This is a genomic window from Paracoccus shanxieyensis, assembly GCF_009711265.1.
In the GTDB taxonomy this organism is placed as follows: domain Bacteria; phylum Pseudomonadota; class Alphaproteobacteria; order Rhodobacterales; family Rhodobacteraceae; genus Paracoccus; species Paracoccus shanxieyensis.
On record NZ_WMII01000001.1, the window covers coordinates 1 to 113,292 of the forward strand.

Here is a 113,292-nt window from a genome sequence, read left to right on the forward strand (position 1 = left end):
TCAAGGTCTCGCAACCCGAAACTTGTCCGAAGATCGACGGTGACCGCCAGCGTCACCAACGGCCGCGCGCTGCGCTACGCCGAAGGCTCCGCGCGCGGCCTCCTACACCATGTGTTGGGACACTGCCCGAAAGCCTAATTGCGCAGGTGATGCCGTGCAAGCGCAGCATCCAAACCTAGCAGGAAAGGCATAGTGACAAAGCCCGCACCATCCTTTATGCGGGCGGCACGGAGCTGGCATACAGGCGCCCGGCTCCCGGAGGACCGATGAAAGCCCAGACCTTTCTGCCCGAAGATTACCGTCCCGCCGAAGACGAACCCTTTATGAATGACATGCAGCTGGAATATTTCCGGCGCAAATTGATTGCCTGGAAACAGGAATTGCTCGACCAGTCCGCCGAGACGCTGGAGGGTCTGCAGGAAAGCGCGCGCAACGTGCCCGATCTGGCCGACCGCGCCTCCGAGGAAACCGACCGCTCACTGGAGCTGCGCACGCGTGACCGGCAGCGCAAGCTGGTCAGCAAGATCGATTCGGCGCTGCGCCGCATCGAAACCGGCGATTACGGTTATTGCGAAATGACGGGCGAGCCGATCAGCCTCAAGCGGCTGGATGCCCGCCCGATCGCGACCATGACGCTGGAAGCGCAGGAAAAGCACGAGCGGCGCGAACGCGTCCACCGCGACGATTGATCGCGGGAATGGCGGCATGGCGGGGCCTGTTCCGGCCCCGTCCTTCGCATTGGGTCCGCATGGACAAGACGCGATGACCGGTCTTGGCGCATCTTCGATCAGCATTATTGGCGCAGGCATCGCCGGGCTGACCGCCGCCTGCGCGCTTGCGCGTCATGGCGCGCAGGTGACGGTCTTGGAACGCGCCCCCGCGCTTGAGGAGACCGGCGCGGGCTTGCAGCTTTCCCCGAATGCCCTGCGCGTGATCGACGCGCTGGGATTATGGCCGCAGCTTGAAGCGATCTCGGCCCCGTCCCAGCGGGTCGAGCTTTTCGACACGGCCGGGCGTCTGGTGTCGCGGCTGGATCTGGCGAAGTATCGCCCGCAGGACCGCTTCCGGCTGGTGCATCGTGCAAGGCTGATCGAGTTGCTGGCCGATGCAGCGTGCGCGGCGGGGGCGCAGATCACGCTGGGCCATGAGGTGACGGATCTGCCAAAGGCCGATCTGGTCATCGGCGCGGATGGCATCAAAAGCCGCATCCGTCCGCGCCTGAACGGCCCCGAAACGCCGTTTTTCACCAAGCAGACCGCATGGCGTGCGCTGATCCCATCAGAACCCGGCGCGGCCCCGGCAAGTCAGGTCTTCATGGGACCGGGGCGGCATCTGGTCAGCTATCCGCTGGCCAAGGGCCTGCGCAATATCGTCGCGGTGGTGGAACGTCCGGACTGGCATGACGAAGGCTGGTCCCACCCCGGAGATCCGACCGAGCTGCGTGCCGCATTTGCCCACTTCGGCGGGCCGGTGCCGGGCTGGCTGGCGCAGGTGCAACAGGTCAGCCTGTGGGGCCTCTTTCGCCACCCGGTCGCCGCACATTGGCAGCGCCCGGCCAGCGACGGCCCGGCATTGGTCCTGATCGGTGATGCGGCACATCCCACCCTGCCCTTCATGGCGCAAGGCGCGGTGATGGCGATCGAGGATGCATGGATCCTTGCAGACTGCCTTGCCCGCGCGCCAATGGCTGAGGCGCTGGCCCGCTTCCAGTCGCTGCGCCAACCCAGATGCCAGCGCATCGTCGCAGCCGCGAATGGCAATGCCCGAAACTATCACATGCGCGGCCCGACCCGCGCCGTCGCACATGCGGGCCTGCGCGCCATCTCGACCCTGACGCCGGGTTTGCTGATCGAACGCTTTGCCTGGCTTTACGATTACGATCCGACGAGCATCGCGGCTCAGGGCTGAGCGTTTCTCTGTTCCTCAAATACTCATGCGACGGCGCCAGCGGCGATGTCCTTTGAGTATTTGTAGAACAGAGAAACCGGGCCCTGCGATCCGAACCCGGCATGGGCGGCCAGCGGCTCAGGCGGCTTTCTCCACGGCGGCGACGATGCCGTCCACGACTTCGCGCAGCATGTGCTCGTCCTCGGCCTCGGCCATGACGCGGATCAGGGGTTCGGTGCCGGATTTCCGGATCAGCACCCGGCCCGATCCGTGCAGCCGCGCCTCGGCCCGGGCGATCTCGGCCTTCACCGCATCGGCGGACAGCGGATCTGCCCCTGCGGCATAGCGCACGTTCTTCAGCATCTGCGGCACCGGCTGGAATTGCGTCACCAGTTCCGAGGCGCGTTTGCCGCCATCGGCCAGCGCCGCAAGGAATTGCAGGCCAGCGATCAGCCCGTCGCCGGTGGTGGCATAATCGGTCATGACGATATGGCCGGATTGTTCGCCGCCAAGGTTGAAGCCCGCCCCGCGCATCCGTTCGACCACATAGCGATCGCCCACCGCGGTGCGTTCCAGCCGCAGGCCGCGGCCTTGCAGATAGCGCTCAAGGCCCAGATTGGACATCACCGTGGCAACCAGCGCGCCGCCGCGCAACCGGCCCTGTTCGGCCCAGCGGCCCGCCAGCAGAGCCATCAGCTGGTCGCCATCCGCCACCTGTCCCGTTTCGTCGATGATCATCACCCGGTCGGCATCGCCGTCCAGGCTGATGCCCAGATCCGCCCCGTGCTCGAGCACCGCCTTGGCGCAGGCCTGAGGGTGGGTCGAGCCGACGCCGTCATTGATGTTGTAGCCATCGGGATGCACGCCCAGCGGGATGACCTCGGCGCCCAGTTCCCACAACACATCCGGGGCAGCGCGATAGGCAGCACCATTGGCGCAGTCGATCACCACCTTCAGCCCGTTCAGCCGTTGCCCCGCCGGGAATGTGGTCTTGGCATATTCGACATAGCGCCCGCGCCCATCGTCGATGCGGCGCGCGCGGCCGATATTCTGCGGCTGCGCGGGCTCGATCTCGCTGGCGACGATGGCCTCGATTTCGGCCTCGGCCTCATCGGACAGCTTGAAGCCGTCCGGGCCGAAGAACTTGATGCCGTTATCCGCCGCCGGGTTGTGGCTGGCCGAGATCATGATCCCCACATCCGCCCGCATCGAGCGGGTCAAAAACCCCACCGCAGGCGTCGGCACAGGCCCCAGCAGCAGCACGTTCATGCCGGTGCTGGTCAGCCCGGCCGTCAGGGCGTTTTCCAGCATATAGCCCGACAGCCGCGTATCCTTGCCAATCACGACACGGTGGCGGTCCTCGCCCTTCCTGCGGAAATAGCGCCCGGCGGCGGCGCCAAGGCGCAGCGCCATCTCGGCGGTCATGGGATAGGTGTTGGCGCGTCCGCGCACGCCGTCTGTCCCGAAAAGCTTCCTGCTCATTCGCCCTCTCCTGCCACTGCGCGCCACAACGCGAGGCCTTGTCTTGTGTCTGCCACGTCATGGACGCGGTGGATCTGTATGCCCTGCGCGACCCCGGCCAGTGTGACGGCCAGCGTGCCCGCCGCACGGTCCGCCGCGCGTTCAGCCCCGCCGATCGCGCCGATGAAGCGCTTGCGTGACACGCCCAGCAGCACGGCACAGCCCAGTCCATGATAGACCGAGATCCGCCGCAGGATCGCCAGATTATGCGCCTGCGATTTGCCGAAACCAATGCCCGGGTCGATCACGATGCGGTTGCGCGGGATGCCCGCCGCCATGGCGCAGTCGATCCGCAGCTTGATCGCGTCATAGACATCCAGCAGCACATCGCCATAGCTGGGATTGTCCTGCATGGTTTCCGGCACGCCCTGCGCATGCATGATGCACAGCGCCACGCCCATCTGCGCCACGGCAGCGGCCATGCCCGGATCATGGTCCAGCCCCGAGACATCGTTGACCAGCCCCGCCCCCGCCGCGACGGCGGCGCGTGCCACATCGGCCTTGCGCGTATCGACCGAGATGGCGGCCTGCCCCCTTGCCCCCTTGATCACCGGGATGATGCGGGCGATTTCATCGGGCGATGCCACCTCCAGCGCGCCGGGCCGGGTGGATTCGCCGCCGATATCGACGATGGCGGCACCTTTGGCGATCAGCCTGCGCGCATGGTCCAGCCCGTCATAGGCGCCGCCATCGGAAAAGCTGTCAGGTGTGGCGTTGACGATGCCCATGATCTGCGGGCGTTCCATCGCCAGCCCCATGACCGGCGCGCGCGGCGCGGTCAGGGCGGCCATGACCGCATCGGGGGCGCTGTCCACGATCCGGGGCGGCGCACCCCGCTGCAACTGCTCGAATTGCGAAAAGCGGACCCAGCCTCCGGCAAGTTGCCAGCGGCCATGTTCGGTCGGGATCGGGCGGTAATAGCTGTGTTCCATGGTGGTCCTGACCGGCTTGGCGCATCATCCGCGCGGCACGCTGCGATGCAAGAGGGCTTAAATCCGGCCCGTCGGGATCCGGTAGCCGTTCGGAACCGCAGGCAGGTCCGCCGCCTTGGGCAGGGCCCAGTCCAATTGGCTGGCCTGCAGCCGGTCGGCCAGCCACAGCGCCAGCACATGCGGGTCCGAGGGCAGACCCGCCACGTCGCGCACCATGCGGGCGGGTGCCCAGACCACGGCGCGGCCTTCGGTCGCGGCCCATTCCAGTTCTGTCTGCGTGGCGGCGACGGTCAGGCCAAGATGGCCTGCCAGCGCCCATGCCGCCTGATCCAGCGCCAGAAGCTCGACCTCGCGCGGGTTGCCGCCCTGCGGCAGCGGCAGGCCCGGCGCATCGGGAACCAGCGCCACGCCACCGGCGGGCAGCGGGAATTCGGTGCCGTGAAAGATCACCCGCAACTGCGCCGCCGTCGCGTCCGCTGCCACCCGCGCCTGACGGCGGCTCAGCGTGACGCCAAGCGCGCCGGGGATGCGGTCCAGCTTTTCGACCGTGACGCTGACCTGCGCCGCACGCGGATGCGCCAGCACCTGCGCGGCGATCTTTTCGGCCAGCGTTTCCAGCAGATCATAGCGGCGATCGGCCAGCCCCGCCGCCACGGCTCCGGTCAGGATGTCATAGGACAGGATGCGGTCCACCTCATCGTCGACGCCGACGACATGAGTGGCCAGTTCGACCTGAATGTTGAAACGCAGGCGCTGTTCCTGACCCCGTTCGGTCTGGAACGCCCCTATTTCGGCCGAAACGATGTAATCGCGCAGGTGGATACGGTCAGGCTGGTCCATGGGCCCATCTCACAGGAAAACGGCCCCGCCGCAAGGGACAGGGCCGCAGGAGCATCGGCATATTTGCGTCAGTTCGACGCCAGCCGCTGTTCCGAGCGATAGAAGATGTGGCTGCCGATGCGGGCCGTGCGCTCGAACTTGCGCGACCATTTCGGCTTGACGGCGGGCGTGTGGAAATAGGTCGCGCCATCGGTCAGATTGCGCGGCGCACCCTGAAGTGCGGCCTTGGCGATCTGCTGGGCGCGGGCATAGGCGCCACGCTCGCGGATGCGGCCCTTCTTATAGGTGAATTGCCCGCTTTGGTTCACGACGCCGCAGACGGTTTTCGGAAAGCGCGGATGATCGACGCGGTTCAGAATGACCTCGGCCACCGCGCGCTGGCCCTGCGAGCCTTCGCCGCGGGCCTCGAAGTACAGAGCTTCGGAAAGGCATTGCAGATCGGTATTGCTGACATTCGGCGTCGCGGCGGGTGCGGCGGCGCTGGTCTTGTAGGTCACGCGCTGCTGGGTATCTGCCAGTGCCGGTGCGGCTGCGACGGCAGGAAGCGCAAGAGCAACACACACAGAAACGCGCGCCAACCATGACGTTGGTTTCGACATTTTGGTCCTGTTCAACTGGGTACGAAGGTTCACTGTCCCGGGTCGTTTGTTACAGCCATCCAAGGCCTGTTCTGGCGTGCAATGGGCCGCAAGCGGTTCCGGCGATCTACCCCACTTAGGCGTGATCGCGAAAAATGGCAGGAAAACGAATGATTTAAGCGGAAAGCCGCCGACAGTGATTTCGTTAACGGGCGGGTTTCGGCCAAATGGCCATTGGCCTACGACTGCGCCGCGGCGTCATATTCCAGCGACTCGCGCCGGATCAGCACTGATTCCTGCGCCGCTGCCAGCCGTGCGACAGGCACACGGAAGGGCGAGCATGAGACATAGTTCACCCCCGCGCGCAGACAAAATGCGATGGATTCGGGATTGCCGCCATGTTCGCCGCAAACCGAGATCGTGATGTCGGGGGCCTGCTTGCGGGCGCGTTCGGTGCCGATGGCCACAAGCTCGCCCACCCCGTCGCGGTCAAGGATGTGGAACGGGTCTTCGGCATAGACGCCCTGCCCGACATAGGTGCCCATGAACCGCCCGGCATCGTCGCGCGACAGCCCATAGGTCATCTGCGTCAGATCGTTCGTGCCGAAGGACAGAAAGGCCGCGTGCTGGACGATATCGCCCGCGCGCAGCGCCGCGCGCGGCGTTTCGACCATGACGCCCAGACGATAGGCGAAATCGGTGCGGGTTTCGTTTCTGACGGCGGCGGCCACGGCATCGATGCGGGTCTTGACCAGCTCGACCTCGCGCCGGGCGCTGACCAGCGGGATCATGATCTCGGGGACGACGGGATCGCCGTTGCGGCTGGCCTCGATGGTGGCCTCGAAGATGGCGCGGGCCTGCATGTCATAGATTTCGGGGATGGTGATGCCCAGACGCACGCCGCGCAGCCCCAGCATGGGATTGAATTCGGTCAGCGACTCGACCCGGCGCGTCACGTCGGACAAGGGCAGATCCAGCGATTCCGCCAGGGCCCGCATGCCTTCGCGGTCATGCGGCAGGAATTCGTGCAGCGGCGGGTCGAACAGGCGGATCGTTAACGGCAGCCCGGCCATGATCTTGAACAGCTCGACAAAATCGCCGCGCTGCATCGGCAGCAGGCGGTCCAGCGACAGGCGGCGATCTTCGGATTTGTCGGCAAAGATCATCTCGCGCATGGCGGGCAGGCGTTCGTCATCGAAGAACATATGCTCGGTGCGGCACAGCCCGATGCCCTGCGCGTTGAAGCGCCGCGCGGTGCGGGCGTCTTCGGGCGTGTCGGCATTGGCGCGGATGCGGATGCTGGATTGTTCGTCGGCCCAGTCCAGAAGCTGGTTGAAGCTGTCGTCCAGCGCCGGTTCCAGCATTTCGGCCGCGCCCGCCAGCACCTCGCCCGAGGTGCCGTCGATGGTGATCTCGTCGCCCTCGTGAAATTCGCGCCCGCCCGAGCGCAGGGTGCGCGCGCGGCTGTCGATCGAGATGCCGCTGGCGCCCACGATGCAGGGCAGGCCGATGCCGCGCGCAATCACCGCCGCATGGCTGGTCATGCCGCCGCGTTCGGTCAGCACCGCGACGGCGGCGTGCATGCCGCGAATGTCCTCCGGCACGGTTTCGCGCCGCACCAGCACGGCGCGGTCGCCCCGCGCCTCGGCGGCCTGCGCGGCCGTGGCGGAAAAGACGATGCGGCCGGTGGCGGCGCCGGGGCTGGCATTGATGCCGCGCGTGATGATGTCGCGCGGCGCGCTGGGATCGACCTGATAATGCAGCAGGTCCGACAGCACGCGCGGTTCGACCCGCATGACGGCTTCTTCGGGCGGGATGATGCCGTCGCGCGCCAGCGCCACCGCGATGCGCACGCTGGCGCGGGATGAGCGCTGCACGCGCACCGCGTCGATGATGGACAGCTGGCTGTCCGAGACGACGAATTCCACCTGCATCTCTTCGCGCAGGCGTTCGCGGGCGGCGACGCCGTACCGCACCAGATCGGCAAAGACCTCGGGGGCGGCTTCTTCCAGCGAGGGGCCGCGCGGGTCGCGGGTCAGATACAGCGTCTCGGCATCCTTGCCACGGGCGCGGCCCTGCGTCTGGCCGCGAAAGCGCCCGGTGATGCGCGGCGTGCCGGTGGTGCTGTCGATCAGCTGGATCGAGCCCGAGCCCGTCACCCCCGGCCCCAGCGCCAGCGCCATGTCCTGCACGATCAGCCCCAAGGGGGCCTGCGCCGGTGCGCCCTTGGCCTGACGCAGCAGCCGCGCGGTCGGCCCGTCCCAGGCGCGGGCCATGCTGCGCAGCACCTCGGACAATTGCCGGGCGGGATCCTGGGGGAATTCCTCGTCGGTTTCGCTTTTATAGGCGTCCAGCGCGGCTTTCAGCCCGCCATCGCTGTCGGAAAACATGTCCGGATCCAGCCGGGCGACATGGATGGCATAGGATTGCACGAAGCCCAGATAGATCGCATCCGCCGCCGCCTTGCCGCGTTTTTCGGCCAGTCTGGCGTGGCATTCGTGGTTGATGCCGACATTCAGCACCGTGTTTGGCCCGCCCCATGCCGGATTGACCGCCGAGGGGCGCACGCTGACCAGCCCGTCGGCGCCGCCGATAATGCTGGACAGGCGGGCCCGGTCCGGGGTCTGGCCATTGCCGATGGCCCGCACCGCATCGGCCGAGAAGGCGAAGCTGGTCGGCACGGGCAGTTCCATGCGCACCAGCCGTTGCAGGCATTTCGCGCGCCAGCCATGCCTGACGACCTGCACCCCCGCCGAGGGGGTGATGTGGACGATCGCATCGGGTTCGGTCAGGGCGGACATGCTGGCGTCAGATTAGGCACGGGTGGGTTGATCGTGCAAGTGCGGCAAAGGATGGGGGCTCTGCCCCCACACCCCCGGAGTATTTTCGGAACGAAGAAGCCGGCCTAGCCCTCGATGCGGTTGAAATCGGCGATGAGGCGGCCGGTTTCGCGGATGCGCGACAGAAGGTTCAGGCGGTTGCGCCGCGTGATCTGGTTGTCGGCATTAATCTGGACCGCATCGATGAAGGCGTCGATGGGGCCGCGCAATGTGGCGATACCTTGGGTCGCGGCCTCAAAATTGTTATGCTTGACGGCTTCGCGGATCGCCGGCTCGGCACGGTCCAGTGCAGCAAACAGTGCGCGTTCCTGATCGGTTTCGGCGAATTTCGGATCGGCGCCATAGGAGTATTCCACGCCGTCCTTTTCTTCGGCCTGCGCGAGGATGTTGCTGGCGCGTTTCAGGCCTTGCAGCAGGTTAGCGCCGTTTTCGGTTTTCAGCGTTTCGTTCAGTGCGGTGGCGCGGTTGACCAGCAGAACGAGATCGTCATTGCCGGGCATGGCGATGGCCGCGTCGATGATGTCGTGGCGGATGCCCTGATCTTTCAGGAACACCTTGAGGCGGTCGTGGAAGAAGGTGAGGAGGTCGGTTGCCTCGGCAATCTTGGAATAATCGCTCTGATCGCGATCATCACGGACGATTCCATGGCCTTGACTGCCGGTGCTGATCGTATCGAGCAACCCAACCCGCACCCCATTCCCCAGCACCAGCCGGATCACCCCCAGCGCGGCGCGGCGGAGCGCGAAGGGGTCCTTGGACCCGGTGGGCTTTTCGTCGATGGCCCAGAAGCCGGTCAGCGTGTCCAGCTTGTCGGCCAGCGCCACCGCGACCGAGACCGGGGCCGAGGGCACGGCGTCAGACGGGCCCAGCGGCGAATAATGGTCGCGGGCGGCGTCGGCCACGGCATCGGCATGGCCCGCCTGCAAGGCGTAGTAGCGGCCCATCGTGCCCTGCAATTCCGGGAATTCACCGACCATCGCCGAGCGCAGGTCCAGTTTCGCGATGCGCGCGGCCTGATCGGCCTGATCGGGATCTGCGCCCACCAGCGGCGCGATCTCGCGCGCCAGTGCGGCGATGCGCTGGATCCGGTCTGCTTGCGATCCCAGCTTGCTTTGGAAGGTCACGGATTTCAGGCCCTCGGCCCAGTCCTGCATGCCCGCGCGCGCCTCGCGCAGGTCGTTGTCCCAGAAAAAGGCCGCGTCGGACAGCCGGGCCGCTAGCACGCGCTGGTTGCCTTTCAGGATCGTTTCGCCGTGATCGGGCGTGTCGATATTGGCGACGGTCACGAAGCCCTCGATCCGGCCCGTCTTGGGGTTGCGGGCCGAGAAGAACTTCTGGTGTTCCTTCATCGAGGTCTGCAGCACCTCGGGCGGCAGGGACAGAAAGCGGTCCTCGATGGCGCCCATCAGCGGCACGGGCCATTCGACCAGCCCCGCCACCTCGGTCAGCAGACCGTCATCGGCGACGATCTCCCAGCCACGGGCGAAGGCGAGATTTGCGGCTTCCTGACGAATGGCGGCCTCGCGCTCGGCGCTGTCCAGCATGACGCGGGCGCGGCGCAGTTTGGCGGCATAGTCGTCAAAGCCGGACACCGTGACGGCATCGGGGGCCATGAAGCGGTGGCCGCGCGTGCTGTTGCCCGAGGCGATGCCTTCGATGTCCAGCGGCACCACGGTCGCGCCGGTTTCGTCGCTGAGCAGGCAGATGATGGAATGCAGCGGACGCACCCAGCGCAGCGCGCCGCTGCCCCAGCGCATCGACTTGGGCCACGGGAAATCGCGGATCGTGGCGGCCAGCACCTCGGCCACGATCTCGGCGGCCGGGCGGCCGGGCTTGTGGATATGGGCGAACCAGACCTGCCCCTTCTTGTCGTCGCGGGCGGTCAACTGATCGCGGGTCAGCCCGGTCGAGCGCAGGAAGCCCTGCAATGCCGCCTCGGGGGCGTCGGTGCGGGGGCCTTTGCGTTCCTCATGCGTGGTGGGGCTGTTGGGCGTCAGCCCTTCGATCGTCAGGGCAAGGCGGCGCGGCGTGCTGAACGCGCCTGCGCTGGCATAGGTCAGCCCCGCGCCGACCAGTCCGTCGGTCACCAGTTTCTTCAGATCCTCGCGCGCGCGGGCCTGCATCCGCGCCGGGATTTCTTCCGAGAAAAGCTCGATCAGAAGGTCGGGCATCAGTCCATTACTCCGCGTTCGGGGGTCTTGTCGTTGAATTGGTGCCAGCCGAAGGCGCGCCCGTCGGGATAGACCGCGATCACGCGGTCCACATCGGGGCGGATTTCAGGCTGCGAGAGGTAGGCTTGCGCCGCGCCAGAGGCCAGATCGGCCTGAATCCGGCCCGCATCGAAGCAGGAAAACCAGTTCGGCGGCACCAGCGGCGTGGCGTCGGGGAAAGGCTCGGCCCCGTCGGGCAGCGGTTCCAGAAGCTGGAAACACGCCCGCCAGCGGATGGGTGAGCTGCCCGCGTCGATGGCCTGCACCGCGTCGATGCTGAGCGCCACGGGCGCGCCGTTGCGCATCACGGTCAGATGCACCGTCGAGGGGTCGATCCTGTCGTAAAAGCCGTATTCCTGCGCATACCACATCCCGCCCCCGGCAGCGATGGCCGTGGCAAGAATGGCAATGGCGGGAATGCGCCCGTCCATCAGGCACCGGCCGGAAAGGCGGGCAGCGGCGCGCCGGTGGCGGCGGGGGTCGTGGCGAACAGATCCGCGCAGCGTTTCGCCAGCGCCCGCACGCGCCCGATATAAGCCTGCCGTTCGGTGACAGAAATCACGCCGCGCGCGTCCAGCAGGTTGAACAGATGGCTGGCCTTGATCGCCTGATCATAGGCAGGATGTGCCATGGGGATCACCCGGCCCGCCGCGTCGGTTTCGGCGGCGGACAGGATGCGGTCGCATTCAGCCTCGGCATCCTTGAAATGCTGCAGCAGCATGTCGGTATCGGCGACGTCGAAGTTCCAGCGGGAATATTCGCGTTCCGTCTGGTTGAAGATGTCGCCATAGGTCAGCGGAATCGGGCTGTCGGGATGGTTGAAGGGCATGTCCATGACATGTTCGACGCCCAGCACATACATCGCCAGCCGCTCGAGCCCATAGGTCAGCTCACCCGAGACGGGGCGGCAGTCATGACCGCCGACCTGCTGGAAATAGGTGAACTGGCTGACCTCCATGCCGTCGCACCAGACCTCCCAGCCAAGGCCCCATGCGCCCAGCGTCGGGCTTTCCCAGTCGTCCTCGACGAAGCGCACATCATGGATCATCGGATCAAGGCCTATGGCGCGCAGGCTGCCCAGATACAGCTCCTGCATCTGCGGCGGGCTGGGTTTGATGATGACCTGATACTGATAGTAATGCTGCAGCCGGTTCGGGTTTTCGCCGTAACGCCCATCCGTCGGACGGCGCGAAGGCTGGACATAGGCCGCAGCCCAGGGCTTCTGGCCCAGCGACCGCAGGGTGGTGGCCGGGTGGAAGGTGCCCGCGCCCACCTCCATGTCATAGGGTTGCAGCACCGCGCAGCCCTGAGCGGCCCAGTAGGATTGCAGGCGCAGGATCACGTCCTGAAAACAGACGGGCCGGGCTATCCGATCATCCTTGGGGCTGGTCATCCGGTTTTCCTTGGGCATAACTGGAAAGAAATGTCAGCCGCCTTCTAGGCATCGGCTGGCGCATGGTCAATGAGAGGGACGGTTGATGCGGGGCTTTGCACTGGTCTTGGGGGCGGGACTGGCACTTCCGTTGCCCGCCATGGCCGAAGATGTGGTCATCCGGATCGAAGCCAAGCGCGGCGCAGATGCCGCGGCCACCGCCGCGCAAGACTGGGCAGGGCAGTTTCCCGATGTCGTGACCTTCCCGCTGTCGGATGGCTGGACCGGCATCGCCCTTGGTCCGATGCCACGCGAACAGGCGTCGGTGCGGCTGGACGAATTGCGAGCGCAGAACCGTGTGCCCGGCGACAGCTTCCTGGCCCCTGCCGAAGGGCGCGTACTGAACGCCGTGCCGGGGGGCAACCCGGATGCCGCCACCGCGGCCACGCCGGAACAATCAGCCGCCACGCCTGCCAGCGCCTCGACCTTCCCGGCAGCGGCCGAGCCTGCCCCGGACGCGGCCGAGCCCGCGACCGCCGATCTGGCCGGCGAGGACGCGCCGGACACCGCCCCTGCCCCCGAGATGCCCGAAAGCGCCGCGCCGGACATGCCCGCCGCGCCCGAGGCGCCCGAGGCCCCGGCACAGTTCTTCATCCGCATCGAATCCAGCGCCGACCGCGCCGCCGCCGAAGACATGCTGGCCAAGCGGCGCGAGATCCTGCCCGATGTCGGTCTGTGGACGCTGCCGAATGGCCGCTTCGTCGTGGCGCTGGGACCGACGGATCAGGTCACGGGCGAGGCATGGCTGCGCGCCTTCAAGGATGCCCAAGCCGTGCCGCGCGATGCCTTTGTCACGCCCGCCGCCGATCTGGGCCAGAACGAAATCATCGGCAAGGTGCCTGAACTTGGCGCAGCACCCGGCGAAACCGCCATGCCGCTGGTCATGCCGCCGCTGGAGGACGTGCAGCGCGCCCTGCGTTGGGCCGGTCATTATGACGGCGCGATCGACGGCAAGGACGGCCCGATGACGCAGGCGGCCATCGCGGATGAAATCGTGCGGCTGCGCGCCTCGCCCGATCCGGCCTCGGCCATGGGCGAACTGATCCGCCGCCGCGACGCATGGCGCACCCAGATCGGCCTGACCGAGCTGCGCGACCCCCATACCGGCCTTGCCCTGCCCGCGCCGATGCAGAAGCTGCAATTCGACCGCACCGAACGCGCGCTGTCGATCTATGGCCCGAAGGATGGATCGGGCGCGGCGCTGATCCTGTTCAGCCAGCCGGGCGGCCAGCAAGAGATGCTGGACATGGCGGGGCTTGTCACCGCGCTTGGCTGGGTGCCCGCGCCCGTGCGGCAGGTGCGTCAGGGCAGCGTCATCCTTGACGGGCGCAACCAGACCCATGTGGGCCATGCCGAGGGCCGCGTGGTCGATGGCCGCGCGCAGGGCTTCGTGCTGATCTGGCCCTTGCAGGACATGCAGGAAAGCCGCCGCATCGCCTCGGAAATCTCGGACAACCTGTCGCGCTTTGCGCCGGGGGCCATGGATCCGGCGCCCGCAGAGACGGCTCCCGACACCCCCGCCACGCCCTTGGCGAACTAGCCGCGCCAGAAGCGCGGCATGAACAGCACCAGCACCGTCAGCAGTTCAAGCCTGCCGACATACATGCCCACGCTCATCATCCATTTCGCGGCGGTGGGCAGGTTGTTCACCGCGCCATTGGGAGACAGCTCGGGGCCCCACATGACGCCGACATTGGCGATGGCGGTCCACGCGCCGGTCAGCGCCGTGCGCGGATGCAGCCCGGTCATCGCCAGCCCGACGATCAGCAGACCGAATGTCAGCATGAACAGCGTGAAGAACGCCATGACGGAATCGACGACCTCATGGTTCAGCGGACGGCCGTCATACAGCAGCGGATAGACCCGGCGCGGCGACTGCATCCGCCGCAACTGCGCCTTGACCGCCTGAATCAGCACCAGATAGCGGAACACCTTGACCGAACACGAGGTCGAGCCGGTGCAGCCTCCGATCAGCCCCACCACGACCAGAATGGCAAAGGGGAAATGCCCCCATGCCGTCACATCGCTGCTGACCAGCCCCGTGCCGGAAAAGGTCGAGACCACGTTGAACGTCGTCTCGCGCAGGGTTTCGCCAATGTCGGTGGCACCGCCCAGCAACAGCCGATAGGCCACGACCGCCGCGATGGCATACAGCGTCCAGCGCAGATAGGCGCGGATCTGCACGTCGCGCCACATCGGCTGCGCGCTGCCCCGCACCAGTTGCACCATGCGGATGAACGGGATCGAGGCCATGAACATGAAAAACGCCGCCGCATATTCCAGCGGCCCCAGATAGGGTCCGAAACTGCTGTCATAATTGGAAAATCCGCCGGTCGAACAGGTGGACATCGCCAGCACGATCGCGTCGAAACCGCTCATGCCCATGACGATATAGACGATGGCGCAGGTGGCGGTCAGCGCGATATAGACCCATGTCATCTCGCGCGCGATGTCGAAGGCGCGGGGCAGGATCTTGCCCAGCGTGTCGAACCCCTCGGATTTGAAGAACTGCATGCCGCCGACCTTCATGACCGGCAGAAAGATCATGGCGACGACGATGATCCCCAGCCCGCCGAACCAGTTCAGAAACGCCCGCCAGAAATTGACGCCCATGGGCAGGTTGTCCAGATCAGGAAAGGCCGTGGTTCCGGTGGTGGTGACGCCCGACATCGCCTCGAAATAGGCATCGGTGAAGCTGGCGCCGGGCGCGCCGATCATGAAGGGGACCGCCCCCGCCGCCGGCAGCACCGCCCAGATCGAGGCGGTCAGCAAAAACGCCTGCTCCATCGTCATCTGCCGCTGCACATCGCGCGTGGCCAGCGTGATCAGCCCGCCCGCCAGCATAGTCAGGATCGAGGCTTCCAGAAAGCTTTTCCAATGCGGATCGCCAGCCCAGAAATCGACAGCCATCGGCAGCACCATCGCCGCCCCCAGCGTGATGACCAGCTTGCCGACGATATTGGCCACGGGACGGATGTCGATCATGCCAACTGCTTGCCGCGCCGCCCCGCTTGCGTCAAGCCTTGCCAAGATGCTTGCAAGCCCGCGCCGGATTGCCTATGGAAAACGGCGATGCGGGTGTAGCTCAATGGTAGAGCAGCAGCCTTCCAAGCTGAATACGTGGGTTCGATTCCCATCACCCGCTCCAACTTCCCACAAAACGATGCGTGAGCCGGCAAAATGCGTCGCAGTTCTGCGTCAGGCCGCTGTCTGCGTCGCTTTCCTTACGAAGAACTTTGCGCCGCTGTGGCAGGCCCGGCGCCTAGCACATGCTTTCGCAAGGAACGCCGTCGCTGTCGCGGTCCAGCTTGCCGCCCCAGCCGCAATTGTTCAGATACCAAATCGCTTCCTCGCAGCTGCCAATCGCGCCGCAGGTTTTGCGTGGACTGCAGGAGTAGCCGCCCTTTGCCATCTGCATCAGCCGCTGAAGATGCGGCGACTGCGGATCGGCTTCACTTTGCCGAAGCCCGCGCCGCCAATCCCAGGGCATGTCGAAGGTCGATGCCCAGATGCCCACCGCAGCGTTCCGCGCACGGGTTTCATCCGGCACATAATCGGTCGAATACTGGCGATATGCGACAGCCCACCCCTCGCGCACCATCCAGCGGTTGAGGCTGTCCTTTCCGACCGAACATTCCGCGACGCTGCGCCATAGCGGTCGATATCGGTTTCGATGCAGGCCACCTGACGCCATCGCGCCGCACTGCGTGACCACGCCGCAGGGTCGGCTGACCGCCCGCATCGTGCTGCGCGCGACCGAGGCCTTTACCTGCCAGCAGCCCGGCCAGCGGCGCAGCGTGGTGCCGCTTTATTCGCTGGTCATGGCGACCGAGCCGCTGCCGGACGCGGTGCGGCAGAGCCTTGGGTTGGACCACCGCCGCGCCTTCAACGACCTGCGCCACCTGCGGGTCTATGCCCAGATGACGGCGGATGGACGGCTGGTTTTTGGCGGGCGCGGCGCGCCCTACCGGCTGGGCTCGGCGATGCGCAGCGATCTGGTGGACGGCATCCATGCCCGGATCCATGACACGCTGGTCGAATTCTTTCCGGCGCTGCGCGACACCACCATCACGCTTCGCTGGGGCGGCGCGCTGGGGGTGGCGCGGGATTTCTGCCCCTCGGTCGGGCTGGACGCGGCGACCGGCATGGCGTGGGCGGGCGGCTATGTCGGCGACGGCGTGGCGACCAGCAATCTGGCGGGCCGCATCCTGCGCAACCTGATCCTTGGGCAGGACGCGCCGATCAACCGCCTGCCCATCGTCAACCACCGCTCGCCCCTGTGGGAGCATGAGCCGCTGCGCTGGCTGGGGGTGAATTTCGGCCTGACCGCCGCCGGTATCGGCGATGCCGAGGAACGCCTGACCCGGCGCCCGTCGCAGGTCGCAAGGCTGCTTGAGGCGCTGACCGGCGGGCATTAATCCCCGGTTGAACAACAAGGAGAAGACCATGCCCTCGATGGTGATCGTCAAAGCAGCCGAGATCAGCGGCTCCGCCCTGCCCGCCGCGGGCCAACGCGCGGGCGCCGACCGCGGCGATCCGCAACTGGGCCTGCAGAAGCTGGCACCCGAAGCGGCAGGCAGCACCGGCATCTGGGAATGCCAGCCCGGCGGCTGGCCGGTGGTGAACCGCCCCGACACCGAATTCACCTATATTGTCTCGGGCCGCGCCCGGCTGACCGATGATGCCACCGGCACCGTAACCGAGATCGGCGCGGGCGATCTGGTCATTCTGCCGCCGGGCTGGTCGGGCCGCTGGGACGTGATCGAGACCGTGCGCAAGGTCTATGCCATCTACTGACATCTGCGGGGCCGAACCCGGCCCTGCAGCAAGCTATGGGCGGGCGCGCCATATAGGGCGCCGCCCATGAAGGCGGGCAGATGTCCTGATATGGCGGCTGCGGCATCGCCATATCTGATCCGTCTTGAAGGGCGCTGCCGCCGCATCCGCTGCACACCGGACAGCGCCCAGATCCCAAGCCATGCGCGCTGCGTCATTTGTACAAATTGATTGCTGCATAAATCGCGCTCGATTATATTTTGCACGATATAACCCCGCGCAGCCGAGCCGCCTGATGCCCAATAAACTGTTCGAGAAATGGTTGCAGAATCAGCCCGCCATCGAAGCCGAGGCCATGCGACAGGCGCAGGCGCAAGGCATGGGTGAGCGTCGCTCGGCCGAGGCGGTTCACCTGATGATGCCCCGTTTGATGCGCGAATTCATCGAACGCTGCACGCGGCAGGATTGAACCGCCGCGCGTCCCGGTCGGCTGGCCTTTCTTTCGGACGCAACCAAGCCTATATCCTGCGGGCAATTCCTCTGGCCGAAAGGAAGCCGATGTCACGCAAAGCGACGCAGCGCCTGTCCTTCTTTCTTTTGATGGGACTGACGCTTTATGCCTCTTTCGTGGGGGCTGGCTAAGCCCATGGCCAAACGTTTCGGAGGCCGCTTTTCGCCGCAGGGCCAATCGCTGGACGACCCGCCGCCGCGTCCCGCGCCCACCCCGTTGCCGCATCCGCTGCAATCGCGCACGCGCTGGATCACCATCATGGGGATCCCGTTTCTGCTGAGCGCCTTCTGGCAGGATCCGGTCGGGCTGGTCGCGCATCTGGCGGCCTTTGGCAGCCTTGCCACCGGCATGATGCTGACGCGCGAAGGCCTGCAGGCCGAAGCTGCCTATGACGCCCGCCGCGTCGCCCGGCGTCCGGCGGTGCCGCGCAAGCTGTTCGGCGGCATCCTGACCGGGCTTGGGCTGGCCGCCGGATCCTATGTGCCGGGCGCCGAGGCAGGTGCCGCCGTCATCGGCGTGGCCGCAGGCGTGCTGCACTGGCTGTCCTTCGGCTCGGACCCGATGCGCGACAAGGGGATGGAGGGGATCGACACCTTCCAGCAGGACCGCGCGCATCGCATCATCGGCGAGGGTGAGGCCCATCTGGTCGCCATGCAGGACGCGATCCTGCGCACCGGCGACCGCAGGCTGGACGCCCGCGTCGGCATGTTCGCCGCCACCGCGCGCGAACTTTTCGCCAAGATCGAACAGGATCCCGGCGACATCTCGGCCACCCGGCGCTATCTGGGCATCTATCTGCAGGGCGCGCGCGATGCGACGGTGAAATTCGCCGATCTTTACGCGCAGACCCGCGACCCCCGCGCCCGGCAGGATTACGAAACCCTGCTGAGCGATCTTGAGATGCAGTTCGCCGCCCGCACCCGCAAGCTGGCCGAGGGGGACAAGGCCAATCTGGATATCGAAATCAGCGTTCTGCGCGACCGTCTGCTGCGCGAAGGTGTGCGCCCTGCCGATACGCCCCAGCCCTCGGACCCGGCCGAGCTGGAACGCTCGATGACCCTCGACGATCTGCTGATCCCGCGCGAGACCGACAAGCAACGCCGCTGATGCCCCGCTATGCCCTTCTGATCGAATATGACGGCTCTCCCTTTGCCGGCTGGCAGGCGCAGGCCGACCAGCCCAGCGTGCAGGGCGCAATCGAATCCGCGCTGGCCCGGCTGGACCCCGGCTTTCGCGACGGCGCGCGGATCGCGGCGGCGGGACGGACGGATGCGGGGGTGCATGCCTCGGGTCAGGTCGCCCATGCCGATCTGCAGCGCGACTGGGATCCCTTCCGCCTGTCCGAGGCGCTGAACTGGCATCTGAAACCCGCCCCCGTCGCCATTCTGGCCGCCGCGCGGGTCGATGAGGCGTTTCACGCCCGATTCTCGGCCACGGAACGGCGCTATACCTTCCGGCTGGTGGCGCGCCGCGCGCCGGTGACGCATGATCGCGGGCGCGTCTGGCAGGTGCTGGGGCCGCTGGACGCCGATGCGATGCGGGCGGGCGCGGCGCATCTGCTGGGGCAGCACGACTTCACCACCTTCCGCTCGACCATGTGTCAGGCGAAAAGCCCGGTCAAGACGCTGGACCAGATCCAGATCGAGGAGTTGCCCCTGCCACAGGGTCGCGAATACCGCTTTCACCTGCGTGCGCGGTCGTTTCTGCACAATCAGGTCCGTTCGATCGTCGGAACGCTGGAGCGGGTCGGCGCGGGGAGCTGGCATCCCGACCGCGTGGCAGAGGCCATCGCGGCGCGCGACCGTGCCGCCTGCGGGCCGGTCTGCCCGCCGCAGGGGCTGTATCTGACGGGGGTGGGCTATCCGCAGGCGCCGTTCGGCAGCGGCTGAGCGGCCAAGCGGTTATTCGGCGGGGATCTTGACCGCGACGGGCGCGGAGACGTGCGCTGAGGCAGGCGCTGTGGCCTTGGCCGCAGTCAGCCCGTGACCCGAAGGGATGCGGCGGCGGCCCCGGCCCTGCCAGGACGGGATCAGCACCGTCATCAGCGTGTGCCAGATGATCCACAGATCCACCCGCAGCGTGCGGCGCCGCTGATAGATCATGTCCAGCCGCAGCTTGGTCGGCAAGCAGCGGCGGTAATAGGCGGCCTCGGTCGCTTCGGCGGTCTTGCAGCGCGCCATGATCCGATCCTCATGCGCGTGATAGATCATCGTGGCAAGGCCGGTCACGCCGGGACGGTTCTGCAGCACCTGATTGTACAGCGCCGGGAACCGTTCGACATATTCCTTCAAAGGCGGGCGGGGGCCGACAAAGCTCATGTCGCCACGCAGGATGTTGAAAAGCTGCGGAAGCTCGTCAATGCGGGTGCGGCGCAGCAGGCGCCCGACCTTGGTGATGCGCCAATGCTTATGCGCGCCGGTGGCGCCGCAATCGTCATCCTCGCGCAGCATGGTGCGGAATTTCAGCAGATCGAACTGCTCGCCCGGCGCGCGCATCCGGGGCGCGACATAGAACAGCGGACGGCCCTGCGTCACCAGCAGCAGCAGCGCGACCACGGCCATCACCAGCCCAAGAGGCACCAGCAGGATCAGCGAAAACAGGATATCAAAGGCGCGCTTGCGTCGGGTCATGCCGATCCGCGCAGCCTGTTCATCGGCAATCCATCCAAGCCCCAGCCCCGGAACCGAGGTCAGGTCACGGCGATCAGCTCTGTCCCAATCATGATGAATTGTCACAGTTTGGTCGTCCCGTGTTTTTCTTGGACTGCTCATTAGATCTGCCGTAACACAGGGTCTGCCAATTGCAAGCCAAGGCAAGAGGAAAAGCGCGACGCACTTGCGCAACCGTGTCCTTTCGGCCAGTCTTTGCCAATTCGGCGTCAACCGGAGCAAGAATATGCGGAAATCGCTGGTGGTTCTGGATGATTCACGCGAATGCCTGAATGCCATCCGCTTTGCCGCCATGCGCGCGGCCAAGACAGGTGGCGGCGTGCAGGTGCTGGCCGTGATCCCCACGAACGAAATTCCTCATGGCATGGGCGTCGCCGATGTCATGCGCGCCGAGGCCTATGAGCGCATTCAGGCGCATTTCGAGGTATTCGCCAAATGGATGCGCGACCGCCCCGGCGTCGAGCCGGAACTGGTCGTGCGCGAGGGCGAGCCGGGCAATGAACTGCTGGCCCAGATCAACGACGACCCGGAAATCGGCATCGTGGTGCTGGCGGCTTCGACCGACAGCGCCGGACCCGGGCCGCTGGTCTCGCGCCTGATGCGGGAAATGCCCAGCCTGTCCTGCCCGATCACCATCGTGCCGGGCGACATGTCGCGCGAACGGCTGGAACAGATCACCTGATGCACCCCCGCCTTGCCGTGGCCGCGCTATGCGCGATCCCGGTCATGGCTGTGCTGTTTCACCTGCTGACCCGCAGCGGGCCTTCGCCCTTGGCAGGCTATCTGTCGGCGCTTGAGATCTATTGGCTGCTGCTGGCGCTGGCCTTGCTGGCGTCGCGCGGGCCATGGTCGCTGCGTCCGCGCTGGCCCGGCTGCTGGGCGCTTGCCGGATTTCTGGCGATCCTTGCGGCGCTGATCTGGCAGGGCGGCGTGCGCGATCTGATGTCGCTGTCGCCGGTCGTGCTGCTGACGGTCGCGGCGGCGGCCCTGCTGAACGGCACGCTGGAGGAAGCGTTCTGGCGCGGCGCGCTGATCCCCGGCCTGACGCGCCGCGATCTGCGGGCCGCAGCCCCGTCGCTGGCGCTGTTCGTCGCATGGCACGCCGCACCCGGTTTCGGGGCGGTGGCGCTGTCCGGTCAGGGCGGCATGGCGGGGCTGTTGCTGGCGGCGCTGATCCTTGGCCTGCCCGCCATGGCGGCGCGGCTGCATTCGGGCAGCGCAGGCGCGGGGGCCATCGGGCATGTGCTGGTCAATCTTCTGGCCTTTGCGATGCTTGCCGCACGGAATCCGGCATCGGGTTTGCCTTGACTCGCGCCCCCCTCAATCCCCATATCCCCCTGCAAAGGAGCGCCGCATGTTCATCCAGACCGAAACCACCCCGAACCCCGCCACGCTTAAATTCCTGCCCGGCGAGATCGTGCTGGAACAGGGCACGGCCGATTTCACGCAACCCGAGGCGGCATCCGCCAGCCCGCTGGCCAGCCGTATCTTTGCGGTGCCGGGCGTGACGGGCGTGTTTCTGGGGTCGGATTTCGTCACCGTGACCAAGGCCGACAGCGCCGTCTGGGACCATCTGAAGCCCTCGGTTCTGGGGGCGATCATGGAGCATTACCAGTCCGGCGCGCCGGTCATGGAAACCGCAGCACAAAGCGGCCACAGCGATCATGACGGCGGCGAAGATGCCGAGATCGTCACCCAGATCAAGGAATTGCTGGACACCCGCGTCCGCCCTGCCGTGGCGCAGGATGGCGGCGACATCACGTTCCATGGCTTTGACCGCGGCGTCGTCTATCTGCATATGCAGGGGGCCTGCGCGGGCTGCCCGTCCTCGACCCTGACGCTGAAGATGGGGATCGAGAACCTGCTGCGTCACTATATCCCCGAGGTGACCGAGGTTCGTCCCGTTGCCTGAGAGACCCTTGCCCGACAGATTGTCGCTTGGGTTCGACACATCGGCCGCGCATTGCGCGGCCGCTTTGCTGGACGGCAACCGCGTGCTGGCGCAGTGCCATGAAGACATGGCGCGCGGTCAGGCCGAACGGCTGTTCCCGCTGTTGCAGGACCTGCTGGACGAAGCGGGCTGCGACTGGCGCGATCTGACGGTGATCGGCGTCGGCACCGGGCCGGGCAACTTTACCGGCATCCGCATCGGCGTCGCCGCCGCGCGCGGGCTGGCGCTGTCGCTGGGCATCCCCGCCATCGGCGTGTCGGCGACCGAGGCGGGCGCGCTGGACCTGCCCCGCCCCTGCCGTGTGGCGATCCCGTCGCGCGCGGGCGAGGTGATCTGGCAGGATTTCGGCAACGACGCCTTGGCCTTGCAGCAATCGGCCTTGCAACAATCGGGCCCGCAGCAATCGGCACTGCACGGCTTGCCGCCCGGCCCGCCGCTGCGGATGCTGACCCGCGTGCCCGCCGCAGCCATTGCCCGCATTGCGCTGTCGCGCCGCGACGATCCGGACCAGCCCCGGCCCGCGCCGATCTATCTGCGTCCCGCCGATGCCGCCCCGGCCCGCGACCGCGGCCCGGTCATCCTGGCATGAGTGCGCCAACATGAGTCCGGACCGGCTGGCCGATCTGCATCTGCGCTGCTTCGGGATGCACCCCCGGCCGTGGTCGGCGGCCGAGATCGAGGATCTGCTGGCCAGCCGCCTGAACTTTCTGATTCAGATGCCGCAGGGCTTTCTGATCGGACGCAGCGTCGCCGATGAGGCCGAGCTGCTGACCCTTGCCGTCGCCCCCGAGGCCCGCCGCCAAGGCATCGCCCGCGGGCTGATCGGCGATTTTCGCCAGTCGGCCAAGGCGCGCGGCGCGGTCGAGGCGTTTCTGGAGGTCGCCTCGGACAATGCGGCGGCACGGGCGCTTTACGCGGCAGATGGCTGGGCACAGGTCGGTCAGCGCCGCAACTATTACGCCCCCGGCATCGACGCGATCCTGATGCGGCGCGATCTTTCAGCATAAGCCGGTTGACGGCTCTGGACCCATGCGCCCTAATCCGGGCATGAGCGAGCTGAATCGCCCCCAACAGGTTGAGGTCAAGACATGTCCCTGATGAAATCGCTGCTGGCCGGTGCCAGCCTTTCGCTGCTGCCGCTGACGGCTCTTGCGGACCCGGCGCTGATCTTCGATCTGGGCGGCAAGTTCGACAAATCCTTCAACGAGGCGGCCTTCGGCGGGGCCGAGCGCTGGAAGGCCGAAACCGGCGGCACCTACAAGGAACTGGAAATGCAGTCCGAGGCGCAGCGCGAACAGGCGCTTCGCCGTCTGGCCGAAACCGGCGCCAATCCCATCGTCATGACCGGCTTTGCCTTTGGCGAGGTGCTGAACAAGGTGGCCCCCGACTATCCCGACACCAAATTCGCCATCATCGACATGGTGGTCGAACAGCCGAACGTGCAATCCATCGTCTTTACCGAGGAACAGGGCTCGTATCTGGCGGGCGTGATGGCGGCGAAGGCCTCGAAATCCGGCACGGTGGGCTTTATCGGCGGCATGGACATTCCGCTGATCCACAAGTTCGAATGCGGCTTTGCGCAGGGCTTCAAGGCCACCAATCCCGATGGCAAGGTGCTGATCAACTATACCGGGACGACGCCCGCGGCATGGAACGACCCGGTGAAGGGCGGCGAATTGCTGAAGGCCCAGATCGGTCAGGGCGCGGATGTGGTCTATGCGGCAGCGGGTGGCACGGGCATCGGCGTGCTGCAGGCTGCGGCGGATGCGAACATCCTGTCGATCGGCGTGGACAGCAACCAGAACCACCTGCATCCGGGCAAGGTGCTGACCTCGATGGTCAAGGGCGTCGACAATTCGGTCTATGAGGCGTTCAAGGCCGGGGCCGATCTGCAGCCGGGCATCAAGGTGATGGACCTTGCCTCGGGCGGGGTGTCGGTGGCGATGGATGACAGCAACAAGCCGCTGATGACCCCGGACATCACCGCAGCCGTCGATGCCGCCACCCAAGGCATCACCGGGGGCGAGATCAAGGTCCACGATTACATGACCGACAATACCTGCCCGGTGCAGTAATGCAGGATCTGCCTACAGGCGGCACGCCCCCCGCAATCGAATTGCGGGGGATCTCGAAGGCGTTCGGTCCGGTGCAGGCCAACAAGGGCATCGACCTTGTGGTGCCGCGCGGCTCGATCCACGGCATCATCGGCGAGAACGGGGCCGGGAAATCGACGCTGATGTCGATCCTTTACGGCTTTTATCGCCCCGACGCCGGAGAGATCCTGATCGGCGGCAAGCCTGTGGCCATCACCGATAGCCAGACCGCCATCCGGTCCGGCATCGGCATGGTGTTTCAGCATTTCAAGCTGGTGCAGAATTTCACCGTGCTGGAAAACATCATCCTTGGGGCCGAGGATGGCGGCCTGCTGCGGCCGTCGCTGTCGCGCGCGCGGGGCGAATTGCAGCGGCTGGCGCGGGAATATGAATTGCAGGTCGATCCCGATGCGCTGGTCGAGGATCTGTCCGTGGGCCACCAGCAGCGTGTGGAAATCCTTAAGGCGCTGTATCGTCAGGCCGATATCCTGATCCTGGACGAGCCAACCGGCGTTCTGACCCCTGCCGAGGCCGACCACCTGTTCCGCATCCTGCGCGGGCTGCGGGATGAGGGGAAAACCATCATCCTGATCACCCACAAGCTGCGCGAGATCATGGAGATCACCGATAATGTCAGCGTCATGCGGCGCGGCGAGATGGTGGCCTCGGTCCAGACGGCGCAGACCAGCCCGGCGCATCTGGCCGAGCTGATGGTGGGCCGCAAGGTCCTGCTGCGCGTCGACAAGGCCCCCGCCCAGCCCGGCGCGCCGGTGCTGGAGATCCGTGGCCTGCGCATGGTCGATGCCGCAGGCGTCGAGCGGCTGCGCGGCATCGATCTGGATATCCGCGCCGGTGAGATCGTGGGCATCGCCGGGGTCTCGGGCAATGGTCAGACGCAATTGCTGGAGATCCTTGGCGGCTATCCGGAAAAGGGCGCGAAGCTCGATGGCGCGGTCAGGCTTAAGGGCCGCGACCTGCCCTTGACGGGCAGCGATGCGCGGGCGCGCCGGCAAGCGGGCATCGGCCATGTCCCCGAGGACCGGCAGGTCGAGGGGCTGATCATGGATTTCTCGGCCTGGGAAAACGTGGCCTTTGGCTATCACGATGCGCCCGAGTTTCAGAATGGCCTGCTGATGGACAATGCCGCGATCCGCGCCGATGCAATGGGCAAGATCGAACGCTTCGACGTGCGCCCGCCCAACCCGGATCTGGCGGCCAAGAATTTTTCGGGCGGGAACCAGCAGAAGATCGTGGTCGCGCGCGAGGTCGAGCGCAATCCCGACCTGCTGCTGATCGGCCAGCCGACGCGCGGCGTCGATATCGGTGCGATCGAATTCATTCACAAGCGCATCGTTGCGCTGCGCGATGCGGGCAAGGCGGTGCTGCTGGTCTCGGTCGAGCTGGATGAGATCATGGCGCTGTCGGACCGCATTGCGGTGATGTTCGATGGCCGCATCATGGGCCAGCGCCTGCCCAATGAGGCCACGACCGGCGATCTGGGCTGTCTGATGGCCGGGGTCGATCCCGCCACCACCGCGCCGCAAGATGCGATCACCCCCGCCGCCGCGCCCGGATCGGAGGGAAGCGCGTGATGCGGGCTTGCTTGCCTCCGGCGGGAGTATTTCTGGAACGAAGAAGACGGACGGAGGCGCGCTGATGGAGCGGATGCCGAAATGGGCGGATGTGATTCTGACGCCGCTGATCTCATTGCTGCTGGCCTTTGCGATTTCCGCGGTGGTGATTCTGGCCATCGGGGAAAGCCCGGTCGAGGCGTTGAAGGTCATGGTCGAGGGGGCGTTGTTTTCCAGCTATGGCTGGGGTTTCACGCTGTATTACACCACGAATTTCATCTTTACCGGGCTGGCTGTCATGGTCGCCTATCACGCCGGGCTGTTCAATATCGGCGGTGAGGGGCAGGCGGCCATCGGCGGTCTGGGGGTGGCGCTGGCCTTGCTGTATGTGCCGTGGCCGCATTGGGCGCTGGCCTTGCCGGGCGCGATGATCGGGGCGGCGGCCTTTGGCGCGCTTTGGGCGCTGATCCCGGCCTGGCTGCAGGCGCGGCGCGGCAGCCATGTCGTCATCACCACCATCATGTTCAACTTCATCGCGGCGGCGCTGCTGAACTATGTGCTGGTGAACCTGCTGCGGCCGGTGGGCAGCATGGATCCGGCCTCGGCCAACTTTCCGCCCGCGACGCATCTGCCGACGCTGTCCGACCTGGCTTTGGGGTTCGGGATCGAATGGGGCAAGAACACCCCGGTCAATGTCACGCTGTTCGTCGCGCTGCTGGCCTGTCTGCTGGTCTGGCTGCTGATCTGGCGCACCCGGCTGGGCTATGAGATCCGGGCCTTTGGCAAGTCCGAGCCGGGGGCGGTCTATGCCGGGATCTCTCCGACGCGGATCACGGTCATCGCCATGCTGATCTCGGGCGGGTTGGCCGGGCTGATGGCGATCAACAACGTCATGGGCGAGGCCGAGCGGCTGGTCCTGAACGCGGTCGAGGGCGCGGGCTTCATCGGCATCGCCGTGGCGCTGATGGGGCGCAATCACCCCCTGGGCGTGCTGCTGGCGGCGTTCCTGTTCGGCTTTCTGTATCAGGGCGGCGGTGAGCTGGCGCTGTGGACCAGCATCCCGCGCGAGCTGATCGTCGTCATTCAGGCGCTGGTCATCCTGTTCACCGGCGCGCTGGACAATATGGTGCGCATCCCGCTGGAGCGGCTGTTCGGTGCGCTGCGCCGGAAGGGGGCATGATGACCGCGACCTGCATGGCAGAGGGGCGTCGCTGATGGATTTTCCGACGATCATCCAGATCCTTGACAGCTCGGTCCGTCTGATGGTGCCCTTGCTGCTGGCCTGCCTGGCCGGGCTTTATTCGGAACGCGCCGGGGTGTTCGACATCGGGCTGGAGGGCAAGATGCTGATGGCGGCCTTTACCGCCGCCTCGGTCGCCTATGCCACCGGCAGCGCCTGGGCCGGGCTGCTGGCCGGGATCGCCGGCGCGCTGGCGCTGTCGGTGGTGCATGGGCTGTCCTCGATCACCTTCCGGGGCAATCAGCTGATTTCGGGGGTGGCGATCAATTTTCTGGCCTCGGGGCTGACAGTGCTTCTGGGGCAGAAGATCTTTGGCCTTGGCGGGCGCACGCCCTCGCTGGAAGGTGCTGCGCGGTTCAATGAAATCACCCTGCCCTTTGCCGATGCGCTGCGCGGCGTGCCGGGGATCGGGCCGATCTATGCCGATCTGATCTCGGGGCATTCGGTGCTGGTCTATGTGGCGTTTGCCTGCGTGCCGCTGACATGGTGGGTGCTGTATCGCACCCGCTTCGGGCTGCGGCTGCGCGCGGTCGGGGAAAACCCGGCCTCGGTCGATACGGCGGGCGTGTCGGTCACGCGGATGCGCTTTTCCGCCGTGCTGATCTGCGGGGTGCTGTGCGGCATGGCGGGGGCGTATCTCGCGACCGGCATCTCGGCCGGGTTCGTCAAGGAGATGTCGGCGGGGCGCGGCTATATCGCGCTGGCGGCGCTGATCTTTGCCAAATGGCGGCCATGGAGCGCGCTTGGCGCCACCTTCCTGTTCGGCCTGCTGGAGGCTCTGGCGAACCGATTCCCGAACCTTGATCTGGGCATCGTTACCGTGCCGTCGATGTTCATGAACGCGCTGCCCTATATCCTGACCGTCATCATCCTTGCGGGCTTTGTCGGCCGCGCCATCCCGCCACGCGCGGGCGGAGAACCCTATGTCAAAGAGCGCTGAGCTTGCCCGTCTGATCCAGGACCGCGCCGGGACCGAACCGCCGGAATACGGTCTGATCCTTGGCTCTGGCCTTGGGCATCTGTCGGAGGCGGTTCAGGGCGTGGCGATTCCCTATTCCGATCTGCCGGGTTTTCCCCATGCGGGCGTGTCGGGCCATGTGCCGCAACTGGTCGTGGGCCAGCTTGAGGGGCGGCGCGTGGCCGTATTCGGCGGACGGTCGCATTACTATGAATCGGGTCGCGCCGATATCATGCGCCTGCCGCTTGAGGTGCTGCGCGATCTGGGCTGCGGGCAACTGATCCTGACCAATGCGGCAGGCAGCCTGCGCGCGGAAAATCCGCCCGGCTCGCTGATGCTGCTGTCCGACCATATCGCCTTTGCCGGGACCAACCCGCTGATCGGCGAGACGACGGAGGCCCGGTTCGTGCCGATGACCGACGCGCATGACCGCCAGATCCGCGCCGGGCTGCAAGGCGCCGCGCAGGCCGAGGGTGTCGATCTGCCCGAAGGCGTTTATTGCTGGTTTTCCGGTCCCAGCTTTGAAACTCCGGCCGAGATCCGCGCCGCCCGCGTGCTGGGGGCGGATGCCGTGGGCATGTCCACGGTGCCGGAAGTGATCCTGTCGCGTTTTCTGGGACTGCGCTGCGCCGCCGTGTCGGTCATCACCAATATGGGCGCGGGGCTGTCGGACGAATCCATCAGCCATGACCACACCAAGGCGATGGCACCCTTGGGCGCCGCACTGCTTGAGAAGGTCTTGCGGCGGTTTCTGCGCGGCTGATCCAGCCGCGCAGTCGCCTGTCTTAATAGACGTAGACGGGCGTGCCCACCGGAACCTGCTCATACAGGTCCATGACGGCTTCGTTGCGCATCCGGATGCAGCCATTCGAGACGGCGCGGCCGATCGAGTTCGGCTCGGTCGTGCCATGGATGCGGATCGAGGTGTCGTTGCCCTTGGCGTCATACATATACAGCGCCCGTGCCCCCAGCGGGTTCGTCGGACCACCGGGCATCCCGTCGGCCCATTTGCCGTATTGTTCGGGCTTGCGCTTGATCATCGAGGGCGTCGGCGTCCAGCTGGGCCATTCGGTCTTGCGGCCCACGGTGGCGCGGCCTTTCCAGACCAGCTCGGCCGTGCCCACGGCCACGCCATAGCGGATGGCCCGGCCCGGCGCGATGACGTGGTAAAGGAAGAAATCCTTGGATACGACGACGATGCTGCCCACCTCGAAATCGGGGCGGATCGCCACTTCGGTCGGCGCATAGGGGTCGCGGGGCTGCGCGGCGACGGCACCCGCAGCGGGCGCGGTGCGGGCCTGCGCCAGAACCAGCGAGGGCGCGGCCAGCAGCGGCAGCGAAAGCATCAGAATTTGACGGCGGTTCATATTCCTGTCCTGAAATTCAAGCCTCTGTTACCAAGGCGGTAGCGTCTTGACGGTCTGTTATCAACTCAAAGCGCCGTGACGCGGTTGCATCATGGCCTGATCGTGCCTAGCTTGCATCGGGTCAGGAGCGTTTTTCCATGTGCTGCGCCGCCAAATCCCTTGCCGTTTCGCCTGTGCCGCCCGCGCCGCGCCGTGCGTCCGCGCAGCGCCGTGCGCCCGTGCGGGCCGCGCATCTGTGCCGGGGTCGGGGTGGGCGTGGCTGTCGCTGCCATATGGCGGCGCGCCCGGCAGTCGCGCAATCGCACCCCGTGCCGCCGCGCATCCTGCATCTGCCCGCGCCGCAACCGGCGCACAGTCCGCAGCCGCCTCAGGGACCGCCCTGCTCTTTCTGAACTGCGTCTTGTCTTCGCATTTTCGGAAAGGATATCCCATGAAACCGCATCAACAGGCCGATCTGGCCATCACCGGCATGAGCTGCGCCTCATGCGCGGGCCGTGTCGAACGCACCTTGGCCGCCGTGCCCGGCGTCAGCCAGCCCACCGTCAATCTGGCGACCGCGCGGGCGCATTTCGGGCTGGACCGCCCCGAGGCACTGGCCGATGCCGTCGCCGCGCTGGAAAAGGCCGGGTATCCGGCCCAGCCGCAGGAAACCCGGCTGGAGGTTGGCGGCATGAGCTGCGCCTCATGTTCAGGTCGGGTCGAAAAGGCGCTGGCAGCCGTGCCGGGCGTGCAGCAGGCGGCGGTGAACCTTGCCACGGGCACGGCAACCGTCAGCCATTCGGCGGCGGTCGATCCGCAGGCGCTGGCCCGCATCGTCACCGAAAAGGGCTATCCGGCACAGGTCCGGCACGACGCCGTGCCGCATCTGCACGACCATGGCGGCGATGCGGCGACGCTGCGGCGGTCGTTTCTGATCGCGCTTGTCCTGACCCTGCCGGTGTTTCTGGCCGAGATGGGCGGTCATGCCGTCCCTGCCCTGCATCACTGGCTTTATGCCAGCATCGGCCAGCGCCCGCTGTGGCTTCTGGAATTCGCGCTGACCTCGGCGGTGCTGATCTGGCCGGGGCGGGTATTCTTCCGCGTGGGCATCCCGGCGCTGATCCGCCGCGCGCCCGAGATGAACAGCCTTGTCGCGCTTGGCGCCGGCGCGGCGTGGCTTTATTCGACCGTCGCGACCTTCGCGCCGGGCCTGCTGCCCGATGCCGCGCGCCATGTCTATTACGAGGCGGCGGCGGTCATCGTCACCCTGATCCTGCTGGGCCGCTGGCTTGAGGCCCGCGCCAAGGGTCAGGCCAGTCAGGCCATCCGCCGCCTGATCGAACTGGCGCCCAGCACCGCCCGCGTCAGCCGCGACGGCAAGGTGATCGAACTGCCCGTGGCGCAACTGCGCGATGGCGACATCGTGCAGCTTGCTCCGGGTGAGCGGGTGGGGGTCGATGGCATCCTGACCGAAGGGCATGGCAGCATCGACGAATCCATGCTGACAGGTGAGCCGCTGCCCGCCGCGAAAGCGCCGGGCGATGCGGTCACGGGCGGCACGGTCAACGGCAGCGCGGCCTTGACCTATCGCGTCACCGCGACCGGCAGCGCGACGGTGCTGTCGCGCATCATCGCCATGGTCGAACAGGCGCAGGCGGCGAAACTGCCCGTGCAGGCGCTGGTCGACCGGATCACCGCGGTCTTCGTGCCGGTGGTGATCGGGCTGGCCGTGCTGACCTTCGCGATCTGGCTGCCGCTGGCCGGGCTGGCCGAGGCGCTGGTGGCGGCGATCTCGGTCCTGATCATCGCCTGCCCCTGCGCGATGGGGCTGGCGGTGCCGGTCTCGATCATGGTGGGAACCGGGCGCGGCGCGGAACTGGGCGTGCTGTTCCGGCGGGGCGACGCCTTGCAACGGCTGGCTGAAACGCAGGTGGTGGGCTTTGACAAGACCGGCACGCTGACGCAAGGCCGCCCCGCGCTGGTCCATATCGCGACCCGGGGCATCGCGCGCGACGACGCGCTGCGACTGGCCGCCAGCGCCGAGGCGCGGTCCGAACATCCTCTGGCCGCCGCCATCGTCGCGGCCGCCGGTGATGCCGTGCTGGCTCCGGCGGAACACGTCACGGCCACTGCCGGGCGCGGGCTGTCGGCCACCGTGCAAGGCCGCGCGCTGCAGATCGGCAATGCCGCCGCCCTGACCGAGGCCGGGATCGCCCCCGATCCCGCGCTGCTGGCACAGGCCGAAGGCTGGTCCGGCGAAGGCGCGACACCCGTGCATCTTGCCGTCGACGGCCAGCATGTCGCCGCTTTGGCCTTGGCCGATCCCATCCGCCCCGAGGCCAAGGCCGCCATCGACGAGCTGCACCGGCTGGGGGTAAAAACCGTGATGATCTCGGGCGATGTGCAGGCGACGGCGGATGCCGTGGGGCGCAGTCTGGGCATCGACCGCGTGATTGCGGGCGTCCTGCCCAAGGGCAAGCTGGACGCCATCCGTCAGATGGGGGCCGGCACGGTCTTTGTGGGCGATGGCATCAACGATGCCCCGGCGCTGGCCGCCGCCGAAACCGGCATCGCCATGGGCACCGGCACCGATGTCGCCATCGAGGCCGCCGAGGTGGTGCTGGTTGCGGGCGATCCGTCCGGCGTTGCGCGCGCGCTGCGTCTGTCGCGGGCGGTGATGCGCAATATCCGGCAGAACCTGTTCTGGGCCTTCGCCTATAATGCCGCGCTGATCCCGGTCGCCATGGGCTTTTTGGCAGCTTTCGGCGGACCGCGGCTTTCGCCTATGCTGGGCGCTGCCGCCATGGCGCTTTCGTCGGTCTTTGTCGTTACCAATGCCCTGAGGTTAAAAAGTTTCAGATGACTCTTCGCACGCTTTCCCTTGCGGCCGCGCTTTGCGCCGCGCCTGTCTGCGCCCTGGCAGATCAGGTCCGCATCCTTGCCTTTGGCGACAGCCTGACCGCAGGCTATGGGCTAAAACCCAATGAGGGGCTGGTGCCGCAATTGCAGGACTGGCTGCGGGCGCGCGGCCATGATGTCGTGGTGCTGAATGGCGGGCTGTCGGGCGATACCACGGCAGGCGGGCGGGTGCGGATCGGCTATTCGCTGGCCCGTCACAAGCCCGATGCCGTCATCGTCGAGCTTGGCGGCAACGATCTGATCTTCGGGCTGTCGCCCAAAGGGGCCGAGGACAATCTGGATTCGATCCTGTCGCAGGCCGGGGCGGACGATCACCCGCTGCTGCTGGTCGGCATCGCCCAGCCCGGAGGCGATGAGGCGGTGCGCCAGCAATGGGCCGATATCTGGCCGCGACTGGCGAAAAAGCACGATGCGCTGCTTTATGCCAATCTGTATGCGCCGCTGTTCGACCTGCCGCCCTCGGAGGTGCCTGCCATGCTGCAGGCCGACCGCACCCATGCCTCGGCCCAGGGCATCAAGCTGATCGTCGATGGGCTGGGCCCGCAGGTCGAGGCGCTGATCGGCCAGGTCGATCAGCCGCGCTTCAAGACCCCGGCCCCGGTCAGCACGCCCACGGGCGGCTGACAGATCGCCATAACGCAAAAAGCCCCGCCAAGGCGGGGCTTACCGACATTCCCAGAGGGCCGCGAATCGGTCGGCCTTGGGATAGTCAGGGCGAAATCAGGCTTTCGACAGCTCGCGCTTGATTTTCAGCGCGCGGTCCGACAGCTCGGCGTCATTGGCTTTCACAAGGAAGGCGTCCAGACCGCCACGGTGATCGACCGAGCGCAGCGCGGCAGCCGAGATGCGCAGCTGGTAGCTGCGGCCCAGTTTGTCCGAGATCAGCGAGACCTCATTCAGGTTCGGCAGAAAGCGGCGACGGGTCTTGTTGTTGGCGTGGGACACGTTGTTGCCGCTCATCGGGCCCTTGCCGGTCAGTTCGCAAACGCGCGACATGATCTGTTCCTTCGATTCGTTTGAGCGGTTGCCCGCAATATGAAAGGGCGCCGCGAGGCAGCGCCCGGAAATCTGTCCGGGGGACATACGCAAAGCGGGCTGTGGCGTCAAGCCAAAACAGCCCGTTTTGCGCCAGCCTGTCCCGGAAAGCTGACGGTTTCATGACGAAGCAGCGCCTGTTTGCGGGCAATCCCGCCCGCATAGCCGGTCAGCCCGCCCGTCGCCCCCACGACACGGTGACAGGGAATCACCAGCGCGATGCGGTTCGCACCATTGGCGCGGCCCACCGCGCGAATGGCGCATGGCCTGCCGATTTCCGCGGCCATCGCGCCATAGCTGCGGGTCTGGCCTGCCGGGATCGCCCGCAGCGCCGCCCACAGGCTTTCCTGAAACGCCGTGCCTTCGGGGGCCAACGGCAGATCAAAATCGGCGCTGGCTCCGGCGAAATAGGCCCGAAGCTGCGCCTTCAGCGCCTCCAGAACCGCATTGCGCCCCGGCTTCAGCGCGCCAAGGCGCGCGAGTTCGGCGGGCAGTTCGGGGCGGTCGTGAAACTCCAGCAGCCGCAGGGCGTGATCGGCCACGGCGATCATGTCGCCCAAGGGCGTGGCGAGGCGCAAGAGATCAGCCACGCAGCCAGTCCAGCATCTGCGCCGCCGCCGCATCGGGATCGGCATCGCCGCGCGCCACGGCATCGCCCGTCGCGCGCAGGCGGGCGCGGACCTCGGGACTGTCCAGCCGTGACAGCAACCCCGCGCGCAATTCGGCCGTGAACCAGTGCCGTGCCTGTTCGGCGCGCCGCTGCGCGAAATGGCCCTGGTCGCGCCGCCAATCGGCCAGCGCCGTCATGTCGGCCCATGCCTGTTCCAGCCCATCGCCCGTCACGGCCGAGACCGGCATCGCCTTTGGAAAGCCCGGCGGATCGGCGGGGCGCTTGCGCAACAGCCGCAGCGCGCCCGCGTAATCGGCGACGGTGCGGGTCGCGGTCGCGCGCAGATCGCCATCGGCCTTGTTGACCAGAATGATGTCGGCCATCTCCATGATGCCGCGTTTGACGCCTTGCAATTCATCGCCGCCCGCCGGGGCCAGCAGCAGGATGAACAGGTCCGACATCTCGGCGACCAGCGTTTCCGACTGGCCCACGCCCACGGTTTCGATCAGCACCACGTCGAAGCCCGCGCCTTCGCACAGCCGCACGGTTTCGCGGGTGCGGCGCGCGACGCCCCCCAGTTCCGCGCGTGAGGGCGAGGGGCGGATGAAGGCGCGGGGATCGCGGCTGAGTGTTTCCATCCGGGTCTTGTCGCCAAGGATCGAGCCCCCCGAGCGCGCCGAGCTGGGATCCACCGCCAGCACCGCGACGCGCAGTCCGTGGCCGGTCAGCATCTTGCCGAACGCCTCGATGAAGGTGGATTTTCCGACGCCGGGCGTGCCCGAGAGCCCGATGCGCAGCGCCTGCCGGTCGGGCAGTTCCGCAAGCAGTTGCACGGCGCGCGCCCGGTGATCGGGCCGCGTGCTTTCCACCAGCGTGATCGCGCGGGACAGCGCCCGGCGGTTGCCGTGGATCAGGTCTGTCGTCAGCTCATCCATCGCGCCCCCATGCGTGAGCAAAAGGGATAGGGGCTGGCGTGCAGCATGTAAACGCCGCGCATGTTGCGGGCGGTGCCATGAGTATTTGGGGAACAGAGAAACGCCCGCCGCTTGCCCATGGGACGGCGCAGGGATAGCGTGCGGCCATGATATCGCGTCGCGTTCTTCTGGGGTTGGGCTTGGCTGCGCCCTTTGCCGCCCATGCCGGGGCGCCCGGGCTGCGGCTGATGATGGTGCGCCGCAAGGGCTGCGTCTATTGTGCCCAGTGGGATCGCGAGATCGCCCCGATTTACAGCCACCATCCCGAGGGCCGTGCCGCGCCGCTGTTTTCGGTCGATGTCGACGGGCCCTTCCCGGACGGGCTGGCCCTGGCGCGGATGCCCTGGCTGACGCCCAGTTTCATCCTGCTGCAGGGCGGATCCGAGGTGACGCGCTTCGAGGGCTATCCGGGGGCCGACAAGTTCTTTCCGGTTCTGGCCGAGATGCTGGCGCAGGTCTGACGCTTGCGCTATCTGGGGCGCGTAACCTGAAGGGAATGGGTCTGCCATGCATGACATCCGCGCCATCCGCGACAACGCCGCCGCTTTCGATGCAGCCCTTGCGCTGCGGGGTCTTGCGCCCGTATCGCCCGAAATCCTGTCGCTGGATGCCGACCGCCGTTCCCGCATCGCGGCCGCCGAAGCCGCGCAGGCCGAACAGAACAAGGCCAGCAAGGAAGCCGGGGCGGCCAAGGGTCGCGGCGACGAGGCCGAGTTCGAGCGGTTGCGCGCCTTGGTCAGTGCCAAGAAGGACGAAAACGCCAGCCTGCAGGCCGAAGCCGCCGCGCTGGACGGGCAGTTGCGCAAGCTGCTGCTGGACATTCCGAACCTGCCTTTGGACAGCGTGCCGCCCGGCGCCGATGAGAATGACAATGTCGAGATCCGCCGCTGGGGCGAACCGCGCGCGTTGGATTTCACTCCCGTCGAGCATTACCAGATCGCGGGCGTCCGTCCCGGCATGGATTTCGAGACCGCGGCAAAGCTTTCGGGCGCGCGGTTCGTCGTGCTGCAGAAGGGTGCGGCGCGGGTGCATCGTGCCCTGGCGCAGTTCATGCTGGACCTGCATATCGAGCAGCACGGCCTGACCGAGACCTGGACCCCGGTTCTGGTGCTGTCCGAGATGATGGAAGGCACCGGCCAGTTGCCGAAATTCGGCGAGGACAGCTATCAGACCCGCGAGGGGTTCTGGCTGATCCCCACCTCGGAAGTGACGCTGACGAATACCGTCAACGGCGATATCGTCGATCACGCCAGCCTGCCCCGCCGCATGGTGGCCCACAGTCAGTGCTTCCGGTCCGAAGCGGGCAGCGCGGGGCGTGATACGGCGGGCATGTTGCGCCAGCATCAGTTCGAGAAGGTCGAGATGGTCTCGATCACCGATGCCGAAAACGGCGTGGCCGAACATGCGCGCATGACCCGCTGCGCCGAGGCCGTGCTTGAGGCGCTTGGCCTGCCCTATCGCACCGTGGTTCTGTGCGGCGGCGACATGGGCTTTGGCGCGCGCATCACCCATGATCTTGAGGTCTGGCTGCCCGGTCAGGGCAAGTATCGCGAGATTTCCAGTGTCAGCTATTGTGGCGATTTTCAGGCGCGGCGGATGAATGCGCGCTATCGCCCCGAGGGCGGCGGCAAGCCGGAATTCGTGCATACGCTGAACGGATCCGGGCTTGCGGTCGGGCGGGCGCTGATCGCCGTTCTGGAAAACGGTCAGCAGGCCGATGGGTCCGTCATCTTGCCCGAGGCGCTGCATCCCTATCTGCGCGGCAAGACGCGTCTGGGCGCGGATGGCGATCTGGTCTGAGGCGGCGCGCGTCAACGGCCTGTGACAAAAATTTCGCCGGAAACCGCGCTGCCTCAGGCGGCGTTCGGCTGGTATGACACGTCTTGGCGCATACCTTCTGATCGCGGCGACGCTGGCCTTTCTGGCCAGCATGACGATCTATGCGCTGATGCCGGTTTCGGGCAACGCCACGGGTGGGCTGGCGCGGCCGCCGATGTCGATCATCAACGGCGCGGCCCCCATCGTTCTGACCGATCTGTTCCTGCGCCCGCGCAGCGCGGCGCTGCTGTTGATGATGGTCCTGACCGGCGCGGCGCTGGCATGGCATGCCTATTGCCGGTTTCAGGACATGCGGCGCCTGCGCCTTGCCGAAACGACGGGGCGCGCCCGCAGATCCGCCTGGCGCAGCCCGGTCAGCGCCGGGCCACCGACGGCCGATGAGGTGCTGGAATGGCATCGTGGCGATGTCAGCGTCGCCGAGAACGGGCTGGTGATCGGCGGGCTGATGGCGGGTGCGCTGTGCCCATGGCTGGTGGCCGACCGCCCGGTCGCCGCGCTGGTCATGGCGCTGCTGATGCTGACGGGTTTTCTGGGGGCCGCCGTGCGCGGGGTCCGGCGCGGGTTTCATGTCAGCCGCAGCAGCGCGCTTGGCTTTGCCGCGGGCTGGGCCACGCTAATCGCCTTTGCCGTTTTCATCACGCTGGTGCAAAAGACGCTGGGCGTATCGCTGACCCTGTCGGCCATTCTGGGGCTGACGATTGCGGGCTTTGTCTCGGTCGCGGTGCAGCTGCGTCTGGGCCGCAACATCGCCTATAGCGCCGCGATCATCCTGGGCATGATCGGCATCGCTGCGGGCACGGTCGCGGCAAGCCCTGCATTGGCCACGATGTCGGTGCTGGCCATCGCGGCCATCGTTGTGGCCCTTGTGCAGGTGACGACCTAGACGCCCTTGGGCTTCTGGCGGTTCTTGTGCTTCGAGAGCGCGCCGGACTGATTGATCTTGTCCGCCTTGGCCTTGTAGGGGTTCTTCGTCCCCTGATCGCGGAAGGTCAGCCGGATCGGCGTGCCGGGCATGTCGAAATCCAGCCGCAACCCGTTGATCAGATAGCGCTGATAGCTGTCGGGGATCTTGTCGGTATGCGTCGCCATCACCACGAAAGCCGGAGGCCGGGTCTTGACCTGCGTCATATAGCGCAGCCGGATGCGGCGGCCACCGGGCGCGGGCGGCGGATGCGCCTCGGTCATCGCGCCCAGCCATTGGTTCAGGCGCGCGGTCGGCACGCGGCGGTTCCAGACCTCATGCGCCTTCAGAATGGCATTGTGCAGCCGGTCCAGCCCCTTGCCCGTGCGGGCCGAGACGGTGACCAGGGGCGCGCCCTTCAACTGCGGCAGCAGACGCTCGAACGCCTCGCGCAACTCGTTCAGCTTCTGGGGCTTGTCCTCTTCCAGATCCCATTTGTTCGCGGCGATGACCACGGCGCGGCCCTCGGTCTCGGCAAAATCGGCGATGCGCAGATCCTGCTGTTCAAACGGGATGCCGACATCCAACAGCACCACCACGACCTCGGCAAAGCGCACCGCGCGCAACCCGTCCGAGACCGACAGCTTTTCCAGCTTGTCCGTCACGCGGGCCTTCTTGCGCATTCCGGCGGTGTCGAAGATGCGGATCGGCGTGCCCATGAAATCGGCGCTGACGCTGATCGAATCGCGGGTGATCCCGGCCTCGGGGCCGGTCAGCAGGCGGTCCTCGCCCAGGATCTTGTTGATCAGCGTCGATTTGCCGGCGTTCGGACGACCGATGACCGCGACCTGCAAGGGCTTCGCCGCGCTGGGACGCCAGCTTTCGTCATCGTCTTCGTCATCCGAGACGGTGATGTCGGTTTCCGGCACCTGCTGGACGTTCGCCGCCTCGAACTGTTCGGCCAGCGGCACCAGCACGCGATACAGATCGTCCATGCCTTCGCCATGTTCGGCGGAAATGCGCAACGGCTCGCCCAGACCAAGGGCATAGGCCTCCATCGCGCCCGATTCCCCGGCGCGGCCTTCGGCTTTGTTCGCGGCCAGAATGACATGCTTGGCGCGTTTGCGCAGGATATCGGCGAAATATTCGTCGGCCGAGGTCACGCCGGCCCGCGCATCGACCACGAACAGGCACACATCGGCCTCATCGACGGCGCGCTCGGTCAGGCGGCGCATCCGGCCTTGCAGACTGTCATCCTCGGCCATTTCCAGACCGGCGCTGTCGATGACGACAAAGCGCAGATCGCCCAGTCGCGCCGCACCTTCGCGCAGGTCGCGCGTCACACCGGGCTGGTCATCGACCAGCGCCAGCCGCTTGCCGACAAGCCGGTTGAAAAGCGTGGACTTGCCGACATTCGGGCGTCCGACAATGGCGAGGGTGAAGCTCATCTATACGCGATCAATTGGCCGTCATTGGTGACGACATACAGGGTTTGGCCAGCAACGGCGGGGGCAGCCGCCGCGCCGCCCGGGATCTCGGCATTGCCGATCAGGGCGCCCGTGGCGGGGTCGAAGACGCGCAGATAGCCGTCCGAACCGGCAAGGTAAAGCCGATTCCCCGCCAGCACCGGGCCGAAATGGTTCCACACCTTGTCCTGCTTGCGCACGATCTGCTTGGTGAAATAGGGCAGTTTTTGCGCCCAGACCCGCGCGCCATTGCTGGCATCCAGCCGCACGAGCTGCGCCTGATCGTTCACCAGAAACACCGAATTGCCCGCAGCGACGACCGGGCTGGAGGCACCGTCCGCAGCATCCCATTTCATCATGCCCGTGTCCATGTCAAAGGCGGCTGTCCGCCCCGAGATGGTCCCGGCATAGGCCGTATTGCCCGCAATGACCGGATCGCCGGTCATGTCGCGAAACAGCGTGATCGCCCGCCCGGTGCGCGAGCCGCCGACATTGCCGACCCAGCGCGGATTGCCGTTGGCGGTATCGACGGCGATCAGCTCGCCCGTGGCATAGGGGAAAATGACGGTCGCGCCGGACACGGCGGGACTTGACGCCCCCATGACGCCCGCCATGCCTTCGCTGCCGAAATTGCGCCACAGCACCTTGCCGTCATTGGCGCGGATCGCCCAGCCGGTCGAGTTGCGGCCCATCACATAGACCACGCCATTCGCGACCGTCGGCGCGCCGGAAATCGGTGCATCGACGCGCTGACGCCATGCGACGCCACCGGTGCGGGCATCCAGCGCCACGACCTCGCCATAGCCCGATGTGGCAAAGACGCGATTGCCCTCGAAGGCCACGCCGCCGCCGGACACGCTGCGCTCGGTTTCCTGCGCCGGACGGATATCGACGCTCCAGACCCGCCCGCCGCCGGTCGTGGTGGCGGTGACGGTGGACTGACTGTCCAGCGTGAACACCATGCCCGCCGCGACGATGGGATCGGCGGTGATGCGGTGACGCCGATCCGAGGCCGTGCCGATATTCGCCGACCAGATGCGGCCGGTGCCCGCGCCAAGCGCGACATTGCCCGCAGCATGGCTGGCATTGCCCGCGCGTTGCGTCCACTCGGAATTGCCCCGCACCGGCGGCAGCGACAGCGCGCTGGTGGTCGGGCCGGGCTGGCCTTCCGGCATCGGGCCATCGGGGGACAGCACGGCGCGCGGGTCCAGCCGTTCGCCCGGCAGGATGGGATCCTGCCGGTTGCAGGCCGTCAGGGCCAAAAGGCCTGCCAAGGCGATCAGGGGCAACCGGGTCATCGCTGTCTCCTCATGTCAGACGTGCGGACCACGCCTTTCTTGTCTTCCAGCCGGGCGCGGCATCCGCGCCAAGCCCCGTTCATTCCGCGGGCGCGACCTGCATCGTCTGCGGCCCCGGCCCTTCGGCCTGCGTGGCGGGCGCGCCCAGCGTGATCATCATCTCGGCAAGGCGGCGGCGCAAGGGTTCGGACAGACCGGATTTCTGCTGGATCTGCCGGATCAGCATGATCGCGTCCTCGGTCCGGCCCGCGCCGATCAGCGCAACGGCCTTCTGTTCCAGCGCCAGCAGCTCGAACGGGGCGCCGGGCTTCGACAGGTCGGACAGCAGCCGGTCGCGTTCCGCCGCATCCATCGACGGCCCCGCCACCATCACCGCCTTCAGCACCGCCATGTCATGCAGGATCGGATCATCGCTGACCGTCGCCGCCGCATCCAGCAGCCGCTTCGAGGCCTCGGCCCCCTGCCCTGCATCGGCCTGCGCACCGGCGGCCAGCATCTGGCCCAGCATGGCGCGCCCGGCCGAGCCCTGCGCGTCGATCCCGGAAAATGCCGCAACACGGTCGGGCGCATCCTGCGCGGCCAGAACCGCATCGCCCCATGCGCGGGCCTCGGCCTCGGCGCGGCTGGCCGCGTTCTCGCGCCAGATCGCGCCGCCGACGACGGCAAGGATCAGCACGATCGGAATCCAGCCAAAACGCCGCATTGCCTTGAACAGCCGGTCCCGGCGCAGATCGTCGGTGACCTCGTCGATGAAGCTGTCGTTCTGGTTGGCCATGTCGTCCCCGTCTGCTTTCGCGCTGTTCTATACGGGCTTTCCCCGGTTTGCCAATGCCGTGGCGGGCGTTTCCCATCACAGGACGCGGCGCGCATGAAAAAGGCCCGCCAAAACATGGCGGGCCCAGTTATGCGTCATCGCTGCGGCTTACATCCGCGAGGCGACGTTTTCCCAGTTGACGAGGTTCGTCAGGAAGTTTTCCAGATATTTCGGACGCGCGTTGCGGAAATCGATGTAATAGCTGTGTTCCCACACATCGCAGCCCAGAAGCGCGGTCTGGCCGAAGCACAGCGGGTTCACGCCGTTTTCGGTCTTGGTGACTTTCAGGCCACCATCGGTGTCCTTGACCAGCCAGGCCCAGCCCGAGCCGAACTGACCCGCACCGGCTTCCGAGAATTTCTTTTTGAATTCATCGACCGAACCGAAGGAATCGGTCAGCGCCTGCTCCAGCTCGGAGGGCATACCGGCGCCTTTCGGCCCCATCATCTCCCAGAACTGGGCGTGGTTCCAATGCTGGCTTGCATTGTTGAAGATGCCGTTCTGTGCGACCGCGCCCGACTGGTAGGTGCCCTTGACGATGTCTTCCAGGCTTTTGCCTTCCCACTCGGTGCCGGCCACCAGCTCATTGAGCTTGTCGACATACGCCTTGTGGTGCTTGTCGTGGTGGAATTCGAGCGTCTCTTTCGACATGCCGCCATCAGCCAGCGCGTCGTGAGCATAGGGAAGATCGGGAAGCGTGAAGGCCATTTTCGATTTCCTTTCCAATGGTTTCGGAAACGGTTTCTGACATGGATGCGGCGCGGTGGAAAGCCCAAACGGGCCGCAATGCCGTCGCCCCTTCAACGCCCCGGTCCGCGCCCGGTTCCCGGTTTATTCACTCGGAAGGCGACATGCAGCGGCCCTGCCCGCGCATCTGATTGTCATAGCCCTGCGCCGTCACGACCATCTGCGCCGTGCCGTCGGATTTGCGCACCGTCAGACGGTAATCCAGCCGCTGCGCAAACTGGCCCGACTGGTTCCTGACCCCGGCCAGCGCCCAGCCATAGCTGCGGCTGTCGCGGGTGTCGGCGGTGATGACGGCCTGAACCGGGCGGCGTACCAGCTGTTGCAGGATCGGGTCATAGACCTCGATCCGGCCGGTATGCAGCCCTGCGATCTGCCGCGTCACCATCAGGAAATCCGGCACCCAGCCCGTGCCGCTCTGGTCGGTCAGCTCGCACATCATGACGCGCGGCTGCTGCCCTGCAGGCGCGGGCGCATAGGTCTGCGCGGCGGCAGGGCTGGCAAGCAGAAGGCAGGCGAACAGGATATGGCGGGGCATGGGCGGGTTCCGGGCTTTATCCATGCCACAGATACCCGGCCCACGCGCCGCCACAAGACACGAAGCGGTCAGTCAGCGCGGATCAAGCTGCGTGCCCGCACGCGCCGCCGTCTGCAAAAGCCCGCGCAGATAGTCCCCGACCGAGCGGAAGCCGATCAGCACATAGCCGCCTTCACGCCGCCAGACGCCGCAGGCGACCTGCGCCGCGCGGGTCCGGCGCATCCCGTCGGCGGGCATGGCCGCCAAATCCGCCGGGCACAGCTTTTGCAGAACCTGCAAGGCCTGCGCGCCGTCAATGCTGAAGGCCGCGCGCATGTCGCTGACATCCACCACCAGCGCATGGCTGTCGCCAAGCGCCTGGGTCAGCGCAGCGGCGGTCTCGGCGGCCTCGGGCTTGGGCAGGATCAGCAGCAATTCGTCATGGGACATCCAGCACAGGCTGCGATTTCCGTTGACCGACACGCTGGTCTGGTCGGGCATCCCGACGCCCACGGCCTTGGCGATCACATCGCCAAGCGCCGCCAGATTGGCGCGGATCTGAATCATGCCCAGATCCTGAAGTTGGGTGATTCGTGCCAGCGTCTCAGCCATTCGCCCGGCTCCCTTCCTTGTCGTAAAAGACCGGATCGACGATCCGCGCCTTATAGCTTTCCACGCCCTGCACCGGGAATTCCAGCACCTCGCCCATGCGGTCGGGACCGTGCTTGACCAGACCCATCGCGATGGGCCTCGACAACGTCGGCGACACATAGGTCGAGGTGACCCGCCCCTGCACATTGCGCTGGCCATTGGCATTCTTGCCCTCGGCCACGGCATAGACGCCATCGGGCAACATGCGGCCATCGACGCTTTCCAGACCCACCAGCTTCCAGCGGTCGGGGCTGGCCATGAAGCCGCGTTCCTGCGCGCGCTTGCCGATATAGTCGGGCTTTTTCTTGCTGATGGCCCAGGACATGCCCAGATCCTGCGGGATCACCGTGCCGTCGGTTTCGTCGCCGATCATGATGAAGCCCTTTTCGGCGCGCATGACATGCATGGCTTCGGTGCCATAGGGCGTCACGTCCAGATCCTTGCCCGCCGCGTGCAGCTTTTCCCAAAGCTCCAGCCCGCGCCCCGCAGGCACCGCCACCTCGAAGGACAGCTCGCCCGAGAAGCTGATGCGGAAGACGCGGGCGGGGATGCCTGCGATCTGACCCTCGGCCCATTGCATGAAGGGCAGCGCCTCGGCTGACAGGTCCATGCCGCCCAGCCGTTCCAGCAGCACGCGCGCCTTGGGGCCGACAACGGCGACCTGCGCCCATTGCTCGGTCACATTGGCGGTATAGACCTTCCAGTCCCACCATTCGCATTGCAGCCAGTCTTCCATATGCGCGTGCATGCGGTCGGCGCCGCCGGTCGTGGTATGGACCAGCCACGTGTCCTCGGACAGCCGCGCGGCCACGCCGTCATCCACAAGGAAGCCGTTTTCGTTGCAGATCAGGCCATAGCGGCATTTGCCGACGGGCAGCGTCGACATCATGCCGGTATACATCATATCCAGGAACTTGCCGGCATCCGGCCCCTTGACGATGATCTTGCCCAGCGTCGAGGCGTCCAGCGTCCCGACCGAGGCCCGCACCGCCCGGATTTCGCGCGCCACCGCGTCATGCGGCGTTTCCGCGCCGCGCAGATAGCAATAGGCGCGACGCCAGTGGCCGACGGGTTCCCAATGCGCGCCATGCGCCTCGGACCAGTCGTGCATCGGCGTCTTGCGCAGCGGCTGGAACAGATCGCCCTGCGCTTCGGCGGCAATGGTGCCAAGGGTCAGGGGCGTGTAGGGCGGACGGAAGGTCGTCGTGCCGGTCTGCGGGATCGGCTGGTTCAGCGCCTTGGACAGCACGGCCAGACCATTGATATTGCTGATTTTTCCCTGATCCGTCGCCATGCCCAGCGTGGTATAGCGCTTGGTGTGTTCGACCGACTGATAGCCTTCCTGCGCGGCCAGTTCGACATCCGACACTTTCACGTCGTTCTGGAAATCCAGCCACATCTTGAATTTCATCTTGCGGGTCGCGTTGACCGGCATGACCCAGACCGGCAGCAGCGGCTGCTCCTCGGGCGCGCCGACCAGCAGATCGCCCGAAGCCGCGCCCACGGTCGAGGCCATGGCCAGACCGTCCTTGCCGGTCGGCGGGCGGTTCGGATCGGGGGCGAACATGGCGCGATCCTCGTGCCAGTTCAGCTTGCCGCCGCAATGGCTCCACAGATGCACCACGGGCGACCAGCCGCCCGACATGGCGACGCAATCGGCGGGGATGATGTCCTGCACATCGCCCGACCCGGCATGAGAGCAGATCTTCACATCCTCGACCGCATGGCCGCCACGGATCCCGGCAATGGCCGTGCCGGTCAGGACGCGGACGCCGCGCGCACGCACCGCCTCGGGCAGCGGGCCGGTGGCTTCGGGTCGCGCGTCGATGACGGCGGGCACCGACAGACCGGCATCCAGCGCGGCCAGAGCCGTGCGATAGGCGTCGTCATTATTGGTGACGACGACGACCCTGCGACCGGGGGCCACGCCGTAATCGACGATGAAATCGCGCACGGCGGATGCCAGAATGACGCCCGGCACATCATTGCCTGCAAAGCTCAGCGGCCGTTCCAGCGCGCCGGTGGCGACGACGACATGGCCCGCGCGGATGCGCCACAGGCGCTGGCGCGGCAGGCCCGCATTCGGATCGTGATCGGCAATTGCCTCGCGTGCCAGCAGATAGCCGTGGTCGTAAAGCCCCGTCGCCATGGTCTGGCGGCGCAGCGTCACATTGGGCAGCGCGCGCAGGTCGGCCAGCAGGGCATCGACGCGGGCCTGACCCTCGGCATGGTCGGTGGGCGTGCGACCGCCGAATTGCGGGGTCTGTTCCAGCACGATCACCGATTTTCCGTCGCGCGCCGCCGTCAGCGCGGCGTCCAGACCTGCGACGCCGCCGCCCACCACGACCAGATCGGCATGGGCGTAAGCCTGTTCATAGGTATCGGGATCGGCATCGACCGGCGCCTTGCCCAAGCCGGCCGAGCGGCGGATGATCGGCTCGAACAGATGCTTCCATGCCGGGCGCGGATGAATGAAGGTCTTGTAGTAAAAGCCCGCGGGCAGAAAGCGATACAGCCAGTTGTTCACCGCGCCGATATCGACATTCAGACTGGGCCAGCAATTCTGGCTGGTTGTCACCATGCCGCCCACCAAGGGCGTGGTGGTGGCGCGCTGGTTCGGCTCGAACCGGCCGGCCTGACCCAGACCCAGCAGGGCGTTGGGTTCCTCGGCGCCCGAGGCGACGGGGCCGCGCGGGCGGTGATATTTGAACGACCGCCCCATCATCAGCTGGCCGCTGCCCAGCAGGGCCGAGGCGATGGTGTCGCCCTGAAGGCCGCGCAGCTGGCGGCCATCGAAACGGAACGGCAGTTGATATGCGCGGTCGATCAGGCGGCCGCCCTGAGGCAGACGGAAGGGTCCGGTATCGCTCATTCGGTCAGGCTTTCGGCAGGGGTGGTCGTGGGTGCTGCGGCGGGGGCTTCGGTCCAGTCGGGCTGCCAGTCCGGGCGCTTGGCGCGGATGGCCTCGACGATCTGGGCGGTGGGATGCGGCGTCTGGGCGCGGTAGGTGCCGAACACCTCCAGCGTGACGGTATCGCGGGCGGCAAGGAACCACTTGCCGCAGCCATAGGCATGGCGCCAGCGTTCGAAATGCACGCCCTTGGGGTTCTTGCGGGCGAACAGGTAGCTTTCGAAATCCTCATCCGACGAGCCGGGGCCGAAGCGTTTCAGATGCGCTTCACCGCCGGGGGCCAGCTCGGTCTCTTCGGCGCTGATGCCGCAATAGGGACAGGTCAGGGTCAGCATGGGTCACTCCTTCGGCGGCAGGCCGCGCACGGCATTCGGCGCCCAAGCCAAAGGCCGGACGCGTGTCTTGTCAGTCAGGGAAATGGGAAATGATGCCGGAATGCGGCAGGGCTGTGCGCCGGACAGGCCGGACAGCGGGCTTTTGCGGATCGCCGGAACCACGCCCCGACCGATCATTGGAAATACAGGAACCGAGGGGCGCGTGTCCCCCCGGACCTCTGTAGAGAAGGCACCCGAAAGTGCCGGGCCGATGCCCTTAGTTTGCCGGTGCGGTGGTGCCGCCAGCAGGTGCTGCGGGATCAGCCGGAGCGGGCGTGGCCGGTGCAGCGGGCTCGACGCTGACAGCCGGATCGTCAGCCGGTGCTGCGGGCGTTTCCATGGTTGTGGCGGCGCCGGTCTCTGCGGGTGCGGTCGCTTCGGGCGTGGTGCCCGAGGACATGAACCAGTAGATGACGGCCAGCACAACGACGATCGCGCCGATGATGAGCCACGTGTTGCTCTTGTTCTGTTCGGCCATGAAGAAAACTCCTTGGTCATGGTGTCGTGCGGGAACAATGCACCATCACCCAAAGAGTTCCATTGAAATCGCAGCACTTTTCCGGCGCGCGCGGCTATGGGGCGGGCTTGGGCGGAAACCCGCCCCCCGCCGTCCATGCCCAGCAGGATATCGCGCGCCCGGATCATCAGTGCGCAACCCCGGCCGCGACGCTTTCGTCGATGAAGCGGCCTTCCTTGAAGCGGTTCAGCCCGAATTCCGCCGCCAGCGCGCCGGGACGGCCATTCGCCACCAGCTCGGCCATGGCCCAGCCGGAACCGGGGATCGCCTTGAACCCGCCGGTGCCCCAGCCGCAATTGACGAAGATGCCGCCGACCGGCGTGGTCGACAGGATGGGCGAGCGGTCGCCGGTCATGTCCACGATCCCGCCCCATTGCCGCAGCATTTTCAGCCGCGACAGCATCGGGAAGGTTTCGACCAGCGCGCGCACGGTTTCCTCGACATGGTGCCAGGATCCGCGCTGCGAATAGTTGTTGAAACCGTCGGTGCCGCCGCCGATCACCATCTCGCCCTTGTCGGATTGCGACAAATAGCCGTGGACGGTGTTGGCCATGATGACCAGATCGCAGCAGGGCTTGATCGGTTCGGAGACCAGCGCCTGCAGGGCCAGCGATTCAATCGGCAGACGGAAGCCCGCCATCTCGGCCAGAACCGAGGAATGGCCCGCGACGATCATCGCCAGCTTGTCGCATTCGATCCGGCCCTTGCCGGTGTTCACGGCGCGGACCTGACCATTTTCGGTCTCGACCCCGGTGACTTCGCAGTTCTGGATGATGTCCATGCCCATCGCGGAACAGGCGCGGGCATAGCCCCATGCCACGGCATCGTGGCGTGCCGTGCCGCCGCGCGCCTGATACAGACCGCCCAGAACCGGATAGCGCGGGCCGTCGATATTGATGATCGGCAGCATCTCCTTGATCTGATGCGGCGTGACCCATTCAGTCGCCACATCCTGCAACTGGTTGGCATAGACGGTGCGCTTGTAGCCCCGGATCTCATGCTCGGTCTGGGCCAGCATCAACAGGCCGCGCGGGCTGAACATGACGTTGTAGTTCAGATCCTGCGACAGGCCCTCATACAGTTTCAGCGCCTTGTCATAGATCGCCGCCGACGGATCTTGCAGATAGTTCGAGCGGATGATCGTGGTGTTGCGACCGGTATTGCCGCCGCCCAGCCAGCCCTTTTCGATGATCGCGATATCGGTGATGCCGAAATTCTTGCCCAGATAATACGCCGTGGCCAGCCCGTGCCCGCCCGCGCCGACGATGACGACCTTGTATTTCTTCTTCGGCTCGGGACTGGTCCATGCGCGTTTCCAGCCGCTATGCAGGCGCAGCGCCTCACGCGCGATGGCGAAGACCGAATATTTGCCGGTGCTGTTCGTGGGGGATGCGGACATGGGCAGACCTTTCGCGACTCGTCGTGCTGCACAGTGCCTTTTTCGGCCCCGCCGGGGCAAGCCAAGTTGCGACGGCAAAATTGTCGGAATGCGTCAGCCGAAAGCGCAGATCTTCTGCGCGGGCATAAGACCTTTTGCCACGGCGGTTTGACTTTTTCCGACCGCGTAAACCCGTTATGAACAAAGACTGGGGAAGGGAGTTGCCGATGTTCTGGATCATCTGCGCCGGTCTGGTGGCCATCACCGCCACGGCCATCGCCGCGCCTTTGCTGCGACGGCGCGATCTGGGCAGCCAGCCCGCCGCCGCCTATGATCTGCGGATCTATCGCGACCAGCTGCGCGAGGTCGAGCGGGATCTGGAACGCCGCCTGATCGAACCCGCCGAGGCCGAGCGTCTGCGCGCCGAAATCGGCCGCAAGGTGCTGACCGCCGACCGGGCCTTGCAGCGCGAAACCGCAGACCGCCGCACCCCCGGCGGGCGCGTGGCCGTCGCCGTGCTGGCGCTGATCCTGCTGGGCGGCGCCGCGCTTTATGCCCGCATCGGCGCGCCGAACCTGCCCGATCAGCCCATCGCGAAGCGCATCGCGCTGGCCCAGCAGACCTATGACAACCGCCCCAGCCAGTCCGAGGCGGAAGCCGCCGCACCCAAGCGCCCGCCGCCCGAAACCGACGCCGAATATCGCCGGCTGATCGAACAGCTGCGCATGGCGGTCGCCAACAATCCCGACGATCCGCAGGGCCAGACCCTGCTGGCCATGCATGAACAGCGTCTGGGCAATCTGCTCGCGGCAAAACAGGCGCAGGCCCGGCTGGTCGCGCTGAAGGGCGATCAGGCCAGCGCCGCCGACCATGCCCAGCTGGCGCAGCTGACCATCGAGGCCGCGGGCGGTCTGATCACCCGCGACGCCGAGGCGGAACTGGCCCGCGCCTTGACGCTGGATCCCAGGGACGGCCATGCGCGCTATCTTGAAGGGCTGCTGCAGATCCAGAATGGCCGCCTCGACCGCGCCTTTCCGATCTGGGCCGGGCTCTTGGCCGAAAGCCCGGACAACGCGCCATGGACCGCGACCCTGCGCGAAGCGACCCCGGATCTGGCATGGTTCGCCGGTCAGCCCGACTATACCCCGCCCGAGCCGCGCCGCAGCCTGCCCGGCCCGGATGCCGACGCGATGGCCGCCGCACAGGACATGACCCCGCAGCAGCGCGAAGACATGGTGCAGGGCATGGTCAAGGGCCTCGAGGAACGGCTGGCCACCCAAGGTGGTGCGCCCGAGGAATGGGCGCGGCTGATTTCCGCGCTTGTCGTCATCGGCCAAAAGGATCATGCACAGACCATTCTGGCCGAGGCACGCACGCGCTTTGCCGCCACGCCTGAAGCATTGGCCCCGATCGAGGCCGCAGCACAGCAATCGGGACTGCAATGATCTTTCAGACTGCCGAAGAATTCGTCGCAACTCTGCCCCGCGCCGGGGCGCTGGCCGGGCTGGATCTTGGCACCAAGACCATCGGCGTGGCGGTCAGCGACGGGCTGCGTTCCGTCGCGACGCCGCTGTCGACCATCCGGCGCGAGAAATTCACGCTGGACGCGCAGGCGCTTTTGAAGATCGCGGATGAGCGCGCCTTGGTCGGGCTGGTGCTGGGCCTGCCGCGCAACATGGACGGCACCGAAGGGCCGCGCGCGCAGTCGACCCGCGCCTTCGCCCGCAATCTGGAACGGCTGACGCCGCTGCCCATCACCTTCTGGGACGAACGCCTGTCCACCGTCGCCGCCGAACGCGCCCTGCTTGAGGCCGACACATCCCGCAAGCGCCGCGCCGAGGTCATCGACCATGTGGCGGCGGGCTATATCCTGCAAGGGCTGCTGGACCGGCTGCGTCATCTGGGATGATCGCCAGCCCCTGCGTCAACATCTGCCAGATCGACCCCGACAGCGGGCTGTGCATCGGCTGTCTGCGCACATTGGATGAAATCGCACGCTGGGGCGGGATGACGGACGGTGAAAGGCAGGCGATCATGGACCGCCTGCCGGAACGCAAAAGGGCCGGATCAGACCGGCCCTGAGCGGTCAGGGCTTGAACGACCAGAAGAAGGTTTCGCCCGAGCTGTCATCCACACCGTCATTGTCGGTCACGACATAGAACGTGCCATCGGGCGTGATCGCCATGCCCTCGACCTTGTCCTGCACATAGCCGTTCCACTGTTTCAGGTCGGGGATCAGATCGCGCACCAGCGTCTTGGTCACCAGCGGCAGATCGCCCCCCAGCGGCGCAGGCTTCAGATCGGCCAGCGCGACCGAGGTCACGGTCTTCAGCTTCGCCGCCTGCCCGATCAGGTTGTCCCGCTCGATCAGATACATCTGGTCGCCATGAATGGCGATTTCCGACAGACCGACCCAGCCCTCGCCCGTTTCCAGCGGGTAACGCACGCCGGACCATGCGCCGGAGGCCGGGTTGAAGTTCAGCAGCTTGGTCTGGCCCTTGGGATCGTCCTTCCATTCGCGCTGCACGGCCATCCACAGGCTGCCATCGGCGGCCAGCGCAATGCCCTCAAGCCCGAAGCGGGTCGAGCCTGCCACCAGATCGGCGGGCAGTTCGATCTGCTGCTGGATCGCGCCTTCGCCGTTCACATGCAGGATCTGATGCGGGATGTCCTTTTCCGGATTGCCCTCGCTTGCCAGCCAGAAGCCGCCCTGACCGTCGGCGGTGATGCCTTCAAGATCAAGGTTCTCGGCGGGCTGGCCGTCCTTGGTCACGACTGTCTTGTCAGAGATCCTGGCGGGCGTGGTGCCGGTCTGGATGCGATAGATCGCGGGCTGCTTGCCGTAAACGCTGTCGCTGACGGCATAAAGCACGCTGGGGTCGGTCGGATCGACGGTCAGACCCGACAAAGCCGACCAGCCCATCACCTGATCCGAGGCAAGGGTCGGATAAACCGGCGTGCCTTCGGCGCGCTGGAAGATCATGACATGGGCGCGCGCGGCACCGTCTTCGCCCAGATCGGTTTCATTGGCGCTGGCAAACAGGTTGCGCTGCGGGATCGCGACCAGACCTTCCGGCCCGATGCCCGAGGGCAGGATCTGCCGCAGCACCGGCTGCGCCGGGTTCGCCACGTCATAGACGCCGATGGCGCTGCCGCGCTCCGAGCCGACGAACAGCAGTTTCTGGCCATCGAATTCGGCGTATTTCAGCGCCTCGGGCTCGACGCCTTTCTTGTCGGACCGCTTTTCGGGGTAATGGCCGATCTTGATCAGCTCATGTTCAAAGGCCGGGCCGGATTCATAGACGACCGAGCCGTCGCGGTTCCAGATCGTGAACCCGCGCGAGCCGCCCTTGTAATCGCCTTCGTTCGCGGTGGCGAAATGGTCGTTGTCCAGCCACGCCACCGTATCGGGTTCGCGCGGCACCGCCTTCAGCGCGCCGGTGAAATCCAGCTTGCCATCGCGTTCGGTGTCGATGCCGTCCAGATCCACCGTGCCCGCGCTGAAATGCGAGGCGATCTGACCATCCGCGCCGATCACGACGATGTGGTTGTTTTCCTGAAGCGTGACGACCAGATCGCCATTCGCATTGAAGTCCACATATTCCGGTTCGGGATCGTCACCGCCTTCGGCGGCAAGGCCGGTCAGCTCGATCCGCTGCAGATTGCCGCAATCCGCCTGCCCGTCGCGGATGGGCAGACGGACGACAAAGCCCGCCGGCATCTGCGGCAGGGCGCCGTCATTCACCTCTTCGTCGCGCTCATTCTCGATGGCGACGGCCAGCATGTCACCGCGGGGCGACAGGGCGACCGAATCCGGCTGACCGCCCAGATCGCAATTCGCCACCACCTGCTTCGTCGTCAGATCGACGCTGCGCAACACGCCCGAGGGCGCGACATAGCTTTCCGAGGTATTGACGCCGACAAAGGCCATCTCGCCCAGAACCACGGTGGTCGTCGGCTCGCCGTCCATGGCGATATTGCCCAGCGGCTTCGGCGCTGCGGGATCGGCGATGTCGATCAGGCCGATCGCGCCCAGCGGCGCGTCGGAATAGATCAGTTCCATGCCATCCGCCGTCGCCGTCATGATCTCGGACGAGGTTTCGCGGCTGCGATCCTGATCCTGCGCCATGTTGTCGACGGTCGCGAAGCTGGAGATGCGGTTGAACACCGGCTCAGCCATGGCGGGCATCGCCGCAGCCAGCGCCAAAACCGAACAGAAAGTCAGACGAAACGTCATATGTCCCTCAAGGATGGTGGGAAAATCCTTGCGGGGTTTGCGGGGCGCGAGTGACAGGAACTTGTCGGAATCACGACCGTTGCGTGACTTTTTCAGTTCCTGACGACGATGCGCACCTCGCGGATCGCGCTGCGCAGGCGTTCGCGCGTCTCGACCGGCTCGCGTGCGACGGCATCCAGCATCGCGTGCATGTCGCCGCGCAGGCCGTGCAACTGATCAACCAGCGACAGGACCATGGCCAGCGCCTCATCGTCCAGATGATAGCCCTCGGCTAGATCCACGACCAGTTGCAGCCGCGCGATGTCCAGCTGGCGAAACAGCGGCCCGGTTTCGGATTGCACCGGAACCACGACGCCCGAGCGGATATAGCTCTCAAGCTGCTCCGGTCCCAGATCGGGCAATTCGGCCAGCACCTGCGTCAGGGTGAAATGCCTGCGCGTCATCATCCCCTCCTTGGATCATAGGCGTTCTGCTGGCGCCAGTTCTGCATGAACTCGGCCAGATCGTCGTCGATGCGGGCGGGCATGACGATCTTCAGCACGACATGCTGATCGCCGCGCTGGCCGCCCTCGGCCTTAAGCCCGCGTCCTTTCAGACGCAGCTTCTGCCCCGAGCTTGCGCCGCGCGGAATGGTCAGCATCACCGGCCCGTCGATGGTCTGCGCCTCGACCTTGCCGCCCAGCACCGCCTCGTCGATGGTGATGGGCAAGGTGGTTTCGATATCGTTGCCGTCGCGCCGCCAGTCGGGATCGTCGGCCACCACCAGCGTCAGCAGCGCGTCGCCCGGCTCACCGTCGCCATAGCCCGGCGCGCCCTTGCCGCGCAGGCGGATGATCTGGCCTTCATGCGCGCCGACGGGGATCTTGACCTCCAGCACCGCGCCATCGGGCATGGTGATCCGCTGCGAGCCGCCATGAACGGCGGTCATGAAGCTGATCTCCAGCGTGAAGCTTTGATCCTGCCCGCGCATGTCGAAGCCCCGCGCCTGACTGGCGCGCCGCCGCCCGCCCTGCTGGCCGAACAGATCCGCGAACACATCCGACATCTCGTCGAAATCCTGCGGCCCGCTGCGGCGATAGGGGTTGTCGCCCGCCTGCGCATATTCGCGGTAATAATGCCGCTGCGGCCGTTCCTGACCCGAGGCATCGATTTCGCCCTTGTCGAAGCGCGCGCGCTGGTCGGCATCCTTCAGCAGATCATAGGCCGAGGACGCCGCCTTGAAGCGTTCATGCGCCGCCGGGTCAGGGTTCAGGTCGGGATGGTCGGTCTTGGCAATCCGGCGATAGGCCTTCTTGATGTCGTCCTGCGTGGCGGATTTCTCCAGCCCCAGCGCCTTATAGGGATCGTCGGCCATTCCCGCTGCGTCCTTCCAGCTTGTCCACGGCGAACGCGGCACCGCCGCTGCCGTTCCCGCCTATGGGACATCAGCTTGACGGGTTTGTCCAGTTCAGGACGCAAGCGGGCGCGCCCGCGCACCGAAGGCCCCTCGATGGGGCCGCCGGGGCGTCATGCGCCGGGACGGAAGGCCTTGATCCGCGCCGGGTCGGTCTCGATCCGGGCCGCGCCGATCAGATCAAGGCAATAGGGCACGGCGGCAAAGACCGCATCCAGACAGGTCGCAATGGCTGCGGGCTTGCCGGGAATGGTGATCATCAGCGTCTGGCCGCGGATGCCCGCGGTCTGGCGCGACAGAATGGCGGTCGGCACCTCGCGCAGGCTGGCGCGGCGCATTTCCTCGCCGAAACCAGGCAGTTCCTTTTCCATGACATCGGCCAGCGCCTCGGGCGTCTCATCGCGCGGCGCGGGGCCGGTGCCGCCGGTGATCAGGATCAGATCGCTGCTGTCGCACAGCCTGCGCAGCGTCGCCGCCACGCCATCGCGCCCGTCGGGCACGATCACGCGCGTGATCTCGATCTGCGAGGTGATGGTGGCGCGCAGCCATGCCTCGGCCCCCGGTCCGCCCTTGTCCTCATATTCGCCCCGGCTGGCGCGGTCGGAGACGGTGACGATGGCGATGCGTGCGGTCATGACGGCCCCGATGAAAAAGGCCGCGAGGATCGCTCGCGGCCGTCTGGTTTACTTGGCGACGCGGGCGTTGCGCGTGGCGATCAGCTTCAGGCGCAGCGCGTTCAGTTTGATGAAGCCCGCCGCGTCCTTCTGATCGTATGCGCCGGCGTCTTCCTCGAAGGTGACATGCGCCTCGCTGTACAGCGTGTGATCCGACCAGCGGCCGACGCAGCTTGCCAGACCCTTGTAAAGCTTCAGCCGGACGGTGCCGGTGACATGCTCTTGCGACTTGTCGATCAGGGCCTGCAGCATCTCGCGCTCGGGGCTGAACCAGAAGCCGTTATAGATCAGTTCGGCATAGCGCGGCATGATCGAGTCTTTCAGATGGCCCGCGCCTGCATCCAGCGTGATCTGTTCGATGCCGCGATGCGCCTCCAGCAGCACGGTGCCGCCGGGGGTTTCATAGATGCCGCGCGACTTCATGCCGACGAAGCGGTTTTCCACGAAATCCAGACGCCCGATGCCATGCTTGCCGCCCAGTTCGTTCAGCTTGGTCAGGATCGTGGCCGGGCTCATCGCCTGACCGTTGATCGCGGTGGCATCGCCTTTTTCAAAGGTGATCTCGATGAATTCCGGCTGATCCGGCGCCTCTTCGGGCGACACGGTGCGCTGATAGACATATTCCGGCGCGGCATCGGCGGGGTTTTCCAGCGCCTTGCCCTCGCTCGAGGTGTGCAGCAGGTTCGCATCGACGCTGAACGGCGCCTCGCCGCGCTTGTCCTTGGCGATCGGGATCTGGTTTGCCTCGGCGAATTCCAAGAGCTTGGTGCGCGAGGTCAGATCCCATTCCCGCCAGGGCGCGATCACCTTGATCGAGGGATCCAGCGCATAGGCGCTGAGTTCGAACCGGACCTGATCGTTGCCCTTGCCGGTCGCGCCATGCGCCACGGCATCGGCGCCATGCTTGTGCGCGATCTCGACCAGATGCTTCGAGATCAGCGGGCGCGCGATCGAGGTGCCCAGCAGATACAGCCCCTCATACAGCGCATTGGCGCGGAACATCGGGAAGACGAAATCGCGCACGAATTCCTCGCGCACGTCGACGATATGGATGTTTTCCGGCTTGATGCCCAGCAGTTCCGCCTTGGCGCGCGCAGGCTCCAGTTCCTCACCCTGCCCCAGATCGGCGGTGAAGGTAATGACCTCGCAGCCATATTCGGTCTGCAGCCATTTCAGGATGATCGAGGTATCCAGCCCCCCCGAATAGGCAAGGACGACTTTCTTCGGCGCGTCGGTCATGCGGTGAACCCCCAAGGCAAATTTCGGCAGGGAATAGGACCATTCGCCGGTTGTCACAAGGGGATGGGGTCACGAATCCGTCTTGCCGCGCGGTTTCGCCCGGCATCCGCCATCGCCGCCGTCATCATGACCGACGCGGGCCGGCGCCATCCTCCCCCTTGCCAAATGCCTGAAATCGCGCGATGGGCGACGGTATGGAAAACTTTGCTGCCTCTGTCCGCCAGGCAGAGGTCGCGCTGCGCGACCTCTTCGAGCCGACCCCGCTTCAGAAGAACGACCACCTTTCGGCGCGTTACGGTGCCGAGATCTGGCTGAAACGCGAAGATCTGACGCCGGTGCGCAGCTACAAGCTGCGTGGCGCCTTCAACGCCATGCGCAAGATCGCGGGCGGTGCGGGCGGGCATTTCGTCTGCGCCAGCGCCGGGAACCATGCGCAGGGCGTGGCCTATGCCTGCCGCCATTTCGGCGCGCGCGGCACGATCTTCATGCCGGTGACGACGCCGCAACAGAAAATCGCCAAGACCCGCATCTTTGGCGGCGATGCGGTCGAGATCGTGCTGACCGGCGATTATTTCGACCAGACGCTGGCCGCCTCGCAGGAATTTGCGCGGGCGCAGGGCGCGACCTTCCTGTCGCCCTTCGACGATCCCGACGTGATCGAGGGGCAGGCGACGGTGGGGCTTGAGATCCTGTCCCAGCTGGGCGGCGCGCCCGATCTGGTCGTGCTGCCGGTGGGCGGCGGCGGCTTGGCTTCGGGCATCACCGCGCTTTTTGCCGAGCTTGCGCCCGCCACGCAGGCGGCTTTCGCCGAACCCGAGGGCGGCTCCAGCCTGCGCGAGGCGCTGGTGACCGGCAGCCCCGTCACGCTGCCCGCCGTCGATACCTTCGTCGACGGGGCCGCGGTTGCCCGGATCGGCGCCCTGCCCTTTTCGATCCTGTCGCGGTTCCGGCCCGGACAGGTCCATGCCGCGCCCGAGGATCGCATCTGCGCCACCATGCTGGACATGCTGAACATCGAAGGCATCGTGCTGGAGCCTGCGGGCGCGCTGGCCGTCGACGCGCTGCGCGACATTCCCGATCTGGCGGGAAAGCGCGTGGTCTGCGTCTGTTCGGGCGGGAATTTCGATTTCGAGCGTCTGCCCGAAGTCAAGGAACGCGCCCAGCGATTTTCCGGGCTGAAGCGGTATTTCATCCTGCGGATGCCACAGCGCCCCGGCGCCCTGCGCGATTTTCTGGAATTGCTGGGGCCGGATGACGATGTGGCGCGCTTTGAATATCTGAAGAAATCCGCGCGCAACTTCGGCTCGATCCTGATCGGGATCGAGACCAGCCATCCCGACAATCTGGACCGGCTGCGCGCCCGGCTTGAAGAGGCGGGCATCGGCTATCGCGACATCACCCGCGATCCGGTGCTGTCGGAATTCCTGATCTGACAGGGCAGGCTGCGGCGTCAGGCGCGTCGCAGCGCCCCTTCCGTTTCCAAAGCGCCGATCATCATCTGCTTGGATGACGAATAGCATTGCATCACTTCGTCAAGGTTCAGCCGCGCCACCTTGCCGGTCAGCGCAATCCTTTCGCCTTCGTCGCACAACACGCCAAAGCCCCGAAATCCCAAATTCCACGCGCAGCCTTTCAAAAAGTGCAGGTCGGTTGCCAATTGCGCAGGATGGCCCTTGGACAGGCGCATGATGACGCCTTCGACCTCGTCGAGAAACAGCTCGAGGATCAGCGCGAATTCGTCGTCACCGACCTCAGTTCGCAGTTCACGGATGCGGTCCCAATCCAGCATTAAGCAACCCCAGGGAGAATCATGTATTCAACCTAGCATAGAGTTCCTCTCTTGCGGGTTAATGGGAACAATTGTCTGAATTAACGGAGTCTTCAGCGTCGATGGATTACAGATCGCGTCATGATGATTCCGAACGCCCATCCTGCAAGCCCCTCGCCCGCTGTCTGGCGGCTGGTTCTGCTGGTCGATGACAGCCGGGCGCAGCGCCGCACGCTTGCCGTGCAACTGATGCGCGCGGGCTATGACGTGCTGGAGGCCGCGAATGCGGATGAGGCGATGCAGATCTGCATCGAACGGCGCCCGGATATCGTGATTTCTGACTGGATGATGCCGGGCCGCTCGGGGCTGGAATTCTGCCGCAGGTTTCGCGACATGCAGGCGGACCGCTATGGCTATTTCATCCTGCTGACCTCGCGCAATGAAAAGAAAGACGTGGCCGAGGGGCTGCGCGCGGGGGCGGATGACTTTCTGACCAAGCCCGTCTCGGGGGCGGAATTGCTGGCGCGGCTGTCGGCGGGCGAACGCATCCTGCGCATGGAAGACAGCCTGCGCTTGGCCAATTCCCAGTTGAAACAGACGCTGACGCAGTTGCGCGAAACCCAGGCCGCCATCGACCGCGACCTGCGCGAGGCGCAGCGTCTGCAACAGGGGCTGGTGCGTGAACGCAACGGCCGGTTCGGCGATTGCGATCTGTCGCTGCTGATGCGGCCCGCCGGCCATATCGGCGGCGATCTGGTGGGGTTTTTTCCGATCAATGAACACCGGGTCGGACTGTTCGGGCTGGATGTGTCGGGGCATGGCGTGGCGGCAGCCCTGCTCAGCGCCCGGCTGGCCGCGCTGCTTTCGGGGGACAAGGAACACAATATCGCGCTGCGGCTGAACGATCAGGGGCAATCCGACGCGAGATCGCCCGCGCAGGTCATGCGGCATCTGAACAAGCTGATGATCGACGAATTGCGGACCGATGCCTATTTCACCATGGTCTATGCCGATCTGGATTTCGCCACGGGCACCGGGCGGCTGGTTCAGGCCGGGCACCCGCATCCGGTGCTGCAACGCCCTGATGGCAGCCTGCACCTGCTGGGAAAGGGCGGCATGCCGGTGGGCCTGTTCGCCAATGCCGAGTTCGACGAGGTCGAGTTCACGCTGGCGCCCGGTGACCGCCTGTTCATCAGTTCGGACGGGCTGACGGACAGCGAAAACCCGCGCGGCGAAACGCTGGGCGACGAAGGGTTGCAGGCGATCATGCGCACCAACGCCATGCTGCGGGGCAGCGCATTGCTGGAATCGATCTGTTGGTCGGTGGCGAATTTCACCGCCGGAAAGCGCAAGGACGATATCTCAGCCGTTCTGGTTGAACGGAATGACATCAGACAGGACTGATCCCGCGATCAGCGCCCGCGCAGATAAGCCGCCGCAAACGCCCGGCAGCCCGGATCGGCAAGCTCATGCGCGACTTCGGCCAAGGGGAACCAATGGGCGCTGTGATTGGGTTCGGTGGGCGGGCCGATGCGCCGGATGGGACGTGCCAGCCAGATCGAACACAGCTTTTCCGCCCAGAACCCGTAATCCGGCATATAGCAGAACCGGCGATAGATCCCCAGCCGCCGAGGCGTCCCGATGGTCCAGCCGGTTTCCTCATAGACCTCGCGGTGCAGCGCGGCCTGCGGCGATTCGCCCGGATCTATGCCGCCGCCGGGAAGCTGGAATTCGGGCTCGGCCCCGCCCTGAAAGGTCAGCAGCGCCGCGCCGTCGCGGATCAGAAGCGCATAGGCTCCGGCGCGCAGGCGATAGCGATGCGGGCCGGGCGGCGGGCCGAAACGGGGAATCATGCGGCGTTCTCCTGCGGGGTGGCGTGATGGGGCGAAGACCGTCTTGCCGCAAGCGGAAAGTCAAGCGGGGCCGTGGCGCGCGCAGGCCGCGCAAGGTCGTAGAACCGCGCGGGCCTGAAATGCAAAACCCTCGCAAATCCAAGGATTTGCGAGGGTTTTGTTCTTGGTGCCCAGGAGAGGACTCGAACCTCCACGCCTTGCGGCACACGGACCTGAACCGTGCGCGTCTACCAATTCCGCCACCTGGGCAGGTGGTGTGAGCGGGGTGATTAAAGGCAGTTGCGGGGGGCGTCAATGGCCCGAATGAAGAAATTTCGCGCTCACGTCATTTTTTCTTTGCACGGCCGCCCGAACCTCGTTGAAAGGGGAAGGCAGGCACGCGCGCTGTCCTTTCGGCCAGCTTGCCGCAGCCTTGCGCCAGCCATAAGAACGGCTGGCAATTACCGATAATTTTTTGATGATGAACGGGTTCTGCTGATGGAAGACCTTACTGCCCGGATCTGGGATGTCATCGTGATCGGCACCGGCATCGGCGGCGGCAGCGTCGGCCGCCTGCTGGCCGAACGGGGGCTGTCCGTCCTGTTCGTCGAAAAAGGCACCGATCTGGGCGACAGCCGGATCGAAGGGCTGGCCATCGACACCGCCGACCCTGCGGCACGCGCAGCGAATGGCGCTTGGCCGCGTCTGATCAATGCCGAACTTGACGGCACGACCTACCAGCTGGACGGCATGATCGGCGCCGGGGTCGGTGGCACCTCGGCCTATTACGCGGCCACGCTGGAACGCCCCGAGCCGCATGATCTGGACCACAGCAACGCCCATCCGCATCCGACCGGCGGCTGGCCCGTGGGCTATGAGCAGATGCGCCCGTGGTTCGAGAAGGCCGAGACCTACTTCGAAATCAGCGGCGAGCCCGACCCGCTGGACCCGATCCCCGCCAATCTGCCCGCGCCGCCGCGCGCCCTGCCCGCCTCGGATGCGGCGCTGATGCAGGATCTGCGCCGCGCGGGCATGCACCCCTATCAGACGCATATGGCCGCGCGCTTCGTGCCGGGCTGCCTGAGCTGCTTTGGCCAGCGCTGCCCGAAACGCTGCAAGATGGACGGGCGCACGGCGGGTGTGCTGCCCGCGCTGGCCACGGGGCGCGCCGCGTTGCTGGACCGTTGCAGCGTGTCCCAGATTCAGGCGGATGCGACGGGCGTGCAGTCCCTGACCTGCCGCCGCGACGGGCAAGAGCTGCAGTTGCGGGCGCATCGCTATGTGCTGGCCGGGGGCGGGCTGGGCTCGCCGTCGCTGCTGCTGCGGTCGAAGAACGAATATTGGCCCGACGGTCTGGGCAACCGCAATGATCTGGTCGGCCGCAACCTGATGTTCCACCTCAGCGAGATCATCGCCATCTGGGCCGGGCGCACCAAGGGCGAAAGCGGGGCCTCGCGCTCGATCAGCATGCGCGATCTGTATTACATGCAGGGCGAACGCTTCGGCACGGTGCAATCCATGGGGCTGGTCGCGGGCTATGGTGAGATCCTGCACGCCATGAACAGCCGCTTCGACCGCTCGCCGCTGCGCAAGCTGCGGCCGTTGCGGCTGGGTCTGCGCCTGCCTGCGCGGGTCGCAGCACAGGCGCTGGGTCAGGCCAAGCTGTTCGTCGGCGTTCTGGAAGACCTGCCTTATGCCAGCAACCGGGTTCTGATCGACGACAAGGACGAAGACCTGCTGGGCTTTCAGTATACGGTGTCGGATGAACTGCAGCGCCGCCGCGCGGCGTTCCGGCAAGCGATGCGCGCGGCGTTCCGTCCCAACCGCGCCATGTTCATGGGTCAGGCGCCGCAGCTGAATTTCGCCCATCCCTGCGGCACGCTGCGCTTTGGCGACGACCCCGCGACCAGCGTTCTGGACCGCGACTGCCGCGTCCATGGGCTGGAAAATCTTTACGTCACCGATTCCAGCTTCATGCCCACCTCGAACGGGGTCAATCCCAGCCTGACCATTGCCGCCAATGCCTTGCGGGTCGCCGACCGCATTGCAGCCTCGATGCAGCCACGGCTTGCCGCGTCGGGTCAGCTTGGGTAATGAGCGGTAAAGCACGCCAAGAAGGAGCGATAGCCATGTCCGCAGCCAAGCTTGTCACGATCTATGGCGGGTCCGGTTTTCTTGGGCGGCAGATCGCCCGGGTTCTGGCAGCGCAGGGCTGGCGTGTCCGTGTCGCGGTGCGGCGCCCGAACGAGGCTGGCGTGGTGCGCACCTATGGCGCCCCCGGCCAGATCGAGCCGGTCTTCTGCAATGTGCGCGACGACGCCTCGGTCGCAGCCTGCATGACCGACGCACAGGCCGTCATCAACTGCGTGGGCATTCTGGTCGGCGAAGGCAAGAACACCTTTGACGCCATTCACGATGAGGCCGCCGGTCGCATCGCGCGGATTTCGGCCCAGCAGGGCACGCCGCGCTTTGTGCATGTCTCGGCGCTGGGGGCGGATGCGGCATCGGACAGCCTCTATGCCGCCTCGAAAGGCCGGGGCGAGGCTGCGGTGCTGGCCGCGCGGCCCGATGCCGTGATCCTGCGCCCGTCGATCATCTTCGGCTCGGACGACAATTTCTTCAACCGCATCGCCAGCATGACGCGCTTCGGGCCGGTGCTGATGGTGCCGGGGGCCGATACGCCGGTGCAGCCGGTCTATGTGATGGACGTGGCCAATGCCGCCGCGATGGCCGCCGAGGGCAAGGCCGAGGCCGGGATCTACGAACTGGGCGGCCCGGATGTGATGACCATGCGCGAGGTGGCCAGGCTGGTCCTGCAGGCCACGGGTCGCCGCCGCGCGGTGATGGCGCTGCCCGGTCCGCTGGGCGGCGGGCTGGCCGCGGTGCTGGATACGGTGCAGACCGTCAGCGGCGGGCTGCTGACCAACCGCGTTCTGACGCGCGACCAATTGCGATCGCTGAAGGCTCCGAACCGAGTCGGCGACAGCGCCAAGACCCTGGAGACCCTGGGTATCGAGCCGACCGCCGCCCCGGCGGTCATTAACGAGTATCTGTGGCGCTTCCGTCCCTCGGGTCAGTATGAGGCGATGACGGCGTCCGCCAAGAACCTGCGCCGGAGCTGATGGAACATAATACGATTGTCGCCGCGATCCTTGGTCTGCTGGAAGGCTTGACCGAGTTCATTCCCGTATCCTCGACCGGCCACCTGCTGCTGGCCGGGCATTTTCTGGGCTTCGATTCGCCCGGCCGCGCCTTCGAGGTGCTGATTCAGGCCGGGGCCATTCTGGCCATCCTTGGCGTCTATGCCACGCGCCTGTGGCAGATCTTTTCGACCGCAGGCAGCGATCCGCGTTCGCGCCGGTTCATCCTTGCGGTTCTGGTGGCCTTCCTGCCCGCCGTCATCATCGGCGTCATGGCGCATGGCATCATCAAGAACATCCTGTTTGAAACGCCCATGCTGGTTGCGGTGATGCTGATCATCGGCGGCTTCATCCTGCTATGGGTGGACCGCATGGACATCACCCCGCGCTATCACGCCGCCGAGGACATCCCGGTCGGCACCGCTTTCAAGATCGGGCTGATCCAGTGTCTGGCGATGATTCCCGGCGTGTCGCGGTCGGGATCGACCATCACGGGTGCGCTGCTTCTGGGCGCGGACAAGCGCGCTGCCGCCGAATTCAGCTTTTTTCTGTCCATGCCGACCATGCTGGGCGCGTTCTGCTATGATCTTTACAAGAACAAGGACATTCTGGACGCAGCAGCGCTGGGAAACATCGTCGTCGGCTTTATCGGCGCGTTCATCTCGGCTGTCATCGTGGTGCGTTGGTTGCTGAACTATGTCTCGGCGCATGGCTATGCCTTCTTCGCCTGGTGGCGAATCATCGTCGGAAGCGTGGCTTTGCTGGCTCTGCTGGCTGGTTGGTAAACGATGCTGACCTAAATTCGCGAACTGAAGGTGCCATTTTACGCTATCGCAGGTTAAAATCCGCATTTAGGTCAGCACGGTTGACTTTTAATCATCTTCGCCCTGTCTTATCAGGCTTTCAGTAAGCCTCGCTAGGAAGGACGCGCAGCCATGGCCACGCAGAAGATGCTCAAGTTCGTCACCCTGGGTCGGGAAATGCCCGAAAAGCGTGACGCGGCAGACCGCTCGGGCGATTTCCACGAGATCTATCGCGAATACGCCGCCGCCAAGGCGACCGAGCAGGCCAGCCGGTGCAGCCAATGCGGCGTGCCCTATTGCCAGTCGCATTGCCCGCTGCACAACAACATCCCCGACTGGCTGCGCCTGACCGCCGAAGGCCGGACGCAGGAAGCCTATCTGCGCAGTCAGGAAACCAACACCTTCCCGGAAATCTGTGGCCGCATCTGCCCGCAGGACCGCCTGTGCGAAGGCAATTGCGTCATCGAACAATCCGGCCATGGCACCGTCACCATCGGCGCGATCGAGAAATATATCACCGACACCGCGTGGGAAAATGGCTGGGTCAAACCGGCAGCGCCCGCGCAGGAACGCGCGGAATCCGTGGGCATCATCGGTGCGGGTCCGGGCGGGCTGGCAGCGGCGGACCGGCTGCGGCGCATGGGCTTTCAGGTCACGGTCTATGACCGCCACGACCGCGCGGGCGGGCTGCTGATCTATGGCATCCCCGGCTTCAAGCTGGAAAAGGACGTGGTGGAACGCCGCACCCAGCAACTGATCGACGGCGGCGTCGAATTCGTGCTGAACACCGATGTCGGCGTCGACCTCAGCTTTGATGCCATTCGCGGCAAGCATGATGCCGTGCTGATCGCCACGGGCGTCTACAAAACCCGCGATCTGGATCTGGACAATGCCGCGGCCAAGGGCGTGGTGCGGGCGCTGGATTACCTGACCGCCTCGAACCGGGTCGATCTGGGCGATGAGATCCCGGATTACGAAGACGGCGAGCTGAACGCCAAGGGCAAGCGCGTCGTCGTGATCGGCGGCGGCGACACCGCCATGGACTGCGTGCGCACCGCCATCCGTCAGGGCGCGCAATCGGTGAAATGCCTGTATCGCCGCGACCGTGCCAACATGCCGGGCAGCCAGCGCGAAGTGCAGAACGCCGAGGAAGAAGGCGTCGAATTCGTCTGGCTGTCCGCCCCCGGCGCATTTGCGGGCCATGTCACCGGCGAGGCGAAGGCCGCGCAGGAAATCGACGTGGCCGAAACAGCCATCGCCTCGGTCCGCATCCAGAAGATGCGGCTGGGCGCACCGGACGTGTCCGGCCGCCGCTCGCCCGAACTGATCGAGGGTGCGGATTACGACGAACCGGCCGAACTGGTCATCAAGGCGCTTGGCTTCGAGCCCGAGGAACTGCCCCGCCTGTGGGGCGTCGAGGGGCTGGAGACGACGCGCTTGGGCACGATCCGCGCCGATTACCAGACGCATCAGACCAGCCTGCCCGGCGTCTTTGCCGTGGGTGACATCGTGCGCGGTGCCTCGCTGGTGGTCTGGGCCATCCGCGACGGTCGCGAAGCGGCCGACAGCATCATGGGCTATCTGTCCGGCGCAGCCCGCGTCGCGGCGGAATAAAGGGGATGACCGCGATGCACGATCCGTGCACCCGGCCTGGCCCGCGCGCGGCGGGACTGCGGGCATGGCTGCGGGCATGGCCCCTTGCCGTGGCGGCGGGCCTGCTGACCTGTCAGGCCCTGCCGGCGCTCGCCGCCGATTTCATCCCGCCCGAAGGCTGCCGTCTGGAACTGACGATCCAGAACCGCAGCTGCACCGTGGCCCAGCATTACCGCTGCTCGGGCGATGCGCCGGGCGATCAGTGGGTGACCTATTTCACGCCCGAGGGGCAGACCTACCAGTCGCGGATCGATAAGGAAACGCGCTGGATGGAAAGCACCAATCTGCGCGATGGCATCGTCGACACGCTGGAAGACGACGCCAAGGACCACGCCTCGTTCAGCACGCTGCTGCAGACCGGCACGGACAGTTTCGATTTCTGGACCCGCAGCAATACCGGCGAACGGCTGCACCATGTCGGGCAGGACGACCTGACCGGCGAAAAGGTCCAGATCGACGGCGTTCCGCTTGAGGTGACGCGCTTCAAGCTGACCACCTACAGCGAGGCCGGCGACGTTCTGATCGAACGCGAAGGCCAGCAATTCGTCAGCCGCGCTCAGGGCCGCTTCTATGGCGGGATCGAGCAGTCCAGCGACTGGACCGGCAGACGGGAAAGCACGAATGACAGCCCGGTGACGTTTTCGTTCCCCGGACAGCCCGGCTTCGGATCGACCAAGCCGGAATATGATTGCGACCTGCAGATGGTGCACGGCCCCGCCGGCACCCCTAGGCAGCTTTTGAAGGAGGCACGCAGCTGATGGACTGGCAACAACAGGAAGAAGCCCGCCGCGACTGGATGGACAAGCATTCGCTGTACCGTGCCGAGGACGAACATTCGTCCTGCGGCGTCGGTCTGGTCGTGAATCTGGACGGCCAATCCAGCCGCAAGGTGGTCGAGGCCGGGATCAACGCGCTGAAGGCGATCTGGCACCGCGGCGCGGTCGATGCCGATGGCAAGACCGGCGACGGCGCGGGCATCCATGTGCAGATCCCGGTGCGCTTCTTCTACGATCAGGTGCGCCGCACCGGCCATGAACCCGACCAGTCGAAGCTGATCGCCGTGGGTCAGGCCTTCCTGCCCCGCACGAACTTTGCCCAGCAGGAAGCCTGCCGGACCATCGTGGAATCCGAAGTTCTGCGCATGGGCCATTACATCTATGGCTGGCGGCATGTGCCGGTGAACACCAGCGTGCTGGGCGAAAAGGCCAATGCCACCCGCCCCGAGATCGAACAGATCCTGATCCGCTGCGAAAAGGACATCGATCAGGAACAGTTCGAGCGTGAGCTGTACATCATCCGCCGCCGCATCGAAAAAGCGGCCATCGCCGCACAGATCGGCGGGCTCTACTTCGCCTCGCTGTCGTGCCGGTCGATCATCTACAAGGGCATGATGCTGGCCGAACAGGTTGCGGAATTCTATCCCGACCTGAAGGATGAGCGGTTCGAAAGCGCCTTTGCCATCTATCACCAGCGCTATTCCACCAACACCTTCCCGCAATGGTGGCTGGCCCAGCCCTTCCGCATGTTGGCCCATAACGGCGAAATCAACACGCTGAAAGGCAACACCAACTGGATGAAAAGCCACGAGATCCGCATGGCCAGCCGCGCCTTTGGCGAAATGGCCGAGGATATCAAGCCGATCATCCCCGGCGGCTCGTCGGATTCGGCGGCGCTGGATGCCGTGTTCGAGGTGATGGTGCGCTCGGGGCGCAATGCCCCCATGACCAAGACCATGCTGGTCCCCGAGGCGTGGTCCAAGGCCACGACCGACATGCCCAAGGCTTGGGCCGACATGTATGCCTATTGCAACGCTGTGATGGAGCCGTGGGACGGCCCCGCCGCGCTGGCGATGACCGATGGCCGCTGGGTCTGCGGCGGTCTGGACCGCAACGGGCTGCGTCCGCTGCGCTATGTCATCACGGGCGACAACCTGCTGATCGCCGGTTCGGAAGCGGGCATGGTGCCGGTGAACGAAACCAGCGTGCGCGAAAAGGGCGCGCTGGGGCCGGGTCAGATGATCGCCGTGGACATGCAGTCCGGCAAACTGTTCCACGACCGCGAGATCAAGGACTACCTCGCCTCCAGCCAGCCTTTCGGCGAATGGATCGAAAAAGTCGTGCAACTGTCCGAGGTGATGCGCGACCTGCCCGAAGAAACCGTCTTTGACGGCGAGGACCTGCGCCAGCGCCAGATCGCGGCGGGCTATACGATCGAAGAGATCGAGAACATGCTGGCCCCCATGGCCGAGGACGGCAAGGAAGCGCTGGCCTCGATGGGCGATGACACGCCGCCTGCGGTGCTGTCGGGCCAGTATCGGCCCATGTCGCATTACTTCCGGCAGAACTTCTCGCAGGTCACCAACCCGCCGATCGACAGCCTGCGCGAAACCCGCGTCATGTCGCTGAAGACGCGCTTTGGCAACCTGAAGAACGTGCTGGACGAATCCAGCGCCCAGACCGAGATTCTGGTGCTGGAAAGCCCGTTCATGGCCAATGCCGAATTCGGCAAGATGATGCAGATGTTCGGCGATGCGGTCACGCAGATCGACTGCACCTTTGCCGACGGTGCCGGGACAGAAGCCATGGGGGAGGCTCTGGCCCGCATCCGTGCCGAGGCCGAGGACGCCGTGCGCTCGGGCGCAGGCCATCTGGTGCTGTCGGACGAAAACATCGGTCCCGACCGCATCGGCCTGCCGATGATCCTTGCGACCAGCGCAGTGCATAGCTGGCTGACGCGCAAGGGGCTGCGGACCTTCTGTTCGGTCAACGTGCGCTCGGCGGAATGTATCGACCCGCATTATTTCGCGGTGCTGATCGGCTGCGGCGCGACGACGGTGAACCCCTATCTGGCGCAGGACACCATTGCCGACCGCATCGAGCGCGGGCTGCTGGGCGGCGCGCTGATCGAAAACATGCGCAACTATCGCGATGCCATCGACGCCGGTCTGCTGAAGATCATGGCCAAGATGGGGATCTCGGTCGTGTCGTCCTATCGCGGTGGTCTGAACTTCGAGGCCGTGGGTCTGTCGCGGGCCATGGTCGCGGAATATTTCCCCGGCATGCAGTCGCGCATTTCCGGCATGGGTCTGCATGGCCTGCAGGCCAAGCTTGAAGACATCCACGCCCGCGGCTTCCACGCCGCCGTGACCGAACTGATGCCGGTGGGCGGGTTCTACAAGGCGCGGCGTTCGGGCGAAAAGCACGCTTGGGAAGCCAATACGATGAAGATGTTGCAGATGGCCTGCGACCGGGCATCCTATGACATCTGGAAGCAGTTCACCGCGACCATGCGGGCGAACCCGCCGATCCATCTGCGCGACCTTCTGGACATCAAGCCGCTGGGCAAGCCGGTGCCGATCGAAGAGGTCGAAAGCATCACCTCGATCCGCAAGCGTTTCGTGACGCCGGGCATGTCGCTGGGGGCCTTGTCGCCCGAAGCGCATATGACGCTGAACATCGCCATGAACCGCATCGGCGCAAAATCCGACAGCGGCGAGGGCGGTGAGGATCCGGCGCACAGCCACCCGCTGCCCAATGGCGACAACCCCTGCGCCAAGATCAAGCAGGTCGCCTCGGGTCGCTTTGGCGTCACGGCGGAATATCTGAACGCCTGCGAAGAGCTGGAAATCAAGGTCGCGCAAGGTGCGAAACCCGGCGAGGGTGGCCAGCTTCCGGGCATGAAGGTCACCGATCTGATCGCGCGGCTGCGGCATTCGACCAAGGGCGTGACGCTGATTTCGCCCCCGCCGCACCATGACATCTACTCGATCGAGGATCTGGCGCAGCTGATCTATGACCTGAAACAGATCAACCCGCGCGCCAAGATCACGGTGAAGCTGGTGGCCTCGTCAGGTGTGGGCACCATCGCGGCGGGCGTGGCCAAGGCCAAGGCCGATGTGATCCTGATTTCGGGCCATAACGGCGGCACGGGCGCCAGCCCGGCGACCTCGATCAAATTCGCCGGTCTGCCTTGGGAGATGGGCCTGACCGAGGCGCATCAGGTTCTGGCGATGAACCGGCTGCGCGACCGGGTGACGTTGCGCACCGATGGGGGCTTGCGCACCGGCCGCGACGTGGTGATGGCCGCGATGATGGGGGCCGAGGAGTTCGGCATCGGCACCGCCGCGCTGATCGCCATGGGCTGCATCATGGTGCGTCAGTGCCAGTCGAACACCTGCCCCGTGGGCGTCTGCACGCAGGATGAAAAGCTGCGCGCGATGTTCACCGGCTCGGCTGACAAGGTGGTGAACCTGATCACCTTCTATGCGACCGAGGTGCGCGAGATCCTTGCGGGCATCGGCGCGCGCAGCCTGGATGAGGTGATCGGCCGCGCGGATCTGCTGACGCAGGTCAGCCGGGGCGACAAGTCGCTGGACGATCTGGACCTGAACCCGCTGCTGATCACGGTCGATGGGTCGGACAAGATCGTCTATGACCGCTCGAAGCCGCGCAATGCCGTGCCCGATACGCTGGATGCGGAAATCATCCGCGATGCCAGCCGCTTCTTCAGCGATGGCGAAAAGATGCAGCTGTCCTATGCGGTCAGAAACACCCTGCGGACGGTCGGCACGCGCACCAGCTCGATGATCGTGCAGACCTTCGGGATGCGCAATAAGCTGCAATCCGACCATCTGACGGTGCGTCTGACCGGCAGCGCGGGCCAGTCGCTGGGCGCATTCGCGGCGCCGGGTCTGAAGATCGAGGTCTCGGGCGACGCCAACGACTATGTCGGCAAGGGCCTGTCGGGCGGCACGATCACCGTGCGCCCGCCCATGGCTTCGCCCCTGACGGCGGCGGACAACACGATCATCGGCAATACCGTGCTTTACGGCGCAACCGATGGTTACCTGTTTGCGGCGGGCCGCGCGGGCGAACGCTTCGCGGTCAGGAACTCGGGTGCGACCGTGGTGATCGAGGGCTGCGGCAGCAACGGCTGCGAATACATGACCGGCGGTGTGGCGGTGATCCTTGGCCGGATCGGCGCGAACTTCGGCGCGGGGATGACCGGGGGCATGGCCTATCTGTATGACCCGGAAGGCTTGGCGCGCGACTATATCAACGCGGAAACGCTGGTGATGTGCCCGGTGACGCAGGCGCATTGGGAAGATCAGCTGCATTCGCTGATCGTCCGGCACCAGCAGGAAACCGGCTCGCAGCGCGCGGCCGAGATCCTGCAGCACTGGAACGATGAGCGGGCCAACTTCCTGCAGATCTGCCCCAAGGAAATGCTGCCGCATCTGAAACATCCCATCGCGGATGTCGACGATCTGGCCGCCGTGCCTGCCGAATAAACCAAAAGGGGCCGCAAGGCCCCTTTTCAATTGGGATGGTCGGTTTCGATCCGGTCGAGGCGCCTTTGCTGGAAGATCTTGGCATCGAAGATCTCGACCCGCTCGGCCAGAACGCCCATGCGCGTGCCCTTGCCAAAGACCACGATCTGCGCCCCCGGATACAGCGTGTCCCGCAGGCTGTCGGGAAAGCTGCACAGCCAACCTGCCGGATGCAACCGTATTGGTCGGGGACATCTTGTGGCACGCTGAGGCAGGTCTTTGACCGTGAACACGATGCCTATGGGCCGGCCCGCCAACCAAGCGGCCGCATAGGGCAGTTGATAGGCCGCCAGACCGCCTGCCAAGAACAGGACCGGGCTCAGCAGCAAGGGATGGATGCGGCGGCTGCCTGCCGGCACGGCATCACGCGGCAGCAAGGCGACAAGGACCAGCCACGCAACGGCCCCAGCAATCGCCGCATAAATCACCGGCTTCATGCTTCTCACGATCCATTCAGGCGAGGCGACGAACCGCCCGAACTTTGGCATGAAAGCGAAGATGATCAGCAGCGCCAAGCCGCCCAGAAAGGCGCGCACGGCCCGTGAGTGTGTCACCGATTTTCCCGATATGATCTGTCCCAAGATCAGACGCTTGCGGCACAGATGCAACCCGCTATGCCGGGCGATATTCCGTCTCTAGCCGATAGGCCTTTTTCGGTCCGGCCACGTCATGGGTGATCCGCAGGCGATCCGGCGCGATCAGATAGGTTGTGTCGTAATCGTCCGCGATGCACAGATGATGCCCCGCCCCTTGCCAGACATCGCCCCGCCGCGACAGCGTGACGGCGTGAAACAGCCGCATGTCGCTGAAAAACGCGGTCAGCCTGTCATTCTGCACGCGATACACATAGTCGCGGAAAAACATCGAGCTGGCGCCGTTCTGAAAGGTGATGCGCCCTTCCTCGTGATAGTGCAGCGTGCCGTCCGGGGCGGGCGCAAAGCGGGCCGTGCCGGTAAAGCGCTCGCCGGTCGAGGCGCTGCGGCTGAAGCGCCAGTCCCGGGCCAATAGCTCGTGCAGTTCCATCGCGTCCCCCGCCAATGGCCAAGGTGTCGCCCATGGCGCGCGCGGGCGCAAGGCATTGGCCCGGCATTCGCACCGGGCTAGAAAGCCTGCAAGGATTCGCAAAGGAGGCCCCATGCGCCTGTCCCGCACCGAACGGATCGCCATTGGCAGCATCGTCATCGGGCTGGTCGTTCTGGGCCTGAAGACGCTGGCATGGCGGCTGACCGGATCGGTCGCGCTGATGTCGGACGCTCTGGAAAGCATCGTCAATGTCGCGACCGCGCTGGCGGCGCTGATCGCCATCCGCATCGCCGCCCGCCCCGCAGACCGCGAACATCCCTGGGGCCATCACAAGGCGGAATTCTTCAGCGCCGTGCTGGAGGGGGTGATGATCATCGTCGCCGCCCTGCTGATCCTGCGCGAGGCATGGCATGGCTTTCAGAACCCGCGGATGCTGGATGCGCCTTTGGGCGGTCTGGCGATCAACATGGCGGCCAGCGCGCTGAACGGCATCTGGTGCTGGGTGCTGATCACGCGTGGGCGGCTGCTGAAATCGCCCGCGCTGCTGGCGGACGGGCATCATCTGCTGTCGGATGTGGTGACCTCGGTCGGCGTGGTGATCGGCGTGGCGCTGGCCATCGTCACCGGCTGGGCCGTGCTGGACCCGGCTTTGGCCGCGCTGGTCGCCCTGAACATCCTGTGGTCGGGCTGGAAGGTGATGACCGCCTCGCTGTCGGGGCTGATGGATGAGGCGGTGGATGCGCCCACGCTGCAGGAAATCCGCAGCATCATCAGCGATCACGCGACCGGCGCGATCGAGGCGCATGACATCCGCACCCGCCATGCCGGGCCAAAGACCTTCATCGACTTTCATCTGGTCGTCGACGGCACGATCAGCGTCAACGCCGCGCATGAAATCTGCGACCGGATCGAGGCGGCGCTGAAACGCAGGCTGCCCGAGGCGATGATCTCGATCCATGTCGAACCGGAACACAAGGCCAAGCATTCGGGCGTGGTGGTGATCTGAACCGGCTGAATCTGCACATTTTCTTCATACATTCCTGATCTTTCTGTCAAACTGGGCTGCTACCGCCGGGCATGAATTCATGCCTCAGGAGAGCCGAAGATGCGCCTTACCCTTGCCCTGCTTGCCACATGTGCCGCCCTGCCCGCCCATGCAGAAGAGACGTTTCCCGCTACGCTGGCCGGCCATGCCTGGCTGCCCGCGCTGACCCTGGTGACCCCGCCCGCCGACGCGCCGCGCGATGCGTGGCTGTCGGGCAAGTTCACCGGCAAGACCCGCAACGACAGCGCGATGAGCGCGCCAGCCGATACCGGCAAGAATTATGGCAACCACCCCACCGACCTGTCCCTGCCCTTCATCGGGCAGCCGGTGCAGGGCATGTCGGGCTTTGCCATGAACCGCGCCGAGGATGGCAGCATCTATACGCTGACCGACAACGGCTTCGGCTCCAAGATCAACAGCCCCGACGCCCTGCTGTTCTTTCACCGCATGAACCCCGATTTCACCACCGGCAAGGTCCAGCGGCTGGAAACCGTGTTTCTGCGCGACCCTGACCACAAGGTGCCCTTCCGCATCGCCTATGAAGGCACCGAAGGCCGCTATCTGACCGGCGCGGATTTCGACCCGGAAAGCATTCAGGTCCTGAATGACGAAATCTGGATCGGCGATGAATTCGGCCCCTATATCATCCGCGCTACCGCCGATGGCCGGGTGATCTCGGTGCATCAGACCATGCTGGACGGCGTGGCGCTGAACGGTCCCGACACGCCCGGCACGGTGGTTCCGGCGGCGCCGGGCAAGGATTTCCGCGTCCAGCGCTCGGGCGGGTATGAGGGCATGGCGCTGCAGCCGGACACCAACCTGCTGTGGGCGATGCTGGAAAAGCCGCTACTGGGCGATGACGGCACGCCCGAGGGCGATTTCCTGCGCGTGATGACCTTCGATCCCGCCTCGGCCGACTGGACCGGCGATAGCTTCCGCTTCAAGCTGGCCGAGGGCGCGGTGGCGATCGGCGATTTCAACTTCATCGACGCCACCCGTGCGCTGGTGATCGAACGCGATGCGGGCGAAGGCGATGCCGCGCTGGCCTGTGCCGAAGGTGCGACCGATACCTCGGCCTGCTATCCGATGCCCGCGAAGGTCAAGAACATCGTTCTGGTCGACACCGCCGACCGCGACGCCGAGGGCTATATCCGCCGCATCGGCCATATCGACCTGATGAACATCGCCGATCCCGACGGCAAAGCACCCGAAGGGATGAAGCCCGCAGAAGGCCCCTTCACCTTCCCGTTCCAGACCATCGAAGATGTCATGCGCGTCGATGACACCCACATCATCGTCGCCAATGACAACAACCTGCCCTTCTCGGGCGGGCGCGAGATCGGCAAGGCCGCGAATAACGAATTCATCCTGCTGTCCGTGCCCGAACTTCTTGCAGCGCATTGATCTGACAGGTTTGTCTGTGGCGGGGCGATTTGCGTCCCGCCTTTCACGGCGACGTTACACAAGCCGACTAGATCGGCCCCGATAGAAAACCAGCCCCCCATAATTCGGAAGGACAGTCCATGGCCCATATCCTCCGCTCGCTGACCCTTGGCGCATCCGTGCTGAGCATCGCCTCGGCCGCGATGGCTCAGGAAACCGTCATGCAGTCGCAAGACAGCTATTACACCGCCGCGCAGGCCGAACTGGCCCGCAAGATCGCCGATGAGCCGAATACCGGCCGCGCCAAGAACGTCGTTCTGTTCGTCGTCGACGGCCTGTCGATCCCGACCATCACCGCCTCGCGCATCTATGAAGGCCAGCTTCGTGGCGTGGACGGGGAATCGAACAGCCTGTCGTTTGAACGCCTGCTGCCCTATGTCGCGCTGTCCAAGACCTATACCCATGACGCGCAGGTCGCGGATTCGGCGCCGACCGCCACCGCCATGGTCTCGGGCGTGAAATCCGTCAACGGCACCATCGGCGTGACGCAGGCGATCCAGCCCGATGTCTGCGCCAGCCAAAAAGGTGCGGAAGTCACCACGATCTTTGAACAGGCCGAAGCTGCCGGTCTGGCGACGGGCATCGTCTCGACCGCCCGCATCACCCATGCGACGCCTGCCGCCACCTATGCCAAGGTCGCGGGCCGCGACTGGGAAAGCAATGCCGACCTGACCGAGGAAGCCGTGCAGAACGGCTGCAAGGACATCGCCGCACAGCTGATCGACTGGCCTGCCGGTGACGGGTTCGAGGTCGTCATGGGCGGCGGTCGCGGCAACTTCATGACCACCGAGCAGAAAGACCCCGAGGATGAGACCAAGACCGGCTCGCGCACCGATGGCCGTGATCTGATCGCCGAATGGCAGGCCAAGCACAATGACGGTGCCTATGTCTGGAACAAGGAAGGCTTCGACGCGCTGAACCTTGAAAACACCAACAAGGTGTTTGCGCTGTTCAACCGCAGCCACATGCAATACGACGCCGACCGCGAAAAGGATGCCGGAGGCGAGCCCTCGCTGGCGGAAATGGCCGTCACCTCGCTGGACGTTCTGTCCAAGAACGACAAGGGCTATGTGCTGATGATCGAAGGTGGCCGCGTGGACCACGCCCATCACGCAGGCAATGCCGCCCGCGCGCTGACCGACACCATCGCCGTCGCCAAAGCCGTCGATGCAGTGTTTGAAAAGATCAATCCCGAAGAAACGCTGGTCATCCTGACCGCCGATCACAGCCACGTCTTTTCCATCGCGGGCTATCCCAAGCGCAACAACCCGATCCTTGGCATCGCGGGCACCGGCGATGACAACAAGCCCTATACCACGCTGGGCTATATGAACGGTCCGGGCGCGAAACTGGACGAACCCCGCGCGGATCTGTCCGGCGTCGACACCACCGATATCGACTTCCTGCAGCAGGCGCTGGTGCCGCTGGGCGAAAGCGAAACCCATGCCGGCGACGATGTGGCGATCTTCGCGCAGGGGCCGTGGGCGCATCTGTTCCACGGCGTCGTCGAACAGAACCTGATCTATCACGTCATCGCCCATGCCACCGACATGGCGAACCGCGCGGCGGCTGATCAGAACTGACACGCCGCATCCGATGCGACAAAGGCCGCCGGAGCATCTCCGGCGGCTTCCCCTTTCAAGACAGGAACGCAGGATGAAACGCCGTCATTTCCTTGCTTCAGGCCTTGCGCTGCCCCTGCTGGGCGTCCCGGCGCTGGCTGCACCCACACCCCTGAAATTCCGTGATCTGTATGTGCGTGGTCGTCAGTTGACGCCGCAGGCTCAGGCGCTGAACGGCAAGCAGGTCCAGATGATCGGCTATATGGCCCCGCCCCTGAAGCCCGAGATCGACTTCTTCGTGCTGACGAAACTGCCGATGTCCGTCTGCCCGTTTTGCGAAAACGAAGCGCAATGGCCCGACGACATCGTGCTGGCCCTGACCGATGCCCCGGTCGATCCAGTGCGCTATACCGACCTGATCCGCGCCTCGGGGACGTTTGAAACCGGCTTTGACACCGACCCAAAGACCGGCTTCGTCAGCTTCATCCGCCTGCGCGGCACCGAATATCAGAAACTGTGATGGCGGCGCATTTGCGGCTTGCCGATCTGCGGCACGATCTTGGCTGCGAGACACTGTTTTCCATCGCCGCGCTGGACGTGCCGCCGGGGCAGTTCACCGTGCTGACCGGCCCGTCGGGGTCGGGCAAGACAACGCTGCTGCATCTGCTGGCCGGGCTGTTGCAGCCCAAGGCGGGCAGCATCCGCTGGGATGATGCCGATCTGGCCCGCCTGCCCGAAGCCGCCCGCGACCGCTGGCGCAGGCGGCGCGCCGGGCTGGTCTTTCAGGATTTCCATCTGATCCCCGAACTTTCGCCCGTGGACAACGTGCTGGTCCCTGCGTGGCTGGGCGCGTTCCGCGCAGGCCGCCACCGCGCCCGCGCGCAGGAATTGCTGGCGCGTTTCGGCGTTCCGGAACGGGCGCGCGTGGCCGTTCTGTCGCGGGGTGAACAGCAGCGCGTGGCGCTGGCGCGGGCGCTGCTGATGCAACCTGCGGTGATCTTTGCCGATGAACCCACGGCCAGTCTGGACAGCGCATCCGGCGCGACGGTCGGACATGTCCTGCTGGCGCTGGCGCGCGACGAAGGCCGCAGCGTCATCGCCGCCAGCCACGATCCGGCGCTGATCGCGCTGGCCGACCGCCGCCTGCACCTGATGCGCGGCCAACCCGTCGAGGTCGCATGAACCCGCTTCCCATCGTCCGCGCCAGCCTGTCCCGCAACCCGCTGACCGTGATCCTGTTTTCGCTGCTGATCGCGCTGGCCGTAGCGCTTGGCATTGCCATCAGCGTGCAGGAACGCGCGCTGCGTCAGGGCTCGGCCCGCGCGGCGGATCGCTTTGATCTGATCGTCGCCGCACCGGGCAGCCAGACCGACATCCTGCTGTCCACCGTCTATCTGCGCCCGACGGCGGTCGAGCTGCTGCCCGGCGCGGTCGTGGATCAGCTGCTGCACGACGACAATGCCCGCTTCGTGGCGCCGGTGGCCTTTGGCGACAGCTATCGCGATTCGCCGGTGATCGGCACCACGGCCCAGTTCGTCACCTATCTCAGCGACGGGCTGGCCGAGGGTCAGGTCTTTGCCGCCATGGATCAGGCCGTGGTGGGCGCGCTGGTGGATGTCAGGATCGGCCAGACGCTGCAGATCAGCCATGGCCATGCCGATGACATGACCGATGGCAGCGGCGATGCCGACAGCTATCAAGGCGCCGATAACGATCACGATCACGACCATGCCCAGCCGCATGAGCATGACCATGCGCACGGCCATGAGCCGGTGACCGTCACGGGCCGGATGCAGCCCACGGGCACGCCATGGGACAAGGCGGTGGTGGTGCCGGTCGAATATATCTGGAACGCGCATGTCATGGGGACGGGCCACGCGCCGGGCGATCCGCGCATCGGCCCGCCATGGGATCCCAAGCTGCTGCCCGGCCTGCCCGCGCTGGTGGTCAAGCCCAAGACGCTGGCCGGGGCTTACGGGATGCGGTCGGAATATCGCACGGCGCAGTCCACCGCCTTCTTTCCCGCCGAAACGCTGGTGCAGCTTTACGACATCATGGGCGGCGCGACCCGCGTCATGTCATGGCTGACGCTGGCCGCGCAGGTGCTGGTCGTCGGCGCGATCCTTGGCGGGATGCTGGCGGTGCTGGATCTGCAACGCCAGCGCTTTGCCGTGCTGCGCGCGCTGGGGGCCTCGGCCGGGTATGTCTTTGCCAGCGTCTGGCTGTATGTCGGCGCGATGATGCTGGCCGGGGCTGTGCTGGGCCTGCCGCTGGGCTGGGCCGCCTCGGCCATCGCGACAATGCTGATCTCGCAGGCGACGGGCGTGGCGATGACCGCCAGCCTCAGCTGGACCGAGCTGCGGATGGCTGCGACGCTTCTGGGGCTGGGCTGCCTGCTGGCGCTGATCCCGGCGCTGCGGATCTATCGCGCGCCGGTGGTCGACAACCTGCGCTGAGGCGCCGCAAGAAAAAGGGCCGCCCGGTTCGGGGCGGCCCTTCCGATCTGCCTAGACCTTGTTCCGCTGCGGGTTCGGGTCTTCGCCGCGAATGGTGCGGCGGTCCTCGTCCATCTCAAGCCACATGGCGTTCAGGACGGCGAAACCGGCGGCCAGAGGCAGGCCAAGGATCCATGCGAAATACCACATGATACGCTCCTTAATACGAATGGCTGTGCGGGTCTTCGACGGCATCCGCCGTCACCTTGCCCCACAGCACGCGATAGACCCATGCGGTATAGGCCAGAATGATCGGCAGAAAGATCACCCCCGCCACCAGCATCACGAACAGCGTCATATGCGACGAGGACGCATCCCACACCGTCAGTGAACTGTTCGGATCCAGATATGAGGGCAGGATGAACGGAAACATCACCAGCCCCACCGAGGAGATCATGCCGAAGATCCCCAGTTTCGACCACAAAAGCGGCGAGACCTCGCCCCCGACCAGTGCGCGCCGCGCCATAAAGGTGCCGACAAAGCCCAGCACCGGGGCGATCGCGATCCATGGCCGCTCGCCATAGGCGGCAAACCAGCTGGCGCTGCGGGTCACCTCGGACAGCAGCGGGTTCGACGGGCCGTCATGCGGCGGCTCGGTCACGAAGGCATAGCCGCTGATGCCAAAGGCCAGCCACAGCCCGGCCAGCGCATAGCCGACCAGCACCACCAGCGCCGCCTTCTGGCCGAAGTCGCGCGCCCGTGCCTGCACCGCGCCATCGGTCTTCAGCACCAGCCAGCCCGCGCCATGCATGACCAGCATCGCCAGCGACACGACCCCGCACAGCAGCGCGAATGGCCGCAGCAATCCGAACAGCTTGCCGAACAGCCCGCCGTCATAAATCGGCATCAGATCCGGCGTCAGGTGGAACGGCACGCCCAAAAGCACGTTGCCCACGGCCACGCCGAACAGCAGCGCCGGCAGCGCGCCGCCGATGAACAGCGCCCAGTCCCAGTTGCGCCGCCAGCGTTCGCCCTCGCGCTTGCTGCGATACTTGAAGGCCACCGGGCGCAGGATCAGCGCCACGAGGATCAGGAACATCGCCAGATAGAAGCCCGAGAAGCTGACCGCATAAAGCGGCGGCCATGCGGCAAAGATCGCGCCGCCGCCAAGGATGAACCAGACCTGATTGCCTTCCCAGACCGGGCCCACCGTGTTGATGATGACCCGGCGTTCGGTATCGGTCTTTCCGGCAAAGGGCAGCAATGCGCCCACGCCCATGTCAAAGCCGTCGGTCAGCGCAAAGCCGATCAGCAAAACGCCCAGAAGCAGCCACCAGATGACGCGCAGCGCCTCGAAGGGGACAAGTTCGAACAGGATCATTTCTGCACCTCGGTCAGGCCGGAACTCAGCAGATTGCGATGGCGGGTCATCCAGTCGCGGGTGACCTCGATATCCTCATGCGGGCCCTTGCGGATGTATTTCACCATCAGGCCCATCTCGACGACGAACAGCGCGGTATAGATCACGCAGAAGCCCGCCAGCGTCAGCGCTACCTCGGCGACGGACAGGTGGCTGACCGACATGGCGGTGGGCAGCACGCCCGCCACGGTCCATGGCTGACGGCCATATTCCGCGACGATCCAGCCCATTTCCGCGGCGATCCACGGCAGCGGCAGCATCACCAGCGCGGCCTGCAGGGACCAGCGCGGAAAGCTCATGCGTTTGAACGAGGCACGCCAGAAGAAATAGGCCATGCCCGCGATCAGCACCATGCCGACGCCGACCATGATGCGGAACGCCCAGAAGATCGGCCAGACGGTCGGGATCGTGTCGGCGGCGGCGGCCTTGATCTGCTCCTCGGTCGCCTGCCGGGGATCATCGACATAGGCTTTCAGCAACATCGCGTGGCCCAGATCGGCATCGACGGCGCGGAACCGTTCAAGCAGCGCCGGATCGACGCCGGTGGCCCGCTGGTCCTGGATCTGCATCAGCAGATCATAGGCGCTGATGCCATTGCGCACCCGCGCCTCGGCCTGCTGTTCCAGCTCATAGATGCCGGTGATTTCCTCGGTCAGCGACCGCGTGCCGATCAGGCCCATGACATAGGGGATATGCAGCGCCCATTTGGTCTCGCGGGTTTCCTGATTGGGCCAGCCGATGACGGTAAAGGGCGCAGGCGCGGGTTCGGTGTGCCACATGGCCTCGATCGCGGCCATCTTCATCTTCTGGTTCGCGCCCGCGTCATAGCCGGATTCGTCACCCAGCACGACGACCGACAGCGCCGAGGCCAGCCCGAAGGCCGAGGCCACCGCGATCGAGCGTCGCGCCAGATCGATATGGCGGCCCTTCAGCAGATACCACGCCGAGACGCCCAGCACGAAAGCCGAGGCGGTGACATAGCCCGCGCTGACGGTATGCACGAATTTCGCCTGTGCGACCGGGTTGAACACCACGTCGAAAAAGCTGACCAGCTCCATGCGCATGGTGATCGGGTTGAACTGGGCCCCCACCGGGAACTGCATCCAGCCATTCGCGATCAGGATCCACAGCGCCGAGAAATTCGAGCCGATGGCGACCAGCCAGCCGACGACAAGGTGCTGGCGGCGGGTCAGCCGGTCCCAGCCAAAGAACCACAAGCCGACGAAGGTGGCCTCAAGGAAAAACGCCATCAGCCCTTCGATGGCCAGCGGCGCGCCGAAGATGTCGCCGACATAATGCGAATAATAGGCCCAGTTCATGCCGAACTGGAATTCCATCGTCACCCCGGTCGCGACGCCAAGCGCAAAGTTGATGCCGAACAGCATCCCCCAGAACTTGGTCATCTGCCGCCAGATCGGACGGTCGGTCATGACATAGACCGTTTCCATGATCGCGACGATGACGGATAGCCCCAGCGTCAGGGGCACGAATAAAAAGTGAAACAGCGCGGTTGCCGCAAATTGCAGGCGCGATAGCTCGACAACACCAATGTCCATGGCTTTCTCCTGTATGCGCGGAAAATCTACTCCAATCGAATGACAGCGGAAGCTGCGCGCAGGTCGCAGGGGCGATGTGACGCAGCCACGACGGAAATGTCGCATGAAATCAAAAGGATTTCACGCATTATCACATCTGCGAGTGCGGCATCCAATCCTTCGGTGGGTTCATCCAGCAACAGAATCAGCGGTTTGCGCAGCAAGGCACGGGCAATGGCCAGCCGCCGCGCCTCGCCGCCCGAAAGGCCCTGCCCGCCATCCCCCAGCCGGTGATCCAGCGGATAGGGCAGCCGCATCGCGTCCAGCAGGCGCTGCATCCGGGCATCAGTCGCCGCCGGATCGGCCAGTGCCAGATTGTCGCGCAAGCTGCCCGCAATCAGCGCCGGGCGCTGCGGCACCAGCGTCAGAACGGCGCGCAGTTCGGCCTCGGACCAGTCCTGCACGGGACGCCCCGCCAGCGTGATCGGCGCGGTGGGCGGGATCAGCCCGGCGATCTGCGAAAGCAGCGTCGATTTGCCCGCACCGCTGCGGCCCTGCAGCCCCAGCATCTGCCCCGGTCCGATGCGGATGCCGTCCACGATCAGCGGCAAGGCAGGCTGCGGCGGCGCAATCCGGGCCGCCGGCCGTCCCAGCATCGGTGCCACGCGGGATGCGGCATCGCGGATGCGGCCCCAATCGGCCACGGCGCGCCGCATGGGTGCGGTCGCCTCGGCCAGCGCAAGCCCGGCGAAAAAGCACATGGCGATGATCGCCGGGGAAAGCTGCGCCTGCGCACCCAGCACCAGCGCACCCGCCATCGCGGCCAGCCGCGCCAGCTCTTGCGCCATGGCCACGCGCCGTTCGGTGCCCTCCAGCACGGCATTTGCCCGGCACGCCCGCGCCTCGGCCTGCATGGCCCGGTCGATCTGGGCGTCAAGCTGGCCGTAAACCGCCAGATCGTCCCGCGCCGCGATCAGATCCAGCGCATGGCTGCGAAACGCGCGCTCGGCGGCCACGGCACCGGCGGCCACCTGACCCGACCGCCGCAGCCCCCACAGGCCAGCGGCAAGCGTGGCGATCAGATGGCAGCCCACGACCCAGGCCGCGACCTGCCAGTCAGCCAGCCAGACCATCAGCGCGAAACTGGCCGCCAGAACCGCAGCCCCCGCCGCAGCAGGCAGAACGATGCGCAAAGGCAGCCCGTCCAGCAGATCGGTATCGGCCACCACCCGCGACAGCGCCGACCCGCGCCGCAGCCGCTGCATGGCATCCCAAGGCAAGGCGCCCAGCCCGGCCAGCACCGCCCCGCGCAGCCCGGCAACCGCCCGCAAGGTCGCATCATGGCCCAACACACGCTCGCCATAGCGGGCGGCGGTGCGGATCAGCGCCAGCCCCCGGACCGAGGCCGCGGGCCGAAACACATCGAAAACCGCCCCCGCTCCGGCAATCGCCGCCGCGCTGATGAACCAGCCCGACAGCATCAGCAGACCGACCCCCGCCATCACGACCAGCACGGCCAGGGCCAATGCCCGCCGCATCCCGCCACTTGCCGCCATCACGCGCCAGATCTGCCGCATCATGCGCCCCCGATCCGGTATTCGCGCCCGATCGCGGCAACCAGCGCCGGATCATGCGTGGCCACCACCAATGTCGCCCCGGCACGATGCGCGGCCAGCAACCCGCGCGTGACATCGGCGGCGGTCTGCGGGTCCAGATCGGCGGTCGGCTCATCGGCCAGAATGACCGAGGGGCGGGCGTAAAGCGCGCGGGCCAGCGTCAGCCGCCGTGCCTCGCCGCCCGAGAGCCCCGCGCCGCGTTCGCCCAGCCGGGTCGCCAGCCCCTCGGGCAAGCCCGCGACCAGATGATCCGCCGCCGCCAGCGACAGCGCCTCGGCCAGATCGCCCGCGCGTCCCATGCGCAGATTGGCCTCCAGCGTGTCGTCCAGAAAATGCACGGCCTGCGGCATCCAGCCGGGATGCAGGGGCCGCAGAACCTTGCCCTGATCAGCAACCTCAAGCCCGGCCAGCAGGCGCAGCAGCGTGGTCTTGCCCGACCCGCTGGGCCCGGTCACGGCAATCGCCTCTCCGGGGGCCAAGGCCAGATCATAGGCGATGCCGCGATGCCTGACGCCCCGCAGCGCAAGACCGCCCGCGCCAGCCTCGGGCAGCATCGCAGCCTCGGCCATCTCGCGCTGCAGCGCGCCTGCCGCCGCATCCGCCGCCGCCCGGTCGTGCCATGCCGCCGCCAGATCGCGCAGGGGCTGGAAAAACTCGGGCGCGATCAGCAGCAAGAACAGCGCCTGCACCGTGCCCAACGGCGCGCCCCATGTGCCAAAGCCGATCTGACCCAGCAGCGAAAACCCGCAAAACACCGCCATCATGGCGATCCCCAGCGCGGCAAACAGCTCCAGCACGGTCGAGGACAGGAACGCGATGCCCAGAACCCGCATGGTCTGCCGCCGCAAGGCCTCGGCCGCGGTGGCGAAACTGTCGGCCAGCGCGCCCTGCGCGCCAAGCAGACGAATATCGGGCAAGGCGCCGATCCGGTCGGACAGCAACGCGCCCATGCTGCTCATGCGGTCCAGCTGTTCACGACTGGCCTTGCCCGCCGCATGGCCGATCAGCGCCATGAACAGCGGAATCGCGGGACCGGCGATCAGCAGGATCAGCCCCGCCGCCCAAGCCGTCGCAAAGGCACAGACCAGCACCGCCACGGGCACGACCGCCGCCCGCAACCGCGCCGGACCATAGCGGAACGCATAGGGCCGGATCAGCGCCAGCTGCTCGCCCACCACGGACGCAAACGCCCCGGCACGCGGCAAGACCGCCCGCCTTGCCACATGGGTCAGCACCTCGCGCCGCAACCGCCCCAAGGCGGCACTGGCCGCACGCTGACCGGCCCACTCGGCCAGCGCCGCAACGCCCAACCGCAGCAGGCCAAAGCCCAGCAGCCCGGCCACCCAAACCAGCCGCAGCCCACGACCGTCGATCAGCCCGCCAATCGCCTGCGCCGCGCAAAACGCCATGGGCAGCCAGACCAGCCCCGCCGCGACAGAGCCCCAGGCCGCATGCCGCAGCGCCTGCCGCTCGGGTTGCAAAAGCCGCGCCGCAGCGCCCTGATCGCCGTCCTGCTCATCCATGCACGGACCCTAGCCACAAAACCCCGCGCGCCGACATGCGGCACGGCGCCGCTGCCCGGCCTCCTTGTTTGCGAAATACCCCGGGGGAGTCCCGCAGGGACGGGGGCAGCGCCCCACCCTTCAGAACGCCTTGAAGGTCATGGTGGTCAGGGTGCGGCGGATATCAGGGATGTCGAACAGACTGTCCGACAGGAACTTCCCGACATCCTGATCCTCGGGCACATAGATCTTGGCCATCAGGTCATATTCGCCCGAGGTCGAATAAAGCTCGCTGACGATTTCGCGGTCATAGATGGCCTCGGCGACCTCATAGGTCTTGCCGGGGGTGCAGCGGAACTGGACGAAAACCGGACGCATGGCGGATCTCCTTTTGCCGGCGAAACTAGCGCGCGGGCGCGGCGCGGGTCCAGTCCCCGCGCGCAAATCCGCGCCAGAAGCGCCGCATCAGCAAAACCGCCGCCACGCTCAGCCCCACGACCAGACCCAGCCACAGCCCGGCAGGGCCCAGCCCTGCGACGAAGGCCAGACCATAAGCCACGGGCATGCCGATCACCCAATAGCTGATGGCGGCCAGCACCATGGGCACGCGGGTATCCTGTACGCCGCGCAGCAGCCCCAGCCCGATCACCTGCATGGCGTCGGTCAGCTGGAACAGCGCGGCAAAGAACATCAGGCTGGCCCCCAGCCGCAGCAACTCGGGCGTCGTGGGCTGGGCCGGGTCCAGAAACAGCCCGACAAGGAACTGCGGAAACAGCACGAACACCGCCACGCAGATCAGCGCCAGAACCAGCGACACGGCGATCACGGTATGGGCGGCATCGCGCATCCATGGCGCGTCGCCCCGGCCCTTGGCCTGTCCCACGCGGATCGTCGCGGCATTCGACATCCCCAGATGCAGCATGAACGTGACCGAGGAGATCTGCAGCGCGATGCCATGCGCGGCCAGTTGATGCGTGCCGATCCAGCCCATCATCACGTTCGAGCCGACAAACAACCCGCCCTCGGCCACCATGGTCAGCCCGATGGGCAGGCCCAGCACGAACACCCGGCGCATCTCGGACCAGTCGGGATTCCAGAAGCGCTGGAACAGCCGGTACTTGCGCGCCAAGGGCAGCCATGCCGCATAGCCGATCAGCGCCAGCATCTGCACCACCTGCGTCGCGACCGAGGCAATCGCCGCCCCCTGCACCCCCAGTTCGGGCGCGCCCAGATTGCCGAAGATCAGCACCCAGTTCAGAAACACGTTCATCGGCAGGCCGACCAGCGTGATCAGCAGCACGATCTGCGGCCGCTCCATCGCGGCAAGATAGCTGTTCAGCGTCAGCGCGCACAGCACCGGCAACAGGCCGAAACCCGCGATCCGCAGATATTGCTGGCCCAGATCGGCCACCACCGGCGCCTGCCCCAGCGCCAGCAGGATCGGTCTGGAAAACAGCATCAACGGCAGGACCAGAACCGCAAATCCCAAGGACAGCCACAAGGCCATCCGGGTCGCGCGCCGCACCTCGACCTCATCGCCGCGGGCGATGGCGGCGGCGATGACGCCCATCACCGCGATGCCAAAGCCCATGCCCAGAAAGAACAGGATGTGGAAAAACGATGTGGCGATGACCAGCGCCGCCAGTTCCTCGACCCCATACCAGCCGACCATGACCGTATCGGCCACGCCGATGGCCATGCGGGCGATGTGGCTGCCGACAAGCGGCAGACCAAGCGCGAAGGTCGCGCGCAGATGCGGGGCGTAACGATGCAAGGTCATGCCCATGCCTTATCCTTGGGCATTGCCGGGGGCAAGCGCGGCGTCTTACGGCCGGATTTCGACCTCGGTGCCGATGCGGGCCAACGCGAAGATCTCCTCGATCTCGGCATCGGTGACGGCGATGCAGCCCTCGGTCCAGTCGCCCTTGACCCGGTAGCCTGCGGGGATCTGGTTCGGCTGGCCGTGGATCATGATGTCGCCGCCCGGATCAAAGCCGCCCTTGCGCGCGGCCTCGCGGTGCTGACGCTGCGGGTAATCCAGCCCCAGCGACAGGTGAAAGCGGCTTTGCGGGTTCAGCCGGTCGATGCGATAGATGCCTTCCGGCGTGCGGCCATCGCCCTGCCGCGACTTCGTGCCCTCAGGCGAAAAGCCCAATGCGATCTGGAACATCTTCGCGGGGCCCTCCTGCTGATAGACGGTCATCCGCCGCGCGCCCTTTTCGATCAGGATGCGCTGGATGGGCGTCGTCAGCTCGGGCGCGGATTGCGGCCGGTAATCCGGCGGCGCCACCGGCACCAGCGGCCCCGGCGCCAGCAACAACCAGCCGCTGAGCGTCAGAAACAGCAGCGACAGCGCCGCGAAGATACCGCCCAGCCGCCGCATGTTATTGCAGATCACCAAAGGCGCGGGCCAGCCGGGCGACCGCGTCCTGCACCCGCGCGTGGGTCGTCGCCAGATTGAAGCGCATGAACTGCTCGCCCCCCTGCCCGAAGCTGATGCCATCGCTGGCGGCGATCCCGGCATCTTCCGCAATGCGACGGCGGATTTCGTCCTGATCCATGCCGGTGCCGGAAAAATCGACCCACGCCAGATAGGTCGATTGCAGCGGCATCGAGCGCAGCCCCGGAATGGCGTTCACCGCCTTGTCGAAGTCCCGGCGGTTGCCGTCCAGATAGGCGACCAGTTCATCGACCCATGCCGCACCTTCCGGCGAATAGGCCGCCGCCACCATATGCAGCCCGAAAAGCCCCGGCGAGATGCCCAGCGCCGCCAGCTTCTGCGCCATCGCGCCGCGCAGTTCGGGATCGGACACGATGATATTGCCGATATGCGCGCCCGCGATGTTGAAGGTCTTGGTCGCCGCCGTCAGCGTCACCAGACGGCTTTCGATTTCCGGCGCGGCCAGCGCGGTCGCCATATGCCGGGGCGCGCCGGGCATGACCAGATCATGATGGATCTCGTCCGAGACAAGGATCATGTCATGGGCGGCGCAGAATTCGGCCACTTGCCGCAGTTCCGCCTCGGACCAGACCCGCCCGCCGGGATTGTGCGGCGAACACAGGACCAGCATCCGCTCGCGTCCGGTCATCAGCGCGGCCCAGCCTTCCCAGTCCATGCGGTATTCGCCCTCGGCCTGCACCAGGGGAAATTCCGTCACGTCACGGCCATTGGCGCGAATCACCCGCGCGAACCCGTGATAGACCGGGGTCATCAGCACCACCGCATCGCCCGGCTGGGTGAAGGCATCGACACACAGCGCCGTGCCGTTCACCAGACCATGCACCGTCATGATCCAGTCGGGCTGCACCTGCCAGCCGTGACGGTGCTGCATCCACCAGCAGATCGCGTCGGTATAGGCCGCATTGCCGCCCGGATAGCCATAGATTCCATGCCGCGCCACAGCCTCGACCGCGTTCTGCACTACGGCGGGCGGGCGGAAATCCATGTCTGCCACCCACATCGGGATGCCGTCCGCCGGATCGACGCCATAGTATTTCTGCATGTCGTCCCATTTCGAACAGGCAGTCCCCACACGGTCGATCTGCTCATCGAAATCGACGGCGGTGCGGGGGGCGGGCTTGGTCAGCGACATCGGCATTCCTCCTGAATTGCGGGACCAGAATAACGCCTTGTTGCGCCGCTCCAACCCTTCGCCTAGATGATACGCATGACGACGCTGAACATTCTCCTTCATCCCGATCCGCGGCTGAAAAAGATCTGCGCCCCTGTGGCCCGCATCACGCCCGAGATCGAGACATTGGCCGCCGATATGCTGGCGACGATGTATGACGCGCCGGGCGTGGGTCTGGCCGCGCCGCAGGTCGGTGTTCTGTCGCGCGTCTATGTCATGGATTGCGAAAAAGACCCCGAGGCGGCGCGCAATCCGATCGTCATGGTGAACCCGCAGATCACATGGTCGTCCGAAGGTCTGAACACCTATGAGGAAGGCTGCCTGTCGATCCCCGACCAATATGCCGATGTGACCCGCCCTGCGCAGGTGCGCGTCGAATGGCTGGGTCTGGACGGCAAGACACAGGAACGCGAATTCGACGGCCTTTGGGCCACCTGCGCCCAGCACGAGATCGACCATTTGGATGGCAGGCTGTTTCTGGATTATCTCAGCCCGATCAAGCGGCAGATGATCACCCGCCGCATGGTCAAGCTGAAACGCGAGCGCGCCCGTGCCTAGGCCCCTGACGGGTCAGGAACGTCAAATGGCTCCGCAGGGCCCGGATCCGGCCCTGCTGGCGCAAACCGGGCGCATCCGCCCGGTGCTGATCCATCCCGATCCGATGCTGCGGCAGGTCTGCGAAGCGGTGGGCGTGCTGGACTGGGCCAGCCTGTGCCAGCTTGCGGGCGATCTACTGGTGACGATGTATCACGCGCAGGGCCGGGGACTGGCCGCGCCGCAGATCGGCCAACCCTTCCGCATCTTCGTGATGGATTCGGGCTGGAAGAACGGCGCGCCCCAGCCGCGCATCTTTCTGGACCCGCAGATCACGCCGATCAGCGGCCCGGTCGAAACGCTTGACGAACAGTGCCTGTCGATCCCCGGCCAGCCGGTCGCCGTGACCCGGCCCACCGATATCTCGGTCAGCCATTACGATCTGATGGGCAACCTGACCACAACCTTCCTGACCGGCATGGATGCCCGCATCGCCCAGCACGAGGCCGACCATCTGGACGGTGTGCTGATCATCGACCGTCTGGCGGCCTCGGGGGCCGAGGTCGCGCGTTAAACTTATCTTGGCAGTTTTGTTCTAGGGATGTTCCCATGCAATGGCGTGGAGCATGCCGATGTTCGTCCTGACCCTTTTTTGCACCGGGCTGCTGGGCTTCCTTCTGGGGCGCATGGTGGGGATGGCGTCAATGTTGCGGCGGCGCCCCCCGCCGCATGAATGGGTGGCCTTTGCGCAGGCCCCCGGCGTGCGCGGCAGCGGGCAGCCACGGGGCAGACCGGCATATCCCGCAGCACCCGGCCCGGTCGATGCGCCGGACCCGCCGACAGGTCGGATTTACCTTCACGCCCCTCCGTGATAGCGGGCGCGGATCCCAGAAAGGCCAAGCCATGACGATCCGTCCCTTCATCCCCTATTCCGACCGCCGCCTGCATGTCCCGGCCGAGCCGGTTCAGGCGATCACGGAAACCGTGCGGATGATCTGGGACGACATGATAGACACCATGGACGCGATGCCGGGCGTGGGTCTGGCCGCGCCGCAGATCGGCATCCTGCAACGCTTGGCCGTCGTCGATGCGTCGGACAAGCGCGGACAGGCGGTGCGCATGGCCAATCCGGAGGTCCTGCATGCCTCGGTGCAGTTTCGCGCCCATGACGAAGCCAGCCCGAACCTGCCCGGCGTCTTTGCCCGCATCGAACGTCCCCGCGCCGTCACCGTGCGCTTTCTGAACGATCAGGGGGTGCTGGAGGAACGCGACTTCGTCGGGCTTTGGGCGACATCGGTGCAGCACCAGATCGACCATCTGAACGGCAAGCTGTATGTCGACCATCTCAGCCCGCTTCGGCGTCAGATGCTGGTCGCAAAATCGGCAAAACTTGCCCGCAGATAAGCCCGATCACACGCGGCTTTTCTTTCGTGGGGTCCGCCACTAGTGTGACCCCGAATGACCACCGGCCCCGGCGCCGTTCCGGCGATCCGCTTCTGCCACAAGGGAAACTGCCGCGCATGTTCTCGGTTCTGCCGCTGCTGTCTGGGCTTTTGCTGGTCTCGGCGTCGCTGACGCCTTCGCTGATCCCGCGCGACTGGATCATGCAGGGCGTTCTGGCGGGCGTGTCGATGACGGCGGGCTATCTGGCGACGCAGTTCCTGATGGCGATCTGGCGCACGCTGGAAATTCCGGTGCTGCCCAAACGCTGGGCGACGATCGCCCATGCGGTGCTGGCGGTGCCGGTTCTGGCCCTGCTGGTGCGCTGCGTCATGCTGACCGACAATTGGCAGAACGACATCCGCGCCCGGATGCAGATGCCGCCGTTGGAGGCGTCGAACACCGCCAAGATGCTGCTGCTGACGGCGGCGATCTTTCTGGTGCTGTTCCTGCTGGGCCGGGCGATTCAGGCGCTGTTCGACCTGCTGCGCAAACGGCTGGCGCGCCATATCCCCGTGACCAGCGCCAATGTGCTGGGGCTGTTGCTGGCGGCGCTGATCGTCGTGCTGCTGACGCGCGACGGTGTGGTGCGATGGGCCTTTGGCGTGGCCGACAGCTCCTATGCGGCGGCCCAGCATCTGACCGATACCGAGACGCCTGCTCCGACGGACAACTGGCGCTCGGGCGGGCCAGAGTCGCTGATCGACTGGGATCTGATGGGCCAGCCCGGCCGCGACTTCATCCTTGGCGGCCCAAGGGCCGACGTAATCGAGGCGTTTTCCGGCCGCCCCGCGCTTGAGCCTTTGCGCATCTATGTCGGTCTGGCGCAGGACAGCGATCCAACCGTCCGCGCCCGCGTCGCGCTGGACGAAATGATCCGCACCCATGCCTTTGAACGCAAGGTGCTGGTCATGGCCAGCCCGACCGGCACAGGCTGGATGGACCCGGCCAGCTATGATGCGCTGGAATACATGCATAACGGCAATGTCGCGACGGTCGCCGTGCAGTATTCCTATCTGCAAAGCCCGCTGGCGCTGATCTTTGAAACGGAATCCGGCCTTGACCAGACCACGGCGCTGATGCGGCTGGTCTATGACCATTGGCGCAGCCTGCCGCCGAATGCCCGGCCGCGGCTGTATCTGCACGGCATCTCGCTGGGGGCGTGGTCCTCGATGTATGCGTTCAACCCGTTCGAGATGCTGAACGATCCGGTCTCGGGCGCTTTCTGGGTCGGGCCGCCCTTCCCCTCGACGCTGTGGCGGCAGACGAATGACGCGCGCGATCCGGGCACGCCTTATATTCTGCCCGTCGTCGATGGCGGCGAGGTGATCCGCTATGCCAGCCAATATGCGCCGCCCGACCGCATGGGCACGGCGTGGGGCCGCGTCCGCATCCTGTTCCTGCAGCACGCCAGCGACCCCATCGTCTTTTATGACCCCGCCTCGCTGTGGCGCGCGCCGGAATGGATGGCCGAGCCGGAGGCCGCCGATGTGTCGCCAAATCTCAGCTTCACACCGATTGTGACGCAGCTTCAACTGGCCGTGGACATGCTGGTGTCCACCTCGACGCCGCCGGGTTTTGGACATATGTACGCGGCCAAGGAATATATCGACGGCTGGATCTCGGTTTCCGCCCCCGAAGGCTGGACGGCCGAGGATACCGAACGTCTCAAGGCGAAATGCGGCAAAGGCGGCTTGATCGGATGCGACAACGGCTGACAGTTCTGGCTGTCACGGCAGTGATGGTTCTGGTGCTTCTGGCGCTGAACACCGCGCGCAATGCCGTAGGATGGCAGCCGCTGGTCGAGCCGCCCGAGGCGCGGGCGCAGATGCTGGCGGCAAGCTGGCGGCTGCTGACGCCGCCCACGCCCGGCCCGCACAAGGCGGCGGTGCTGCTGTCGGGCTGTGATGGCGTGCATGACAACATGGAATTCTGGGCGCAGCAGATGCTGGCGCAGAACCGGGCCGCGCTGATCCTTGACAGCCACACGCCGCGCAATCTGGGCGTGGCGCAGGCTTGGCGGGCGGTCTGCGCGGGTCAGGTGCTGACCGGGGCCGAGCGCGCGGGCGATCTGGCGGTCGCGCTGGCCGAGTTGGGAAAGATGCCGGGGATCGACACGCGCGACGTGGCGGTGCTGGGCGCCTCGCACGGGGGGTGGTCGGTGATGGAACTGATGGCCGCATTCCAGCGGCCCGATCCGCCGCCCGGCCTTGCCGCATGGCCCGCCCCCCGCGCGGACCTGCAGGCGCAGATCGGGCCGGTCGTGCTGTTGTATCCGTATTGCGGGCTGATCAGCGGCGCGGGTGCGGCCCATTGGCCCGCGCAGGCGCATGGGCTGATGCTGCTGGCCCAGCATGACAGCATCGTCGACAGCGCCGCCTGCCGCACCATGACGGCCAAGCTGGTCGCACAGGGCGCCGATCTGAAGGCGGTGACGCTGCCCGGCGTCGATCACGGCTTTGACCAAAGCGAACGCTCGGCCCTGTCGCCCCTGAAATTCGACGCCCGCGCCCGCGACCGCGCCGCGATGCTGGTGGCGGATTTCATGCAGGGCTTTGCATCCGCCCCCGATGCCGGGATATGACCGCAGCACCTCAGCGGCAAAGGGACCGACATGCGCGTGATCTTCATGGGAACCCCGGATTTCTCGGTTCCGGCCTTGCAGGCGATTGCCGCGCGTCATGAGGTCGTGGCCGTCTATTCCCAGCCGCCCCGCGCCGCAGGTCGCGGCCAGAAGCCCCGCCCCTCGGCGGTGCATCACGCCGCCAAGGCGCTTGGCCTGCCGGTGCGCACGCCGGAACGCCTGAAATCGCCCGAAGATCAGGCGGATTTCGCGGCGCTGCGGGCGGATGTGGCGGTCGTCGTCGCCTATGGGCTGATCCTGCCGCAGCCGGTGCTGGACGCGCCGCGGCTGGGCTGTCTGAACATCCACGCCTCGCTGCTGCCGCGCTGGCGGGGGGCCGCGCCGATCCATCGCGCCGTCATGTCCGGCGATGCGGAAACCGGCGTCGCGATCATGCAGATGGAGGCGGGGCTGGATACCGGCCCGGTTCTGGCCGAGACGCGCACCCCGATCGGTGCTACGGAAACCACCACCGATCTGCATGACCGGCTGTCGCAGATGGGCGCCGCGCTGATCGCGGGCACGCTGGCGCGCCTGCCGCTGCCCGCCACGCCTCAGGCGGCGGAGGGCGTGACCTATGCCGCCAAGATCGACAAGGCCGAGGCGCGGATCGACTGGACCCGCCCCGCCGCCCAGATCGACCGCCAGATCCGCGGGTTGTCGCCGTTTCCGGGCGCATGGTGCCTGATCGACGGGGAGCGGGTGAAGTTGCTAAGGTCAGAGATGGCGACCGGCGCGGGCGCGCCGGGTCAGGTGCTGGAGGGCTTCACCATCGCCTGCGGCCAAGGCGCGCTGCGCATCACCGAGGCGCAGCGGCAGGGCAAGCGCCCCATGCCCGCCTCCGAAATCCTGCGCGGCCTGACCCTGCCGACCCGTCTGGATTAAGGCCGCCGGTATCAGAGGCGTGAGGATCACAGCCAGCCGCATCTGAGGCTGGCCCGGATCAGCGCCACGCCGCTGCATCTGATGTCCCTGTCAGCAGCCGCTCAGTCTGACATGCGTGGTGGGATCGGCCTCAGGCGGGTATCCTTCTGTCCGGGCGTCCGGATCAGGACCGAAGAAGCAGCCTGATTAGAGCCCTGCATCATCCTCACCCGAACCGAAAGCCGCATGGTTGGGCGCGGGTGGTGAGATCAGAGCTGAGCGGGTTCCGCCCCTCGATGCAAGCAGATCAGGACCAAGTGGAAAAGCCTCACCTCAATAAGGCGGTCCCCATGCCCCCCTTCCCCGGATCAAGTGCGACGCGGCTTGGCGCGGATGGGTCAAGATGGCCCCAAACGTTTTTCCAGCGATCCATGCGTCCGCCTCAGGACCAAGCCGATAAGCGCCACCCCGATCAGGCCCGCCCGCATCCCAGCCGCCCCGGATCAAGGCGCCTTGGTCATAGGCCGCGCGACTTGGCGCAGGTGGTCGGATCGACCTCAAGCGGGTGTCCTTCTGTCCGGGCGTCCCGCTCAGGAGCGAGCTGGCCAAGGAACCACGCCGACCAAAGCCGCCAGCATCAAGTGCCGCGAGACATTGGCATGCGTGGTCGGACTAACCCCAAGCGGTTTTCCCGCCATCTAAGCCTTAACTCAAGCAAGGCCGCCTCCATCACCCCGACCCGACCGACACCGCGCCCGGATCAAGTGCCGCGCGGCTTGGCGCGGGTGGTGGGGTCGGCCTCGAGCGGGTTTTCCGGCCATGGATGGCGCGGGTAGCGGCCGCGCATGTCCTTGCGCACATCGCCGTAGCTTCCGGCCCAGAAGCCGGGCAGATCGGTGGTGACCGCGATGGGCTTGGCGCCGGGCGACACCATGGTGATGCGCAGCGGTCTGCCGCCCACGACGGGATGGCGGGCCACGCCGAACAGTTCTTGCAGCTTCAACTCGATGCCCGGCGTTTCGGCGTCATAGTCGATGGGCACCTTGCGCCCCAGCGGCGTGACGAAATGCGCGGGCGCGCTGCGGTCCAGCTTTTGCTGGCCGTCCCAGCCGATGCGGGCCTTCAGCGCCTCGGTCAGGTCCAGCGCGCGCAGATCGGCAAGGCTGCGCACCCGCCCCAGATAGGGCAGCAGCCACTCGGCATCGGAGAGCAGCGCGGCATCGTCCACCGCGCCCAGATCCGCCACCAGTGCGATGCGCGCCCGCAGCCGAGCCGCAGCAGGGGTCCATGTCAGCCCGTTCAGCCGCAGCCCGTCCCATGCGGCGCGCGCCATGGCCTGCGGATCGGGATCGTCCAGCGCCCGGTCGGCCAGCACCAACGCGCCCAACTGCTCTTGCCTGCGGGCAAGGATGCGGTTGTCGCGGCGCGACCAAGCGACCGATTCCACGGTCTGGATCCGGTCGGCGAACAGCCGGCGTAGATCGTCTTCGCCGACAGCGACGGCCATGCGCACCCGCGCCTCGCGCGTGTCGCCGTCCAGATCGGTCGCGACGATGAAGCGCGCATTGGCCAAGGCGTCGCCCTCGGGCAGGATGGCGCCCTTGCCGCCCGACAGCACATAGCGCTGCTGATCGCCCTTGCGGCGCAGGCCGATGCGGTCGGGATAGGCCAATGCCGCCATCGCGCCGGGCGACAATGTCGGGCGGTCCTGCGCCATGCGCCTGAGCCGCTTGGCCTCATCGCGGATGCGGTGCAGGCCGCCTGCATTGACCGGCCATGGGTGGCGGTCACCATAGGCGCGGGCGTCGCGGATCGCCGTCAGGCGCAGCGTCAGATCGGTCGGCGCGCCGGTCAGCGGATCGCGCTCGCCCAGCAGGGCAGCCAGATCGGCGGCATCCCGGCCCGCGACGACCAGCATATGCGCCAGACGCGGATGCAGCGGCAGCGCCGCCAAAGCCCGGCCATGCGGGGTGATCCGCCCGCCGCCATCCAGCGCGCCCAGCCCCGCCAGCAACGCGCGCGCCTCGGCCAAGGCAGCCTCGGGCGGCGGGGTCAGGAAAGCCAGATCCGCGCCGTCGCTGCCCCAGTTCGCCAGTTCCAGCGCCAGCCCGGCCAGATCGGCCACGGCGATTTCCGGCGGCGCGAAGGCAGGCAGCGCGCCTTCCTCGGCCCGCGCCCACAGGCGATAGCAGATGCCCGGCGCCACGCGGCCCGCCCGGCCCCGGCGCTGCTCGGCCTCGGCGCGGCTGACGCGTTCGGTCACCAGACGCGACATGCCGCTGCCCGGATCGAACCGCGCGCGCCGCGCCCGCCCGGCATCCACCACGACCTTCACATCGGGAATGGTCAGCGAGGTTTCCGCGATCGAGGTCGCCAGCACCACCCGCCGCCGCCCCTGCGCGGGCAGCATCGCCGCCCGCTGCGCCTTGAAATCCATCGCGCCGTAAAGCGGCACCACATCGGCATCCAGATCCAGCGCGGCGGCAACGCGCCGGATCTCGCCCTCGCCGGGCAGAAAGGTCAGGACCGTGCCGCCGATGTCGCGGGTGTCGGCGAATGCCTGCGCCACCAGCCGCGCGGCTTCCGGGATCAGGCGGGCGGAGGCGGGCAGCGGGCGGTCCATCCAGCGGGTTTCCACCGGAAAGGCGCGGCCTTGCGAGGTGATGACCGGCGCGTCGTCCAGAAGCGCCGCCACGGGTGCGGCATCCAGCGTGGCCGACATGACCACCAGCATCAGATCGGGGCGCAGCGCCGCCCGCGCCTCATAGGCCAGCGCAAGGCCAAGGTCTGCGTTCAGGCTGCGTTCGTGAAATTCGTCGAAGATCACGCAGCCGATCCCGTCGAGCCCCGGATCCGATTGCAGCATCCGCGTCAGGATGCCCTCGGTCACGACCTCGATGCGGCGGCCCGCCACGGCCTCGCCGCGGATGCGATAGCCGACGGTCTGGCCCAAGGGCTCGCCCAGCGTTTCGGCCATGCGTTCGGCGGCGGCGCGCGCGGCAAGGCGGCGGGGTTCCAGCATGACGATCCTGCCCGACACGACCGGCAGCAAAGCCAGCGGCACGCGCGTCGTCTTGCCCGCGCCGGGCGGCGCCATCAGCACCGCGCGGCCATGCGCGGCAAGGGCGGCAGTCAGTTCGGGCAGGACAGAGTCGATGGGCAAGGACATGGGCGTCTTATGTCAAAGCCACAGCCGCACGAAAAGATGCGGCGGGCGTCAAGCATGCTTTGACAGGCTGGTGTTATTCGGCCCTGATGAAGGGATATTGCTCAAATCTATTCAGGTATCGTGATGGACGCGTCTTTGCTGCTGTTCCTGCTGCCGCTGGGCGCGGTGGCCTTTGTTGGGCTGATCTCGGATGATGACGAGGATTAGCGGATCATCCCGCCGGACCTTCGGCATCTGAAACCCTACACATCGCCTTCGGCGTTGCATATCTTGGCCCGGTATAAGCACGAGGGACGTGATGGGTATCGCCGATGATCTGATGCAGGGGCTGGGCTTGTCGGACCCGGTGATCCGACTGGGGGTCACGGGACTGTCCCGCGCGGGCAAGACGGTGTTCATCACCTCGCTGGTGGCGAACCTTCTGGACCGGGGGCGGATGACCGCGCTGCGGGCGGCGGCGGATGGCAGCCTGAAGGCGGCGTGGCTGCAACCTCAGCCCGACGATACCGTGCCGCGTTTCGATTTTGAACGCCATCTGGCGGCGATGACCGGCCCGGACCCGCATTGGCCCGAAGGCACGCGCCATGTCAGCCAGTTGCGCCTGTCGTTGCGGATCCAGCCGCGCGGGCTGATCGCGGGCTGGCGCGGCCAGCAGGTGCTGCATCTGGATATCGTGGATTATCCCGGCGAATGGCTGCTGGATCTGCGGCTGATGGATCGTGATTTCGCGCAATGGTCCGACGAGGTGCTGGACCGCATGCAGGGCCGCCCCGGCGCCGATGATTTCCGTGCCGCGCTGGCCGCCGCCCCGCGCGATCGGTTCGATGAAAGCGGTGCGCAGGTTCTGGCCGCCGCCTATACCCGGCATCTGCATGTCGCGCGGGATGCGGGCTGGTCGGACTGCACGCCGGGACGCTTCCTGATGCCGGGTGAGCTGGAAGGCTCGCCCGCGCTGACCTTCACGCCGCTGCCTGCAGAGTTGCGCGACACCGCCACAGGGCGCGAATTCGCGCGCCGCTTCGGGGCCTACAAGTCGCGCGTCGTGCGGCCGTTCTTTCGCGATCATTTCGCCCGCATCGACCGGCAGGTGGTGCTGATGGATGTGCTGGGCGCGATCCATGCCGGCCCGCAGGCGGTCGAGGACATGCGCCGCGCCATGGCCGACATCCTGACCGCCTTCCGGCCCGGTCGCGCGGGCTGGCTGGCGCAGATCCTTGGCACGCGGCGGGTCGAACGCATCCTGTTTGCCGCCACCAAGGCCGACCACCTGCACCACCTGCAGCATCCGCGCCTGACCGCGATCACCGGCGCCATGCTGCGCGAGGCGCGCGACCGCGCCGATTTTTCCGGCGCCCGGACCGAGGCGATGTCCATCGCCTCGCTGCGCACCACCACCGAAGAGGTCATCCGGCAGGAGGGCGAGGACCTGCCCGCCGTGCGCGGCACGCTGATGGACGGACGGCAGGCCGCCTTCTATCCGGGCGAATTGCCGGAAAACCCCGCCGAATTGCTGGTGCCTGCCAAAGAGGGCGCGGCCAACTGGCTGGGCGGCGATTACGCCATCATGGATTTCGCCCCCGCCGCCAGCACCATGCGCGCAGGTGACGGACCGCCGCATATCCGGCTGGACCGGGCGGCGGAATTCCTGATCGGCGACCAGATATAAGGAGCGCGCCATGAGCGAGAACGGAAAACGCCGCGGCCCGGTCCTGATCGAGATGGGAACCCCCGAGGAACCGCCCCGCCGCAGCCCCGGCCCGGTGCTGGACGCCCCGGTGATGCCTGAGACGCCGCCCCGCCCCGACGAGGCCGCGCGCATGGATGCACCACGGCAGGACGAACGCGCGCGCCGCGCGCCGCGCGAGGCGGGGGGCGACATCCCCTCGCCCGCCGATGCGCCGATGATCGACGACGGGTTGCAGGCGGTGCTGCCCGAGCCGCGCACCATGCAGCTTGTGCAGCGGCTGGTGGGCAAGGGGCCGTCGCCGATGACGCGGTTCTTCATCAATACCGGGGTGGCGCTGTTCACCTTTCTGCTGTCGGTTTCGGCGCTGCGCTATCTGTCGAACCTGATGAACACCTATCCTCTGCTGGGCTTTGTCGGCTTTGCGCTGATGGTGCTGTTCTGCATCGCGGCACTTGGCATGGCCTGGCGCGAATACCGGGCATGGGCGCGGTTCGGCGCGATCGACGGCATCAACCGGGCAGCGGGGGCGGCCATGGCCTCGGGCGATGTGAAGGCGGCGCAGGATGTGGTGGGCAAGCTGGAGCAGCTATATCGCGCGCGGCCCGAGCTGGAATGGGGCCGCGGCAGGCTCGCGCAGCGCAAGGCCGAGGCCTATGACGCGGTGACGCTGATTTCGGTGGCCGAGGCCGAGTTGCTGGCGCCGCTGGATCAGCAGGCCCGGCGCGAGATCGAGGCGGCGGCCCGCACCGTTGCCGCCGCCACGGCGCTGATCCCGCTGGCACTGGCCGATGTGATTGCGGCCTTGGCGGCGAACCTGCGCATGATCCGCCGCATGGCCGAGATCTATGGCGGGCGCGCCGGGGCCGTCGGCGGCTGGCGGCTGGCCCGCACCGTCATGACGCATCTGGTGGCGACCGGCGCGGTCGCGGCGGGCGACGATCTGATCCATACGGTCGCGGGCGGCGGGATTCTGGCCAAGGTCTCGAAACGGTTCGGCGAGGGGGTGGTGAACGGCGCGCTGACCGCGCGTGTGGGCATCGCCGCGATGGAGGTCTGCCGCCCGCTGCCCTTTGTCCAGCAGCCGCGCCCGACCGTGGGCAATCTGATCGCGCGCGGGCTGAAGGGGCTGTTTGGCGACGACGCGGCGAAGTAGCCGCCGGTGGCTGCGGTCGCATGGGTATTTGGAAAACAAGGAAACCGGGTGCTTTGCGGCCATCTTCGGCGTATTGATGCGGCATGACTTCGCGCCGTCTTGCCCTGTCGATTGCCGTTGCCGTTCTGGTGCTGGGTCTGGGCGCCGGGCTGCGCGACCGTTTCGACCGCTGGGTGGCGTTGACCGAAATGCCGGTGCTGGATGTGCCGGTCGGGGTCGAGGTGCTGGCCCGCGACGGGTCGCTGTTGCGGGCGTTTCAGGTGGCCGACGGGCGCTGGCGGCTGGATGCCGGCCCGGTCGATCCGCTGTTTCTGGACATGCTGATGCTGTGGGAGGACCGGCGCTTTGCCGATCACAGCGGCGTCGATCTGCGCGCCGTGCTGCGGGCGGGGCTGCAGGCCGCGCGGCATGGGCGGGTCGTGTCCGGCGGCTCGACGCTGAGCATGCAGGTGGCGCGGCTGATCGAGCAGGGGCCGGTCGGGCAATGGCCGGGCAAGCTCCGGCAGATCCGGCTGGCGCTGGCTTTGGAGCGGCGGCTGGACAAGCGTCAGATCCTGCAGCTTTACCTGCGGCTGGCGCCCTATGGCGCGAATGTCGAGGGCATCCGCGCCGCCAGTCTGCAATGGTTCGGCAAGGAGCCGCGCCGCCTGTCGCCCGCGCAGGCGGCCTTGCTGGTCGCCTTGCCGCAATCGCCCGAGACGCGGCGGCCCGACCGTTTTGCGGCTGCCGCTTTGGCCGCGCGCAACCGCGTGCTGGCGCGGGCTGCCGAGGCGGGGCTGATCTCGCAGGACGATGCGAAGGCCGCCATGGCCGAGCCCGTGCCGCGGATGCGCCGCGCCTTTCCTGCCCATGCGCCTTTGCTGGCCGCCCGGCTGATGCGCGAACATCCCGGCGCCACGCGGATCGAGACGACCATCGATTTGCGGCTGCAGCGGCGTGCCGAGGATCTGGCCTCGCGCGCGGTCAGGGGTGCGGGGCGGCGCTTGTCGGCGGCGATCGTGCTGGCCGATCACCGCAGTGGCGAGATACTGGCCGAAGTCGGCGCGGCGGACTGGACGGATGGCGGCTCGGCCGGGTTCGTCGACATGACGCGGGCATGGCGCAGTCCGGGATCGACGCTGAAGCCCTTTGTCTATGGGCTGGCCTTCGATGATGGTCTGGCCCATCCAGAGACGCTGATCGAGGACCGCCCGACCGCCTTCGGGCGCTGGCAGCCGCAGAATTTCGATCACATGTTCCGGGGCACGGTCAGCCTGCGCAATGCGCTGATCTGGTCGCTGAACATCCCTGTCGTGAAGCTGGCCGACGCCTTGGGACCGAACCGCGTGGCGCAGGTGCTGGCGCGGGGCGGCATCACGCTGCGGCTGCCGGGCGAGGCTCCGGGGCTTGCCCTGGTGCTGGGCGGGGGCGGCGTGACGCTGGAGGGTCTGGCGCAGGGCTATGCCGCGCTGGCGCGGGGCGGACAAGGGATCGCGCTTACGGCCCTGCCGGGGGCGGCAGCGCCCCTGCCCGCGCGCATGTTCGGGCGCGGCGCGGCGTGGCAGGTGGGCGATGTGCTGGCGCAGAACCCGGCCCCGCATGGCGCGCGGCTGCGGCCGATGGCCTATAAGACCGGCACATCATACGGGCATCGCGATGCCTTGGCGGTGGGCTATGACGGCGCGCATGTCGGCGCGGTCTGGCTGGGGCGGCCCGACGGCACGCCGGTGCCGGGGGCCTTTGGCGGCGATCTGGCGGCGCCGGTGTTGTTCGATCTGTTCGACGCGCTGCCATCGGTGGCGCTGCCCCCGCCGCCGCCGCAGGTGCTGACGCTGCCCAATGCCGCCCTGCCCTTGCCGCTGCGCCGCTTTACCCCGCCGGGTCAGGCCAGTGCCGCAGTCCAGCGTCCCGCCGCGCCCGATGCGCTGCGGCTGACCTATCCGCCCGACGGGGCCGAGATCGACACGCGCGGGCCGCTGATTGCCAAGGCGCAGGGCGGGCGCGGCCCATGGACCTTTCTGCTGAATGGCGCACCGCAGACAATTGCAACTGCCGAGCCGCAGACCAGCCTGCCCAATCCGGGCCCGGGATTTGCGCAACTGACGGTCATCGACGCCGACGGAGCCGCCGCAACTGCTGCAATCAGGCTGCACTAACGGTATTTTCAGGTGCGTTAACCCTTTTGACCCTTTTCCATGTCCGGTTTTGCGTCATATTCCCGACATGTTGCGCATAAACGAAACCGTCGCCCTTGAAGAATGGGAATTGTCCGAACATTTCACCCGGTCTCAGGGACCGGGCGGGCAGAACGTGAACAAGGTCGAGACGGCCGTGGAACTGCGTTTCGAGGCCGAGCGTTCTCCGCATCTGCCACCACCGGCAAAGACGCGACTGCGCCGCCTTGCAGGCCGGCGCTGGACGCAGGATGGCGCGGTCCTGATCCGCGTCGAGGAAACACGCAGTCAGGCGCGCAACCGCGACATCGCACGCGAGCGGCTGGCCGAACTGATCCGCGAGGCGCTGGTTGCGCCGCGCAAACGCATCCCGACCCGGCCGACCCTTGGCAGCAAGCGTCGGCGACTGTCGGCCAAGACCCAACGGGGCGAAATAAAGACCCTTCGTGGCAAGGTTCACGAGAAAGAGGAGTAGAGTGACGCAGCATTTTCGCGATATCTTCGCAAGGCTGATCGGCCGCAGGCCGCCGGAAATGCAAGTTGCCGCTTTGTGCCTGCAGGCAGAGACCGGCAATGTGCTTCTGATCACCAGCCGGGGCACCGGTCGCTGGGTCGTGCCCAAGGGCTGGCCCATGTCCGGACGCAGCCTTGCCCAGGCCGCCAAGCAGGAAGCATGGGAAGAGGCCGGCGCGCAAGGAGAGATCGCCGAAGCCGAGATCGGCACCTATCGCTATGACAAGGTTCAGGATCGCGGCTTTGCGATTCCGGTCGAGGTGCGCGTCTATCAGATGGATGTCAGCGCGCTTGCCGACGAATTTCCCGAACAGGATCAGCGCAAGCGGCGTTGGTTCGGCCCGGCACGCGCGGCCGAACTGGTGGCCGAGGACGGGCTGAAGAAACTGCTGCGCGCGCTTCCAGCTGCCGCCGAGAAGGTCTGATGACGCGCGACAACCGCGATTACCGCATCCTTGACAAGGATCTGGGACGGCTGAGCAATGCCGACCATGCGCGGCTGGTATCAGGGCAGCCGGTGTTGCGGCTGGGGATCGCGCTGATCTTTGTGGCGGCGGTCGCGGCTTTTTCCGCAGGTGCGCTGGCGCAGCAGCCGGTGATCGGGATGACGGCGGCGGCCCTGGCGCTGGCGCTGTATCTGGCGCTGTCGATCGGGGCCAATGACGTGACGAATTCGCTGGCTCCGGCGGTCGGGGCCGGGGCCATCGGCATCGGGACCGGGCTGGCGATGGTTGCGGTCATGGAGATCGCGGGCGCGGGCATCGCGGGCGGTGGCGTGATGCGGACGTTGACGCAGGGGCTGATCGGCGACGCCTATGCCACGGCCAGCCCGACGCCGCGCATGATGCTGGCCGCGCTGACTGCCGCCGCGACCTGCATCAGCATCGCGACATGGCTGAACGCGCCGGTCAGCACCACGCATTCCATCGTCGGCGCCATCGCGGGCGCGGGCGTCGCGATTTTCGGCATCAATGCGCTGAACCTGCCCGCGCTGGCCACGGTTGCCTTGGGCTGGGTCGTGTCGCCCATTCTGTCGGGATGTCTGGCGGCGCTGCTGCTGGCCAGCATGCACCGTCACATGCTGGACAAGGACGACCCCATCCCCTCGGGCCGGCGCTGGCTGACCGGGCTGATGGGCGTGACCGCAGGCGCGCTGGCGCTGTTTGCCGGGATCGAATGGCACGGGGCCAGCTGGACTGCTGTGGCGCTGCTGGCGGTCGTCTTTGCGGTGCTGTTCGCGGCCTATACGCATTATGAGCTGGGCCGCCAGATCGCTCAGGGACAGGGCAGCGACAAAGAGTCTGTCGGGCTGAAGCGGCTGCTGGGCATGCCGCTGATCGTCACCGCGATCATCATGAGCTTTGGCCATGGCGCGAACAGCGCGGCCAAGGTTGCGGGACCGCTGATGATCGCGCTTGGCGGTATCGGACCCGAGGGGCAGACGCCGCTGTCGGCCTTTACCGTGCTGCTGCTGGCGGGGCTGGGCATCGCCATGGGCGTGATGCTGTTTGGCGGCCGCCTTGTGCATATGGTCGGCAGCAAGATCACGCAACTGAACCCGGCGCGGGCGCTGTGCGTCACCCTGGCCGCGTCGCTGACGGTGCTGCTGTGCACGGCGCTGGGGCTGCCGGTCTCGACCACGCATATCACCGTGGGCGGCGTCTTCGGAGTCGGCGTCTATCGCGAATGGCGCGACCGGCTAAGGGTCAGAAAGCGCGCCCCCATGCCCGGACCGGAACAAGAGCGGCGCGAGCTGGTGCGCTGGTCCTATGTCCAGCGCATTCTGGGCGCGTGGGTCATCACCGTGCCCGTCAATGCCGCCGTCGCGGCCCTGCTGGTACTGATGATCGGGGCCTGAGCCGCGCCACCTGTCTGCGCGGGCGTCACTGCGGCTTTGGATTGCCCCTTCACATGGCCGTGACCGGTTGCCTTCGCGGCGGCGTGAAGTAATTTGAAACCGTCAGGCAAGCCGATGCCTGTCGAATGAGGGAAAACATGCAAAAATCATCGGTTCTGTTCGTTTGTCTGGGCAATATCTGCCGCTCGCCTTTAGCCGAGGGGGCCATGCGCGCCGCCGCGCTGGACAAAGGTGCCGACATCCGCATTGATTCCGCTGGCACCGGCGACTGGCATGTCGGAAGCGAGCCTGACCGCCGGGCGCAGGCCGTGGCGGCGCAGAACGGCATCGACATCTCGCGGTTGCGGGCGCGGCAGGTGCGTCCGCAGGATTTCCGCGACTTCGACCATATCGTCGCCATGGATGACAAGAACCTGTCGGACCTGCGCAGCGTCGCCCCCGCCGATGGCCGGGCGGAACTGTCGCTGCTGCTGGATCACGTCGTGGGCCGCGAAGGCCAATCCGTCACCGATCCCTATTTCGGCGGCACGGCGGGGTTTGACACCACATGGCAGGATGTCTGCGCGGGCGTGCAGGCGCTGCTTCCCAAGCTGGTTCGGCGCTGAAATCTTTACTTTACGGTCGGGCGGCCCTATCTCTGCCCGATCATGGCCACCAAGACCGACACCAATTACAAAGTCATCGCCGAAAACCGCCGGGCGCGGTTCGATTACTTCATCGAGACCGATCTTGAGGTCGGCATTGTCCTGACCGGGTCCGAGGTGAAAAGCCTGCGCACCGGCCAGTCGAACATCGCCGAAAGCTATGCCTCGGTCGAGGATGGCGAATTGTGGCTGATCAACGGCTATATCGCCGCCTACAAGCAGGCAGGGGTTTTCGGCCACGAAGAACGCCGCAAGCGCAAGCTGCTGGTGTCGCGCAAGGAACTGGCGCGGCTTTGGCAGGCGATCGGGCGCGAAGGCATGACGCTGATCCCGCTGGTGATGTATTTCAACGATCGCGGCAAGGTGAAGCTGAAGATCGGCGTGGCCAAGGGCAAGAAGAACCACGACAAGCGCGAAACCGAAGCCAAGCGCGACTGGGGCCGCGAGAAACAGCGGCTTCTGAAGCACGGCTGAGCCTTCCACCATTGCAGCGCCCTGCCGCTGGCGTTAGACGGGTGACGCTTTTGCGTCAGTCGGGGGGCAGCACATGGCAAATGATTCCGATGATCCCAGAACGCTGGTCTCGACCGAATGGCTGGCGGCGCATCTGAACGATCCGGATCTGCGCGTGCTGGATGCGACGTGGTTTCTGGATCCCAAGGGCCGCGACGCCCATGCGGAATATGAGGCCGCGCATATTCCCGGCGCGCGTTTCTTCGATCTGGACGCGATTTCTGACAAGCGCAGCGATCTGCCGCATATGGCGCCTCCGGTCGAGCTGTTCATCAGCCGCATGCGCGCCATGGGCATCGGCGACGGGCATCAGGTCGTCATCTATGACAATTCGCCCCTGCATTCGGCGAACCGGGTCTGGTGGACCTTTCGCCTGATGGGCAAGGTCAATGTCGCCGTGCTGGACGGCGGTTTCGCCAAATGGCGCGCCGAGGGCCGCCCGGTCGAAGACCTGTGCCCGATCATGCGCGACCGCCACATCACCGTGCAGCGTCAGGCGGCGCTGGTGCGCGACGTAACGCAGGTGGCGGCCGCCAGCAAGCTGGGCAGCCATCAGATCCTTGATGCGCGTGCCGCCGAGCGGTTCCGTGGCGACGCGCCCGAGCCACGCCCTGGCCTGCGGGCCGGGCATATCCCCGGATCGCTGAACCTGCCATGGCAGCAGCTTTTCAACGACGACGGCACGATGAAGCCCGCAGACGATCTGCGCGCGGTGTTTCAGGCCGCGGGCGTCGATCTGGCGCGCCCGGTCATCACGACCTGCGGATCGGGCGTGACGGCCGCATCGCTGATGATGGCGCTGGCGCGCATCGGCCATGCCGATCATTCGCTTTACGACGGAAGCTGGGCCGAATGGGGCAGCTTCCCGGATCTGAAAATCGCAACCGGAGACGCATGATGCTGGGCAATCTGAAACCGCAGGCCCCCGACAAGATTCTGGCCCTGATGGGCGAATTCCGCGCCGACAGCCGCCAAGGCAAGATCGACCTTGGCGTCGGCGTCTACAAGGATGCGACCGGCCACACGCCGATCATGCGCGCGGTTCTGGAAGCCGAAAAGCGGATGCTGGAAACCGAAACCACCAAAAGCTATGCCGGTCTGGCGGGCGAGCCCGACTTCCAGAAGGGCATGGCCAGCATGATCCTTGGCGCGGGCTACAAGGCGGACACCACCGCCGCGCTGGCGACCGTGGGCGGCACCGGCGCCATCCGTCAGGCGCTGGAACTGGCGCGCATGGCCAATCCCGATCTGCGGGTCTTTGTCAGCGATCCGACCTGGCCCAACCATATCACCATCATGAATTTCATGGGCGTGGCGCAGGTCAGCTATCGCTATTTCGACAATGCCAGCCGCTCGGTCGATTTCGACGCGATGAAGGCCGATATCTCGGCGGCGAAAAAGGGCGATGTGGTGCTGCTGCATGGTTGCTGCCACAACCCGACCGGCGCCAACCTGACGCTGGAGCAATGGGCCGAGGTCGCGCAGATCCTTGAGACGACCGGCGCGATCCCCCTGATCGACCTTGCCTATCAGGGGTTCGGCGACGGGCTGGAGGAAGACGCCGCAGGCACGCGGCTGATCGCCTCGCGGCTGCCCGAGGTGCTGATTGCCGCATCCTGTTCCAAGAACTTCGGCATCTACCGCGAACGCACCGGCATTCTGCTGGCGCTGTGCCCGGATGCGGCGACGAAGGATCTGGCGCAGGGCGCGATGGCCTATCTGAACCGCCAGACCTATTCCTTCCCGCCCTTCCACGGCGCCAAGATCGTCTCGACCATCCTTGGCGATGACGCGCTGCGCGCCGACTGGCAGGCCGAGCTTGAGGATGTGCGCGGCGGCATGCTGCGCCTGCGCGAACAGCTGGCGCGCGAATTGCGCGACCTGTCGGGGTCGGACCGCTTCGACTTCATCGCCCAGCATCGCGGCATGTTCTCGCGTCTGGGGGCCACGCCGGAACAGGTGGCGAAGATGCGCGATCAGTTTGCGATCTACATGGTCGGCGATTCGCGGCTGAACATCGCCGGTCTGAACGACCAGACCGTGCCGGTTCTGGCGCGCGCGATCATCGAAGCGGGCGTCTGAGGCCTCTCAGATCATGCGAAAGGCCCGGTCAGCGCGACCGGGCCTTTTTCGTGCGGGGCCTTTTTCATGCGGGCCATGGTTGCCGCCGTTATGTCTTGGCCAGCTTGCGGTCGATATAGTCGCGCAATTCCTCGATCTCGGTCTGGCTTTCGGCCAGTTGATCCTGCGCCGCGCGCAATTCGGATTCGGTCGTGCCCAGTTTCGCGACAAGATCCGCCTCGCGCTCTTCAAGCTCGGATACGGCCTTGTCGCGGGCTTCCTCGGCCTCGTGCAATTGCTGGGCCATGCTTTCCAACTCGCCCATCTCGGCGCGGGTGACGCGGGACAGGCGGTGGATCAGCCAACTGGCGAACCAGCCCAGAATGAAGGCGGCGAACAGGATGATCGCGGTGGCGATGATGAATTCGTTGCGGTTCATGGGCGCGTTTCGGTTTTCCAAACGGTGAACATGGGTCAGTCCGCCTCGGCACCCGAGGGGGCGTTATCAGCGGCATCTGCGGGCGCGTCAACGGGCGTGTCGGCGGGCGTGTCGGCGGGCGTGTCGGCGGGCGTGTCAGCAGGCGGGGCCACGGCAAGTCCCGCAGGCAGCGTGGCGGCGGTGGCGGCATCCAGCACGGTCTGCAGGGCCGGAAGCGTGGCAGCGATCGCCGCCGAGCCGGGCGCAGCACTGGCCGCGACCGCGCCCGTCACCACCTGCACCGAGGGGCTGGTGGCGGCATGGCTCGCGGCTTCGGGGTCGTTTTCCGGCGCGGCCTCGTTATTGTCGGGGAAGGCCACCTCGGCCGCCGGGATGGTCAGCGCGTCATGGATCCGCGTCAGCAGATCGCCGTCCAGCGCCGCGATGGCCGGCAGCGTCGAGGCCGTGGCCAAGGGCAGCGCCGCTTCGGGCGAAGGCGCATCGGGCATCACCAGCCGCAAGGCCAGCGTCGCGGCCTCGGTCGCCTCGACAAGCGCGCGTTCGGCCACCACCTCGGCGCTGTCGGTGACGCCGGTGACTTTCTCGGCGGGGGCCGGGGTTTCGGTCACGGCAGGCTGATCGGCCAACAGCGTGAATTCGATGCGCCGGTTCGCCTCGCGTCCCGCATCGGTGTCGTTATCGGCGATGGGCTGGCTTTCGCCATATCCCTTTGACACCACATAGGTCATGTCCACGCCATGGTCGCGCAGCGCATCGACAATGGCCTGCGCGCGGTCATGCGACAGGCGGGCGTTCATCTCTTCGCCGCCCTGACTGTCGGTATGGCCGCCGATCTCGATCCGGTAATCGCCGCAGTCGCGCATGACGGCGGCGATGCGCTCCAGCGTCTCGGTCGGATCGCCGGCAATGACCGACTTGCCCGGCTCGAAGCCGATTTCGGATTCCTTCATGGCGACGTTCAGCCGGTCCACGCATTCCTCGCCCGAGGGCAGCGCCAGCAGCGGGTCCAGCTTGCGGTCATAGCGGATCGCCAGTTCATAGCGCGCGCCCGCGCCCAGACGCTGCGACAGCCGCGCCGCAGCCGCGTCCGAGGCGCGCTGATTGCCCGACACCCCGGTCAGCCGGATCAGGTCCGGGCCGACCGTCACGCGCCCGCTGTCCAACCCATCCAGCGCCTCGATCGCGGCGATGCTGCGCAGCGTCCAGCCTTCGGGCACATCCGGGTCCAGCCGCAGCGCGCTGTCCACATCGCCAAAGCGCGACCGGGCCAGACTTTCGACCGCCTCGCGCATGCGGTCGTCGCCGATCCGCCCGCGCAGCGTCACCTGTCCGGCGCTGACCGAGGCCGAAAATTCCGCCGGGCCCTGCGGCGTTTCGGATTTCTGTTCGTGCTGGGCGCTCAGGGTAAAAGCCGGGGGCAGCGCGCCCTCCAGCCGGCCCACGACCTCATCGAAGGTGGCGGTGGGCACATCGGCGGGCGTGATCAGCGCCACATCGGTATCCGACAGCGTGACCGAGCCCGCCCCCAGCGCCGCCACGGCATCGATGGCGTGGCTGGCGGCATCGGCCCACAGACCGCTGGGCGCGCCAAGGCCCAGCGTGCATTGCGGCTGGCCCGTCGCCCCGGCCTGCAGGGCGGCCTGAAGGATGCGGTCGCGCGCCGCTTCGGTATCGGCGGCGCAGGCATCGAAGCGCGCGCCCTCGGCATCCTTGACAAAGCGCAGGGTAAAGGGCGCGATGACCGGGCGCGGCGCGGTGATCTCGGCGGTCAGCGTCACGCCTGCGGGCTTGGCGCGGTCCAGCGCCAGTTCCAGATCATGCTTCTCGGCGGGGCTGTCGGTGACGGCGCGCACCGTGACCGCCCCCGGCGCGACCGAGATCTTGGCCCGGCGCGCCAGTTCCGCCGCCTTGATCGCAAAGCCATAAGCAGCGTTCCAGCCTTCGGGAACGGGATAATCCGCCGTTTCGACCAAGTTGCTGACCGTGCCGTTGCCGACCTGCCGGCGCAGGGCGTTGGCGATTGCGGCGCGGTCCATGGCGGCGGGCACCAGCCCGATGACCGACAGGCCCTGATCGTTGCGCAGGATCTCGATCTCGAAGCTGGGCGGGGTCAGGCTTTCGCGCGCGGCGACCTGCATCTGATCGACGACGCGGCCTTCCTCGACCACGGTTGCGGCGCGGGTCTTGGCGCGAAAGCGCATCACCTCGTCGGGGGCGGTGCCGGTCAGGCGGACCTGCATCCCGTCGGTCTGGACCTGCACCCAGTCATATCCGCCTTGCTGCAACGCCTCGGTCACATCCTGCAGCGATCGCGTCTCCAGAAAATCCGCAGCAGCGCGGGCGCCCAGAAAGGACAGGCCACCGGCGGCAATCAGGGCAAGCAGGCTGGCCACCAAGGCAGAGCCGCGGCGCGATCCAGAATTGGCCATCGGGGAACCTTGGGCAGTTTCGGACCCGCTGTCAGTAACGCTGCGGCGGCGATTGTGCAATCAGACCAGCCCCGCCAAAGCAAGAAACAGCGCAACCAGCAGACCGGCATCGCGGTTGGCCCGGAACAGCCGCAGGCAGCCCGCGCTGTCAGTCATGTCGAACTGCTTGAGTTGCCACGCAAGATGCGCCGCAAATGCCGCGATCCCGACAAAGGCCAGCAGCAAGGACAGCCCCGAAGCGCCCGTCGCCAGCACCGACAATGCCAGCAATGTGACCGCGCCCGCACCGAAGCCCATCAGCCATTTCTTCGAATCGCGACCGAACAGGCGGGCGGTGGATTTCACCCCGATCAGCGCATCGTCCTCGGCGTCCTGATGGGCATAGATCGTGTCGTAAAAGATCGTCCAGCTGATCCCCGCCAGCCAGGCCAGAAACGGCGCGGGTGCGACATTGCCCATATGCGCCGCCCATGCCAGCAGCGCGCCCCAGTTGAAGGCCAGCCCCAGAAACACCTGCGGCCACCAGGTGAAGCGCTTGGCAAAGGGATAGATCGCCACCAGAGCCAGCGATGCGACGCCCAAAAGGATCGCCGCCCCGCCCAGCGTCAGCAGGATGACAAAGGCCGCCAGCGCCTGCGCCACCATCCAGACCACCGCGCCCTTGACCGTGACCTGCCCCGAGGGAATGGGCCGCGACCGCGTGCGCGCCACGCGCCCGTCGATGTCGCGATCGGTGATGTCGTTCCATGTGCAGCCCGCGCCCCGCATCAGGAACGCGCCCAGCAGGCAGGCCAGCGCGATCCACAGATCGCGCAGCGTCGGCCGGTCGGCCATGGTCGCCAGTCCGATCCCCCACCAGCAGGGCAGCAGCAGCAGCCATGTGCCGATGGGCCGGTCGGCCCGCGACAGGCGCAGCCACGGCCGCCAGTCCTGCGGGGCATGGCGATCCACCCAGTTATCGGCGGGGGCATCGGCGACGGATGCGTCTGGCGTCTGGCGGTCGGTCTGCATATCCTGCGCCCCATCATGGCAAAAATCAGGCTTTTCATAGATCACCCGCTGGCGTCAGGACAAGGCATCGCTCTGAATGCCGATCAGGCGCATTACCTGTCCTCGGTCATGCGCCAGCAGCCGGGCGACGACATCCTGCTGTTCAACGGGCGCGATGGTGAATGGCTGACCCGGATTCAGCGGCTGGCCAAGCGCAATGGCGATGTCGTGGCGCTGGAACAATCCGCACCGCAGCTTGATCCGCCCGACCTGTGGCTGATCTTTGCGCCGATCAAGAAGGCCCGCACCGATTTCATCGTCGAAAAGGCCGCCGAGATGGGCGCGGCACGCATCATGCCGGTGCAGACCGACCACACCAATTCCGAACGCATCCGGCAGGACCGCCTGCAGGCCCATGCGGTCGAGGCCGCCGAACAATGCGGCGGCACCTTCGTCCCCGAGGTCACGGATCTTGCGCCGCTGTCGCGGCTGCTGGACGGCTGGGACGGCACGCGCCGCATCCTGTGGGCAGATGAGGCGATGGCCGGTCCCGCGCAGGTGCTGGCAGGGCTTGCGCCCGGTCCCTGGGCGATTCTGATCGGCCCCGAAGGCGGCTGGTCAGAATCAGAGCGCAAGCGGCTTCGGACCATGGAATGTGTCACCCGTATGGCACTTGGCCCCCGGATCCTGCGGGCGGACACCGCCGCTGTTGCAGCCATGTCACTGTGGCAGGCGGCGCTGGGGGATTGGCGCTAGGGATCACCTCGGCTTTTCAGCAATTTTTCAGCGCAGAAATCATCCAATTCGATGCCGGATTGCTGCAAAGCCCAAAAACACGCCGCAAACAGCAAAAGGTTAAGAAAAACCGCGCCTTATGCGTGCGCTGCATAGCTGGGATACCGGCCACGCTCGTAGAGTTTTCATTCTGCCCGGACTATATGCTTGTCATCAAGAAAACAGCCCGATTGCAGGGCAATATCAGACAAGGTGACATGATGTCGGCAATTGACACGAACCGCGTCCTCGCCGGGACGAACTCTTTTGGTTTTGTCGCGAAAACCCTCGCGATCCTGACCGCTTGGAACGATGCTCGCGTGACCAAGAACGCACTGAACCGCCTGACCGACCGCGAACTGGACGATATCGGTCTGTGCCGCGGTGACATCGAACTGATCGCCCGCCGCTAAGCGCGCATCTGTTCGGACTGCCCATTGAAAAGGCCCCATCGGGATAACCGGCGGGGCCTTCTTCTTGTTCTGCCTTCTTGTTCTGCCAAGTTTTCCGGCAGGTCAGGCAGGCGGGGTCAGGCCGGCGGTATCGCCGACCTTGCCAAGGGCTAAGCTGTCAGGCGCCGCGCGTGACCACCAGCGTGGACCATTCGCCGTAATCATCGCGCCGCTCAAGCTTCAGACCGCCTGCGGCATAGGCGGCGGTGACCTCATCGGCCTGCGTCGTCAGGATGCCCGACAGGATCGCCCGCCCGTCCGGCGCGACATAGCGCGCCATATCCGGCACAAGGTCGATCAGCGGCTGTTTCAGGATGTTGGCAAAGACCAGATCAAAGGGCGCGGCGCCTTCGATCAGCGGATGGTCAAAGCCCACCGCCTCGACGCATTCCACGCGCCCGCCCAGACCGTTCGCGATGACATTGGCCTGCGCCACATCGACGGCCTGCGGGTCGATATCGCCCGCCAGCACCGTGACGGGGAACACCCGCGCCGCCGCCATCGCCAGAACGGCGGTGCCGCAGCCGACATCGACGATGCGCGACGGCTGCCAGCCCGCATCGACCAGCCGGTCCAGCGCCAGCAGGCAACCTTTCGTGGTGCTGTGATGCCCGGTACCAAAGGCCATGGCCGCCTCGATCAGCAGCGCCTCGGCGCCTTCGGGCACTTGCTCGGCGTCGTGGCTGCCATGGACGAAGAACCGCCCGGCCTCGACCGGGGACAGCTCGCGCTTCACATGGGCGACCCAATCCACCTCGGGCAGTTCCGAGATGACGAAGGGATCGGCGCCCTGCGACATGGCGATCAGCGCCAGCGCGACCTCATCGGGAGCCTCGTCGAAATACAGGCCCACTTCCCAGCGGTCCGAGCCGTCCTCGATCTCAAAGACGCCGCTGCCCACGGGTTCGGGGGTCAGATCCTCGCCCAGCTCGGCCAAGGCCTCGGCGGCGTCGCGGCAAAGCGTATGGGTCAGCGCGGTCCATGTGGGCATTCAGATTTCCTCGGCAATATCCGTCAGCGGCGCCTGTACGCCGGTGCCGCGCAGCCCGCAATAGCCGTCGGGATAGCGGTCCAGATATTGCTGGTGATCCTCATGCGCGGGATAGAAGGGCGTGGCGGGCACGATCTCGGTGGTGATCGCCTTGAAGCCCTCGACCGCCAGCCGGTTGCCGTAATCGGCCTTGGACAGTTCGGCGGCGTTCTTCTGGTGCTGCGTCGTATACATGATGACGCTGCGATATTGCGAGCCGACATCATTGCCCTGCCGGTTGCCCTGCGTCGGGTTGTGGTTTTCCCAAAACACCTGCAGCAGCCGCTCAAAGCTGATGCGGCTGGGGTCGAACACCACGCGCACCACCTCGGCATGGCCGGTCGAGCCTTCGCAGACCTGCTTGTATGAGGGGTTTTCGACA

Annotated in this window: 107 protein-coding genes and 2 tRNA genes (1 of these 109 only partly in view); 59 read left to right on the forward strand and 50 right to left on the reverse strand. The window is 66.3% G+C overall.

Annotated features, from left to right (window positions below; all coding sequences use genetic code 11):
- The first annotated feature begins 266 nt into the window (after positions 1-266).
- Together dksA and GL284_RS00010 are read left to right on the forward strand one after the other, a co-directional pair.
- Complete coding sequence (gene dksA / locus GL284_RS00005; protein ID WP_155042602.1) at positions 267-689, forward strand: RNA polymerase-binding protein DksA; 423 nt, start codon at positions 267-269, stop codon at positions 687-689.
- A 73-nt stretch (positions 690-762) separates the two neighbouring features.
- On the forward strand, positions 763-1,908 hold the full coding sequence (locus tag GL284_RS00010) for an FAD-dependent oxidoreductase (RefSeq protein WP_155042603.1): 1,146 nt from the start codon (positions 763-765) through the stop codon (positions 1,906-1,908).
- Positions 1,909-2,025: 117 nt separating this feature from the next.
- On the opposite strand, the gene glmM is transcribed toward GL284_RS00010, so the two are convergent.
- The 8 genes from glmM to GL284_RS00050 form a co-directional block, all read right to left on the reverse strand.
- Positions 2,026-3,369: a phosphoglucosamine mutase gene (gene glmM / locus GL284_RS00015; RefSeq protein ID WP_155042604.1), complete on the reverse strand. Its 1,344-nt coding sequence runs from the start codon at positions 3,367-3,369 to the stop codon at positions 2,026-2,028.
- Positions 3,366-4,340, reverse strand: coding sequence for a dihydropteroate synthase (gene folP, locus GL284_RS00020; protein WP_155042605.1), 975 nt, complete (start codon positions 4,338-4,340; stop codon positions 3,366-3,368). Before folP ends, glmM begins: the two co-directional genes overlap by 4 nt.
- A gap of 57 nt (positions 4,341-4,397) precedes the next feature.
- Positions 4,398-5,180: a dihydroneopterin aldolase gene (locus GL284_RS00025; protein ID WP_155042606.1), complete on the reverse strand. Its 783-nt coding sequence runs from the start codon at positions 5,178-5,180 to the stop codon at positions 4,398-4,400.
- 68 nt (positions 5,181-5,248) lie between these two features.
- A complete protein-coding gene (locus GL284_RS00030) occupies positions 5,249-5,677 on the reverse strand; it encodes a cell wall hydrolase (RefSeq protein ID WP_341870529.1) in 429 nt (142 codons plus the stop codon).
- A 320-nt stretch (positions 5,678-5,997) separates the two neighbouring features.
- Positions 5,998-8,559, reverse strand: a complete 2,562-nt coding sequence (locus GL284_RS00035; RefSeq protein ID WP_155042608.1) for a putative PEP-binding protein — start codon at positions 8,557-8,559, stop codon at positions 5,998-6,000.
- 104 nt (positions 8,560-8,663) lie between these two features.
- A complete protein-coding gene (gene glyS, locus GL284_RS00040; RefSeq protein WP_155042609.1) occupies positions 8,664-10,769 on the reverse strand; it encodes a glycine--tRNA ligase subunit beta in 2,106 nt (701 codons plus the stop codon).
- A complete protein-coding gene (locus GL284_RS00045; protein WP_155042610.1) occupies positions 10,769-11,239 on the reverse strand; it encodes a DUF6446 family protein in 471 nt (156 codons plus the stop codon). Before GL284_RS00045 ends, glyS begins: the two co-directional genes overlap by 1 nt.
- Positions 11,239-12,201 carry a glycine--tRNA ligase subunit alpha gene (locus GL284_RS00050; RefSeq protein WP_155042611.1) on the reverse strand — a complete coding sequence of 321 codons (963 nt, stop codon included), beginning with the start codon at positions 12,199-12,201 and terminating at the stop codon, positions 11,239-11,241. The genes GL284_RS00045 and GL284_RS00050 overlap by 1 nt, the downstream gene beginning before the upstream one ends.
- Positions 12,202-12,286: 85 nt before the next feature.
- Between GL284_RS00050 and GL284_RS00055 the strand changes: the two genes are divergently transcribed.
- Complete coding sequence (locus GL284_RS00055; RefSeq protein WP_155042612.1) at positions 12,287-13,780, forward strand: peptidoglycan-binding domain-containing protein; 1,494 nt, start codon at positions 12,287-12,289, stop codon at positions 13,778-13,780.
- Here the strand turns inward: GL284_RS00055 and GL284_RS00060 are convergent.
- Positions 13,777-15,225, reverse strand: a complete 1,449-nt coding sequence (locus tag GL284_RS00060) for a TrkH family potassium uptake protein (RefSeq protein WP_155042613.1) — start codon at positions 15,223-15,225, stop codon at positions 13,777-13,779. The two genes, GL284_RS00055 and GL284_RS00060, sit on opposite strands and share 4 nt — an antisense overlap.
- Before the next feature lie 89 nt (positions 15,226-15,314).
- On the opposite strand from GL284_RS00060, the gene GL284_RS00065 reads away from it, so the two are divergent.
- Positions 15,315-15,388, forward strand: a tRNA-Gly gene (locus GL284_RS00065).
- 114 nt (positions 15,389-15,502) lie between these two features.
- Here GL284_RS00065 and GL284_RS00070 read toward each other — a convergent pair.
- Positions 15,503-15,934, reverse strand: coding sequence for an excalibur calcium-binding domain-containing protein (locus GL284_RS00070; RefSeq protein ID WP_196217070.1), 432 nt, complete (start codon positions 15,932-15,934; stop codon positions 15,503-15,505).
- 13 nt (positions 15,935-15,947) lie between these two features.
- Between GL284_RS00070 and GL284_RS00075 the strand changes: the two genes are divergently transcribed.
- From GL284_RS00075 to truA, 5 genes are all read left to right on the forward strand, one after another.
- Positions 15,948-16,658, forward strand: a complete 711-nt coding sequence (locus tag GL284_RS00075; RefSeq protein ID WP_196216693.1) for an NAD(P)/FAD-dependent oxidoreductase — start codon at positions 15,948-15,950, stop codon at positions 16,656-16,658.
- A 28-nt stretch (positions 16,659-16,686) separates the two neighbouring features.
- A complete protein-coding gene (locus tag GL284_RS00080) occupies positions 16,687-17,037 on the forward strand; it encodes a cupin domain-containing protein (RefSeq protein WP_155042614.1) in 351 nt (116 codons plus the stop codon).
- Between the two features lie 274 nt (positions 17,038-17,311).
- Positions 17,312-17,485 (forward strand): hypothetical protein, encoded by a 174-nt coding sequence (locus tag GL284_RS00085; protein ID WP_155042615.1) that lies wholly within the window; start codon positions 17,312-17,314, stop codon positions 17,483-17,485.
- Between the two features lie 177 nt (positions 17,486-17,662).
- Entirely contained in the window at positions 17,663-18,634 is a 972-nt protein-coding gene (locus tag GL284_RS00090; RefSeq protein WP_155042616.1) for a 5-bromo-4-chloroindolyl phosphate hydrolysis family protein, read from the forward strand.
- The gene (gene truA / locus GL284_RS00095) at positions 18,634-19,416 is read left to right on the forward strand and encodes a tRNA pseudouridine(38-40) synthase TruA (protein ID WP_155042617.1); all 783 of its coding nucleotides are present in this window, start codon (positions 18,634-18,636) and stop codon (positions 19,414-19,416) included. Before GL284_RS00090 ends, truA begins: the two co-directional genes overlap by 1 nt.
- A 12-nt stretch (positions 19,417-19,428) precedes the next feature.
- Here truA and GL284_RS00100 read toward each other — a convergent pair whose 3' ends face one another.
- Positions 19,429-20,157 carry a sugar transferase gene (locus GL284_RS00100; protein ID WP_196216692.1) on the reverse strand — a complete coding sequence of 243 codons (729 nt, stop codon included), beginning with the start codon at positions 20,155-20,157 and terminating at the stop codon, positions 19,429-19,431.
- Positions 20,158-20,422: 265 nt separating this feature from the next.
- Here GL284_RS00100 and GL284_RS00105 point away from each other — a divergent pair, with 265 nt between their 5' ends.
- From GL284_RS00105 to GL284_RS00150, 10 genes are all read left to right on the forward strand, one after another.
- Positions 20,423-20,878 carry a universal stress protein gene (locus GL284_RS00105; protein WP_155042619.1) on the forward strand — a complete coding sequence of 152 codons (456 nt, stop codon included), beginning with the start codon at positions 20,423-20,425 and terminating at the stop codon, positions 20,876-20,878.
- Positions 20,878-21,504, forward strand: coding sequence for a CPBP family glutamic-type intramembrane protease (locus tag GL284_RS00110; RefSeq protein ID WP_155042620.1), 627 nt, complete (start codon positions 20,878-20,880; stop codon positions 21,502-21,504). The genes GL284_RS00105 and GL284_RS00110 overlap by 1 nt, the downstream gene beginning before the upstream one ends.
- 46 nt (positions 21,505-21,550) lie before the next feature.
- On the forward strand, positions 21,551-22,108 hold the full coding sequence (locus tag GL284_RS00115) for a NifU family protein (RefSeq protein WP_155042621.1): 558 nt from the start codon (positions 21,551-21,553) through the stop codon (positions 22,106-22,108).
- A gap of 7 nt (positions 22,109-22,115) precedes the next feature.
- A complete protein-coding gene (tsaB, locus tag GL284_RS00120) occupies positions 22,116-22,736 on the forward strand; it encodes a tRNA (adenosine(37)-N6)-threonylcarbamoyltransferase complex dimerization subunit type 1 TsaB (RefSeq protein WP_155042622.1) in 621 nt (206 codons plus the stop codon).
- Between the two features lie 10 nt (positions 22,737-22,746).
- Positions 22,747-23,154 carry a GNAT family N-acetyltransferase gene (locus GL284_RS00125; RefSeq protein WP_155042623.1) on the forward strand — a complete coding sequence of 136 codons (408 nt, stop codon included), beginning with the start codon at positions 22,747-22,749 and terminating at the stop codon, positions 23,152-23,154.
- 81 nt (positions 23,155-23,235) lie between these two features.
- Complete coding sequence (locus GL284_RS00130) at positions 23,236-24,222, forward strand: BMP family lipoprotein (protein WP_155042624.1); 987 nt, start codon at positions 23,236-23,238, stop codon at positions 24,220-24,222.
- A complete protein-coding gene (locus GL284_RS00135; protein WP_155042625.1) occupies positions 24,222-25,832 on the forward strand; it encodes an ABC transporter ATP-binding protein in 1,611 nt (536 codons plus the stop codon). The genes GL284_RS00130 and GL284_RS00135 overlap by 1 nt, the downstream gene beginning before the upstream one ends.
- A gap of 64 nt (positions 25,833-25,896) precedes the next feature.
- Positions 25,897-26,991, forward strand: coding sequence for an ABC transporter permease (locus tag GL284_RS00140; RefSeq protein ID WP_155042626.1), 1,095 nt, complete (start codon positions 25,897-25,899; stop codon positions 26,989-26,991).
- Positions 26,992-27,025: 34 nt separating this feature from the next.
- Positions 27,026-27,991 (forward strand): ABC transporter permease, encoded by a 966-nt coding sequence (locus GL284_RS00145; protein WP_155042627.1) that lies wholly within the window; start codon positions 27,026-27,028, stop codon positions 27,989-27,991.
- A complete protein-coding gene (locus GL284_RS00150; RefSeq protein WP_155042628.1) occupies positions 27,975-28,772 on the forward strand; it encodes a purine-nucleoside phosphorylase in 798 nt (265 codons plus the stop codon). The genes GL284_RS00145 and GL284_RS00150 overlap by 17 nt, the downstream gene beginning before the upstream one ends.
- Before the next feature lie 22 nt (positions 28,773-28,794).
- Here GL284_RS00150 and GL284_RS00155 read toward each other — a convergent pair whose 3' ends face one another.
- On the reverse strand, positions 28,795-29,376 hold the full coding sequence (locus tag GL284_RS00155; protein ID WP_155042629.1) for a L,D-transpeptidase: 582 nt from the start codon (positions 29,374-29,376) through the stop codon (positions 28,795-28,797).
- Between the two features lie 430 nt (positions 29,377-29,806).
- On the opposite strand from GL284_RS00155, the gene GL284_RS00160 reads away from it, so the two are divergent.
- Positions 29,807-32,218 carry a heavy metal translocating P-type ATPase gene (locus tag GL284_RS00160; RefSeq protein ID WP_155042630.1) on the forward strand — a complete coding sequence of 804 codons (2,412 nt, stop codon included), beginning with the start codon at positions 29,807-29,809 and terminating at the stop codon, positions 32,216-32,218.
- Positions 32,215-32,898 carry an arylesterase gene (locus GL284_RS00165; protein ID WP_155042631.1) on the forward strand — a complete coding sequence of 228 codons (684 nt, stop codon included), beginning with the start codon at positions 32,215-32,217 and terminating at the stop codon, positions 32,896-32,898. Before GL284_RS00160 ends, GL284_RS00165 begins: the two co-directional genes overlap by 4 nt.
- A 96-nt stretch (positions 32,899-32,994) precedes the next feature.
- On the opposite strand, the gene rpmB is transcribed toward GL284_RS00165, so the two are convergent.
- The 3 genes from rpmB to meaB all read right to left on the reverse strand — a co-directional run bounded on the left by rpmB (position 32,995) and on the right by meaB (position 34,854).
- Positions 32,995-33,270 carry a 50S ribosomal protein L28 gene (rpmB, locus tag GL284_RS00170; RefSeq protein WP_155042632.1) on the reverse strand — a complete coding sequence of 92 codons (276 nt, stop codon included), beginning with the start codon at positions 33,268-33,270 and terminating at the stop codon, positions 32,995-32,997.
- Between the two features lie 107 nt (positions 33,271-33,377).
- On the reverse strand, positions 33,378-33,899 hold the full coding sequence (locus GL284_RS00175) for a methylated-DNA--[protein]-cysteine S-methyltransferase (RefSeq protein ID WP_341870267.1): 522 nt from the start codon (positions 33,897-33,899) through the stop codon (positions 33,378-33,380).
- Positions 33,892-34,854, reverse strand: a complete 963-nt coding sequence (meaB, locus tag GL284_RS00180) for a methylmalonyl Co-A mutase-associated GTPase MeaB (protein ID WP_155042634.1) — start codon at positions 34,852-34,854, stop codon at positions 33,892-33,894. The genes GL284_RS00175 and meaB overlap by 8 nt, the downstream gene beginning before the upstream one ends.
- 146 nt (positions 34,855-35,000) lie before the next feature.
- Here meaB and GL284_RS00185 point away from each other — a divergent pair, with 146 nt between their 5' ends.
- The 3 genes from GL284_RS00185 to GL284_RS00195 all read left to right on the forward strand — a co-directional run bounded on the left by GL284_RS00185 (position 35,001) and on the right by GL284_RS00195 (position 37,615).
- Positions 35,001-35,354 (forward strand): thioredoxin domain-containing protein, encoded by a 354-nt coding sequence (locus GL284_RS00185; RefSeq protein WP_155042635.1) that lies wholly within the window; start codon positions 35,001-35,003, stop codon positions 35,352-35,354.
- A gap of 46 nt (positions 35,355-35,400) precedes the next feature.
- Positions 35,401-36,693, forward strand: a complete 1,293-nt coding sequence (gene serS, locus GL284_RS00190) for a serine--tRNA ligase (RefSeq protein ID WP_155042636.1) — start codon at positions 35,401-35,403, stop codon at positions 36,691-36,693.
- A gap of 73 nt (positions 36,694-36,766) precedes the next feature.
- Positions 36,767-37,615 (forward strand): hypothetical protein, encoded by an 849-nt coding sequence (locus GL284_RS00195; protein WP_155042637.1) that lies wholly within the window; start codon positions 36,767-36,769, stop codon positions 37,613-37,615.
- Here GL284_RS00195 and der read toward each other — a convergent pair.
- From der to GL284_RS00245, 10 genes are all read right to left on the reverse strand, one after another.
- The gene (gene der, locus GL284_RS00200; RefSeq protein ID WP_155042638.1) at positions 37,612-39,081 is read right to left on the reverse strand and encodes a ribosome biogenesis GTPase Der; all 1,470 of its coding nucleotides are present in this window, start codon (positions 39,079-39,081) and stop codon (positions 37,612-37,614) included. The two genes, GL284_RS00195 and der, sit on opposite strands and share 4 nt — an antisense overlap.
- Positions 39,078-40,397 carry a PQQ-binding-like beta-propeller repeat protein gene (locus GL284_RS00205; RefSeq protein ID WP_155042639.1) on the reverse strand — a complete coding sequence of 440 codons (1,320 nt, stop codon included), beginning with the start codon at positions 40,395-40,397 and terminating at the stop codon, positions 39,078-39,080. The genes der and GL284_RS00205 overlap by 4 nt, the downstream gene beginning before the upstream one ends.
- A 79-nt stretch (positions 40,398-40,476) precedes the next feature.
- Positions 40,477-41,172, reverse strand: coding sequence for a tetratricopeptide repeat protein (locus GL284_RS00210; RefSeq protein ID WP_155042640.1), 696 nt, complete (start codon positions 41,170-41,172; stop codon positions 40,477-40,479).
- Positions 41,173-41,319: 147 nt separating this feature from the next.
- Positions 41,320-41,919 carry a superoxide dismutase gene (locus GL284_RS00215; protein WP_155042641.1) on the reverse strand — a complete coding sequence of 200 codons (600 nt, stop codon included), beginning with the start codon at positions 41,917-41,919 and terminating at the stop codon, positions 41,320-41,322.
- 127 nt (positions 41,920-42,046) lie between these two features.
- The gene (locus GL284_RS00220) at positions 42,047-42,493 is read right to left on the reverse strand and encodes a hypothetical protein (protein WP_230382892.1); all 447 of its coding nucleotides are present in this window, start codon (positions 42,491-42,493) and stop codon (positions 42,047-42,049) included.
- Positions 42,494-42,565: 72 nt separating this feature from the next.
- Entirely contained in the window at positions 42,566-43,084 is a 519-nt protein-coding gene (locus GL284_RS00225) for a sarcosine oxidase subunit gamma (protein WP_155042642.1), read from the reverse strand.
- Positions 43,077-45,995 carry a sarcosine oxidase subunit alpha family protein gene (locus tag GL284_RS00230; RefSeq protein ID WP_155042643.1) on the reverse strand — a complete coding sequence of 973 codons (2,919 nt, stop codon included), beginning with the start codon at positions 45,993-45,995 and terminating at the stop codon, positions 43,077-43,079. Before GL284_RS00230 ends, GL284_RS00225 begins: the two co-directional genes overlap by 8 nt.
- Positions 45,992-46,369 carry a sarcosine oxidase subunit delta gene (locus tag GL284_RS00235; protein WP_155042644.1) on the reverse strand — a complete coding sequence of 126 codons (378 nt, stop codon included), beginning with the start codon at positions 46,367-46,369 and terminating at the stop codon, positions 45,992-45,994. The genes GL284_RS00230 and GL284_RS00235 overlap by 4 nt, the downstream gene beginning before the upstream one ends.
- Before the next feature lie 256 nt (positions 46,370-46,625).
- Positions 46,626-46,886 (reverse strand): flagellar basal body-associated FliL family protein, encoded by a 261-nt coding sequence (locus tag GL284_RS00240; RefSeq protein WP_155042645.1) that lies wholly within the window; start codon positions 46,884-46,886, stop codon positions 46,626-46,628.
- Positions 46,887-47,052: 166 nt separating this feature from the next.
- The gene (locus tag GL284_RS00245; RefSeq protein ID WP_155042646.1) at positions 47,053-48,324 is read right to left on the reverse strand and encodes a sarcosine oxidase subunit beta family protein; all 1,272 of its coding nucleotides are present in this window, start codon (positions 48,322-48,324) and stop codon (positions 47,053-47,055) included.
- Between the two features lie 206 nt (positions 48,325-48,530).
- Between GL284_RS00245 and ccmI the strand changes: the two genes are divergently transcribed.
- The 3 genes from ccmI to GL284_RS00260 are packed head-to-tail and all read left to right on the forward strand — an operon-like array spanning position 48,531 to position 50,385.
- Positions 48,531-49,748 (forward strand): c-type cytochrome biogenesis protein CcmI, encoded by a 1,218-nt coding sequence (ccmI, locus tag GL284_RS00250; protein WP_155042647.1) that lies wholly within the window; start codon positions 48,531-48,533, stop codon positions 49,746-49,748.
- On the forward strand, positions 49,745-50,212 hold the full coding sequence (gene ruvX, locus GL284_RS00255) for a Holliday junction resolvase RuvX (protein ID WP_155042648.1): 468 nt from the start codon (positions 49,745-49,747) through the stop codon (positions 50,210-50,212). Before ccmI ends, ruvX begins: the two co-directional genes overlap by 4 nt.
- On the forward strand, positions 50,209-50,385 hold the full coding sequence (locus tag GL284_RS00260; RefSeq protein ID WP_155042649.1) for a DUF1289 domain-containing protein: 177 nt from the start codon (positions 50,209-50,211) through the stop codon (positions 50,383-50,385). Before ruvX ends, GL284_RS00260 begins: the two co-directional genes overlap by 4 nt.
- Positions 50,386-50,389: 4 nt before the next feature.
- Here GL284_RS00260 and GL284_RS00265 read toward each other — a convergent pair whose 3' ends face one another.
- The 5 genes from GL284_RS00265 to GL284_RS00285 form a co-directional block, all read right to left on the reverse strand.
- Entirely contained in the window at positions 50,390-52,540 is a 2,151-nt protein-coding gene (locus tag GL284_RS00265) for an esterase-like activity of phytase family protein (RefSeq protein WP_155042650.1), read from the reverse strand.
- A gap of 92 nt (positions 52,541-52,632) precedes the next feature.
- Entirely contained in the window at positions 52,633-52,983 is a 351-nt protein-coding gene (locus GL284_RS00270) for a hypothetical protein (protein ID WP_155042651.1), read from the reverse strand.
- Positions 52,983-53,894, reverse strand: a complete 912-nt coding sequence (locus tag GL284_RS00275) for a DnaJ C-terminal domain-containing protein (RefSeq protein WP_155042652.1) — start codon at positions 53,892-53,894, stop codon at positions 52,983-52,985. The genes GL284_RS00270 and GL284_RS00275 overlap by 1 nt, the downstream gene beginning before the upstream one ends.
- Before the next feature lie 152 nt (positions 53,895-54,046).
- Positions 54,047-54,568 carry a molybdopterin adenylyltransferase gene (gene mog, locus GL284_RS00280; RefSeq protein WP_155042653.1) on the reverse strand — a complete coding sequence of 174 codons (522 nt, stop codon included), beginning with the start codon at positions 54,566-54,568 and terminating at the stop codon, positions 54,047-54,049.
- A 48-nt stretch (positions 54,569-54,616) separates the two neighbouring features.
- Positions 54,617-55,846: an argininosuccinate synthase gene (locus GL284_RS00285; RefSeq protein WP_155042654.1), complete on the reverse strand. Its 1,230-nt coding sequence runs from the start codon at positions 55,844-55,846 to the stop codon at positions 54,617-54,619.
- A 194-nt stretch (positions 55,847-56,040) separates the two neighbouring features.
- Between GL284_RS00285 and ilvA the strand changes: the two genes are divergently transcribed.
- Positions 56,041-57,279: a threonine ammonia-lyase IlvA gene (gene ilvA, locus GL284_RS00290; protein WP_155042655.1), complete on the forward strand. Its 1,239-nt coding sequence runs from the start codon at positions 56,041-56,043 to the stop codon at positions 57,277-57,279.
- A gap of 17 nt (positions 57,280-57,296) precedes the next feature.
- Here ilvA and GL284_RS00295 read toward each other — a convergent pair whose 3' ends face one another.
- The gene (locus tag GL284_RS00295) at positions 57,297-57,635 is read right to left on the reverse strand and encodes an Hpt domain-containing protein (protein WP_155042656.1); all 339 of its coding nucleotides are present in this window, start codon (positions 57,633-57,635) and stop codon (positions 57,297-57,299) included.
- A gap of 120 nt (positions 57,636-57,755) precedes the next feature.
- Between GL284_RS00295 and GL284_RS00300 the strand changes: the two genes are divergently transcribed.
- A complete protein-coding gene (locus GL284_RS00300) occupies positions 57,756-59,018 on the forward strand; it encodes a PP2C family protein-serine/threonine phosphatase (protein WP_155042657.1) in 1,263 nt (420 codons plus the stop codon).
- Positions 59,019-59,026: 8 nt separating this feature from the next.
- Here the strand turns inward: GL284_RS00300 and GL284_RS00305 are convergent, their stop codons facing one another.
- Together GL284_RS00305 and GL284_RS00310 are read right to left on the reverse strand one after the other, a co-directional pair.
- On the reverse strand, positions 59,027-59,467 hold the full coding sequence (locus GL284_RS00305; RefSeq protein ID WP_155042658.1) for an NUDIX domain-containing protein: 441 nt from the start codon (positions 59,465-59,467) through the stop codon (positions 59,027-59,029).
- A gap of 164 nt (positions 59,468-59,631) precedes the next feature.
- A tRNA-Leu gene (locus GL284_RS00310) sits at positions 59,632-59,716 on the reverse strand.
- 228 nt (positions 59,717-59,944) lie between these two features.
- Here GL284_RS00310 and GL284_RS00315 point away from each other — a divergent pair.
- From GL284_RS00315 to gltB, 6 genes are all read left to right on the forward strand, one after another.
- Positions 59,945-61,540, forward strand: coding sequence for a GMC oxidoreductase (locus GL284_RS00315; RefSeq protein ID WP_155042659.1), 1,596 nt, complete (start codon positions 59,945-59,947; stop codon positions 61,538-61,540).
- A gap of 35 nt (positions 61,541-61,575) precedes the next feature.
- On the forward strand, positions 61,576-62,568 hold the full coding sequence (locus GL284_RS00320; protein WP_155042660.1) for a complex I NDUFA9 subunit family protein: 993 nt from the start codon (positions 61,576-61,578) through the stop codon (positions 62,566-62,568).
- A complete protein-coding gene (locus GL284_RS00325; RefSeq protein WP_155042661.1) occupies positions 62,568-63,371 on the forward strand; it encodes an undecaprenyl-diphosphate phosphatase in 804 nt (267 codons plus the stop codon). The genes GL284_RS00320 and GL284_RS00325 overlap by 1 nt, the downstream gene beginning before the upstream one ends.
- 150 nt (positions 63,372-63,521) lie before the next feature.
- Positions 63,522-65,003 carry an NAD(P)-dependent oxidoreductase gene (locus GL284_RS00330; protein ID WP_155042662.1) on the forward strand — a complete coding sequence of 494 codons (1,482 nt, stop codon included), beginning with the start codon at positions 63,522-63,524 and terminating at the stop codon, positions 65,001-65,003.
- A gap of 5 nt (positions 65,004-65,008) precedes the next feature.
- Entirely contained in the window at positions 65,009-65,800 is a 792-nt protein-coding gene (locus tag GL284_RS00335; RefSeq protein ID WP_230382891.1) for a hypothetical protein, read from the forward strand.
- Positions 65,800-70,332, forward strand: a complete 4,533-nt coding sequence (gltB, locus tag GL284_RS00340; protein WP_155042663.1) for a glutamate synthase large subunit — start codon at positions 65,800-65,802, stop codon at positions 70,330-70,332. The genes GL284_RS00335 and gltB overlap by 1 nt, the downstream gene beginning before the upstream one ends.
- A 26-nt stretch (positions 70,333-70,358) precedes the next feature.
- Here the strand turns inward: gltB and GL284_RS00345 are convergent, their stop codons facing one another.
- Together GL284_RS00345 and GL284_RS00350 are read right to left on the reverse strand one after the other, a co-directional pair.
- The gene (locus tag GL284_RS00345) at positions 70,359-70,925 is read right to left on the reverse strand and encodes a hypothetical protein (protein WP_155042664.1); all 567 of its coding nucleotides are present in this window, start codon (positions 70,923-70,925) and stop codon (positions 70,359-70,361) included.
- A gap of 58 nt (positions 70,926-70,983) precedes the next feature.
- Positions 70,984-71,394: a DUF6314 family protein gene (locus GL284_RS00350; protein ID WP_155042665.1), complete on the reverse strand. Its 411-nt coding sequence runs from the start codon at positions 71,392-71,394 to the stop codon at positions 70,984-70,986.
- 112 nt (positions 71,395-71,506) lie between these two features.
- Here GL284_RS00350 and GL284_RS00355 point away from each other — a divergent pair, with 112 nt between their 5' ends.
- The 6 genes from GL284_RS00355 to GL284_RS00380 all read left to right on the forward strand — a co-directional run bounded on the left by GL284_RS00355 (position 71,507) and on the right by GL284_RS00380 (position 77,900).
- Positions 71,507-72,400: a cation diffusion facilitator family transporter gene (locus tag GL284_RS00355; RefSeq protein ID WP_196216691.1), complete on the forward strand. Its 894-nt coding sequence runs from the start codon at positions 71,507-71,509 to the stop codon at positions 72,398-72,400.
- 99 nt (positions 72,401-72,499) lie between these two features.
- Positions 72,500-73,843, forward strand: coding sequence for an esterase-like activity of phytase family protein (locus GL284_RS00360; protein WP_155042666.1), 1,344 nt, complete (start codon positions 72,500-72,502; stop codon positions 73,841-73,843).
- Positions 73,844-73,962: 119 nt separating this feature from the next.
- Entirely contained in the window at positions 73,963-75,465 is a 1,503-nt protein-coding gene (locus tag GL284_RS00365; protein WP_155042667.1) for an alkaline phosphatase, read from the forward strand.
- Positions 75,466-75,538: 73 nt separating this feature from the next.
- Entirely contained in the window at positions 75,539-75,964 is a 426-nt protein-coding gene (locus GL284_RS00370) for a hypothetical protein (protein WP_155042668.1), read from the forward strand.
- Entirely contained in the window at positions 75,964-76,626 is a 663-nt protein-coding gene (locus tag GL284_RS00375; RefSeq protein WP_155042669.1) for an ABC transporter ATP-binding protein, read from the forward strand. Before GL284_RS00370 ends, GL284_RS00375 begins: the two co-directional genes overlap by 1 nt.
- Complete coding sequence (locus GL284_RS00380) at positions 76,623-77,900, forward strand: FtsX-like permease family protein (protein ID WP_155042670.1); 1,278 nt, start codon at positions 76,623-76,625, stop codon at positions 77,898-77,900. The genes GL284_RS00375 and GL284_RS00380 overlap by 4 nt, the downstream gene beginning before the upstream one ends.
- Positions 77,901-77,951: 51 nt before the next feature.
- Here GL284_RS00380 and cydX read toward each other — a convergent pair whose 3' ends face one another.
- The 9 genes from cydX to GL284_RS00425 all read right to left on the reverse strand — a co-directional run bounded on the left by cydX (position 77,952) and on the right by GL284_RS00425 (position 87,545).
- Positions 77,952-78,089 carry a cytochrome bd-I oxidase subunit CydX gene (cydX, locus tag GL284_RS00385; RefSeq protein ID WP_155042671.1) on the reverse strand — a complete coding sequence of 46 codons (138 nt, stop codon included), beginning with the start codon at positions 78,087-78,089 and terminating at the stop codon, positions 77,952-77,954.
- A gap of 10 nt (positions 78,090-78,099) precedes the next feature.
- Positions 78,100-79,260 carry a cytochrome d ubiquinol oxidase subunit II gene (gene cydB / locus GL284_RS00390; RefSeq protein WP_155042672.1) on the reverse strand — a complete coding sequence of 387 codons (1,161 nt, stop codon included), beginning with the start codon at positions 79,258-79,260 and terminating at the stop codon, positions 78,100-78,102.
- A complete protein-coding gene (locus tag GL284_RS00395) occupies positions 79,257-80,855 on the reverse strand; it encodes a cytochrome ubiquinol oxidase subunit I (RefSeq protein ID WP_155042673.1) in 1,599 nt (532 codons plus the stop codon). Before GL284_RS00395 ends, cydB begins: the two co-directional genes overlap by 4 nt.
- 26 nt (positions 80,856-80,881) lie before the next feature.
- Positions 80,882-82,414, reverse strand: a complete 1,533-nt coding sequence (locus GL284_RS00400) for an amino acid ABC transporter ATP-binding/permease protein (RefSeq protein ID WP_155042674.1) — start codon at positions 82,412-82,414, stop codon at positions 80,882-80,884.
- The gene (locus GL284_RS00405) at positions 82,411-83,973 is read right to left on the reverse strand and encodes an ATP-binding cassette domain-containing protein (protein WP_155042675.1); all 1,563 of its coding nucleotides are present in this window, start codon (positions 83,971-83,973) and stop codon (positions 82,411-82,413) included. The genes GL284_RS00400 and GL284_RS00405 overlap by 4 nt, the downstream gene beginning before the upstream one ends.
- A 120-nt stretch (positions 83,974-84,093) precedes the next feature.
- Complete coding sequence (locus GL284_RS00410) at positions 84,094-84,330, reverse strand: Lrp/AsnC ligand binding domain-containing protein (protein ID WP_155042676.1); 237 nt, start codon at positions 84,328-84,330, stop codon at positions 84,094-84,096.
- A gap of 25 nt (positions 84,331-84,355) precedes the next feature.
- Entirely contained in the window at positions 84,356-85,732 is a 1,377-nt protein-coding gene (locus GL284_RS00415; protein WP_155042963.1) for an MATE family efflux transporter, read from the reverse strand.
- A gap of 45 nt (positions 85,733-85,777) precedes the next feature.
- On the reverse strand, positions 85,778-86,335 hold the full coding sequence (locus tag GL284_RS00420; protein ID WP_155042677.1) for a L,D-transpeptidase family protein: 558 nt from the start codon (positions 86,333-86,335) through the stop codon (positions 85,778-85,780).
- A 1-nt stretch (position 86,336) separates the two neighbouring features.
- A complete protein-coding gene (locus GL284_RS00425; RefSeq protein ID WP_155042678.1) occupies positions 86,337-87,545 on the reverse strand; it encodes a MalY/PatB family protein in 1,209 nt (402 codons plus the stop codon).
- A 75-nt stretch (positions 87,546-87,620) separates the two neighbouring features.
- Here GL284_RS00425 and def (GL284_RS00430) point away from each other — a divergent pair, with 75 nt between their 5' ends.
- The 6 genes from def (GL284_RS00430) (at position 87,621) to fmt (ending at position 93,066) form a co-directional block, all read left to right on the forward strand.
- Positions 87,621-88,142: a peptide deformylase gene (gene def / locus GL284_RS00430; protein WP_155042679.1), complete on the forward strand. Its 522-nt coding sequence runs from the start codon at positions 87,621-87,623 to the stop codon at positions 88,140-88,142.
- 25 nt (positions 88,143-88,167) lie between these two features.
- Positions 88,168-88,692, forward strand: coding sequence for a peptide deformylase (locus GL284_RS00435; RefSeq protein ID WP_155042680.1), 525 nt, complete (start codon positions 88,168-88,170; stop codon positions 88,690-88,692).
- 329 nt (positions 88,693-89,021) lie between these two features.
- Positions 89,022-89,522: a peptide deformylase gene (def, locus tag GL284_RS00440; RefSeq protein WP_155042681.1), complete on the forward strand. Its 501-nt coding sequence runs from the start codon at positions 89,022-89,024 to the stop codon at positions 89,520-89,522.
- Positions 89,523-89,638: 116 nt separating this feature from the next.
- Positions 89,639-91,276, forward strand: coding sequence for an alpha/beta hydrolase (locus GL284_RS00445; protein WP_155042682.1), 1,638 nt, complete (start codon positions 89,639-89,641; stop codon positions 91,274-91,276).
- Positions 91,261-92,142, forward strand: a complete 882-nt coding sequence (locus tag GL284_RS00450) for a dienelactone hydrolase family protein (protein ID WP_155042683.1) — start codon at positions 91,261-91,263, stop codon at positions 92,140-92,142. Before GL284_RS00445 ends, GL284_RS00450 begins: the two co-directional genes overlap by 16 nt.
- Before the next feature lie 30 nt (positions 92,143-92,172).
- Positions 92,173-93,066, forward strand: a complete 894-nt coding sequence (gene fmt / locus GL284_RS00455; RefSeq protein ID WP_155042684.1) for a methionyl-tRNA formyltransferase — start codon at positions 92,173-92,175, stop codon at positions 93,064-93,066.
- 739 nt (positions 93,067-93,805) lie between these two features.
- Here the strand turns inward: fmt and hrpB are convergent.
- Positions 93,806-96,214 (reverse strand): ATP-dependent helicase HrpB, encoded by a 2,409-nt coding sequence (gene hrpB, locus GL284_RS00460; protein ID WP_155042685.1) that lies wholly within the window; start codon positions 96,212-96,214, stop codon positions 93,806-93,808.
- Between the two features lie 298 nt (positions 96,215-96,512).
- Here hrpB and GL284_RS00465 point away from each other — a divergent pair, with 298 nt between their 5' ends.
- The 10 genes from GL284_RS00465 (at position 96,513) to GL284_RS00510 (ending at position 106,817) form a co-directional block, all read left to right on the forward strand.
- Positions 96,513-97,880 carry a YcjX family GTP-binding protein gene (locus tag GL284_RS00465; protein WP_155042686.1) on the forward strand — a complete coding sequence of 456 codons (1,368 nt, stop codon included), beginning with the start codon at positions 96,513-96,515 and terminating at the stop codon, positions 97,878-97,880.
- 10 nt (positions 97,881-97,890) lie between these two features.
- The gene (locus tag GL284_RS00470) at positions 97,891-99,054 is read left to right on the forward strand and encodes a YcjF family protein (RefSeq protein WP_155042687.1); all 1,164 of its coding nucleotides are present in this window, start codon (positions 97,891-97,893) and stop codon (positions 99,052-99,054) included.
- Positions 99,055-99,137: 83 nt separating this feature from the next.
- Positions 99,138-101,189 (forward strand): penicillin-binding protein 1C, encoded by a 2,052-nt coding sequence (pbpC, locus tag GL284_RS00475; protein ID WP_155042688.1) that lies wholly within the window; start codon positions 99,138-99,140, stop codon positions 101,187-101,189.
- A gap of 67 nt (positions 101,190-101,256) precedes the next feature.
- Positions 101,257-101,682, forward strand: a complete 426-nt coding sequence (gene arfB / locus GL284_RS00480) for an alternative ribosome rescue aminoacyl-tRNA hydrolase ArfB (protein ID WP_155042689.1) — start codon at positions 101,257-101,259, stop codon at positions 101,680-101,682.
- A 58-nt stretch (positions 101,683-101,740) separates the two neighbouring features.
- Positions 101,741-102,145 carry an NUDIX hydrolase gene (locus GL284_RS00485; RefSeq protein WP_155042964.1) on the forward strand — a complete coding sequence of 135 codons (405 nt, stop codon included), beginning with the start codon at positions 101,741-101,743 and terminating at the stop codon, positions 102,143-102,145.
- The gene (locus GL284_RS00490; RefSeq protein ID WP_155042690.1) at positions 102,145-103,578 is read left to right on the forward strand and encodes an inorganic phosphate transporter; all 1,434 of its coding nucleotides are present in this window, start codon (positions 102,145-102,147) and stop codon (positions 103,576-103,578) included. The genes GL284_RS00485 and GL284_RS00490 overlap by 1 nt, the downstream gene beginning before the upstream one ends.
- Positions 103,579-103,715: 137 nt before the next feature.
- Positions 103,716-104,183: a low molecular weight protein-tyrosine-phosphatase gene (locus GL284_RS00495; RefSeq protein ID WP_155042691.1), complete on the forward strand. Its 468-nt coding sequence runs from the start codon at positions 103,716-103,718 to the stop codon at positions 104,181-104,183.
- A 42-nt stretch (positions 104,184-104,225) separates the two neighbouring features.
- Entirely contained in the window at positions 104,226-104,696 is a 471-nt protein-coding gene (gene smpB / locus GL284_RS00500) for an SsrA-binding protein SmpB (protein WP_155042692.1), read from the forward strand.
- A gap of 73 nt (positions 104,697-104,769) precedes the next feature.
- Positions 104,770-105,633: a 3-mercaptopyruvate sulfurtransferase gene (gene sseA, locus GL284_RS00505; RefSeq protein ID WP_155042693.1), complete on the forward strand. Its 864-nt coding sequence runs from the start codon at positions 104,770-104,772 to the stop codon at positions 105,631-105,633.
- The gene (locus GL284_RS00510) at positions 105,633-106,817 is read left to right on the forward strand and encodes an amino acid aminotransferase (RefSeq protein WP_155042694.1); all 1,185 of its coding nucleotides are present in this window, start codon (positions 105,633-105,635) and stop codon (positions 106,815-106,817) included. The genes sseA and GL284_RS00510 overlap by 1 nt, the downstream gene beginning before the upstream one ends.
- Positions 106,818-106,905: 88 nt before the next feature.
- Here GL284_RS00510 and GL284_RS00515 read toward each other — a convergent pair whose 3' ends face one another.
- The 3 genes from GL284_RS00515 to ubiA are packed head-to-tail and all read right to left on the reverse strand — an operon-like array spanning position 106,906 to position 110,675.
- A complete protein-coding gene (locus GL284_RS00515; RefSeq protein WP_155042695.1) occupies positions 106,906-107,235 on the reverse strand; it encodes a hypothetical protein in 330 nt (109 codons plus the stop codon).
- A gap of 35 nt (positions 107,236-107,270) precedes the next feature.
- On the reverse strand, positions 107,271-109,664 hold the full coding sequence (locus tag GL284_RS00520; RefSeq protein ID WP_155042696.1) for an OmpA family protein: 2,394 nt from the start codon (positions 109,662-109,664) through the stop codon (positions 107,271-107,273).
- A 60-nt stretch (positions 109,665-109,724) separates the two neighbouring features.
- On the reverse strand, positions 109,725-110,675 hold the full coding sequence (gene ubiA, locus GL284_RS00525) for a 4-hydroxybenzoate octaprenyltransferase (RefSeq protein ID WP_155042697.1): 951 nt from the start codon (positions 110,673-110,675) through the stop codon (positions 109,725-109,727).
- Between the two features lie 15 nt (positions 110,676-110,690).
- Here ubiA and GL284_RS00530 point away from each other — a divergent pair, with 15 nt between their 5' ends.
- Together GL284_RS00530 and GL284_RS00535 are read left to right on the forward strand one after the other, a co-directional pair.
- Complete coding sequence (locus GL284_RS00530; protein ID WP_155042698.1) at positions 110,691-111,410, forward strand: 16S rRNA (uracil(1498)-N(3))-methyltransferase; 720 nt, start codon at positions 110,691-110,693, stop codon at positions 111,408-111,410.
- A 239-nt stretch (positions 111,411-111,649) separates the two neighbouring features.
- Positions 111,650-111,841: a DUF1127 domain-containing protein gene (locus GL284_RS00535; protein ID WP_155042965.1), complete on the forward strand. Its 192-nt coding sequence runs from the start codon at positions 111,650-111,652 to the stop codon at positions 111,839-111,841.
- Between the two features lie 157 nt (positions 111,842-111,998).
- Here the strand turns inward: GL284_RS00535 and GL284_RS00540 are convergent, their stop codons facing one another.
- Both GL284_RS00540 and msrA read right to left on the reverse strand, forming a co-directional pair.
- Positions 111,999-112,871, reverse strand: a complete 873-nt coding sequence (locus GL284_RS00540) for a 50S ribosomal protein L11 methyltransferase (RefSeq protein WP_155042699.1) — start codon at positions 112,869-112,871, stop codon at positions 111,999-112,001.
- Positions 112,872-113,292 carry the 3' portion of a peptide-methionine (S)-S-oxide reductase MsrA gene (gene msrA, locus GL284_RS00545; protein ID WP_155042700.1) on the reverse strand. Its footprint extends 164 nt past the window's final position, so only the last 421 of its 585 coding nucleotides appear in the window; its start codon lies off the right edge, out of view — the gene reads right to left on this strand; the stop codon is at positions 112,872-112,874.

Coding starts and splice junctions, on each gene's coding strand:
- GL284_RS00360 (WP_155042666.1), top strand. CDS start 72,500: ATGCGCCTTACCCTTGCCCTGCTTGCCACATGTGCCGCCCTGCCCGCC.
- GL284_RS00060 (WP_155042613.1), bottom strand. CDS start 15,225: ATGATCGACATCCGTCCCGTGGCCAATATCGTCGGCAAGCTGGTCATC.
- GL284_RS00160 (WP_155042630.1), top strand. CDS start 29,807: ATGAAACCGCATCAACAGGCCGATCTGGCCATCACCGGCATGAGCTGC.
- GL284_RS00140 (WP_155042626.1), top strand. CDS start 25,897: ATGGAGCGGATGCCGAAATGGGCGGATGTGATTCTGACGCCGCTGATC.
- sseA (WP_155042693.1), top strand. CDS start 104,770: ATGGCAAATGATTCCGATGATCCCAGAACGCTGGTCTCGACCGAATGG.
- GL284_RS00450 (WP_155042683.1), top strand. CDS start 91,261: ATGCGACAACGGCTGACAGTTCTGGCTGTCACGGCAGTGATGGTTCTG.
- GL284_RS00490 (WP_155042690.1), top strand. CDS start 102,145: ATGACGCGCGACAACCGCGATTACCGCATCCTTGACAAGGATCTGGGA.
- GL284_RS00045 (WP_155042610.1), bottom strand. CDS start 11,239: ATGGACGGGCGCATTCCCGCCATTGCCATTCTTGCCACGGCCATCGCT.
- GL284_RS00405 (WP_155042675.1), bottom strand. CDS start 83,973: ATGGATGAGCAGGACGGCGATCAGGGCGCTGCGGCGCGGCTTTTGCAA.
- ruvX (WP_155042648.1), top strand. CDS start 49,745: ATGATCTTTCAGACTGCCGAAGAATTCGTCGCAACTCTGCCCCGCGCC.
- GL284_RS00050 (WP_155042611.1), bottom strand. CDS start 12,201: ATGACCAGCCCCAAGGATGATCGGATAGCCCGGCCCGTCTGTTTTCAG.
- GL284_RS00295 (WP_155042656.1), bottom strand. CDS start 57,635: ATGCTGGATTGGGACCGCATCCGTGAACTGCGAACTGAGGTCGGTGAC.
- GL284_RS00530 (WP_155042698.1), top strand. CDS start 110,691: ATGGCAAAAATCAGGCTTTTCATAGATCACCCGCTGGCGTCAGGACAA.
- glmM (WP_155042604.1), bottom strand. CDS start 3,369: ATGAGCAGGAAGCTTTTCGGGACAGACGGCGTGCGCGGACGCGCCAAC.
- GL284_RS00070 (WP_196217070.1), bottom strand. CDS start 15,934: ATGGCGTCAGGTGGCCTGCATCGAAACCGATATCGACCGCTATGGCGC.
- GL284_RS00135 (WP_155042625.1), top strand. CDS start 24,222: ATGCAGGATCTGCCTACAGGCGGCACGCCCCCCGCAATCGAATTGCGG.
- def (WP_155042681.1), top strand. CDS start 89,022: ATGACGATCCGTCCCTTCATCCCCTATTCCGACCGCCGCCTGCATGTC.
- GL284_RS00240 (WP_155042645.1), bottom strand. CDS start 46,886: ATGGCCGAACAGAACAAGAGCAACACGTGGCTCATCATCGGCGCGATC.
- GL284_RS00185 (WP_155042635.1), top strand. CDS start 35,001: ATGATATCGCGTCGCGTTCTTCTGGGGTTGGGCTTGGCTGCGCCCTTT.
- cydB (WP_155042672.1), bottom strand. CDS start 79,260: ATGATCCTGTTCGAACTTGTCCCCTTCGAGGCGCTGCGCGTCATCTGG.
- ilvA (WP_155042655.1), top strand. CDS start 56,041: ATGGAAAACTTTGCTGCCTCTGTCCGCCAGGCAGAGGTCGCGCTGCGC.
- GL284_RS00035 (WP_155042608.1), bottom strand. CDS start 8,559: ATGTCCGCCCTGACCGAACCCGATGCGATCGTCCACATCACCCCCTCG.
- GL284_RS00425 (WP_155042678.1), bottom strand. CDS start 87,545: ATGTCGCTGACCAAGCCCGCCCCCCGCACCGCCGTCGATTTCGATGAG.
- GL284_RS00125 (WP_155042623.1), top strand. CDS start 22,747: ATGAGTCCGGACCGGCTGGCCGATCTGCATCTGCGCTGCTTCGGGATG.
- glyS (WP_155042609.1), bottom strand. CDS start 10,769: ATGCCCGACCTTCTGATCGAGCTTTTCTCGGAAGAAATCCCGGCGCGG.
- GL284_RS00145 (WP_155042627.1), top strand. CDS start 27,026: ATGGATTTTCCGACGATCATCCAGATCCTTGACAGCTCGGTCCGTCTG.
- GL284_RS00335 (WP_230382891.1), top strand. CDS start 65,009: ATGACCGCGATGCACGATCCGTGCACCCGGCCTGGCCCGCGCGCGGCG.
- GL284_RS00300 (WP_155042657.1), top strand. CDS start 57,756: ATGATGATTCCGAACGCCCATCCTGCAAGCCCCTCGCCCGCTGTCTGG.
- GL284_RS00410 (WP_155042676.1), bottom strand. CDS start 84,330: ATGCGTCCGGTTTTCGTCCAGTTCCGCTGCACCCCCGGCAAGACCTAT.
- GL284_RS00320 (WP_155042660.1), top strand. CDS start 61,576: ATGTCCGCAGCCAAGCTTGTCACGATCTATGGCGGGTCCGGTTTTCTT.
- GL284_RS00260 (WP_155042649.1), top strand. CDS start 50,209: ATGATCGCCAGCCCCTGCGTCAACATCTGCCAGATCGACCCCGACAGC.
- GL284_RS00105 (WP_155042619.1), top strand. CDS start 20,423: ATGCGGAAATCGCTGGTGGTTCTGGATGATTCACGCGAATGCCTGAAT.
- GL284_RS00510 (WP_155042694.1), top strand. CDS start 105,633: ATGCTGGGCAATCTGAAACCGCAGGCCCCCGACAAGATTCTGGCCCTG.
- GL284_RS00495 (WP_155042691.1), top strand. CDS start 103,716: ATGCAAAAATCATCGGTTCTGTTCGTTTGTCTGGGCAATATCTGCCGC.
- GL284_RS00220 (WP_230382892.1), bottom strand. CDS start 42,493: ATGCCCCGCCATATCCTGTTCGCCTGCCTTCTGCTTGCCAGCCCTGCC.
- pbpC (WP_155042688.1), top strand. CDS start 99,138: ATGACTTCGCGCCGTCTTGCCCTGTCGATTGCCGTTGCCGTTCTGGTG.
- rpmB (WP_155042632.1), bottom strand. CDS start 33,270: ATGTCGCGCGTTTGCGAACTGACCGGCAAGGGCCCGATGAGCGGCAAC.
- meaB (WP_155042634.1), bottom strand. CDS start 34,854: ATGGATGAGCTGACGACAGACCTGATCCACGGCAACCGCCGGGCGCTG.
- GL284_RS00195 (WP_155042637.1), top strand. CDS start 36,767: ATGACACGTCTTGGCGCATACCTTCTGATCGCGGCGACGCTGGCCTTT.
- GL284_RS00275 (WP_155042652.1), bottom strand. CDS start 53,894: ATGGCCGACGATCCCTATAAGGCGCTGGGGCTGGAGAAATCCGCCACG.
- cydX (WP_155042671.1), bottom strand. CDS start 78,089: ATGTGGTATTTCGCATGGATCCTTGGCCTGCCTCTGGCCGCCGGTTTC.
- gltB (WP_155042663.1), top strand. CDS start 65,800: ATGGACTGGCAACAACAGGAAGAAGCCCGCCGCGACTGGATGGACAAG.
- GL284_RS00370 (WP_155042668.1), top strand. CDS start 75,539: ATGAAACGCCGTCATTTCCTTGCTTCAGGCCTTGCGCTGCCCCTGCTG.
- GL284_RS00540 (WP_155042699.1), bottom strand. CDS start 112,871: ATGCCCACATGGACCGCGCTGACCCATACGCTTTGCCGCGACGCCGCC.
- GL284_RS00400 (WP_155042674.1), bottom strand. CDS start 82,414: ATGATGCGGCAGATCTGGCGCGTGATGGCGGCAAGTGGCGGGATGCGG.
- GL284_RS00130 (WP_155042624.1), top strand. CDS start 23,236: ATGTCCCTGATGAAATCGCTGCTGGCCGGTGCCAGCCTTTCGCTGCTG.
- GL284_RS00305 (WP_155042658.1), bottom strand. CDS start 59,467: ATGATTCCCCGTTTCGGCCCGCCGCCCGGCCCGCATCGCTATCGCCTG.
- GL284_RS00090 (WP_155042616.1), top strand. CDS start 17,663: ATGGCCAAACGTTTCGGAGGCCGCTTTTCGCCGCAGGGCCAATCGCTG.
- GL284_RS00205 (WP_155042639.1), bottom strand. CDS start 40,397: ATGACCCGGTTGCCCCTGATCGCCTTGGCAGGCCTTTTGGCCCTGACG.
- GL284_RS00235 (WP_155042644.1), bottom strand. CDS start 46,369: ATGCTGACCCTGACCTGTCCCTATTGCGGCATCAGCGCCGAAGAGACC.
- GL284_RS00215 (WP_155042641.1), bottom strand. CDS start 41,919: ATGGCCTTCACGCTTCCCGATCTTCCCTATGCTCACGACGCGCTGGCT.
- fmt (WP_155042684.1), top strand. CDS start 92,173: ATGCGCGTGATCTTCATGGGAACCCCGGATTTCTCGGTTCCGGCCTTG.
- GL284_RS00055 (WP_155042612.1), top strand. CDS start 12,287: ATGCGGGGCTTTGCACTGGTCTTGGGGGCGGGACTGGCACTTCCGTTG.
- GL284_RS00165 (WP_155042631.1), top strand. CDS start 32,215: ATGACTCTTCGCACGCTTTCCCTTGCGGCCGCGCTTTGCGCCGCGCCT.
- GL284_RS00225 (WP_155042642.1), bottom strand. CDS start 43,084: ATGGCTGAGACGCTGGCACGAATCACCCAACTTCAGGATCTGGGCATG.
- GL284_RS00485 (WP_155042964.1), top strand. CDS start 101,741: ATGCAAGTTGCCGCTTTGTGCCTGCAGGCAGAGACCGGCAATGTGCTT.
- GL284_RS00010 (WP_155042603.1), top strand. CDS start 763: ATGACCGGTCTTGGCGCATCTTCGATCAGCATTATTGGCGCAGGCATC.
- truA (WP_155042617.1), top strand. CDS start 18,634: ATGCCCCGCTATGCCCTTCTGATCGAATATGACGGCTCTCCCTTTGCC.
- ubiA (WP_155042697.1), bottom strand. CDS start 110,675: ATGCAGACCGACCGCCAGACGCCAGACGCATCCGTCGCCGATGCCCCC.
- GL284_RS00265 (WP_155042650.1), bottom strand. CDS start 52,540: ATGACGTTTCGTCTGACTTTCTGTTCGGTTTTGGCGCTGGCTGCGGCG.
- GL284_RS00365 (WP_155042667.1), top strand. CDS start 73,963: ATGGCCCATATCCTCCGCTCGCTGACCCTTGGCGCATCCGTGCTGAGC.
- GL284_RS00395 (WP_155042673.1), bottom strand. CDS start 80,855: ATGGACATTGGTGTTGTCGAGCTATCGCGCCTGCAATTTGCGGCAACC.
- GL284_RS00315 (WP_155042659.1), top strand. CDS start 59,945: ATGGAAGACCTTACTGCCCGGATCTGGGATGTCATCGTGATCGGCACC.
- hrpB (WP_155042685.1), bottom strand. CDS start 96,214: ATGTCCTTGCCCATCGACTCTGTCCTGCCCGAACTGACTGCCGCCCTT.
- mog (WP_155042653.1), bottom strand. CDS start 54,568: ATGACCGCACGCATCGCCATCGTCACCGTCTCCGACCGCGCCAGCCGG.
- GL284_RS00210 (WP_155042640.1), bottom strand. CDS start 41,172: ATGGCCAACCAGAACGACAGCTTCATCGACGAGGTCACCGACGATCTG.
- GL284_RS00025 (WP_155042606.1), bottom strand. CDS start 5,180: ATGGACCAGCCTGACCGTATCCACCTGCGCGATTACATCGTTTCGGCC.
- GL284_RS00270 (WP_155042651.1), bottom strand. CDS start 52,983: ATGACGCGCAGGCATTTCACCCTGACGCAGGTGCTGGCCGAATTGCCC.
- GL284_RS00420 (WP_155042677.1), bottom strand. CDS start 86,335: ATGCGGCGGCTGGGCGGTATCTTCGCGGCGCTGTCGCTGCTGTTTCTG.
- GL284_RS00325 (WP_155042661.1), top strand. CDS start 62,568: ATGGAACATAATACGATTGTCGCCGCGATCCTTGGTCTGCTGGAAGGC.
- GL284_RS00375 (WP_155042669.1), top strand. CDS start 75,964: ATGGCGGCGCATTTGCGGCTTGCCGATCTGCGGCACGATCTTGGCTGC.
- GL284_RS00355 (WP_196216691.1), top strand. CDS start 71,507: ATGCGCCTGTCCCGCACCGAACGGATCGCCATTGGCAGCATCGTCATC.
- GL284_RS00245 (WP_155042646.1), bottom strand. CDS start 48,324: ATGTCCGCATCCCCCACGAACAGCACCGGCAAATATTCGGTCTTCGCC.
- GL284_RS00110 (WP_155042620.1), top strand. CDS start 20,878: ATGCACCCCCGCCTTGCCGTGGCCGCGCTATGCGCGATCCCGGTCATG.
- GL284_RS00100 (WP_196216692.1), bottom strand. CDS start 20,157: ATGACCCGACGCAAGCGCGCCTTTGATATCCTGTTTTCGCTGATCCTG.
- GL284_RS00115 (WP_155042621.1), top strand. CDS start 21,551: ATGTTCATCCAGACCGAAACCACCCCGAACCCCGCCACGCTTAAATTC.
- GL284_RS00535 (WP_155042965.1), top strand. CDS start 111,650: ATGTCGGCAATTGACACGAACCGCGTCCTCGCCGGGACGAACTCTTTT.
- GL284_RS00415 (WP_155042963.1), bottom strand. CDS start 85,732: ATGACCTTGCATCGTTACGCCCCGCATCTGCGCGCGACCTTCGCGCTT.
- def (WP_155042679.1), top strand. CDS start 87,621: ATGACGACGCTGAACATTCTCCTTCATCCCGATCCGCGGCTGAAAAAG.
- GL284_RS00380 (WP_155042670.1), top strand. CDS start 76,623: ATGAACCCGCTTCCCATCGTCCGCGCCAGCCTGTCCCGCAACCCGCTG.
- GL284_RS00150 (WP_155042628.1), top strand. CDS start 27,975: ATGTCAAAGAGCGCTGAGCTTGCCCGTCTGATCCAGGACCGCGCCGGG.
- GL284_RS00435 (WP_155042680.1), top strand. CDS start 88,168: ATGGCTCCGCAGGGCCCGGATCCGGCCCTGCTGGCGCAAACCGGGCGC.
- GL284_RS00155 (WP_155042629.1), bottom strand. CDS start 29,376: ATGAACCGCCGTCAAATTCTGATGCTTTCGCTGCCGCTGCTGGCCGCG.
- GL284_RS00085 (WP_155042615.1), top strand. CDS start 17,312: ATGCCCAATAAACTGTTCGAGAAATGGTTGCAGAATCAGCCCGCCATC.
- der (WP_155042638.1), bottom strand. CDS start 39,081: ATGAGCTTCACCCTCGCCATTGTCGGACGCCCGAATGTCGGCAAGTCC.
- arfB (WP_155042689.1), top strand. CDS start 101,257: ATGTTGCGCATAAACGAAACCGTCGCCCTTGAAGAATGGGAATTGTCC.
- GL284_RS00470 (WP_155042687.1), top strand. CDS start 97,891: ATGAGCGAGAACGGAAAACGCCGCGGCCCGGTCCTGATCGAGATGGGA.
- GL284_RS00080 (WP_155042614.1), top strand. CDS start 16,687: ATGCCCTCGATGGTGATCGTCAAAGCAGCCGAGATCAGCGGCTCCGCC.
- smpB (WP_155042692.1), top strand. CDS start 104,226: ATGGCCACCAAGACCGACACCAATTACAAAGTCATCGCCGAAAACCGC.
- GL284_RS00520 (WP_155042696.1), bottom strand. CDS start 109,664: ATGGCCAATTCTGGATCGCGCCGCGGCTCTGCCTTGGTGGCCAGCCTG.
- GL284_RS00330 (WP_155042662.1), top strand. CDS start 63,522: ATGGCCACGCAGAAGATGCTCAAGTTCGTCACCCTGGGTCGGGAAATG.
- ccmI (WP_155042647.1), top strand. CDS start 48,531: ATGTTCTGGATCATCTGCGCCGGTCTGGTGGCCATCACCGCCACGGCC.
- GL284_RS00285 (WP_155042654.1), bottom strand. CDS start 55,846: ATGACCGACGCGCCGAAGAAAGTCGTCCTTGCCTATTCGGGGGGGCTG.
- GL284_RS00465 (WP_155042686.1), top strand. CDS start 96,513: ATGGGTATCGCCGATGATCTGATGCAGGGGCTGGGCTTGTCGGACCCG.
- GL284_RS00230 (WP_155042643.1), bottom strand. CDS start 45,995: ATGAGCGATACCGGACCCTTCCGTCTGCCTCAGGGCGGCCGCCTGATC.
- GL284_RS00350 (WP_155042665.1), bottom strand. CDS start 71,394: ATGGAACTGCACGAGCTATTGGCCCGGGACTGGCGCTTCAGCCGCAGC.
- serS (WP_155042636.1), top strand. CDS start 35,401: ATGCATGACATCCGCGCCATCCGCGACAACGCCGCCGCTTTCGATGCA.
- folP (WP_155042605.1), bottom strand. CDS start 4,340: ATGGAACACAGCTATTACCGCCCGATCCCGACCGAACATGGCCGCTGG.
- dksA (WP_155042602.1), top strand. CDS start 267: ATGAAAGCCCAGACCTTTCTGCCCGAAGATTACCGTCCCGCCGAAGAC.
- GL284_RS00515 (WP_155042695.1), bottom strand. CDS start 107,235: ATGAACCGCAACGAATTCATCATCGCCACCGCGATCATCCTGTTCGCC.
- GL284_RS00445 (WP_155042682.1), top strand. CDS start 89,639: ATGTTCTCGGTTCTGCCGCTGCTGTCTGGGCTTTTGCTGGTCTCGGCG.